This window comes from Streptomyces sp. NPDC025721, assembly GCF_055558595.1.
Map to the genome: position 1 here is coordinate 841,986 of NZ_JBVHMF010000001.1, position 87,564 is coordinate 929,549.

69 protein-coding genes, 1 tRNA gene, 1 rRNA gene and 2 pseudogenes (1 of these 73 cut by a window edge) are annotated in these 87,564 nt (G+C 72.3%); 49 read left to right on the forward strand and 24 right to left on the reverse strand.

Features of this window, described 5'->3' with window-relative positions:
• From ACZ4EF_RS03660 to ACZ4EF_RS03670, 3 genes are all read left to right on the forward strand, one after another.
• Positions 1-356, forward strand: the final stretch of a protein-coding gene (locus ACZ4EF_RS03660) for an NAD(P)/FAD-dependent oxidoreductase (RefSeq protein WP_355346929.1). The gene continues 1,033 nt to the left of window position 1, outside the view; 356 of the gene's 1,389 nt are visible here — the last part of the coding sequence; the start codon falls outside the window, past its left edge; its stop codon occupies positions 354-356.
• A 311-nt stretch (positions 357-667) separates the two neighbouring features.
• A complete protein-coding gene (locus ACZ4EF_RS03665) occupies positions 668-1,987 on the forward strand; it encodes a class I SAM-dependent methyltransferase (protein ID WP_467502557.1) in 1,320 nt (439 codons plus the stop codon).
• A 335-nt stretch (positions 1,988-2,322) separates the two neighbouring features.
• Positions 2,323-2,408, forward strand: a tRNA-Leu gene (locus tag ACZ4EF_RS03670).
• 409 nt (positions 2,409-2,817) lie between these two features.
• On the opposite strand, the gene ACZ4EF_RS03675 is transcribed toward ACZ4EF_RS03670, so the two are convergent.
• Entirely contained in the window at positions 2,818-3,687 is an 870-nt protein-coding gene (locus ACZ4EF_RS03675) for a bifunctional DNA primase/polymerase (RefSeq protein WP_355346935.1), read from the reverse strand.
• Positions 3,688-3,918: 231 nt separating this feature from the next.
• Here ACZ4EF_RS03675 and ACZ4EF_RS03680 point away from each other — a divergent pair, with 231 nt between their 5' ends.
• Together ACZ4EF_RS03680 and ACZ4EF_RS03685 are read left to right on the forward strand one after the other, a co-directional pair.
• A complete protein-coding gene (locus ACZ4EF_RS03680; RefSeq protein WP_467502559.1) occupies positions 3,919-5,898 on the forward strand; it encodes a tetratricopeptide repeat protein in 1,980 nt (659 codons plus the stop codon).
• A 106-nt stretch (positions 5,899-6,004) separates the two neighbouring features.
• On the forward strand, positions 6,005-6,907 hold the full coding sequence (locus ACZ4EF_RS03685; RefSeq protein ID WP_467502561.1) for a Bax inhibitor-1/YccA family protein: 903 nt from the start codon (positions 6,005-6,007) through the stop codon (positions 6,905-6,907).
• Positions 6,908-7,005: 98 nt separating this feature from the next.
• On the opposite strand, the gene ACZ4EF_RS03690 is transcribed toward ACZ4EF_RS03685, so the two are convergent.
• Positions 7,006-7,239, reverse strand: coding sequence for a DUF4287 domain-containing protein (locus ACZ4EF_RS03690; protein WP_188285479.1), 234 nt, complete (start codon positions 7,237-7,239; stop codon positions 7,006-7,008).
• A gap of 122 nt (positions 7,240-7,361) precedes the next feature.
• Between ACZ4EF_RS03690 and ACZ4EF_RS03695 the strand changes: the two genes are divergently transcribed.
• Positions 7,362-7,685: a hypothetical protein gene (locus ACZ4EF_RS03695; RefSeq protein WP_355346944.1), complete on the forward strand. Its 324-nt coding sequence runs from the start codon at positions 7,362-7,364 to the stop codon at positions 7,683-7,685.
• A 64-nt stretch (positions 7,686-7,749) separates the two neighbouring features.
• Here the strand turns inward: ACZ4EF_RS03695 and ACZ4EF_RS03700 are convergent, their stop codons facing one another.
• The 3 genes from ACZ4EF_RS03700 to ACZ4EF_RS03710 form a co-directional block, all read right to left on the reverse strand.
• A complete protein-coding gene (locus ACZ4EF_RS03700; RefSeq protein ID WP_391051582.1) occupies positions 7,750-8,562 on the reverse strand; it encodes a hypothetical protein in 813 nt (270 codons plus the stop codon).
• Between the two features lie 304 nt (positions 8,563-8,866).
• Positions 8,867-10,096, reverse strand: a complete 1,230-nt coding sequence (locus ACZ4EF_RS03705) for an acetyl-CoA C-acetyltransferase (RefSeq protein WP_355346947.1) — start codon at positions 10,094-10,096, stop codon at positions 8,867-8,869.
• Positions 10,097-10,235: 139 nt separating this feature from the next.
• The gene (locus ACZ4EF_RS03710) at positions 10,236-11,288 is read right to left on the reverse strand and encodes an SGNH/GDSL hydrolase family protein (RefSeq protein ID WP_355346950.1); all 1,053 of its coding nucleotides are present in this window, start codon (positions 11,286-11,288) and stop codon (positions 10,236-10,238) included.
• Between the two features lie 256 nt (positions 11,289-11,544).
• On the opposite strand from ACZ4EF_RS03710, the gene ACZ4EF_RS03715 reads away from it, so the two are divergent.
• Positions 11,545-12,933, forward strand: a complete 1,389-nt coding sequence (locus ACZ4EF_RS03715) for a cystathionine beta-synthase (protein WP_355346953.1) — start codon at positions 11,545-11,547, stop codon at positions 12,931-12,933.
• A 398-nt stretch (positions 12,934-13,331) separates the two neighbouring features.
• On the opposite strand, the gene ACZ4EF_RS03720 is transcribed toward ACZ4EF_RS03715, so the two are convergent.
• A complete protein-coding gene (locus ACZ4EF_RS03720) occupies positions 13,332-13,757 on the reverse strand; it encodes a hypothetical protein (protein ID WP_355346956.1) in 426 nt (141 codons plus the stop codon).
• 90 nt (positions 13,758-13,847) lie between these two features.
• On the opposite strand from ACZ4EF_RS03720, the gene ACZ4EF_RS03725 reads away from it, so the two are divergent.
• The 5 genes from ACZ4EF_RS03725 to ACZ4EF_RS03745 all read left to right on the forward strand — a co-directional run bounded on the left by ACZ4EF_RS03725 (position 13,848) and on the right by ACZ4EF_RS03745 (position 20,521).
• Positions 13,848-15,200: an AMP-binding protein gene (locus ACZ4EF_RS03725; RefSeq protein WP_467344706.1), complete on the forward strand. Its 1,353-nt coding sequence runs from the start codon at positions 13,848-13,850 to the stop codon at positions 15,198-15,200.
• 179 nt (positions 15,201-15,379) lie between these two features.
• Positions 15,380-17,536: an MMPL family transporter gene (locus tag ACZ4EF_RS03730; protein ID WP_391162274.1), complete on the forward strand. Its 2,157-nt coding sequence runs from the start codon at positions 15,380-15,382 to the stop codon at positions 17,534-17,536.
• A 255-nt stretch (positions 17,537-17,791) separates the two neighbouring features.
• The gene (locus ACZ4EF_RS03735; RefSeq protein ID WP_467344704.1) at positions 17,792-18,664 is read left to right on the forward strand and encodes a hypothetical protein; all 873 of its coding nucleotides are present in this window, start codon (positions 17,792-17,794) and stop codon (positions 18,662-18,664) included.
• Between the two features lie 132 nt (positions 18,665-18,796).
• Complete coding sequence (locus tag ACZ4EF_RS03740) at positions 18,797-19,663, forward strand: MurR/RpiR family transcriptional regulator (protein ID WP_355347034.1); 867 nt, start codon at positions 18,797-18,799, stop codon at positions 19,661-19,663.
• 261 nt (positions 19,664-19,924) lie between these two features.
• Positions 19,925-20,521, forward strand: coding sequence for a hypothetical protein (locus ACZ4EF_RS03745; RefSeq protein ID WP_401310213.1), 597 nt, complete (start codon positions 19,925-19,927; stop codon positions 20,519-20,521).
• Between the two features lie 276 nt (positions 20,522-20,797).
• Here ACZ4EF_RS03745 and ACZ4EF_RS03750 read toward each other — a convergent pair whose 3' ends face one another.
• Entirely contained in the window at positions 20,798-22,123 is a 1,326-nt protein-coding gene (locus tag ACZ4EF_RS03750) for a type III PLP-dependent enzyme domain-containing protein (RefSeq protein WP_467502566.1), read from the reverse strand.
• Between the two features lie 173 nt (positions 22,124-22,296).
• On the opposite strand from ACZ4EF_RS03750, the gene hutU reads away from it, so the two are divergent.
• From hutU to hutI, 4 genes are all read left to right on the forward strand, one after another.
• Positions 22,297-23,964 (forward strand): urocanate hydratase, encoded by a 1,668-nt coding sequence (gene hutU / locus ACZ4EF_RS03755; protein ID WP_355346971.1) that lies wholly within the window; start codon positions 22,297-22,299, stop codon positions 23,962-23,964.
• Positions 23,965-24,121: 157 nt separating this feature from the next.
• Positions 24,122-25,318, forward strand: coding sequence for an allantoate amidohydrolase (locus ACZ4EF_RS03760; RefSeq protein ID WP_391128797.1), 1,197 nt, complete (start codon positions 24,122-24,124; stop codon positions 25,316-25,318).
• Positions 25,309-26,649, forward strand: a complete 1,341-nt coding sequence (locus ACZ4EF_RS03765) for a formimidoylglutamate deiminase (protein WP_355346977.1) — start codon at positions 25,309-25,311, stop codon at positions 26,647-26,649. Before ACZ4EF_RS03760 ends, ACZ4EF_RS03765 begins: the two co-directional genes overlap by 10 nt.
• Before the next feature lie 128 nt (positions 26,650-26,777).
• On the forward strand, positions 26,778-28,007 hold the full coding sequence (gene hutI / locus ACZ4EF_RS03770; protein WP_467344699.1) for an imidazolonepropionase: 1,230 nt from the start codon (positions 26,778-26,780) through the stop codon (positions 28,005-28,007).
• 107 nt (positions 28,008-28,114) lie between these two features.
• On the opposite strand, the gene ACZ4EF_RS03775 is transcribed toward hutI, so the two are convergent.
• Positions 28,115-28,966 carry an RNA polymerase sigma factor SigF gene (locus tag ACZ4EF_RS03775; RefSeq protein ID WP_355346983.1) on the reverse strand — a complete coding sequence of 284 codons (852 nt, stop codon included), beginning with the start codon at positions 28,964-28,966 and terminating at the stop codon, positions 28,115-28,117.
• Positions 28,967-29,195: 229 nt separating this feature from the next.
• Between ACZ4EF_RS03775 and ACZ4EF_RS03780 the strand changes: the two genes are divergently transcribed.
• From ACZ4EF_RS03780 to ACZ4EF_RS03810, 7 genes are all read left to right on the forward strand, one after another.
• Positions 29,196-29,564: an STAS domain-containing protein gene (locus tag ACZ4EF_RS03780; RefSeq protein ID WP_355346986.1), complete on the forward strand. Its 369-nt coding sequence runs from the start codon at positions 29,196-29,198 to the stop codon at positions 29,562-29,564.
• Between the two features lie 141 nt (positions 29,565-29,705).
• The gene (locus ACZ4EF_RS03785) at positions 29,706-30,209 is read left to right on the forward strand and encodes an ATP-binding protein (protein ID WP_355346989.1); all 504 of its coding nucleotides are present in this window, start codon (positions 29,706-29,708) and stop codon (positions 30,207-30,209) included.
• Positions 30,210-30,595: 386 nt separating this feature from the next.
• Positions 30,596-31,339 carry a peptidase gene (locus ACZ4EF_RS03790; protein ID WP_391162263.1) on the forward strand — a complete coding sequence of 248 codons (744 nt, stop codon included), beginning with the start codon at positions 30,596-30,598 and terminating at the stop codon, positions 31,337-31,339.
• A 126-nt stretch (positions 31,340-31,465) separates the two neighbouring features.
• Positions 31,466-32,827, forward strand: coding sequence for a beta-xylosidase (locus ACZ4EF_RS03795; protein WP_467502570.1), 1,362 nt, complete (start codon positions 31,466-31,468; stop codon positions 32,825-32,827).
• Positions 32,828-32,971: 144 nt separating this feature from the next.
• Positions 32,972-34,258, forward strand: coding sequence for a DUF916 domain-containing protein (locus ACZ4EF_RS03800; RefSeq protein WP_467502572.1), 1,287 nt, complete (start codon positions 32,972-32,974; stop codon positions 34,256-34,258).
• A 1-nt stretch (position 34,259) separates the two neighbouring features.
• Positions 34,260-35,534 carry a hypothetical protein gene (locus ACZ4EF_RS03805; protein ID WP_467502574.1) on the forward strand — a complete coding sequence of 425 codons (1,275 nt, stop codon included), beginning with the start codon at positions 34,260-34,262 and terminating at the stop codon, positions 35,532-35,534.
• On the forward strand, positions 35,531-36,838 hold the full coding sequence (locus ACZ4EF_RS03810; RefSeq protein WP_467502576.1) for a hypothetical protein: 1,308 nt from the start codon (positions 35,531-35,533) through the stop codon (positions 36,836-36,838). Before ACZ4EF_RS03805 ends, ACZ4EF_RS03810 begins: the two co-directional genes overlap by 4 nt.
• 279 nt (positions 36,839-37,117) lie before the next feature.
• On the opposite strand, the gene ACZ4EF_RS03815 is transcribed toward ACZ4EF_RS03810, so the two are convergent.
• Together ACZ4EF_RS03815 and ACZ4EF_RS03820 are read right to left on the reverse strand one after the other, a co-directional pair.
• Entirely contained in the window at positions 37,118-37,669 is a 552-nt protein-coding gene (locus ACZ4EF_RS03815) for a PIN domain-containing protein (RefSeq protein ID WP_391051538.1), read from the reverse strand.
• The gene (locus ACZ4EF_RS03820; protein WP_391051536.1) at positions 37,666-38,787 is read right to left on the reverse strand and encodes a helix-turn-helix domain-containing protein; all 1,122 of its coding nucleotides are present in this window, start codon (positions 38,785-38,787) and stop codon (positions 37,666-37,668) included. Before ACZ4EF_RS03820 ends, ACZ4EF_RS03815 begins: the two co-directional genes overlap by 4 nt.
• A 242-nt stretch (positions 38,788-39,029) precedes the next feature.
• Here ACZ4EF_RS03820 and ACZ4EF_RS03825 point away from each other — a divergent pair, with 242 nt between their 5' ends.
• Both ACZ4EF_RS03825 and ACZ4EF_RS03830 read left to right on the forward strand, forming a co-directional pair.
• On the forward strand, positions 39,030-39,704 hold the full coding sequence (locus ACZ4EF_RS03825; RefSeq protein WP_188285980.1) for a response regulator transcription factor: 675 nt from the start codon (positions 39,030-39,032) through the stop codon (positions 39,702-39,704).
• 12 nt (positions 39,705-39,716) lie between these two features.
• Entirely contained in the window at positions 39,717-40,985 is a 1,269-nt protein-coding gene (locus ACZ4EF_RS03830) for an ATP-binding protein (RefSeq protein WP_391051534.1), read from the forward strand.
• Between the two features lie 21 nt (positions 40,986-41,006).
• Here the strand turns inward: ACZ4EF_RS03830 and ACZ4EF_RS03835 are convergent, their stop codons facing one another.
• The gene (locus ACZ4EF_RS03835) at positions 41,007-41,573 is read right to left on the reverse strand and encodes a GtrA family protein (RefSeq protein WP_355347007.1); all 567 of its coding nucleotides are present in this window, start codon (positions 41,571-41,573) and stop codon (positions 41,007-41,009) included.
• Positions 41,574-41,863: 290 nt separating this feature from the next.
• On the opposite strand from ACZ4EF_RS03835, the gene ACZ4EF_RS03840 reads away from it, so the two are divergent.
• The 3 genes from ACZ4EF_RS03840 to ACZ4EF_RS03850 all read left to right on the forward strand — a co-directional run bounded on the left by ACZ4EF_RS03840 (position 41,864) and on the right by ACZ4EF_RS03850 (position 44,842).
• The gene (locus tag ACZ4EF_RS03840) at positions 41,864-42,997 is read left to right on the forward strand and encodes a 5-(carboxyamino)imidazole ribonucleotide synthase (protein ID WP_391051693.1); all 1,134 of its coding nucleotides are present in this window, start codon (positions 41,864-41,866) and stop codon (positions 42,995-42,997) included.
• Positions 42,990-43,529 carry a 5-(carboxyamino)imidazole ribonucleotide mutase gene (gene purE, locus ACZ4EF_RS03845; protein WP_355347013.1) on the forward strand — a complete coding sequence of 180 codons (540 nt, stop codon included), beginning with the start codon at positions 42,990-42,992 and terminating at the stop codon, positions 43,527-43,529. Before ACZ4EF_RS03840 ends, purE begins: the two co-directional genes overlap by 8 nt.
• A 119-nt stretch (positions 43,530-43,648) precedes the next feature.
• On the forward strand, positions 43,649-44,842 hold the full coding sequence (locus ACZ4EF_RS03850; protein ID WP_391051530.1) for a dipeptidase: 1,194 nt from the start codon (positions 43,649-43,651) through the stop codon (positions 44,840-44,842).
• 24 nt (positions 44,843-44,866) lie between these two features.
• Here ACZ4EF_RS03850 and ACZ4EF_RS03855 read toward each other — a convergent pair whose 3' ends face one another.
• Positions 44,867-45,793: a lysylphosphatidylglycerol synthase transmembrane domain-containing protein gene (locus tag ACZ4EF_RS03855; RefSeq protein WP_355347019.1), complete on the reverse strand. Its 927-nt coding sequence runs from the start codon at positions 45,791-45,793 to the stop codon at positions 44,867-44,869.
• Between the two features lie 341 nt (positions 45,794-46,134).
• Complete coding sequence (locus tag ACZ4EF_RS03860; protein ID WP_355347022.1) at positions 46,135-46,503, reverse strand: VOC family protein; 369 nt, start codon at positions 46,501-46,503, stop codon at positions 46,135-46,137.
• Between the two features lie 154 nt (positions 46,504-46,657).
• Here ACZ4EF_RS03860 and ACZ4EF_RS03865 point away from each other — a divergent pair, with 154 nt between their 5' ends.
• Positions 46,658-47,212: a CGNR zinc finger domain-containing protein gene (locus ACZ4EF_RS03865; RefSeq protein ID WP_467502581.1), complete on the forward strand. Its 555-nt coding sequence runs from the start codon at positions 46,658-46,660 to the stop codon at positions 47,210-47,212.
• Positions 47,213-47,352: 140 nt separating this feature from the next.
• Here the strand turns inward: ACZ4EF_RS03865 and ACZ4EF_RS03870 are convergent, their stop codons facing one another.
• Entirely contained in the window at positions 47,353-48,693 is a 1,341-nt protein-coding gene (locus ACZ4EF_RS03870) for a UDP-glucose dehydrogenase family protein (RefSeq protein ID WP_467502583.1), read from the reverse strand.
• Between the two features lie 173 nt (positions 48,694-48,866).
• Between ACZ4EF_RS03870 and ACZ4EF_RS03875 the strand changes: the two genes are divergently transcribed.
• The 4 genes from ACZ4EF_RS03875 (at position 48,867) to ACZ4EF_RS03890 (ending at position 53,013) form a co-directional block, all read left to right on the forward strand.
• On the forward strand, positions 48,867-50,111 hold the full coding sequence (locus ACZ4EF_RS03875) for an LCP family protein (protein ID WP_391162250.1): 1,245 nt from the start codon (positions 48,867-48,869) through the stop codon (positions 50,109-50,111).
• Positions 50,112-50,250: 139 nt separating this feature from the next.
• Positions 50,251-51,423, forward strand: a complete 1,173-nt coding sequence (locus ACZ4EF_RS03880; RefSeq protein WP_391051522.1) for an acyl-CoA dehydrogenase family protein — start codon at positions 50,251-50,253, stop codon at positions 51,421-51,423.
• Positions 51,424-51,718: 295 nt separating this feature from the next.
• Positions 51,719-52,423 carry an LAETG motif-containing sortase-dependent surface protein gene (locus ACZ4EF_RS03885; protein ID WP_391162248.1) on the forward strand — a complete coding sequence of 235 codons (705 nt, stop codon included), beginning with the start codon at positions 51,719-51,721 and terminating at the stop codon, positions 52,421-52,423.
• Between the two features lie 167 nt (positions 52,424-52,590).
• Positions 52,591-53,013 carry a hypothetical protein gene (locus tag ACZ4EF_RS03890; protein WP_355350031.1) on the forward strand — a complete coding sequence of 141 codons (423 nt, stop codon included), beginning with the start codon at positions 52,591-52,593 and terminating at the stop codon, positions 53,011-53,013.
• A 173-nt stretch (positions 53,014-53,186) separates the two neighbouring features.
• Here the strand turns inward: ACZ4EF_RS03890 and ACZ4EF_RS03895 are convergent, their stop codons facing one another.
• Positions 53,187-54,401, reverse strand: coding sequence for an LCP family protein (locus tag ACZ4EF_RS03895; protein ID WP_355350028.1), 1,215 nt, complete (start codon positions 54,399-54,401; stop codon positions 53,187-53,189).
• A gap of 303 nt (positions 54,402-54,704) precedes the next feature.
• Between ACZ4EF_RS03895 and ACZ4EF_RS03900 the strand changes: the two genes are divergently transcribed.
• Positions 54,705-55,184, forward strand: a complete 480-nt coding sequence (locus tag ACZ4EF_RS03900) for an acyl-CoA thioesterase (RefSeq protein ID WP_391051690.1) — start codon at positions 54,705-54,707, stop codon at positions 55,182-55,184.
• 168 nt (positions 55,185-55,352) lie between these two features.
• On the opposite strand, the gene ACZ4EF_RS03905 is transcribed toward ACZ4EF_RS03900, so the two are convergent.
• Positions 55,353-56,906: an LCP family protein gene (locus ACZ4EF_RS03905; RefSeq protein WP_467502586.1), complete on the reverse strand. Its 1,554-nt coding sequence runs from the start codon at positions 56,904-56,906 to the stop codon at positions 55,353-55,355.
• A 118-nt stretch (positions 56,907-57,024) separates the two neighbouring features.
• Here ACZ4EF_RS03905 and ACZ4EF_RS03910 point away from each other — a divergent pair.
• Positions 57,025-58,071 (forward strand): annotated as a pseudogene (locus tag ACZ4EF_RS03910) (glycosyltransferase family 2 protein); the annotation flags it as partial.
• Positions 58,072-58,242: 171 nt separating this feature from the next.
• On the opposite strand, the gene ACZ4EF_RS03915 reads toward ACZ4EF_RS03910, so the two are convergent.
• From ACZ4EF_RS03915 to ACZ4EF_RS03930, 4 genes are all read right to left on the reverse strand, one after another.
• Positions 58,243-60,051: an LCP family protein gene (locus tag ACZ4EF_RS03915; protein WP_355350019.1), complete on the reverse strand. Its 1,809-nt coding sequence runs from the start codon at positions 60,049-60,051 to the stop codon at positions 58,243-58,245.
• A gap of 312 nt (positions 60,052-60,363) precedes the next feature.
• Entirely contained in the window at positions 60,364-62,196 is a 1,833-nt protein-coding gene (locus tag ACZ4EF_RS03920) for an LCP family protein (protein ID WP_467502588.1), read from the reverse strand.
• Positions 62,197-62,349: 153 nt separating this feature from the next.
• On the reverse strand, positions 62,350-63,840 hold the full coding sequence (locus ACZ4EF_RS03925) for an LCP family protein (RefSeq protein WP_467502590.1): 1,491 nt from the start codon (positions 63,838-63,840) through the stop codon (positions 62,350-62,352).
• A 186-nt stretch (positions 63,841-64,026) separates the two neighbouring features.
• Positions 64,027-64,818, reverse strand: coding sequence for a TIGR03089 family protein (locus tag ACZ4EF_RS03930; RefSeq protein ID WP_467502592.1), 792 nt, complete (start codon positions 64,816-64,818; stop codon positions 64,027-64,029).
• Positions 64,819-65,054: 236 nt separating this feature from the next.
• On the opposite strand from ACZ4EF_RS03930, the gene manB reads away from it, so the two are divergent.
• Both manB and ACZ4EF_RS03940 read left to right on the forward strand, forming a co-directional pair.
• A complete protein-coding gene (gene manB, locus ACZ4EF_RS03935) occupies positions 65,055-66,194 on the forward strand; it encodes a mannose-1-phosphate guanylyltransferase (RefSeq protein ID WP_467502594.1) in 1,140 nt (379 codons plus the stop codon).
• Between the two features lie 127 nt (positions 66,195-66,321).
• Positions 66,322-67,251, forward strand: coding sequence for a DNA-3-methyladenine glycosylase family protein (locus ACZ4EF_RS03940; RefSeq protein WP_467502649.1), 930 nt, complete (start codon positions 66,322-66,324; stop codon positions 67,249-67,251).
• A 1,073-nt stretch (positions 67,252-68,324) separates the two neighbouring features.
• Here ACZ4EF_RS03940 and ACZ4EF_RS03945 read toward each other — a convergent pair.
• From ACZ4EF_RS03945 to ACZ4EF_RS03955, 3 genes are read right to left on the reverse strand one after another with little or no spacing between them, the layout of a single operon-like run.
• Complete coding sequence (locus ACZ4EF_RS03945; RefSeq protein WP_467502596.1) at positions 68,325-69,644, reverse strand: coenzyme F420-0:L-glutamate ligase; 1,320 nt, start codon at positions 69,642-69,644, stop codon at positions 68,325-68,327.
• Positions 69,641-70,597 (reverse strand): 2-phospho-L-lactate transferase, encoded by a 957-nt coding sequence (cofD, locus tag ACZ4EF_RS03950; RefSeq protein WP_355350057.1) that lies wholly within the window; start codon positions 70,595-70,597, stop codon positions 69,641-69,643. Before cofD ends, ACZ4EF_RS03945 begins: the two co-directional genes overlap by 4 nt.
• 13 nt (positions 70,598-70,610) lie before the next feature.
• Positions 70,611-71,156, reverse strand: a complete 546-nt coding sequence (locus tag ACZ4EF_RS03955) for a cysteine dioxygenase (protein ID WP_355350060.1) — start codon at positions 71,154-71,156, stop codon at positions 70,611-70,613.
• Positions 71,157-71,787: 631 nt separating this feature from the next.
• Here ACZ4EF_RS03955 and ACZ4EF_RS03960 point away from each other — a divergent pair.
• The 3 genes from ACZ4EF_RS03960 (at position 71,788) to ACZ4EF_RS03970 (ending at position 77,687) form a co-directional block, all read left to right on the forward strand.
• Positions 71,788-72,051, forward strand: coding sequence for a WhiB family transcriptional regulator (locus tag ACZ4EF_RS03960; protein WP_031519519.1), 264 nt, complete (start codon positions 71,788-71,790; stop codon positions 72,049-72,051).
• Positions 72,052-72,363: 312 nt separating this feature from the next.
• Positions 72,364-76,227 (forward strand): glycosyltransferase family 2 protein, encoded by a 3,864-nt coding sequence (locus ACZ4EF_RS03965; RefSeq protein WP_467502599.1) that lies wholly within the window; start codon positions 72,364-72,366, stop codon positions 76,225-76,227.
• A complete protein-coding gene (locus tag ACZ4EF_RS03970; protein ID WP_391052895.1) occupies positions 76,224-77,687 on the forward strand; it encodes a DUF5719 family protein in 1,464 nt (487 codons plus the stop codon). Before ACZ4EF_RS03965 ends, ACZ4EF_RS03970 begins: the two co-directional genes overlap by 4 nt.
• Before the next feature lie 80 nt (positions 77,688-77,767).
• On the opposite strand, the gene ACZ4EF_RS03975 is transcribed toward ACZ4EF_RS03970, so the two are convergent.
• On the reverse strand, positions 77,768-78,211 hold the full coding sequence (locus tag ACZ4EF_RS03975) for a metallopeptidase family protein (protein ID WP_391052892.1): 444 nt from the start codon (positions 78,209-78,211) through the stop codon (positions 77,768-77,770).
• A gap of 237 nt (positions 78,212-78,448) precedes the next feature.
• Between ACZ4EF_RS03975 and ACZ4EF_RS03980 the strand changes: the two genes are divergently transcribed.
• From ACZ4EF_RS03980 to ACZ4EF_RS04020, 9 genes and pseudogenes are all read left to right on the forward strand, one after another.
• Positions 78,449-78,871, forward strand: a complete 423-nt coding sequence (locus ACZ4EF_RS03980) for a DUF3499 domain-containing protein (protein ID WP_355350091.1) — start codon at positions 78,449-78,451, stop codon at positions 78,869-78,871.
• A gap of 225 nt (positions 78,872-79,096) precedes the next feature.
• The gene (locus tag ACZ4EF_RS03985) at positions 79,097-80,455 is read left to right on the forward strand and encodes a phosphomannomutase/phosphoglucomutase (RefSeq protein ID WP_467502602.1); all 1,359 of its coding nucleotides are present in this window, start codon (positions 79,097-79,099) and stop codon (positions 80,453-80,455) included.
• A 302-nt stretch (positions 80,456-80,757) separates the two neighbouring features.
• Positions 80,758-80,937 carry a Trm112 family protein gene (locus tag ACZ4EF_RS03990; RefSeq protein ID WP_188283872.1) on the forward strand — a complete coding sequence of 60 codons (180 nt, stop codon included), beginning with the start codon at positions 80,758-80,760 and terminating at the stop codon, positions 80,935-80,937.
• A gap of 83 nt (positions 80,938-81,020) precedes the next feature.
• Positions 81,021-82,158: pseudogene (locus ACZ4EF_RS03995) on the forward strand (SIS domain-containing protein).
• 4 nt (positions 82,159-82,162) lie between these two features.
• Entirely contained in the window at positions 82,163-83,362 is a 1,200-nt protein-coding gene (gene manA / locus ACZ4EF_RS04000) for a mannose-6-phosphate isomerase, class I (protein WP_467502604.1), read from the forward strand.
• A 96-nt stretch (positions 83,363-83,458) separates the two neighbouring features.
• Positions 83,459-84,418 carry a cation diffusion facilitator family transporter gene (locus ACZ4EF_RS04005; protein WP_467502606.1) on the forward strand — a complete coding sequence of 320 codons (960 nt, stop codon included), beginning with the start codon at positions 83,459-83,461 and terminating at the stop codon, positions 84,416-84,418.
• A 236-nt stretch (positions 84,419-84,654) separates the two neighbouring features.
• On the forward strand, positions 84,655-86,106 hold the full coding sequence (ahcY, locus tag ACZ4EF_RS04010) for an adenosylhomocysteinase (RefSeq protein WP_355350085.1): 1,452 nt from the start codon (positions 84,655-84,657) through the stop codon (positions 86,104-86,106).
• A gap of 84 nt (positions 86,107-86,190) precedes the next feature.
• On the forward strand, positions 86,191-86,805 hold the full coding sequence (locus tag ACZ4EF_RS04015; protein ID WP_467502608.1) for a hypothetical protein: 615 nt from the start codon (positions 86,191-86,193) through the stop codon (positions 86,803-86,805).
• 474 nt (positions 86,806-87,279) lie between these two features.
• Positions 87,280-87,564, forward strand: a 16S ribosomal RNA gene (locus tag ACZ4EF_RS04020); the annotation flags it as partial.

Genomic DNA, 87,564 nt, shown 5'->3' on the forward strand with positions numbered 1-87,564 from the left:
GCGGCTTCCCGCAGCAGGAGTACAAGCACGCGAACAAGGGCGCCGTCGCCGGTCTCGGCCTGCACAAGGGCGTCGCGATGATCGTCTTCGGCAAGGCCAAGATCAAGGTCAAGGGCCGGCTGGCCTGGTACATGCACCGTGGCTACCACGGCATGGCCGTGCCGACCTGGAACCGCAAGATCCGGGTCTTCGCCGACTGGACGCTCGGCATGTTCCTCAAGCGCGAGGTCGTCTCGCTCGGCGCGATCGAGAACCCGCGCGAGGAGTTCTACGAGGCCGCCCGCCCCGCTCCGGTTCCGGCCGCGGCGGTGCCGGCTCCCGCCGAGAAGACGGCGGAACCCGCCAAGGCGTCCTGACGCGCCGCGGCGCGCGCGCCGCACCCGCTGCACCGTCCGAAGGGCGCCCGCCATCCGTGGTGCGGGCGCCCTTCGGCGTACCCGGCGCCGTTTCCGGGACCTGCCCGCGCGGTCTGCCCCCGAGCCGCCGGACGCCCCGCCGAGAGCCGGTCGGGCGGCGCCTCGCCGCCCGTCCCGCGCACCCGCGCGGCGTCCTCCGCTTCCGCCGCGCGGCGCCCGCGCCGCCCCCGGTGACCGCCCCGGAAAAAATGCATGTATCCGCAACGTAGATTCGTCAGCGGAGACTGTCTTTCAGTCGTACGCTCGGAAGCATGGCTGACGCGGCTCACAGAATCGTCGAACTCGCCGACCACGCCCTCTCGACTCCGTTCCCGTTGCGCGTGCGCGCCTGGGACGGCAGCGAGGCCGGGCCGCCCGGCGCCCCCGTCCTCGTCATCCGGCGCCGCCGCGCGCTGCGCCGACTGCTGTGGAAGCCCGGCGAGCTGGGCCTGGCCCGCGCCTATGTCTCCGGCGACCTCGATGTCGACGGCGACTTCTACGAGGCGCTCGGCCTGCTGTCCGGGCTGTTCTGGGAGCGCGAGGAAGGGCCCGCGCAGAGTACGGCCGCCGCCGTGCGCCGTACCGCGGGCGTCCTGCGCGACCCGGCGAACTACCGCGTCGCCCGCGCGGCCCTCGCGCTGGCCGGGCCCGGGCTGCCGCCCCCGCCGCCGCCCGAGGAGGTCCGCCGCCGTACCGGGATCGCCCACAGCAGGCCCCGCGACAAGGCGGCCATCGCCCACCACTACGACGTGGGCAACGACTTCTACTCGCTGGTCCTCGGCCCCTCGATGGTCTACTCCTGCGCGGTGTGGGAGGGCGAGAAGACCACGCTGGAGGAGGCGCAGTCCGCCAAACTCGACCTGGTCTGCCGCAAGCTGGGCCTCCGGCCGGGGATGCGGCTGCTGGACGTCGGCTGCGGCTGGGGGTCGATGGTGCTGCACGCCGTCGAGCACTACGGCGTCCACGCGACGGGCGTCACGCTCTCCACCGAGCAGGCCGCCTTCGCCCGCAAGCGGATCGCCGAGGCCGGGCTCACCGACCGTATCGACATCCGCGTCCAGGACTACCGGGACGTCAAGGACGGCCCCTACGACGCGATCTCGTCCATCGGCATGGCCGAGCACGTCGGCAGCGAGCGCTACCGCGAGTACGCGCAGGCGCTGTACGGACTGCTGCGGCCGGGCGGGCGGCTGCTCAACCACCAGATCGCGCGCCGCCCGCTGCGCGACGAGGAGTCGTACCGCATCGACGAGTTCATCGACCGGTACGTCTTCCCCGACGGGGAGCTGGCGCCGGTCGGGTCGACGGTGGCCCGGCTGGAGGAGGCCGGGTTCGAGGTGCGGGACGTCGAGGCGCTGCGCGAGCACTACGGGCGCACGCTGCGCGCCTGGGTGCGCAATCTGGAGGACGCCTGGGGCGCCGCCGCGCGGGCCACGTCGGCCGGGCGCGCCCGGGTCTGGCGGGTCTACATGGCGGCCTCCGCACTGGCCTTCGAGCGCAACCGGATCGGGGTCAACCAGGTCCTCGCGGTGCGCACCGCCCCCGACGGCGACCCCGGCATGCCCGCGACCCGCACGGCGTGGCTGAGTTGAGCCCGGTTGAGCTGAGCCCGGTTGCGTTGAGCCCGGTTGGGCCCGAGCCCGTTGCGCCGAGCCGGCTGGGTTTGGGCTGTGCTGGGTTTGGGCGGTGCTGAGGCGAGTTGAGCGGGGCCCGGCTGAGCGCGGAGGGCGAGATCCGGTCGCGGAGAGCGATTTCGCGTCACTTGTGCGTGGCGACTGATACTGCTGTGAACGGTGCCTGTTCAGCCCAAGAACCCTGGAACTCGTACTAACACCCCGTCAGTAACCCCTAAAATAAGACAACATGGCCGGTTGGGCGCCCTGTTCGGGATCTCCAACCCCGATACGCTTTTCACTGCGCCTCGCCGGCCCGGATGGTGGAACGCAGACACGGCGAGCTTAAACCTCGCTGCCCCTCGGGGGCGTGCCGGTTCAAGTCCGGCTCCGGGCACCACCGCCCTCACCGGCGGTGACCCCGCTCCACCCAGAGGACCGCCCGGTGGGCACCGTGCCAGCACGGTGCCCCCACGCCCCCCGGAGCCGACGGGCGGTGCCCCCTTCCGCGTGAGGCGGGCCTCAGCGGATGCGGCCGCGGCGGCCGGTGACGGCCAGGGCTATGGCGATGACTATGGCGGCGATGACCGCGGCGACGATCAGGATGTGCAGCATGCGGGCCCCCATGGTGTGAGCTGGTGTACACGTCATGCCCGGGAAGGCCGGTGCGTACCCCGGTCGCGGGCAGCCGGTCGGCAGCCGTACGACCCGACCGGTGCGAGGTCCGCACCCCGTGCCGGGGTGCCGGAGGGCACATGGAGCCGCCGGGGTGCCGGGGCGTCGGGGTGTCGGGGTGCCTCGTTCCGGGGTTACGGGTGCGGGGAGGTACGCGGGCGGGCCGCCGAGGCCACCGTTGCCGCCGCCTCGCGCTCGCTCAGCCCGGTGTGCACCGCCGCCGTCACCAGCGCCGGTGCCAGCGCTTCGCCGAGACCGGCGTCGTACGCCCGGCACGCGGCCCAGAACAACCGGCCGTTGCGCTCTCCTTCGTGTGAATCCAGGACGAAGCGGACGAGCGCGGCGGCACGTTTCTCCGCGGGGTGGCGCGGCGCGGAGGCATCGCGGGGCGGCGCGACCGGCGGTGGCGGCGCGGCGAGCAGCAGCAGCGCGGACGGCGCGGGCGCCAGCGGATGGCCCGCGGTGCCGGGCGCCAGCAGATAGCGGCCCGCGACCGTACGCGAGCCGGGGCCGACCACGTAACCGCCCTCGCCGCGCACGTCGATGCCCGGCGCCAGGCGGCCCGCCGAGTTGGGGACCTGCGTCGGCGCGGTCAGCCACAGGTGGCGTCCGCCGCTGGGGGTGAGCACCGTGACCGTGTCGGGCACGGCGAAGCCGTGGGCGGCGGCCAGGGCGGTGAGCGCCGCGACGCCGTCGGCGCCGTGCTTGACGTCCAGGTCGAGGCCGATCAGATGGTGCGGCGCCCGGCCGCAGGCGATCCCGTACCCCGTCGCCCAGGGCGCGGCGGCGAACAGGGAGCGAATCCGGGCCGGGTCGGTGCTCGCGTCGTACACACCGTGTCCCGGACGCCCGCACGCGCCCCGGCAGTCACTCGTACGGGGCTCGTCGCGGTGCGGTGAGCGGATGGCGGGCAGTTTGGTCCGGGACAGCGGGATCACCGGCAGGCCGCGCGCCGCGGTGAGCAGGGCGGCGTGCAGCGCGCGGGTGTGGTCGGGGCGTGGCATGGCCTGCTCCCTGACGTTCGAACGTGTGTTCGTCTGCACCCTCAAGTAATACCGCGCGCGGCGCCCACCGTCCACTGCGCGAGCCGGTGTGGCGGTGCGTTCCGCGTCACGCCCGTGACACCCCGGTGACCGTGTTCGACACGCGCGGGTACTACGGTCGGGCGCGGACAGGTCGTAGCTGTCCGAGTCCGGCCCCAGGCGGGCCGGCGCCGCGACGGAGGGGCGGGAGAGATGGACGAACTGCACGCGGGGGACGCCGAGTTGTGCGCGGGCGGCGGTGACGAACGGCTGGCGGCCGAGGGCGAGACGGCACTGGCCCGGCTGATCATGGACGGCGGCGACCTGCCGCACGCGGCGAGCCATCTGGGCAACGCCGTCGCCATCGACCCGCTGCTCCCCGAGACCCACGAGGCGCTCACCGAACTCGCCACCCGCGCGGGCGGCCCGCGCGCCGCGCTCGACCTCTTCCCGCTCGACCACCCCTACATCGGCGCCGTCGTCTGCCGGGCGCACCTCCAGGCCGCCTGCGGCGAGTGGGCCGAGGCGGTCGGCCTGATCGCCGCCGCCGTACGCGCCGAGTACGACCGGCCGTGGTCGCACGTCGCCTGGCTCACCCAGGACCGGCTGCCCGAACTGCTGCCGCCGCAGGTCATGACGCAGGCGCTGGCCCGCGCGGTCGGCGGCGCGCTGCCCGACCCCGTGCCCGAGCACGCCCGCGACGCGCTGCGGCCCTTCTACGACCTGACCCGCGCGGTGGTCGAACGCCACCCGGACGAGGCGCAGCTCGCCGCCATCGGCTCGGGACTCGCCCGCCGCTTCGAGGACCACGACCGCGCCATCGCCTGGGCCCGGCAGGCGGGCCGGGTCCAGCCGGGACACGTGCCCAGCGTCATGCTCGGCTACGCGCTGCGCGCCGCGGGCCGCCCCGACGAGGCGCTGCGGGTCTGGGAGGAGGAGATGGCCAGGGACGACTCCGACCTCTCCTTGATGGTCGACATCGCCGAGCTGTACGCGGTCACCGGCCGCGCCGAGCAGGGCCTGGCGTGGGCCGAGCGGGCCGTCACCGCGGACCCGCGGCACCCGCAGGCCGCCCCGGCCGTGCACGGCGTCCGCTACGCCGCCGACGGCGACCCGGCCCATCTCGTCGCGCTCACCGACCACCTGCGCGAGCACCCCGACCACCCCTACGCGGGCACCGTCCTGGCCCGGCACAGCGAGTGGCAGCCGTGGCTCGGCGTGGTCGACAGCGCCACCGAGGCGACCGTCAACGTCCTGCACCAGATCCTGGAGAGCCCCGACGCGCAGGCGATCCGGTCCGGCGGCGGCGCGAAGCTGTCCGCCTCCGCGGTCGAACCGCCGAGCGCCGCCCTCGCCTTCGCCCTCGCGCTGCCCGGCGGCACGCTCGTCAACGACGCGGCGGGCGACCCCGACCCCCGGCAGCCGACCGCCGAGGTCGCCGTCCGGATCTGGCGGTACGAGGGCCTGGCCGCGCTGCCCGCCGTCGCGCCGCCGTCGCCCGAGGCCGCGGGGCTGGTCCAGGACACCGCCTCGGTGAGCTGGCCGCACCTGCCCGCCGCGTACGACCACGCGGTGCGGCTGGCCGGGCTCGGCCTCGACGACCTGCTCGGCGTCCTCGCCCACCCGCCGCAGCCGCCGGACGACGACCAGGGCCGCTTCCTGCGCGACCACCGCCCCGAGCTGTGGATTCGCGCCGTGCAGACCTTCGCCTGCCTGGGCGTGGCCCACCACCGCGCCGACGAGCCATGGGAGGACTCCCGGCGCCGCGCGGTCCTGCTCGACCTGCTGCACGGCCCCGAGGACTGGGTCAACGAGACGGCGGCCTTCGCCATGGTGGCCACCGCCTGGGGCGACCCGGCCGTCCGCGCCGACGTCGGCCTGCGCCTGACCGAACGGATGCTGGACGCGGCGAAGGCGTACCAGACCCGCGAGGTGACCGTCCTCGGCTCGCTGTGCCGCCTGGTGCTGCTCTGCCCCTGGCTGGACGACACCTATACGAGCCTCGCCCGTGACCTGCTGGCCGCCGTCCGCCGCTCGGACGCACACGCCGAGCAAGGCGAACGAGCCGAACGAGCCGGACACAGTGAACAGGGCGAGCAAGGCGAACAAGCGGAAGCCGTGCGGGAAACGGCCGCGGAAACCGCCGCCGCGGGTCCGCCCCGCCGCGGACTCTTCCGGCGCCGACGTGACTGAGGGTCCGTCCTGGGGGAAGATCCTCCTCCAGGCGTAGCTCGGCTTTTTGCCAAGCCATTACTCTTGACGCAAGCGGAGCCGCAGCACGCGGTCTTGGAGGAGTGAAATGAGGAGCAGCAACCCGGTCTTCTCCCGGCGGGGATTCACCCGTGGGGACTCGTACGCCGGATTCGGTGCGCAGGGCGCCCAGGGTGCCCGGCAGCAGGGCGGAAACCCTTACGGGCAGCCAGCGGGGAACCCGTATGCCGCCCAGCCCCAACAGGGCGGGAACCCGTACGCGGCCGACGGGCAGCCCCTCACCCCCGAGCAGATGGAGGAGATGTACGCCGGTCCCGCCGCGGGTCCGGCGCAGACCGGCCGGATGACGATCGACGACGTCGTCATGCGGACCGCGATGACGCTCGGCGTGGTCGTGCTCGGCGCGATCCTCGGCTGGTTCGCGCTGCCCGACAGCTACGGCCTGGCCATCGGCGCGGCGCTGATCGCGTTCGTGCTGGCGATGGTCCAGTCGTTCAAGCGCACCCCGATGCCGGCCCTGATCCTGGGGTACGCGATCTTCGAGGGCGTCTTCCTCGGCGTGATCAGCAACATGTACAACGAGCGGTGGCAGGGCGCGCCCGTCCAGGCCGTGCTCGGCACCATGGCGGTCTTCGCGGGCATGCTGTTCGCGTACAAGACCCGGCTGATCCGGGTCACCGCCCGCTACGCGCGGATCGGCATGGCCATCGCGGTCGGCTTCCTGCTGGCGATGGTGGTCAACCTGCTGTTCTACGCCTTCGGCAGCGGCAACGGCCTGGGCCTGACCACCGGCCCGCTGGGCATCGTCTTCTGCCTGCTGGGCATCGGCCTCGGCGCCTTCTTCCTCTCCCTGGACTTCAAGCAGGTCGAGGACGGCATCCGCTTCGGCGCCCCGCAGAACGAGTCGTGGTTCGCGGCCTTCGGCCTGACCATCTCGCTGGTCTGGATCTACCTGGAGATCCTGCGGCTGCTCTCGATCCTGCGCGACTAGCGCACACGGTCCGCGTCCTCGCGACGGGCCGCCCGGAAGCGCCGCTTCCCGGCGGCCCGTCGGCGTCTGTGGAGGGAGGGGGCGGGGCCTGGCGGGCGCTACATCAGATTGCGTGCGGCCCGCCGCAGGTCGTACTCGTGGACGAGGGCCTTCGCGTGGCCGTAGGAGAGGGCGTGCTCGCTGCGCAGCCAGCTCACCTTGTCGTCGAAGCGGAAGAACGAAGGGCCGTCGGCGAGGTCTCTCAGCCAGTCGCTGACCTCGCGGCCTGTGCAGTGCGGGATGCGGTCCAGCAGATTGCGGTGGGTCTCGGCGGAGAAGTGCGTTTGGGACATCGGCGCCTCCGGTAGGTGGTCCGGTTACCCCACCGTGCCCGAGCCTTCCCCCGTTGGCAACCACCCCGGACGTGCGGATATGGGTGCGATGCCGGTCCGCGCGCGCCGGTAGGGTCACGACCATGGCCGATCGCACTCCTCTGCGCCCCTCCGTCGAACGCCTCGCGGGACGGCTGCGGGCGCTTCCGCAGCGCCGCCTCCAGGCGGGCGCGGCGGCCGAAGGGCTCGCGCTGGCACGGTGGTTGGCGCGGCAGGCGCAGGCGCTGGAGTTCCCCGGCCGGGAGCCGTACGAGCTGCCCGACGACGGCGTCTTCACCGTCGGTGATCAACTGGCCGTCGCGGGCAATGACTTGGCGGCGGCCCTGGAAGCCGACCCGGCGGGTACGGCGGAGGTGTGCGCCGCGGCCCTCCAGCGGGTGTCGGCGGCGGCGAAGGCGATCGGCTGAGCCGGTCAGGGCCGGAAACCGGCGTCCCGCTGTGGAGCGGGTCCGGCCCTGGAGCGAGTCCGCCTCAGAGCGAGGCCACGACCCGGTCGGCCAGTACGTACACGCTCTCGTCGCCGTACGCGAAGGTGAGCGCGTACGCGCCCGCTATCGCGGAGCCGCCGCGCAGCACGGGCACCTCGCCGCGGTCGAGGGCGTCGGAGAGCTGTACCGCGGTCTCGCGGTGGCCGGGGGTCATGCACAAGGTGGTGCCGTCGGCGAAGACGTACACGTCGAGGGTGCCGAGCGGTCCGGGGCGCACGTCGGTCAGCGGGACGCGGCCGTCGGCGAGGTCGGCGAGGCGCTCGGCGGTCTGGTCCTGGGACGCGACGACCGGGGACGGCGCGTAGTCGGGACCCGAGGGGTGCGGGAAGGTGCCGGGCAGCGGGAGGGTCGCCTCCGACGCCTCGGGCTCGTGGGCCGCTTCGAGGCCGCCCGTCTCGATTCCGGCCGCCTCGAGGCCCGCGAGGTCGGCCTGCCGGGGCAGGTAGGGAAGCACCGGCGGGACCTCGTAGTCACCGGCCGCGGGACCCTCGGCGCCGGCGCCGTAGACGCCGCCGCGGAAGAAGGTGCCGTCGGTGGCGGTCTCGCGGGCCTCCTGCTCGGCCCAGAAGGCACGGGCCTCGGCCAGCTCCCGCTCCCGCTCGTCGGCGAGCGCGTCGGCGACGGCGGACCTGATGTCCCCGGCGGAGGCGCGCGGTCCGGGCACACTCAGACCGGCGAGGTCCTGACGCAGGGCGGACAGCTCGCGGCGCATGCCACGAGCGGAGAGCAGGGCGGCGGAACCCGCGGCCACGGCGATACCCGCGGCGACCAGCAGGACGGTGAAGTTGGCGCTCACTGACGTTCTCCCGACTGACGCGCGACCCGAGCAATGCCCACCGAAGCGGTGGGTGAAACTTTCCCCTCCCAACACTCTGCCGGTAAACCCCTGGCCTTTGCAGTGCGGAAAGTCACGAATTGGCCGGGTCTGTCGTCCTAGGCCATCCGGGTATGACCGTTCTGACCTGCGAAAACGCATCGCCCCCAGGAAAAATCACATCCTGGGGGCGATTTGATTGCGACTTACGTCACAACTGTGCGTTACGAAGCCGAGTGATCACGGAAGGTCACAAAATGGCCGGATGACGGGCTTCGACGGCGCGTTACGACAGCCTCTCGATGACCATCGCCATGCCCTGGCCGCCGCCGACGCACATCGTCTCCAGGCCGAACTGCTTGTCGTGGAACTGGAGGCTGTTGATGAGGGTGCCGGTGATGCGGGCGCCGGTCATGCCGAAGGGGTGGCCGACGGCGATGGCGCCGCCGTTGACGTTCAGCCGGTCCAGGTCGATGCCCAGGTCGCGGTAGGACGGGATGACCTGCGCCGCGAACGCCTCGTTGATCTCGACCAGGTCGATGTCGCCGACCGACAGGCCCGCGCGCGACAGCGCCTGCCGGGACGCCTCGACCGGGCCGTAGCCCATGATCTCGGGGGAGAGCCCGGACACGCCGGTGGAGACCACGCGCGCCAGCGGCGTGATGCCCAGCTCGCGCGCCTTGGTGTCGGACATCACGACCAGCGCGGCGGCGCCGTCGTTGAGCGGGCAGCAGTTGCCCGCGGTGACCGTGCCGTCGGGGCGGAAGACCGGCTTGAGGCCCCGTACGCCCTCCAGCGTCACCCCGGCCCGCGGACCGTCGTCCTTGGACACCACGGTGCCGTCGGGCAGCGTGACGGGCGTGATCTCGCGCTCCCAGAAGCCGTTCTTCAGCGCTTCCTCGGCCAGATTCTGCGACCGCACGCCGAACTCGTCCTGGTCCTCCCGGGTGATCCCCTTGAGCTGGGCCAGATTCTCGGCCGTCTGCCCCATCGCGATGTACGCGTCCGGCACCGCGCCGTCCTCGCGCGGGTCGTGCCAGTCGCCCAGCTCGGCGCTGCCCTGCTCGGCGCGCTGCTGGGTACGGGCCCTGGCCTCGTCGAAGACCGGGTTCATCGTGTCGGGCAGGCTGTCGGAGTTGCCCTTCGCGAAGCGCGAGACCATCTCGACGCCCGCCGAGACGAAGACGTCGCCCTCGCCGGCCTTGATGGCGTGCAGCGCCATCCGCGTGGTCTGGAGCGACGAGGAGCAGTAGCGGGTGACCGTACAGCCCGGCAGGTGGTCCATGCCCATCCGCACGGCCACGATCCGGCCCATGTTGAAGCCCTGCTCGCCGCCGGGCAGACCGCAGCCCAGCATCAGGTCGTCGATCTGGCGCGGGTCGAGCTGCGGGACCTTGTCCAGCGCGGTCCTGATGATCGTGGCGGCCAGGTCGTCGGGCCGCAGCTCCTTCAGCGACCCCTTGAAGGCGCGCCCGATGGGCGAACGGGCGGCAGAGACGATGACGGCTTCTGGCATCGCGACACTCCTCGTCGAGGCTGCGGGATTCTCGGGACTCCTGGGGAAGCTACCGCCACGTAGCGCAGCGAGTCATCAGAGACCGCCTGTGATGCGGGCCTCTTTCTGAGCGCTTGCTTACCCCGCTCCGTGGCTGGTCCTACCCGGCTCCGCCCGTTCCCACCCCTTCGGCCGCCGCCTCCGGGTGCCGCTCGTCCTCCGCCGGCAGTCCGCGCCGCCTGCGCCGCTTGATCAGCGCCCAGCGCCCGCGGGGACCGGACACCGCGCCCCGTGCCGCCGTGACCTCCGTACCGCCCTCGGAGGCCGCCTCGGCCGCCGCCTGGGCCACCGGCAGGAAGCCCTCGCCGCGGCGCGCGTCCGGCCGCTCGTCGTCGGTGTCCGGCCACAGCCCCAGCGCCGCGCACAACGTCGGCAGTACGGCCATGGCGGCCGTCGCGTAGCCCTCCGCCGACGGGTGGAAGTTGTCGGGGCCGAACAGCTCGCGCGGCCTGGCCTCGAACTCCGGGCCGAGCAGCGCGCCCAGCGACACCGTACGGCCGCCCAGGCCCACCACCGCGATGGTCTGCGCGGCGGCGAGCTGGCGGCTCATCCGGCGGGCCAGATAGCGCAGCGGCTGGTAGACCGGCTCGACCGAGCCCAGGTCGGGACAGGTGCCCACGACCACCTCGCACTCCGCCTCGCGCAGCCGCCGTACCGCGTCCGACAGCAGCCGGACCGAGGTGGCCAACGGCATCCGGTGCGTCACGTCGTTGGCGCCGATCATGATCACCACGACCTCGGGCACCGGAGCGCCCGACTCCAGCAGCAGCGTCACCTGACGGGCCAGGTCGTCCGACTGCGCGCCGGGCAGCGCCACGTTCACCAACTGCACCGGCCGCTCGGCGACCGCGGCGAGCCCGGAGGCCAGCAGCGCGCCCGGCGTCTCCCTGGCCCGGCGCACGCCCTGACCCGCCGCCGTGGAATCACCCAGGAAGCCCAATCGCAGCGGCGTCTCGCCGGTCCGGTGCGCGAACGCGGAGCCGTACCTCCCGTCCGCCCGCGGCGCGACCGCGCCGGATCCGCCGACCATCCGCTTGGCCAGCCGCGCCTCGGTCAGCAGCACCCCGATCGCGGCCCCGCCCAGCAGGCTGATGCCGCCGCCTCCGAACGCCGCCGCCGTCGCGATCCGCCGTGCCACCCTCGCCCTCGACATCGAGCCGGTCACCTCCCACTGACTCCACCGGCCTACTGCGTGTACGCACGCGTATCGGTCCTGGTTACTTGGTACATGAACCTGGTGCCCCGTCAGGGACCATCAGCAACGTCAACGCTGTCCGCGTCGTCCACGTTTCGCCCGCGGTTCGCTTCCCCCGTCCTGGACCTGCCCGCCAGGTACCGCCAGCCAGACGAGACCTTGCGGACACGCCCTAGGCTTGGCCCCACCATCACGGAGAACCCGGAGACATACGGTGCAGTTTCACGACTCGATGATCAGCCTCGTGGGCAATACCCCGCTGGTGAGGCTCAACAGCGTGACCGAGGGGATCCAGGCGACAGTCCTGGCCAAGGTCGAATACTTCAACCCCGGCGGTTCGGTGAAGGACCGCATCGCGCTGCGCATGATCGAGGCCGCGGAACGCAGCGGCGATCTCAAGCCCGGCGGCACCATCGTGGAGCCCACCTCGGGCAACACCGGCGTGGGTCTGGCCATCGTCGCGCAGCAGAAGGGCTACCACTGCGTCTTCGTCTGCCCCGACAAGGTCTCCACCGACAAGATCAACGTCATGCGGGCGTACGGCGCCGAGGTCGTCGTCTGCCCGACGGCCGTCGACCCCAGCCACCCGGACTCGTACTACAACGTGTCCGACCGGCTGGTCCGCGAGACGCCCAACGCGTGGAAGCCGGACCAGTACAGCAACCCGAACAACCCGCTGTCGCACTACCACTCCACCGGCCCCGAGCTGTGGGAGCAGACCGAGGGGCGGATCACCCACTTCGTCGCGGGCGTCGGCACCGGCGGCACCATCTCCGGCACCGGGCGCTATCTGAAGGACGCCAGCGAAGGCCGCGTCCAGGTGGTCGGCGCCGACCCCGAGGGTTCGGTCTACAGCGGCGGCTCCGGGCGGCCCTACCTGGTCGAGGGCGTCGGCGAGGACTTCTGGCCGACCGCGTACGACCGTGAGGTGGCCGACGAGATCGTCGCCGTCTCCGACAAGGACTCCTTCCAGATGACGCGCCGCCTGGCCAAGGAGGAGGGCCTGCTGGTCGGCGGCTCCTGCGGGATGGCGGTCGTCGCCGCGCTGGAGGTCGCCAAGCGGCTCGGCCCCGACGACGTGGTCGTCGTCCTGCTGCCGGACAGCGGGCGCGGCTACCTCTCCAAGATCTTCAGCGACGAGTGGATGAGCTCGCACGGCTTCCTCGACGAGAGCGGCGGCAACCAGCGGATCGCCGACGTCCTCGCCCACAAGGACGGCGGGCTGCCGCAGCTCGTCCACATGCACCCGGACGAGACGGTCGGCCAGGCCATCGAGGTGCTGCGCGAGTACGGCGTCTCGCAGATGCCCGTCGTCAAGCCCGGCGCCGGGCACCCGGACGTGATGGCCGCCGAGGTGATCGGCTCCGTCGTGGAACGCGACCTGCTGCACGCGCTGTTCACCAAGCGCGCCACGCTGGAGGACCCGCTGGACAAGCACCTGTCCGCGCCGCTGCCGCAGGTCGGCTCGGGCGAGCCGGTCGCCGATCTGATGACGGTGCTGGAGAGCGCCGACGCCGCGATCGTGCTGGTGGAGGGCAAGCCGACCGGCGTCGTGAGCAGGCAGGACCTGCTGACCTTCCTGGCCGGGCACAGCGGCGTCTGAGCCGCCGGGGGGCCGTGTGCGGCGGGTGTCCGCGGCGCGGGCGGGGATTCGCGGAAACTGGTACACCCGCGACACGTCCGCGCAGCACGGGCTTAACAAGCGTCCGGCACATTAGGGGATGTCGAAAGGCACGGGACACCGGCCGGTCGGCACAACTGAATGTGGCGCCAAGGACTTCCGGAGCGGCTCCCGGACTCCATGGTGACCCTTGGACGCGAGTGCTCGGCCCTGACCCAGCCCGCGTCCACCGCGGGAACCGCCGTCGTCCCGCCCTCCGGCCTTGTTCCGGGGGTGCGGCGGTTCCCGCGCTAACTCTTTCGCCGGCCCGATCGCTAGGGCGCACCGTACGGGTGCGGGTTCTTCGGCGCGGGGCCCGGCCGGCCAGGGCCTGTCCGGCCCTAGGCCCAATCGTCCTTGTCGTCGTCGCGCTTCGAGCGCGGGACCAGGAAGCTGCTCAGGCCCTGGGCGACGTTCACGCCCACGATGCCCGCCCAGGTGATGAACAGGCCCGCCGTACCGGCGTTGACCGCGCCGATCGCGGACAGCGGGATGGCGGCGATCATCGTGAACCCGGCGAAGCCGTAGCGGGCGAAGCGCGCGCTGGGCTGCGGGGGCCCGATCGGGCGGCGGTCGGCGCGGGCGTACGACGTCTGCTGCTGCGCCAGCTCACGCCGTACGCGCTGCTCCACGCGGCTGTCGACGCGCTCTGTCACCTTCTCCATGAACGAGTCGACCAGCTCCGACTCGTACTCCGCTCCGAGGTCCTTGCGTGCCTGCAAGGTGGCGGAGAGTTCCTTGTTGAGTTCCGGGTCGCGGGCGTCCATGCGGACACCGTACGGACAGCGGGGGGTGGGCGACACTGGGGTTAGCCCCCGAATGCGCCGGGGGCCAGCCGTCCGCGAGGAGATTCCCGTATGCCTTCCCCCGTGCCGCAGCCGCCCGCCGTCCCCCTGCTCACGGCGCTGTACGAGGGCCGGGACCGGGCGGACGCGCTGACCGTGGACGGCCGGTCCTGCTCGTACGAGGAACTGCTGGGCGCCGCGGGCGCGGTCGCGCGGCGGGCGGGCGGGACCGGGGCCTTCGTCGTGGAGGCGACGGCGTCGCTGGAGACGGTGGCGGCCGTGGTCGGCGGGCTGCTCGCCGGGGTGCCGGTGGTGCCGCTCGCGCCGGACGCGGGCCCGGCCGAGCGCGAGCACGTCCTGCGCGACTCCGGCGCCCGGACGCTGCCGGTGGACTTCGCCGAGCGCGCCGACTTCACCGGGACGCCCGCGCCGGGCCCGGCCCTGATCCTCTACACCTCCGGCACCACGGGCCCGCCCAAGGGCGTACTGATCTCACGGGCCGCCGTCGCCGCCGACCTGGACGCGCTGGCCGCCGCCTGGCAGTGGACCGCCGACGACACCCTGGTGCACGGCCTGCCGCTCTTCCATGTGCACGGCCTGGTCCTCGGTGTGCTCGGCGCGCTGCGCACCGGCAGCCGCCTGGTGCACACCGGACGGCCGACCCCGCAGGCGTACGCGGCGGCGGGCGGCAGCCTCTACTTCGGCGTGCCGACCGTCTGGCACCGGGTGGTGCGGGACGAGGCCGCCGCCCGCGCGCTGTCCGGGGCGCGGCTGCTGGTCTCCGGCAGCGCGCCGCTGCCCGCGCCCGTCTTCCGGGACCTGCTGGCGCTCACCGGCCAGGCCCCGGTGGAGCGGTACGGCATGACCGAGACGCTGATCACCCTGAGCGCGCGGGCCGCGGGGGAGCGGCGCCCCGGCGCGGTCGGCACCCCGCTGCCCGGCATCCGTACCCGGATCGCCGAATCCGCCGACGGCGTCGGCGAGTTGCAGCTCACCGGGCCCACCCTCTTCGACGGCTACCTCGGGCGGCCCGAGGCGACGGCGGCCTCGTACACCGCCGACGGCTGGTTCCGTACGGGCGACATCGCGAGCGTGGACGAGGACGGCACGCACCGGATCGTCGGCCGGGCCTCCACCGACCTCATCAAGTCCGGCGGTTACCGGATCGGCGCGGGCGAGGTGGAGAACGCGCTGCTCGACCACCCGGCGGTACGGGAGGCCGCCGTCGTCGGCGCGCCGCACGCGGACCTCGGCCAGCAGATCGTCGCGTACGTCGTCGCGGACGGGGTGACGGCGGCCGAACTGACGGACTACGTGGCCACCCGGCTGTCGGTCCACAAGCGGCCCAGAATGGTCCGGTTCCTGCCTGAACTGCCGCGCAACGCGATGGGGAAGCCGCAAAAGAAGTTGCTGCCGCCCGTATGAAAAAGGTAGGGATACGGGGGTCGGAGTTGCCGCTTGCCGGGCGGCAAGTAGGCTCCTGGCCTATAAGTCCACCCCCTTGCACACCACCGGGCGGCCGGTACACGCCGCCCGGGTCGCCGATACCCGGGCCCCGCTCCAAAGGGTGGCGGTGATACGCCCTGCCATGGAGGCAGCACCGCATGTTCCACCGCATCGGACGCACCGTCGTCCGCCATCCCGTATGGACGATCGTCGCGTGGCTGATCGCCGCCGTCGCGATCATCGCCACCGCACCGAGTCTCCCGTCCAACAGCGACGAGAGCAGCTTCCTGCCCAGCAGTTACGAGTCGATCAAGGCGATGGACGTCCAGGAGAAGGCGTTCCCCGCCGCCTTCACCCCGGCCGCGATCGTCCTCTACCAGCGCACGGACGGCGCGGCGCTGACCGACGCCGACAAGTCGGAGATCACCAAGATCACCGACGAGCTGGGTAAGAAGAAGATCGACCAGGTCCAGAAGGTCGTCGAGGGCAGCGCGTCCAAGGACGGCAAGTACCAGACCGCGCTGGTCCAGATGAACAAGGAGACGGCCGGTCAGCCCAAACAGGCCGACGCGGCCAAGGCGCTGCGTGACGACTCCACGGCGCTCGCCAAGGGCACCGATCTGAAGGTGCAGGTCGGCGGGCAGGCGGCCCAGGCCCTCGACCAGCAGGACGCGGGCAAGACGTCGGACGCCGTGGCGCTCGTCGGCTCTCTGCTGATCATCATCATCACGCTGGCGATCATCTTCAGATCGCCGCTCATCGCGATCATGCCGCTGGTCATCCTGACCGGCGTCGTCTTCACCGTCGCCAACGCGCTGATCGCGGACGCCACCAAGATCTTCGGACTCCAGGCCAACAGCTCCATCTCGGCGCTGCTGATCGTGGTCGTCCTCGGCGTCGGCACCGACTACTTCCTCTTCCTGATGTTCCGCTACCGAGAACGGCTGCGGGCGGGTGACGAACCCAAGGAAGCGATGATCAACAGCGTCACCCGCGTCGGCGAGGCCATCGCCTCGGCGGCGGGCGCGGTCATCATCTCCTTCCTGGCGCTGGCGCTGTCCACCCTGGGCTTCCTCACCCAGCTCGGCCCGGCGCTGGCCATCCTGGTCGCCGTCACCCTGATCGCGGGCCTCACGCTCTTCCCCGCGATCTGCTCGCTGATCCCGCCGCGCGCCCTGTTCTGGCCCGGCAAGAAGTGGCAGCAGGAGCCCTCCGACGCGCGCTTCGCGGCCATCGGCCGGGTCGTCGGCCGCAGGTCCGGCATGGTGGCGATCGTCTCCGGTCTCGTCATGCTGCTGCTCGCGCTCGGCACCCTCGGCTACAAGGCGTCCTACGACCTGGCGTCCGGGTCGATCCCGAAGACCAAGGAGTCGATGGTCGTCCAGGACACCCTCCAGAAGGCGTACTCGGCCGGTGCGGCGGAGCCGACCTCGGTCTTCCTGACCAGCACCTCGAACAAGCCGCTGGGCTCGGTCGACTACACCGCGTACGCCGACAAGCTGAAGAAGGTCGACGGCGTCGCGGACGTCTCCTTCGACCAGAAGAACGACCTCAACAAGGACGGCACCACCGCGAACTTCACGGTGACCCTGAAGTACGAGTCGGCCAGCGACAAGGCGATCGCCGCGGTGGGTGATGTGCGCACGGTCGCGCACGACAACGCCCCGCCCGGCACCGAGGCCCTCGTCGGCGGCTCGTCCTCGATCTTCAAGGACATCAACGCGGCGGTGAACCACGACTACAAGACGGTCTTCCCGGTCGCCGCGATCCTCATCATGATCATCCTGGGACTGCTGCTGCGCAGCGTCGTGGCGCCCTGGTACCTCATCGCGTCCGTCGCTCTCGGCTTCGGCGCCACCCTCGGCGCGACCGTGCTCATCTTCGGCCGCGGCGACGGGCTGATCTTCCTGCTGCCGATCATCATGTATCTGTTCGTCGTCGCCATCGGCACCGACTACAACATCCTCATGATCGCCCGGTTGCGGGAGGAGGCGCAGGAAGGCCGTGAGCCACGCGAGGCCGCCAGCATGGCGCTGCGGCACGCGGGTCCGACGATCGGCGCCGCGGGATTCATCCTGGCCGCGACCTTCGCGACCCTGATGCTCTCCGGCAACGCCTTCCTGACCCAGATGGGCTTCGCCGTCGCCTTCGGCATCATCGTCGCCGCCTTCGTCATGGCCATGTTCTTCACCCCCAGCCTCACCGCCCTGATGGGGCACGCGGCCTGGTGGCCCGGCCACGCCGACCGCACCCGCGCGGCCGCACCCGGCGGTCCCGCTCCCGAGCGCGAACTGGACGAGTCCGGCCACCGCTGACCCCGCGCGGTGCGGTCCGCTCGGTCCGCACCATTCGTCCTTTATGTCCGACTCGCTCCGGCTTCTGAAGGGGCCGGGCAGGTGTTCACCGCCTGCCCGGCCCCTTCGCCGTGCCGGTCGAGGACGCGGGTGGGTAAACCTCGCAAACCCTGACGGCGTCCTACGTCATGGTCCGCATGGGGCGGATGTCCGGCGGATAGACGCGTCTATACGCTTGTGGGCGGAGTTTGGGAGCGGGAGAGGGGGCGGTGTCGGGTGCCGGGCAAGGTCCGCGAGGGGAGTCGGGGCGCCGCGGAGCGGGTGGGGACGGCGCTGCGGGGAGCCCTGCGGCTGATCTGGCGGACCGTGCGCGGCGAGTGGCAGGGGATCGTCGTCGCGCCGGTGCGTGAGCTGCTGCGCCGCGGGCTGCCCGGGCTGTCCCTGGCGTTCCTCGCCGGGCTCGGGGTGATCTTCTTCCACGGGATAGCGCAGAGCAGGGCGGGCGCGACCGTGGTGCGCGTGGTCGGCGGTGTCTACGCCGATCTGCCGTTGCCGCTGGCCCTGTTGCGGACACCGGTCTCGCTGTACGTCCCCGCGCTCGACCTGCCCGTGTGGGCGGGCATGACGCAGCTCTTCCTCGCCTTCGCGCTCGCCGAGCTGGTACTCGGGCGGGCCAGGACGCTGGTGATCGCGTACACCACGACGCTGGTCGGCACCCTGATGGCGCGCGCCATGATCGCGATGGGCACCGGCTGGTGGGGGCTCGGGCTGCCGCCCGACGCCGGGGCGATCCTCGACACCGGGCCGTCGGCCGCCGTCGTCGGGCTCTTCACGTATCTGTCGATCACGCAGCGCGCGCCCATCGTCTTCTTCTTCACTGGCGGCTCCATGGTCATGGAGTCCGTCATCAAGCCGAATCTGGCGGGCCGCGAGCACCTGATCGCCATCGCCACCGCGATCGTCCTGGCCGTCGTCCACCGCCGCCACGCGCTGTCGGCCTCGCGCGTGATCCGCAGCTCCGTCGCCGAGGAGCACTCCCGCCGGGTCGAGGAGAATCCCCTCCGGGCCGAAGAGCGCCCGCACCGAACCGAGGAGCGCCCCCTGCGGGTCGAGGAGAACCGCGACCTGCCGGGCGCCCAGGCACCGTAGCCTTGCCCGGACTGCATATCGTCATGCAGAGTCTTGTCCCAGTGAATAAGAGCCGGTGGACGGGGTCACGATGGGCTGGGCGGCGAAGGTCGGGGACGGCGAAGGGCCGGTGCGGTGACGGAGAGCGACGTGGTGACGGGCGGCGACGCGGCGGCGCGGGACGCGGCGGGCGGCGCCTCGGCCCGGCTGCTGAAACTCTTCGAGGCGCACCGCCTCACGCCCACCCAGCGGCGGATCGCGCACTGCCTGGTGCGTAAGGCCGCGCAGGCGCCGTACCTGTCCAGCGTGGAGGTGGCGGAACTGGCGGGCGTCAGCCAGCCGTCGGTCACCCGTTTCGCCGTCGCCCTCGGCTTCGACGGCTACCCGGCGCTCCGCCGCCACCTGCGCGAGGTCGCGCCCGCGCCCGCGGAGCCGGAGACGGCCGCGTACAACGAGTACCAGCAGGCCGTGCACGCCGAGATCGAGAATCTGCGGCACCTCGCGGAACTGCTCGGCGACACCGGGCCCGCCACCCGCGCGGGCGCCGTACTCGCCGCGTCCCGGCCGCTCCCGGTCCTCGGCCTGCGCGCGGCCGGCGCCCAGGCCCGCGGCTTCGCGTACTTCGCCGCCAAGGTCCACCCCGACGTGCGGCTCCTCGACGAGGGCGGCACGATGCTCGCCGACCGGCTCGACGCGGCCGTGCGCGCCGGAGCCACCGCACTCCTGTGCTTCGCGCTGCCCCGCCACCCCCGCGAGGTCGTCGACGCCCTCGCCCACGCCCGCGCGGCCGGCCTGACCGTCGTCACCGTCGCCGACAGCGCCTTCGCCCCCGTCGCCGCCCACACCGACCTCCTCCTCCCCGCCGCCGTCGGCACCGGCCTCGCCTTCGACACCGCCTGCGCCCCCATGCTCCTCGGCCGCGTCCTCCTGGAGTCCATGTGTGACGCCCTCCCCGACGCCCAGGCGCGCCTGGAGGAATTCGACGCCCGGGCGGCGGCGCGGGGCGTCTTCACCGAGTAGCGCCTCGGGCGCCGTTCTGATGGCCTGGCACCGTTCTCAGGGCCCGGTGCCGTTCTCATGGGCCCGGCGCCGGTCTCATGGGTCCGGCGTCGCCCCGCCCGCGGCGAATCCGCATGATTCCGGGCCGGAAGCCGCACTTCTTAACGAAAATCTGAGAAACACTGAGTACCCTCCCCACCACTTGCTGGGTGATGCCGTGGCGAAGGACGGCAGCGAAGGAGGAGGCGCGACGTGGTGCGCGGGGCCTACACATTGGCACGGGTGGCAGTGACGGTGCGCGCGGCGGCGTGCTGGCTGTGGTGGGCGGGGGTGATCGCGGCCGTGCCGGGCACGGCGGTGACCTTCAGCCCGACGGGACGCCGGATCGGCGTCATGGCGGGCGCGGTGGCGTTCATCGTCGCCGCCGTGACCGCCTACGCGGTACGCGGCGGCCGGTACGCCGAGCGGGCGAGCGCCGCGACCAAGGCGGCGAAGAGCGTCTTCCTCCAGGACCGCAGGGTCACCGCCCGCGCCTGGCTGCGCCGCCGCAGGTGGTGGCTGCTCGCCGCCTTCGTGGTGGCCGCGGCCTCGTCGCTCGCGCTGCCCTGCGCGGGCGGCATGCTGCTCGGCGGCATCGGCGCCGGGCTGTGGGCCAAGTCCCGCAGGATCGCTCGGATCGAGCGTTCCCAGGACGCCCTGCTGTGGGTCCGCCCGGACGGCGACGGCGCCGCCTACCAGCTCACCGGGATCGCCGCGGGCGACGCGGCCCCCGGCGGCGGTCGCCGCCGCGGCCCGGTGACCGCCGCCAACCCCGTCGCGGCCCCGGCGCCGCGCCGCCGCTCCGCGCGCCCGGCCCGTCCGCGCGCCGGGCGGTCCTGAGCCGAGGGATGGTGACCGCCGTGTGACGGCGGTCGGCCCGGCACCGGGCGGTCCTGACCTGGGCGAAGGCGACCGCCCGGTGGCTGCCGCCGGGCGGTGCTGACCCGTGTGACGGCGGTCGGCCCGGCACCGGACGGTCCTGAGCCGAGGGAAGGCGACCGCCGGGTGGGTGCCGCCGGGCGGTCCTGACCTGAGGGATGGTGACCGCCGGGTGACGGCGGTCGGCCCGGCACCGGGCTGCCCCGCGCTAAGCGAGGGGCAGCCCGGTCGTCGCCGTCAGCCCCGGCGCAGGGGCGGCAGGGCGCCGCCGCTCTCCGCGACCAGGTCGTCCAGGGTCTGGGTGGTCCTGACCCGGGCGAAGGTGACCGAGCCCGTGCTGTCCGCGGTGTAGCCGTGGACAGCGGGCCGGGGCAGCGAGTTGTACGCGAAGTGGTTCGAGAAGTAGTACGCGCCGGTGTCGAGCAGCGCGACAAAATCACCCGCGTCCAGCAGCGGCAGCGCCCGGCCCTGCGCGACCAGGTCGCCCGCGAAGCAGCACGGCCCCGCCACGTCCTGCACGACCGGCTCGCCGTCCTTCTCGCGGCCCTTCCCGTCCAGCGCCAGCACCCGTATCGGCCACGCCTCGGGGACGAAGACGGTACGGGTGGCCACCTGCGCGCCCGCGTGCGTCACCGCGATCGGCCGCCCGCCCGCGGACTTGGCGTACTCCACCCGCGCCAGCACCGTGCCGTTCTTGGCCAGCAGCGAGCGCCCGAACTCGGTGACGATGCCGTAGCGCCCGTCGAAGAGGCCGGGCACCTCGGCGCGCAGCACGCGCGCGTAGTCCGCGAAGGACGGCGCGACGTCGTCGGAGCGGAAGTTCACCGGCAGGCCGCCGCCGATGTCGAGCACGCTCACCTGCTGCCGCCCGGCCGCCGCGTTGATCCGCTCGGCCAGCTCGTACGCGGCCCGCACGCCCGCCGCCATCAGTTCGAGCGGCACACCCTGCGAACCGGTGTGGGTGTGCAGCCGGTTGAGCCAGGGGCGCTCGGCGTACGCGCGCAGCACCCACTCCTCCGCGCCCGGGTCGCGCAGCGCCACGCCGAACTTCGAGGTGGCCGTCGCGGTGCTCATCGCGCCGATCGTGCCGCCGCCCACCTGCGGGTTGACCCGCAGCCCGACGGGGGAGGCCGACTCCGCCCCGGCCAGGCGCAGCGCGTCGATTCTGGCCAGCTCCTGCGGATTGTCCGCGTTGACGGCGATGCCCAGCTCCAGCGCCTCGCGCAGCTCCGCCACGGTCTTGGCGGGGGAGTCCAGCACGGTCCGGTCGGCCGGGATGCCCGCGGCGCGCGCCAGCGCCAGCTCGCCGGGGCTGGCGACCTCCGCGCCGAGCCCGCACTCGCCGAGCAGCGCGAGCACCGGGACGAGAGAGGCGGCCTTGACGGCGAAGGTGTGGGTGACGGCCACGCCCGGCGTCGCGAAGGCGGCGTGCAGCGCCGTCGCCGAGCGTTCGATGCCGGTGACGTCCAGCAGGCCGACGACCGGCTCCGCCTCGCCGACCAGTCCCTGCTCCACCGCGGCACGCAGCGCGTGCCCCCGCCGTATTCCCAGTTCATCCGTCATGACATCCATCCCACCACCTCCCCGCCCGCGCCCGCCAACCCGGCTCAAGGAGTGGTCGCGCCGATCTCACCGGGGCCGCGCGACCGCACCTTGTTGACTAGAGCTATTCAGCTAGTCAGGATGTGAATGGATGCACCCACACCGGGTGCGCCGACGACGAGGAGGCCGCACCGATGACGGGACCGAGGCCGGTACGCGCACCGCGCGGTACGGAACTGAGCGCGCTGGGCTGGCAGCAGGAAGCCGCGCTGCGCATGTTGCAGAACAACCTCGACCCGGAGGTCGCCGAGCACCCCGACAAACTCGTCGTCTACGGCGGCACCGGCAAGGCCGCCCGCGACTGGAACTCCTTCGACGCCATGGTCCGCACCCTGCGCGGCCTCAAGCAGGACGAGACGATGCTCGTCCAGTCCGGCCGCCCGGTCGGCGTCATGCAGACCCACGAGTGGGCGCCGCGCGTCCTCATCGCCAACTCCAACCTCGTCGGCGACTGGGCGAACTGGGAGGAATTCCGCCGCCTCGAAGCCCTGGGCCTGACCATGTACGGCCAGATGACCGCCGGCTCGTGGATCTACATCGGCACCCAGGGCATCCTCCAGGGCACCTACGAGACCTTCGCCGCCGTCGCCGCCAAGCGCTTCGGCGGCTCGCTCGCCGGGACCATCACCCTCACCGCCGGACTCGGCGGCATGGGCGGCGCCCAGCCGCTGGCCGTCACCATGAACGGCGGCGTCGTGCTCTGTATCGACGTCGACCCGCGCGCCATCGAGCGCCGTATCGAGCACCGCTACCTCGACGTGAAGGCCGACTCGCTGGAGCACGCGCTGCGGCTGGCCACCGAGGCCCGCGACGCCCGCCGCCCGCTGTCCATCGGCGTCCTCGGCAACGCCGCCGAACTGGTGCCCCAACTGCTCGCCATGGGCGCTCCCATCGACATCGTCACCGACCAGACCTCCGCCCACGACCCGCTCGCGTACCTCCCGCTCGGCATCGACTTCTCCGACATGGCCGCCTACGCGGCCGAGAAGCCCGCCGAATTCACCCAGCGGGCCCGCGAGTCCATGGCCACGCACGTCGAGGCCATGGTCGGCTTCCAGGACGCGGGCGCCGAGGTCTTCGACTACGGCAACTCCATCCGCGGCGAGGCCCAACTCGCCGGTTACGAGCGGGCCTTCGCCTTCCCCGGCTTCGTCCCCGCCTACATCAGGCCGCTGTTCTGCGAGGGCAAGGGCCCCTTCCGCTGGGCCGCGCTGTCCGGCGAGGCGTCCGACATCCACAAGACCGACAAGGCCATCCTCGAACTCTTCCCCGAGAACGAGTCGCTGGCCCGCTGGATTCGCCTCGCGGGCGAACGCGTCCAGTTCCAGGGCCTGCCCGCCCGCATCTGCTGGCTCGGCTACGGCGAACGCGACCGCGCGGGCGAGCGCTTCAACGAGATGGTCGCCGACGGCACCCTCGCCGCCCCCGTCGTCATCGGCCGCGACCACCTCGACGCCGGTTCCGTCGCCTCCCCGTACCGCGAGACCGAGGCCATGCTCGACGGCTCCGACGCCATCGCCGACTGGCCGCTGCTCAACGCCATGGTCAACGTCGCCTCCGGCGCCTCCTGGGTCTCCATCCACCACGGCGGCGGCGTCGGCATCGGCCGCAGCATCCACGCCGGCCAGGTCACCGTCGCCGACGGCACCCCCCTCGCCGCCGAGAAGATCCGCCGCGTCCTCACCAACGACCCCGGCATGGGCGTCATCCGCCACGTCGACGCGGGCTACGACCGCGCCGACGAGGTGGCCGCCGAGCGCGGCGTGCGCGTCCCGATGCGGGAGGGCACCTCCGGTGAATGACTTCGCGCCCCCACACAATTCACCCCCTCCGGCGTTCGAGGAGCGGGGTCCAGGGGCCGAGCCCCCCGTTCCGGGAAGGGGCGGGCCAGGGGAGAACGGGCCAGGGGAGAACGGCTCAGGGGCGAAACAGCCCGCCGCGGGCGCGTCCTTCCACGCGATGTGGCGCGACCTCCTCCCGGTCGGCCGGGACACCGGAACCGGCGGCTACCGCCGCTACGCCTGGACCCCGGCGGACACCGACTGCCGCGCCTGGTTCCGCGCCCAAGCGGAGTCCCGCGCCCTGACCTACGAGGTCGACCGCAACGGCAACCAGTGGGCCTGGCAGGGCGACCCGACGGCGGGCGACGCCGTCGTCACCGGCTCCCACCTGGACTCCGTCCCCGACGGCGGCCCCTTCGACGGCCCGCTCGGCGTCATCTCCTCCTTCGCCGCCCTCGACGAACTCCGCGCACGCGGCGCGACCCCCACCCGCCCCCTGGCCCTGGTCAACTTCACCGACGAGGAAGGCGCCCGCTTCGGCGTCGCCTGCGCCGGTTCCCGGCTGAGCGCGGGCCAGTTGACCCCGGAGCGCGCCCGGGAACTGCGCGACGCGGACGGCGTGAGCCTCGCCCGGGCGATGGAGGCGGCGGGCCAGGACCCGGAGGCGATCGGCCCCGACGCCGAACGCCTCGCCCGGATCGGCGCCTTCGTGGAACTCCACATCGAACAGGGCCGGGCCCTGGACCTGTCGGGCGACGCGGTCGGCGTCGCCTCGGCGATCTGGCCGCACGGCCGCTGGCGGTTCGACTTCACCGGCGAGGCCAACCACGCGGGCACCACCCGCCTGGAGGACCGCCGCGACCCGATGCTCACCTACGCCAACACGGTGCTGGCCGCCCGCAAGAAGGCCCGCCTCGCGGGCGCCCTCGCGACCTTCGGCAAGGTCAGCGTGGAACCCAACGGCGTCAACGCCATCGCCTCACTCGTTCGGGGCTGGCTCGACTCGCGCGCCGCGGACGAGGCGACCCTCGCCGAGGTCGTCACCGCCATCGAGCAGGCCGCGACCGAGCGCGGCGCCCGCGACGGCGTGGACGTGCGGGTCGTCCGCGAGTCCTTCACCCCGGTGGTGGAATTCGCCCACGACCTGCGCGACCGCCTCACCGCGCTGCTCGGCGGCGCCGCGCCCGTACCGGTCCTTCCGACCGGCGCGGGACACGACGCGGGCATCCTGTCCGCGACCGTCCCAACCGCCATGCTGTTCGTACGCAACCCCACCGGCGTCTCGCACTCCCCGGCCGAATCGGCGGCCGAGGACGACTGCGTCGCCGGTGTGACCGCACTCGCCGACGTACTGGAAGGTCTCGCGTGCAGGTGACGTACTGGCTGGAGCACGCCTGGCTCGGCACCCATGTCGAGCCGGGCGTCGCGCTCACGGTCGCGGACGAACGCATCACCGAGGTCAGCACAGGCGTGGACGCGCCGCCCGCCGGGGCGACCGTCCTGCGCGGCCTGACCCTGCCCGGCCTGGCCAACGCCCACAGCCACGCCTTCCACCGGGCCCTGCGCGGCACCGTGCAAGTCGGCTCCGGGACCTTCTGGACCTGGCGCGAGTTCATGTACGGCGTCGCGCAGAAGCTCACCCCCGACACGTACTTCGACCTCGCGCGCGCCGTCTACGCCGAGATGGCGCTGGCCGGGATCACCGCGGTCGGCGAATTCCACTACCTGCACCACCAGCCGGGCGGCACCCCGTACGACAATCCCAACGCCATGGGCGAGGCCCTGATCGCCGCCGCGGGCGCGGCCGGGATCCGGATCACGCTGCTCGACACCGTCTACCTGCACGGCGGCCTGAACCGGAACGGCTACGCGCCGCTGGCCGGACCGCAGACCCGCTTCGGCGACGGCACCGCCGACCGCTGGTACGAGCGCTGGTCGCAGCTCAAGGGCGGCGGCCACGCGACGATCGGCGCCGCGCTGCACTCGGTGCGGGCCTTCTCGGCGAGCGACGGCTACACGGCCTTCGCCCGCTGGACCGACGGCGTGCCGACGCACATCCACCTGTCCGAGCAGCCCGCGGAGAACGAGGCGTGCGTCGCGGTGCACGGCCGCACCCCGGCCCGGCTGCTCGCGGACTCCGGCTTCTGGAAGCCGACCGCCACCGCCGTGCACGCCACGCACCTCACCGGTGAGGACATCGGCCTGATCGGGCGCGCGGGCAGCACCGTCTGCATGTGCCCCACGACGGAACGCGACCTGGCCGACGGCATCGGCCCGGCGCCCCGGCTCAAGGCGGCGGGCAGCCCGCTGAGCCTGGGCAGCGACAGCCACGCCGTCATCGACCTGTTCGAGGAGGCGCGCGCCATGGAGCTGAACGAACGGCTGCGCACCCGCGCCCGCGGCCACTGGACCGCGGCCCAACTGCTGCGCGCCGCCACCGAGGACGGTCACGCGAGCCTCGGCCGACCCGACGCGGGCCGCCTGGAACCGGGCTGCGCCGCGGACTTCACCACGATCGCGCTGGACTCCGTCCGCACCGCCGGACCCCTGCCCCGGCTGGGCGCGGAGACCGCCGTATTCGCGGCCACGGGCGCGGATGTGACGTCCACCGTGGTCGGCGGCCGGCAGATCGTCCGTGACGGGCGGCATCAGCTCGTCGAGGACGTGCCCGCCGCCCTGGCCGCGGCCATCGCGGCCACCCGCTGAGCCCGAGCCGGAACCCGAGCCCGAATCCGAACCCCCTCGCGGGGCGCCCACCGAGCCCGAGCCCGTCCCCGAGCCCCGGCACACCGCCCCCGCCCCCGTGCCCGCGTCCGAAGGAGAACCCCCGCGCGATGACCAGCAGCCCGGCGACCAGCAGCCCGGCGACCAGCGCCCCGAGCGGCCCGGCGCACAGCACGGCCATCACCAACATCGGCAGTCTGGTCACCAACGATCCCTCCCTCCGCACCCCGGAAAACCCCCTCGGCCTGATCCAGGACGCCGCCGTCGTCATCGAGGGCGACCGCGTCGTCTGGACCGGTACCCACAGCAAAGCACCCGCCACTGACAGTCACCACGACGCCGGGGGCCGGGCGCTGCTCCCCGGCTTCGTGGACTCCCACGCGCACCTGGTCTTCGCGGGCGACAGGACCGCCGAATTCCACGCCCGGATGTCGGGCCGCCCCTACTCCGCGGGCGGCATCCGCACCACGGTCGCGGCCACCCGCGCGGCCACCGACGACGAACTGTCGGCGAACGTCGCCCGCTACCTCGCGGAGGCGCTGCGGCAGGGCACCACGACGCAGGAGACCAAGTCCGGCTACGGCCTGACCACGCACGACGAGGCCCGCGCGCTGCGCATCGCGGCCGGTCACACCGACGAGGTGACGTACCTGGGCGCCCATGTCGTCGCCCCGGAGTTCGCCGACGACCCGGCGGCGTACGTCGCCCTGGTGACCGGCGAGATGCTGGACGCCTGCGCGCCGCACGCCCGCTGGATCGACGTCTTCTGCGAGGAGGGCGCCTTCGACGGCGACCAGGCCCGCGCGGTCCTCACCGCGGGCGCGGCCCGCGGACTGATCCCGCGCGTGCACGCCAACCAGCTCTCGTACGGCCCCGGCGTGCGCCTCGCCGTCGAGCTGGACGCGGCCTCGGCCGACCACTGCACGCATCTGACGGACGCCGACGTGGACGCGCTCGCCAGCGCGCCGCGTACGGTCGCGACGCTGTTGCCCGGCGCCGAATTCTCCACCCGGGCCGTCTACCCGGACGCCCGGCGGCTGCTGGACGCGGGCGCGACGGTGGCGCTGTCCACGGACTGCAACCCGGGCTCGTCCTTCACCAGCTCCATGGCCTTCTGCGTGGCCCTCGCGGTCCGCGACATGGGCATGACCCCCGACGAGGCCGTCCTGGCCGCCACCCTCGGCGGCGCCCGGGCGCTGCGCCGTACGGACGTCGGCACGGTCGCGCCCGGCGCCCGCGCCGATCTGCACCTGCTGGACGCCCCCAGCCACGTCCACCTCGCCTACCGCCCTGGAGTCCCCCTGACGGCGGCGGTGTGGCAGGCCGGGAAGCGCCTCTGAAGCGCCGAGGAGCGCGCCTGAGCGCCCTGGGGAGGCTGCTTAGGGCCTGTGCGGCGGGCGGGCGTGCCAGGGGGCGAAGGGGCCGTTCGTGATCCGCCGGACAGGCCCTAGTCCTCGACCATCAGTCCGCGGCGCAGCCGCGCCAGCGTGCGCGACAGCAGCCGTGACACGTGCATCTGCGAGATGCCCAGTTCCTCGCCGATCTCGGACTGCGTGAGATTGGCGACGAAGCGCAGCGACAAGATGGTGCGGTCGCGCGGTGTGAGCCCGGCGATCAGCGGCTTCAGGGACTCGACGTACTCGATGCCCTCGAGGTCGTGGTCCTCGTAGCCGATCCGGTCGGCCAGCGCGCCCTCCGGGTCGTCCTCCGCGGGCTGGGCGTCCAGCGAACTGGCGGTGTACGCGTTGCTCGCCGCCATGCCCTCGACGATCTCGTGCTCGGGCAGGCCGAGGCGTTCGGCCAGCTCCCGCACGGTCGGGGAGCGGTCCAGTTGCTGGGCCAGCTCGTCGCCCGCCTTGGCGAGGTCGAGCCGCAGCTCCTGGAGCCGCCGCGGCACCCGTACCGACCAGCTCGTGTCACGGAAGAAACGTTTGATCTCACCGATGATCGTCGGCATCGCGAACGTGGGGAACTCCACACCGCGGCTCAGCTCGAACCGGTCGATCGCCTTGATCAGGCCGATCGTGCCGACCTGGACGATGTCCTCCATCGGCTCGCTGCGGGTGCGGAAGCGCGAGGCGGCGAATTTCACCAGCGCCAGATTGAGTTCGACCAGGGTGTTGCGGACATACGAGTACTCGGTGGTGCCCTCCTCCAGCGACTGGAGGCGGGCGAAGAGCGTCTTCGACAGAGCGCGGGCGTCGACCGGTCCTATACGGTCGTACGGCGGGATCTCGGGAAGTCCCTCAAGGCCCTTGAGCTGCTCGTGCGCATGATCCAGGCTCAGCCGGGGTGTCATGTGCTCCTCCCTCTCTTGAGACCTTTCGCGACCACTCGCGGCGATGGATGGAGCGGTGCCGTATCTCCACCCCTACCCCGATTCCCCGGCCGGTCGCAAATTCCCTCGAACGGGTGAGGTACGGTCCGCTGGACCGTTCCTGCCGGGCCCGCGACCTCCGACTACCGCGCCATCTGCGAAAAGCGTAGGGTCGGGGGGCGTGTCAACACGGACGCACAGAGGAGCGCACATGGACCGCGATGTGGTCGGCACGGCCGACCTGGGAAGGCTGCGTGTCGAGGTGGGACACCACGGCCGATCCGCGGTCTTCGCCCCCACGGGCGAGTTGGACCACCACACCGCTGACCTGCTGAGCGAGCCGCTCGACGCGGCTCTCGACGCGGGCACCACCCGGCTGGTGATCGACTGCTCGGGCCTGGAGTTCTGCGACTCCACGGGGCTGAACGTGTTGCTGAGCGCGCGACTGCGGGCGGACGCCGCCGGGGGGGCCGTCCATCTGGCCGCCATGCAGCCGACGGTCGCCCGCGTTTTCGAGATCACCGGGGCGGACACGGTTTTCACCGTGCACGCCACGCTGGACCAGGCGCTTCAGGAGTAGCGGGGTGCGTACGGGGGCCATGGGACGTGAGTGGCGATTTCCTGCGGGACGATGTTTGGTGGGCTCCCAGACGTGTTCCCGGAGATCGACCGGGAAGAAGACCGACGGACACCTGTTGGACATCCGTGAGGTGAGGCGCTGATGAGCACCACCCGGCCTTACGCTGCGGACGACCGCGGCTCGGATTCGGGCGAGGGTGAGTCCGACGTGTCGGCGCCCGAGCGGGCCGGTCCCGACGAACCGGTGCGGAAGCTGGCGCTGTCGGGCGAGAGCGGCATTGTGCCGCGCGCCCGTGACTTCACCCGGCAGGCACTGCGCGACTGGGGCTGGCTGCCCGCCGCGAGCGCGGACCGCAGAGCCGCCGCCGAGGACGTGCTGCTGGTCGTCTCCGAGCTGGTCACCAACGCCTGCCTGCACGCGGGCGGCCCCGACGAGCTGCGGCTGCGCCGCAACCCCAAGTCGCTGCGTCTCGAGGTCGTCGACAGCGGCCCCGGCGAGCCGTCGCCCCGTACCCCGCACCGCGCGGGCCGCCCCGGCGGCCACGGCATGTTCATCGTGCAGCGGCTCTGCCTCGACTGGGGCGTGATCCGCGAGGCCGACCGGCCGGGCAAGACGGTCTGGGCGGAACTGGCCGCACCGGCGTAACCGCGACGGCCGCCGCCCGGCGGCCACGACCGGACCCCTCCCGGTCAGGGCGACCTTTCCGTACGGCCGCGCCCGTACGCCCGCACCGGTACGCGCCCGCCCTGACGCGTTCCCGTCCGCGCACGCGTGCTTCCGTACGCCCACGCTCGCCGTCTGTGCGCCCGAGCTCGCCTTCCTCCGCGCACGCGTGCTCCCGTACGCGCACGCACGCCTGCTCCCGTACGCCCACGCGCGCCTTCGCGCGCCTGCGGGTCCGCCTTCGCGCGCCCGGTTTCCGTCGGTGCGACGCCTCTCTTCCCTCTCCGACCTCACCGGCGTACCCTCACGCCAAATCTGATGTGCCGTCAGATCTGCCGGTGCGGGTGGCGGCGGAGGGAGATGGGCCGATGAGCAGGACCAGGGCGGGTTTCGTGGTGGCCGGGATAGCGGCGGGGGCGGTCGTCATGACCGGCGCCCCAGCCGCGCAGGCGGCCACGGTGAACGTCAACTACCACTGCAAGACGCCGATCGGCGACAAGAGCGCGGTCTCGCCGATCGACATCGCGGCCACGCCCAGCGGCTCGTCGTACCGCCTGAAGATGACCTTCCAGAAGGGCGTCTCGTCCAGTCCGATCGAGCTGGGCAAGGGGGCGATGAACCCGCACGCGACGATCCTGCTCGGCGGCGCGGACAGCGGTTCGCTCACGGTGACGGGACCGTCCAACCCGGCCCCGATCCCGGCCAACACGCCGATCAAGATCACCGATCTGTCGGGCACGTACACCCCGAAGGCGAGCGGCAAGGTCACCTTCACGCCCGGCGTGCTGACCATCCTGGCGCTGGGCACGACGACGACCTGCACGGCCGATCCCAAGCCGGGGGTGTCGCTCACCCTCACCGTCAAGGCGGCGGGCGGATCGAGCGGTTCCGGCGGGTCGAGCGGTTCCGGCGGATCGAGCGCGTCCGGCGGTACGACGGGCTCCGGCGGCTCGTCGGGTTCCGGCGGTACGAGCGGAGGTTCGAGCGGCAACCTCGCGCAGACCGGCTCCGACGACGGCGTGGTCGCCCTCGGCACCCTCGGCGGCACGGTGCTGCTGTTCGGGGCCGGTGGCGCGCTCTGGCTGACCCGCCGCACCCGGCGCCGCGTCTGACGACCTGACGGATCGTCACATACGGTCGGCGCTCTCCATTGACTTCTCCTGACCGCCCGGCCTCAATGGCCACCGTCGGCGCGGGAAATGGGACGCCGCGTCATGAACACGGATCAAGGGGACGATATGAACGCTCATTCGCGCAGGGCGCCGGGCCGCCGAGGTCCACGAAGACCAGCCACCGTCGCGCGCCGGCTCGTGGCGGTCGTCGGTACGGCGGCGCTCGTCGTCGGCGGCGGGACGGTGCTCGCCGCCTCGGCGCACGCCAACACCCCGGTCGACTTCGCCACGCACTGCGTCCCGCCGGCCGTCGCCGGGCTGCCGCCCATCGACGGCACGTCCACCGCCACGGTCACCGTGGACGACGCGACGCCGAAGGTCGGCGACACCGTCCACCTCACCTACACGCTCAGCCGGGCCGCGGCGAGCAACCCGACCGACATCGCCCTGCCCGCCGACGTGGTCACACCGCACGCCGTCGTGGTGCTCGGCGGCGCGCAGACCGGCGCCGTCACGGTGGACGGCCCCAAGAGCAACCCGCCGATCCCCGGCAAGGGCGCCTTCCCCGCGCTGGTCATGCACGGCAGCTTCACCGCCACCGCGGCGGGCACGATCACGCTGTCGCCCGGCGACTACACCATCCACACCAGCTACATCCTGGAGCTGGACACCGTCTGCACCGTGACGAATCCGCCCGCGCCGGTCTCCGAGACGGTCACGGCGAGCGGCTCGGTGCCGACCAACAACCGTGCCATCGCGCTGAGTTCGGCGTCCGGCGACCGGGGTGCGGCGGTGAGGGTGACCGGCAGCCACTTCACCGAGGGCGCCACCGTCACCATCGCGGGCCGCTCCGGCGCCGACGAGACGGCCGACCGTACGACGGCCACCGCCGACTCCTACGGCGGCTTCACGGCGTCGCTCACCGTCAACGACCCCGCGACCACCGGGATCGTGGCGTACGAGGGCGGCGCGTACGACCCCGCGACCGCCGCCGGACCCGCCGCGTACACCGTCAATGACAACACTCCCGTACCGCCCGGCGCGCAGAAGGTCACGGCGTCGGTCGTCCCGGGCACGCTGTCGATGACGCAGGCCGGTGACACGGTCACCATGACGCCCGTCGACTTCGGCACGGGCGGCACGTCCAGCGGCACGCTCAGGACCGTCACCGTCACGGACTTCCGCGGCGGCTCCACCGGCTGGTCGCTCACCGGCAAGGTCAGCGACTTCACCGGCCCGGACGGGTCGCGGATCGGCGCGGACAAGCTCGGCTGGACACCCGCCTGCGCGACCGCGACGGGCAGCCCGAGCAACTGCGTGGCGGGCAGCGCCGGTTCCGTCGGCAGTACGGGAGCCACCCTGGCCTCCGCGCCCGACGCCGCGGCGACCGGCGGCGAGTTCACCGTCGACGCCGGTCTCTCACTCGACATTCCGCGGTTCAGCCCCGCCGGAACCTACTCGGGAGTCTTGACCCTGACCCTGACCTGACGCACAGTCAGATACTGCTGCCGACCGAGGGAGTTGACGAGGATGTCGTGGTCGCGAGCACGGTCGTGGTCACCGCCGCCGTCCCGGTCCCGCCCGCGCGCCGCCCGGGTCGGGGCCGACGCGCGGACGCGTACGCGGATACGCGTGCGGCCCCGTCCGCCGCTTCCGGACGTGCTCGCGGGCACACCTGCGGGGACACCCGCGGGCATACCTCCGGGCGTACTTCCTCGCGGACGGGCGCGGGCGCGGGCACGGTCCGCGGCGGCCACGGGCCTGCGCGCGCTCACCGCGACCGGGGCCGTCGTGGCGGTCGGCCTCGCCGCTCTCCTCGGTCCGGCGGCGGGACCGGCCGGCGCCGCCGACAACGGGCGCTGGTCGGTCTTCCCCGCCCCCGCCGCGGGCGCCGCCGACCCCAGTGCCACCGGCCAGGAACGGCAGTTCTTCACCCTCCAGGCCGACCCCGGCACCACCGTCAAGGACAAGGTGTCGGTCTCCAACCTCTCCACCGCGCCGATGACCTTCAGGCTCTACGGCGCCGACGCGTACAACACCCCGCGCGACGGCGGCTTCGCCGTCCGGGGCCCCGACGAGACCAACCGCGACGTCGGCACCTGGATCCGGCTCGCCAAGACCACGCTGACCGTGCCGCCGCGCACCCGCGCCGACATCCCGTTCACCCTCGCCGTCCCGGCCAACGCCTCGCCCGGCGACCACCCCGGCGCGATCGTCGCCCTGGACACCCGGACCGACGAGGGCTCGGGCAAGGTCGCGGTCGGCGTGCGCCGGGCGGTCGGCGCGCGCGTCTACCTGCGGGTCGGCGGGCCGAGCCTGGCCGCGCTCTCCGTCGAACACCTCACCGTCAGCCACGGCGACCCGCTGCTGCCCGGCACCGGCAGCACGGCCGCCACCATCCACTACACGCTGGTCAACCGCGGCAATGTCACCCTCTCGCCGCGCCTGGCCGTCAAGGCCACCGGCCTGTTCGGCCGCACCCTGCTCAACCGCCCGGCCCGCGACCTGCCCCTCGAACTCCTGCCGGGACAGCAGGTCAGCCTCACCGAGAAGTGGGCGGACGCCCCGGCCTTCGACCGCGTCTCGGTCCGGCTGACCGTCAGCACCGCGGCCGGCGGCGTCGACGAGCGCGGCACCGCCTCGTACCTCGTCGCACCCTGGCTCGCGGTGGCGCTCGTCCTGGCCGGACTCGCGGTGTCGGCCGCCTGGTACGTACGCCGCCGGCGGTCGCGGCACCCGGCGGCGGAAGCCGCTGAGGCGGCGGCATCTGGCGCAGGGCCGGACGCTTCGGATACGTACACGGGCCCCGGTCCGCGTGCGGGTGCGGGCGCGGATACGGATACCGACTCGGGTGCGGATACGGGTGCGGATTCCGGGCCCGGCACCGCCGTCATCGGCGCGCCGACGGGCGGGAGTTGACGTGCGGGCGACGCGAAGCGGGCTCCTGGGACGGCGGTTGGGCCTCGGGCGGCGGGCACGGCTCCGGCGGCCGGTCCTCGCCTTCGTCACCGCCCTTGTCCTGACGGCCGGTTCGGCCGTCGCGGCACCGGCAGCGCTCGGCGCGCCCGCCGACTCCGCCGTACTCCGCGCGCCCGCCGCCGCGCCGACCGTCGTGGCGCACCCCGGCGCGGCCCGCCCCGGCGGCGACGTCACCGTGGTCGGCGCGGGCTGGAAACCCGGCACCCTGCTGGCCATCCTGCTCTGCGGCCAGGACGCGATCGGCGGCACCAACTCCTGCGCCAACGCCTCCGGCCGGGCCGTCACCACCGACGCGGCGGGGAAGTTCAGCCGCGGGCTGCCGGTCGTGGCGCCGCCGAAGCCGTGCCCCTGCGTCATCCACGTGTCCACGGTGACCGGTGAACAGCTCACCGTGGACGCGCCGTTCACCGTCACAGGACACCCCACCGCGCCGCTGCCCGCGCGGACCGGCACCGGCAGGCTCGCCGTACTGACCGCGCGGCTGCGCGGCGGCGGACTGCTCACCTGGTTCGGCGCGCCCGCGCACCGCACGCTCGTGTTCACCGTCGGCAATCTGGGCTCGGGCGCCGTCAAGGACCCGGCCTTCGACATCGGCGCCTCGCACGGCGTCTACGCACCCCGGTGGGACCGCCAGCAGTGGCACGGCACGGTCGCGCCCGGCGGGAAACAGCGGATCGGCTTCCCGGTGGAGCTGGGCTCCGGCGCGCACGGCGCGTACACCGTACAACTGCGCTACGGCGGAAAGGTGCTGGTCACCGAGGCGTGGTCGGTCGGGCGGCCGTGGGGCGTCACCCTCTTCTGGATCCTGCTCTTCCTGGTCGTCCCGGCCGCCGTCTTCCGGCTCGGGATGCTGGCGGTCGACCGGCTCAGGCCCGGCGCGGTGGCCGCCGTGCCCGGCGGGCGGCCCTCGTGGCACCCGGCGACCGTACTGGCCCACCTGCCGCTGAAGGCCGCCGTCCCGCTCGGACGCCACGCGCCGCCCGGACCGCCGCCATCGGCCTCCGCACCCCCGCGGCCCTCGTACGCGCCGGACGCGGGCCCGCTGCCCTGGTTCACCCACGGCGCCCTGCCCGCCCTGCGCGGCTCCGTGCCGCCGCGCTCTTCCGACTCCGACTTCGACTCGGAGTCCGGCTCCGGGTCCGGCTCCGGGCCCGGGTCCGGCTCCGGCTCCGACGAGAGCCCCGCCCCGAGCCCCCCTTCGAAAGGAAGCCCGTGACCATACGACGAAGCGCGTCCGCGGCCGTGGCCGCCCTGCTGCTCGGCGGCGGATCGGTGCTGATGACCGCGGGGGCCGCGCACGCCGCGGAATCCGACTTCGCGACCAGGTGCGTGCCCCCGGCCGCGTCAGGACTCGGCCCCATCGACGGCACCACCAAGGCCGACATCACCGCGCCCGCCACCGCCAAGGTCGGCGACACGGTCACCGTCACCTGGAAGACCGTCCAGGCCGCCTCCAAGAACCCCGACATCATCGACCTGCCCGCCGACAAGGTGCAGCCGTCCGGCAAGGTCACCCTCGGCGGCACCCAGACCGGCACCCTCGACGTCCAGGGACCGCGCCGGAATCCGGCCATCCCCAAGAACAGCGAAATGAAGCTCTCCGACATGACCGGCACCCTCAAGCTCACCAAGGCCGGTGACATCACCCTCTCCCCGGGCGCCTACACCATCAACGTCAGCTACCCGATCTCCACCGACACCGTCTGCACCCCCACGGCCGCCGTGCCGGTCGCCACCACGATCAAGGTGACGGAGGGGGACGCGACTTCCGGCGGTACGACGACGGGCGGCACGACAACCTCGGGCGGTACGACCACCGGGGGCACGTCCGGTAGCACGTCCGGTGGGACAGGCGGCGGGACGGGCGGCACCTCGTTCAAGGGGACGTCCGTGGACGTGCCGTACGCCTGCAAGACGCTGATCGGTGACAAGTCGGCCACCTCGAAGGTCGAGATCGACGCGGCGAAGGCGTCCTCCGGCTACGACCTCACCGTGAAGTTCGGCAACAGCGTGATGGACAGCCCGAGTCCGATCAGCAAGGGCATGATCACACCGAGTATCACCGTGCTGCTCAGCGGTGCCCAGACCGGCTCCCTCACCCTCACCGGCTCCCCGAACAGCACCGCCTTCGCCCAGAACGCGCCCATCACCATCGACGACATCAAGGGCCGCTTCGTGCCCGGCAAAACCGGCAAGGTCGGGCTGAGCCCCGGCACTCTCGTCATCAAACTCACCGACGGCGGCACCGCCGTCGCCACCTGCACGCCCACGAAGGCCGCCCCGGTCTCCCTCACCCTCGACACCGCCGCCGCCCCCGGCGGCGGCACGACCGGCTCCACGACCGGCGGTTCGAGCACGACCGGCTCCACCACCGGCTCCACCACGGGCGGCGACCTCGCCGCCACCGGCTCCGACGCCAACGGCCCCCTCCGCGCCCTCGGTTACGTCGCCGCCACCGCCCTCCTCCTCGGCGCCGCCGTCCTCACCTTCACCCCCTGGCGCCGCTTCCTCCGCCGCTGACCCGCGCAGGACGGCCCGCGACATCAGCCGGACGACGGGCTGTTGTCGCGGCCCGCGGGATCACGTAGCGTCGGCCGACGTGAACACCGGACCGGCGCTACGCGCGGCTGTGTGAGCGCGCCGTCGAGTACGGCTTCAGCGGCGAGTGTGTCGCAGGCGGTGCTCGGACAGTTGGGAACACGACTGTGCGGACAGGGCGTCGAACAATCCGGCCGATTCGGTTGTGACTGCCCGTCAAGCGAGGTTCCGCGGGAGCGCCCGCTGGAGTTTTCGTCCCGGTCAGGTGGGATCAAGCAGTCCTTCGGCTCTGGCCCACTCGATGAAGTCCGAGCCGTCGCACGGCAGAAACGCCTCCGCGTCCCGTAACGCGTCGACGACCGCGCAGGCTTGGTGCTCCGTGAGGAGGCCGCCGCGCAGACCGTGGCAGATCAGTTGGAGCGTAGTCGAAACCGGTACCCCATGGGCGATCGCGACGTTCCGACCGGCCCGGTCGTCGATGACGGCGGTGCACCCGTGTAGTTGGGCGTAAGCGAGAGTGGCTGCTTCACCAAGGTCCTTGGTGTCTCCCGTGCCGCCACCGAGACGGTTGTGGAACGCACTGAACAATGCGAGGAATTCCAGCGAGTCGTCGTTGGATTCGGTCAGCCACACCTGGGCTCCCACCAGGTGCAGACGGCTGTGGCGGGCGGCTCCGCGCCGGATCTCGTGCGCGACGGCGTTGGTCAGCAGGCAGGTTCGGCCTTCGACGAGTTTCGCCAGCACCTCCAGTTGACCGGAACGGGCGAAATAGTTCAGCGGCGAGCTGTCGAACACCAGGCTCGTGTCCGTCATGGCAGGAAGGCTCCGACTTCCCCGCGCAGCGCCTCCAGCGGAACCGGGTGGGGCTGGCCGAGGTCTTCCCTGTGCAGTTGCTTGTCCCGGATGATCTCAAGGGAGCGGGTGGCGGAGATCTTGTAGGTCCGGTAGGCGTGCACGGCTGCCGCTCTGACACCGGTGGGCACATGGCCCTCGGGCAGTTCTTCCACGACCTGTATCCCCGCCTCCATGTAGTCGGCGCGCGTGGGTGAGCTTCGATCGAGGCTGCGGTACTCGTCGCTGTCGATCGCTTCGTAGCCGCGCAGTTGGCGCAGGGCCACGGACCAACTCACCCGGTACTCGGCTGCCAGGACGATGACGGCCGGACGCAGTCTGTGCTCCTCGCGCAGTTGCCGGTAGCGGCCGGTGGCACCAGGCGGGAAGAGGAGTGCTGCGGCGAAAGCGTCGATGGCACGTTCGTGGTCGCTGGTGTCGACGCCCCAGTCGGCGGAGTAGGCGTCGGCGAGGATGTGGTGCCCGAATTCATGGGCCAGGGTGCTGCGTCGTCGGCCCGCGTCCAGGGTGCTGTTGATGACGGCGACTCCGAGGTCGCCCAGGGCCGCGTAGCACCCATCGACCCCCTGCGGCCCGATCGGGGCGGACCAGGCGTAAAGACCTGTCCGCTCCACACAGTTGGCCAGGTTCAAAAGCGGCTTGCCGGGGTCTGCTCCCAGCCGGGACCGGGCATCGCTCGCGGCCGCGAGGACGGCCGGGGCGTCGTCGGCGGTGAAGGGATCGACCGGTTCACCGCGGCTGGCCGTCCCGAGGGCCGCGGCGTCGACCAGCGTACGCAGATCACGCAGACAGTCCTCCAGTTCGTACTCGCCTGCTCTGTCGTCCCGCTGCGTCGGCTGGGCACGCCTGCTGGCCACGACCGGCGCGGGTGGAGTGACGAACCATGACAGGGGCCGGTCCAGCGCGGTACCGATGGCCGCCAGTTCAAGCGAGTTCAGCTTTCTCCCGCCGACTTCGATCTTCGCGATGGCGGACCGGTCCATGCCGGTGGTCTCCGCCAGTTGTTCCTGGCTGAAGCCACGGACGGACCGTGCCTCTGCGACTCTCGCGCCTACGTCGGCCCACGTCCACTCATCCATTGTTCCAATATCGCACAACGCGAAGGGCTGAAACCAGCGGGCGAGGCCCACCGGCCGGGAGCGCCGGCCTTTTCCGATGGGATGCGGTCCCGCTCACGCGTTCCTCTGTCGTCTTCGCCCCTCGTCGTAAACCCTCCTGCGGCCCCCGGAATCCGGCCGCCGCAGGGGGCGCGGCGGGTGGCGTGGGGCGGCTCTTCGTACCACCGCCTCCCCGGCGCCCGGTGCGGACTACCATCAAGCCCATGACCCGCGTACTTCTCGCCGAGGACGACGCATCCATCTCGGAACCGCTCGCGCGCGCACTGCGCCGAGAGGGCTACGAGGTCGAGGTGCGCGAGGACGGACCCACCGCTCTGGAGACGGCACTGCTCGGCGCCGTCGATCTGGTGGTGCTCGACCTGGGCCTGCCCGGCATGGACGGCCTCGATGTGTGCCGCAGGATCCGTACCGAGGGACACACCTTCCCGGTGCTGGTCCTCACCGCGCGGGCCGACGAGGTCGACACCGTCGTCGGCCTGGACGCCGGCGCGGACGACTACGTCACCAAGCCGTTCCGCCTGGCGGAGCTGCTGGCCCGGGTGCGGGCGCTGCTGCGCCGCGGCACCACCGAGTCCACCCAGCCCGCCACGCACGGCGTCCGGATCGACGTCGAGTCGCACCGGGCGTGGATGGGCGACGACGAGCTCCAGCTCACCGCAAAGGAGTTCGACCTGCTGCGCGTGCTCGTACGCGACGCGGGCCGCGTCGTCACGCGGGAGCAGCTCATGCGCGAGGTCTGGGACACCACCTGGTGGTCCTCGACCAAGACGCTGGACATGCACATCTCGTGGCTGCGCAAGAAGCTCGGCGACGACGCGGCCAGCCCCCGCTACATCTCCACCGTGCGCGGCGTCGGCTTCCGGTTCGAGAAGAACTGACACGCTGGCTCCATGCGCCGCCGTCTGATCTCCTCCACGCTGGCCGTGGTGCTCGTCGTGATCGCCGTCTTCGGGATCTCCCTGGTCATCGTGGAGACCCGGACGATCGAGAGCAGCGCCCAGGAGAGCGTGGACTCCGAGGCGGTGCGCCTGGTCGGCATCGTGGAGAACCGCATCCTGGCGGGGGAGAGCATCACCGCCAAGGGCCTGGACCGGCAGATCGCCGCCGACCGTTACGCGGTGGTGCAGGTGCCCGGCCACCCCGAGGTGACGCTCGGCGACAAGCCCAAGGGGCGGGTGCTGGCGTCCCGGCAGTCCGGCGGCCACGGCGAGAAGGTGCTGGTCGAGGAGCCGCGCTCCAAGGTCAGCCAGGAGATCGGCCGCACCCTGCTGGTGATCCTGGCGGTCGCGCTGCTCGCGGTGCTGGCCGCCGTGATACTGGCCGTCCTCCAGGCCCGCCGGCTGGTCAGCCCGCTCACCGACCTCGCCGAGACCGCCGAGCGGCTCGGCTCCGGCGACCCGCGCCCCCGGCACCGCCGCTACGGCGTCCCGGAACTGGACCGGATCGCCGACGTCCTGGACGCCAGCGCCGACCGGATCGGCCGGATGCTCACCGCCGAACGACGGCTCGCGGCCGACGCCTCCCACCAGCTCCGTACGCCGCTGACCGCGCTGTCCATGCGGCTGGAGGAGATCGTGGCGACCGCCGACGACCAGGAGGCGGTCAAGGAGGAGGCGACGATCGCGCTCGGCCAGGTCGAGCGGCTCACGGACGTCGTGCAGCGGCTGCTGACCAACGCCCGCGACCCGCGCAGCGGCTCCGCCGTCGACTTCGACCTCGACGAGGTGATCAAGCAGCAGGTCGAGGAGTGGCGGCCCGCGTACCAGAACGAGAACCGGACCATCGCGCGCTCCGGCACCCGGGGGCTGCGCGCGGTCGGCACCCCCGGCGCGGTCGCGCAGGTGCTCGCCACGCTGATCGAGAACTCGCTGATGCACGGCGCGGGCACCGTCACCCTGCACACCCGCGTCACCGGCAACCAGGCCGTCGTGGAGGTCACCGACGACGGGCAGGGCGTGCCGCCGGACCTCGGCGGGCGGGTCTTCGAGCGGACGGTCAGCGGGCGCAACTCCACCGGGCTCGGCCTCGCGGTCGCTCGCGACCTGGCGGAGGCGGACGGCGGACGGCTGGAACTGCTCCAGCAGCGGCCCCCGGTCTTCGCGCTCTTCCTGTCCCGCGAGATCCCGTCACCGCCGCCCCGCGCGGACGTCGTGAGCTGAGGCGGCCGGAAAAGAAGCGGCTCAGTTGAAGCGGTCGTCTTCCCTGGCCGCCGCGGCCTGCCGGGCCCTGACAGCGGCGCTGGCGGTCGCACCGGACGCCTTCGGCCCCTTGCCGTCGGCCAGGAACGCCTCGGCCTGCTCCACGGCCTCGCGCGCGGGCAGCGCCCGGAAGACCCAGGTCCGGTAGGACCAGAAGCGGAAGAGCGTGGCCACGCCGATGCCGACGAATTTGAAGATGTTGGCCTGGAGCGAGCTGTCCCAGCCGAAGCCGTACACCGCCGTGTAGAGCACGCCGTTCTCGATCACCAGGCCGATGGCGCTGAAGAAGAGAAAGAGGCTGAGCTCCTTCGTGCGGCCCGCCTTGTCGCGGTCACGGTAGGTGAAGTACCGGAAGCCCACGTAGTTGAAGGCGATGGACACCACGGTCGCCAGGATGCTGGCCCGTACGGTCTGGAGCTCGGTGCTGTGCCGCACCAGGTTGAACACCCCGATGTTGACCAGCACACCGGCGGCGCCGACGACCCCGAACTTCGCGATCTCGCGGTACAACAGCCGCAGTCGGGAACGCAGCTCTCGCAGTCCGCTCATGGTGATCGCTCGGCCCTGTCTGTGGAAGGTGGGGGGCGGGTGCCGTCATGGGTGGGAACGGGGTGGAATCCGCTGAGAAACCGGGTGCCGAGGGGGCACGGTCGGTGCCCCTGCGTGTCGCCCCGTGTCTCCGTGTTGTCTCCACCACATGTTAACCGTGCCGTACGGAGCTACGTCGATCGGAGCCGGTCATTCGTGTCCCCGCGTGGCGGATACCCTGGTGGCACCCCCTACGAGTACCAGCCCGCGCACCTCCGGCAGGAAAAAACGTGACATTCCCGGTAGTCGGCATGATCGGCGGCGGCCAGCTCGCCCGCATGACCCACGAGGCGGGCATCCCGCTCGGCGTCAGGTTCAGGATTCTCAGCGACACCCCTCAGGACTCGGCGGCCCAGGTGGTCGCCGACGTGACCGTGGGTGACTACCGGGACCTCGCGACCCTGCGGGCCTTCGCCCAGGGGTGCGACGTGCTGACCTTTGACCACGAGCACGTGCCGGCCGAGCACCTGCGCGCCCTGGAGGCGGACGGCGTCGTCGTACGCCCGGGGCCCGACGCGCTGGTGCACGCCCAGGACAAGGGCGTCATGCGCGCCCGCCTCGCCGAGATCGGCGTGCCCTGCCCGGTCAACCGCATCGTCACCGACCCCGCCGACGTCACCCGGTTCGCCGAGGAGCAGGCCGGGGGCTACCCCGTGGTCCTGAAGACCGTGCGCGGCGGCTACGACGGCAAGGGCGTGTGGATCGCCCGCTCCGAGGCCGACGCCGCCGAGCCCTTCCGCGCGGGCGTCCCGGTGCTCGCCGAGGAGAAGGTGGACTTCGTACGGGAGCTGGCCGCCAATGTCGTCAGGTCGCCGCACGGCCAGGCCGTCGCGTACCCGGTCGTGGAGTCCGTCCAGGTCGACGGGGTGTGCGACACCGTGATCGCGCCCGCGCCCGGCCTGTCCGACGCCCTGTCCGCGCGGGCCCAGCAGCTCGCGCTGACCGTCGCGCGCGAGCTGGGCGTGGTCGGCCACCTCGCGGTGGAGCTGTTCGAGACCCGCGCGGCCGACGGCAGCTCCGCCATCCTGGTGAACGAGCTGGCGATGCGCCCGCACAACAGCGGCCACTGGACCATGGACGGCGCCGTCACCTCGCAGTTCGCCAACCACCTGCGCGCCGTCCTCGACCTGCCGCTCGGCGACCCGCGCCCGCGCGCCCGCTGGACGGTCATGGCCAACGTGCTCGGCGGCGACTTCCCCGACATGTACGCGGCCTACCTGCACTGCATGGCCCGCGACCCGGGTCTGAAGATCCACATGTACGGCAAGGACGTGAAGCCCGGCCGTAAGGTCGGCCACGTCAACACCTACGGCGACGACCTGGCGGACGTGCGCGAGCGCGCCCGGCACGCGGCCGACTATCTGCGAGGAACGATCGATGAGTAACCCCGCCGCTTCCGCCGGGAGCCCGCTGGTCGGCGTCGTGATGGGCTCGGACTCCGACTGGGAGGTCATGGAGGCCGCCGCGCAGATCCTCGACGAGTTCGAGGTGCCCTACGAGGTCGACGTGGTCTCCGCGCACCGCATGCCGCACGAGATGATCGCGTACGGCGAGCAGGCCGACGGCCGCGGCCTGAAGACCATCATCGCGGGCGCGGGCGGCGCCGCCCACCTGCCCGGCATGCTCGCCTCCGTCACCCCGCTGCCGGTCATCGGCGTGCCCGTGCCGCTGAAGTACCTCGACGGCATGGACTCGCTGCTGTCCATCGTCCAGATGCCCGCGGGCGTCCCGGTCGCCACCGTCTCGGTCGCGGGCGCCCGCAACGCCGGGCTGCTCGCCATCCGCATCCTCGCCGCCCACGACCCCGAACTCCTCACCCGGATGCGGGAGTTCCAGCAGTCGCTCAACGAGCAGGCGACGGAGAAGGGCAAGCGGCTGCGCGCGAAGGCGAAGGGCGCGGGCGGCTTCGGCTTCTGACCCGCAAGGCGCGCAGGCCCGCAGGCCCGCAGGCCCGTAGGCCCGTAGCCCCGCAAGGCGCGCCGCCCTCGGCTCCCGGCCGCCGACGCCAACACCCGCTCCCCACCCGGAGGTACGACGTGGACCACCTGACGCACGCCCGCGAACTGCTCGCCGCCCACCCCGTGGTGGACGGGCACAACGACCTGCCGTGGGCCCTGCGCGAGCAGGTGGCGTACGACCTCGACCGGCTCGACATCGCCGCCGACCAGAGCGACCGGCTGCACACCGACATCCCGCGGCTGCGGGCGGGCGGCGTCGGCGCGCAGTTCTGGTCGGTGTACGTGTCGGTGGAGCTGACCGGCGGCGAGGCCGTCACCGCGACGCTCGAACAGATCGACGTCGTACGGCGGTTGGCCGACCGCTACCCGGCCGACCTGCGGCTCGCGCTGACCGCCGACGACATGGAGACCGCCCGTTCCGAGGGCAGGATCGCCTCCCTGATGGGCGCCGAGGGCGGCCACTCCATCGACTGCTCGCTGGGGACGCTGCGCGGCCTGTACGACCTCGGCGTCCGCTACATGACGCTCACGCACAACGACAACACCCCGTGGGCGGACTCGGCGACCGACAAGCCCGTCGCGGGCGGTCTCACCGCCTTCGGCGAGGAGGTCGTGCGCGAGATGAACCGGCTCGGGATGCTGGTGGACCTCTCCCACGTCTCGCCCGACACCATGCGCGCCGCGCTGCGGGTCGCCGAGGCCCCGGTGCTCTTCTCGCACTCCTCGTCCCGCGCCGTCTGCGACCACGTGCGCAACATCCCCGACGACGTACTGGCCGCGCTGCCCGCCAACGGCGGTGTCGCGATGGCGACCTTCGTGCCCAAGTTCATCCTGCCCGCCGCCATCGAGTGGACCGCGGCGGCCGACGAGAACATGCGCGCCCACGGCCTGCACCACCTCGACACCACCCCGGACGGCATGGCCGTGCAGCGCGCGTACGAGGCCGCCCACCCGCGCCCGGTCGCCACCGCGGCCACCGTCGCCGACCACCTCGACCACATGCGGGCCGTCGCGGGCGTCGACCACATCGGCATCGGCGGCGACTACGACGGCACGGCCTTCACCCCCGACGGCCTCGCCGACGTCTCCGGCTACCCGCACCTGATCGCCGAACTGCTCACCCGCGGCTGGTCCGACCCGGACATCGCCAAGCTGACCTGGCAGAACGCGGTACGGGTGCTGCGCGAGGCCGAGTCGGCCGCCGCGGCGATCCGCGCCCGGCGCGGCCCCTCGACGGCGACGATCGCGGCCCTGGACGGCCCGCGCGCCTGACCCCGTGGAGGCGAAGGCGCCCGCTCAGAGGACCTTGCGCCGCACCAGCGCGCCCAGCGTCAGCGCGGCGGGCACCAGCGGCAGCCAGACCGTGACGATGCGGTAGCCGAGCACGGCGGAGGCGGCGGCGGTCGTCGAGGCGCCCGCCGCCACCAGGGCCAGGGCGAGCGCCGCGTCGACCGACCCGATCCCGCCGGGCGTGGGCACGGCCGCCGCCAGACACGTGGCGAGCAGATACGCGAGCGCGACGTGCGCGGCGGAGACCGGTATCCCCAGCGCGAGCGTGACCGCGGCGAGACCGGCGGCCTGGAGCGCGGGGAAGGCCAGCGAGCCGCCCCACAGCGCGAGCGCGCGGGACGGCCGGGTGTGCAGCGTACGGGCGTCGGTGAGCGCCGCCGCCAGGAAGTCGCGGATCGTACGGCGCAGCGGCCGGAGCAGCGCCAGCGCGAGCGCCGCCGCGCCGAGCACGAGAACGGCCAGCAGCCCGAGGAGCAGCAGCGCGTTGCCGTCGGGCAGCAGGCCGCGCAGGTGCAGCGCGTGCGGGAAGAGCGCGAGCAGCACCAGCAGCAGCGTCACCCGGCCGACGGACTCCGCCAGCGAGTACAGCGCGAGGGCGGCCGACGAGCGGAGCAGCGGAAGCCCCTGGGTGCGCAGGAAGCGCAGATTGACCGCGCTCGCGCCGATCCCGGCGGGGGCGAGCTGTCCCGCGGCCGAGGCGGCGAACTGCGTGGCCAACAGGCGGGCGGGCGGCAGCGGTTCGAGCACCGTGCCCTGCCGGGCCACGGCGTTGGCGACCCAGCCGAGGCCGGTCGCCGCGAGCGCGGCCAGCAGCCAGCCTCGGTTGGCGGCCAGCAGGTCACGGCAGCCGGTCTCGATCAGCGACCAGTGCTGCGACACCCAGCCGCCGACGAGCAGCACGGGTATCAGCCCGGCGAGGGTGCGCCACGGCACCCGCGTACGCCTGCGAGCCGGTCGCCCGGCCGCTTCCCCGGCGTCCCCCTCGTCGGCGTCCCGCTCTTCCCGCCCCTCGTCCCCCTGATGTATTCGTTCTCGCTGCTCCAGTGGTGCGGCTTCCCCCGGTGGTCGTCGCAGGGATGCCCGCAGCCGCAGTGGAGTTCGGAGCATGGCCACCGCTCTCGGTCGTCCCCGCCAGTCACGCGCCTACCGGATCGTAGTACCGCGAGCAGGATGCAACGGCCGGAATACGGCCGGGCGTCGGACGGCCGATGACCAGGGGGCGGAGCGGTGACCGCGGGGCGACGGCGGCGGGGCCGCCGGGGGACGGCGGCCGTTCAGCAGGCGCAGAGGCAGAACGGGTGCCCGGCGGGGTCCGCGTACACGCGCCAGTTGCGCGCGCCGTCCAGGTCGCCCTCCAGGAGCGTCGCGCCCAGCGCGAGCACCTGCTTCTCCGCGCTGTCCATCGCGGCGCGCTCCACAGCGATGTCGAGGTGGAACTGCTGGGGGCGCTCGGGGTCGGGCCAGCGGGGCGCCCGGTGCGCCGGGGCGAGCTGGAAGGACAGGCGCTGGCCGTCCTCGCGGTTGAGGTCGACCCAGTCGTCCTCCGACGCGTCGACCGTGCCGCCGACCAGCTCGGCGTAGAAGGCGGCCAGCGCGCGCGGGTCGGGACAGTCCAGGACGACCGCGCCCAAGGTGCCGATCATGACGGATTCCTCTCGTGGTGGGCTGCCGTGCCACCGGCCGGTGCCGTGGTCACCGGACAGCGGTTAGCGGTGACCAGTACAGCGGTTACCAGTACAGCGGTCTCAGCCGGTAACGGTTACTTCATCATGGCGGAGTGGCGGTAACGTTTCAAGGGTGGAGCAGCCCGGAGAACGCAGTCCCGCGCCTGGACCGCTGCGGCTGGTCCAGGACCTGGTCAACACCGTCGACCTGGAGAGCGGCGACGACGCGCTGCACACCCCGGCGGAGCTGGCCGCCTGGGCGGGGGAGCGCGGCATCGAGGGGCCCGGCTTCGGCCCCGGAGGGCTCGCCGACGTCCTCGTCCTGCGCGAGGCGCTGCGCGACGTCTGCCAGGCCCACGCGGGCGTCGACATACCGCCCGCCACCCTGGAGGCGCTGGAACGCCTGCTGTCCCGCGCGCCGCTGCGTCTGACCGTCGACGCCGAGGGCGCCGCAGCCGTACGCCCCGCCCCCGGCCTGACCGGACCCCCGGCCCTCACCGCCCGCGTCGCCGCCGCCGTCGTCTCGGCCGTCGCGGACGGCACCTGGCCCCGCCTCAAGGCGTGCGCGGCCGACACCTGCCGGTGGGTCTACTACGACCGCAGCCCCTCGGGCCGCAGCCGCTGGTGCACGATGGCGATCTGCGGCAGCCGCGCCAAGATGCGGGCGTACCGCAGCCGTACGCGCTGAGGCGCGTGCCGCCCGGCCGTTCCCTTCCGGTATGGCGGCCCGTACGGCCGGTCATTGACGTGCGCACGTACGAGACACGCGCATACGGACGAGGGCCCGTACGCGGTGGTGTCGCGTACGGGCCCCGCGGGTGTCGTCGGTTACGCGGAGGGGCGGCCCATCGCGCGGTAGGTCCAGCCGGCCTTGCGCCAGACCGCGGGGTCGAGCGCGTTGCGGCCGTCGAGGATGTGCCGCTCGCGGGCCACGTCGGCGAGGGCGGCGGTGTCCAGCTCGCGGAATTCCCGCCACTCGGTCAGGTGCAGTACGAGGTCGGCACCGCGGACGGCGTCCAGCGGCGTGGGGGCGTAACGCAGGGTCGGGAAGAGCCGCTTGGCGTTCTCCATGCCCTTCGGGTCGTAGACCGTGACCTGGCCGCCCTGGAGGTGTATCTGGCCCGCCACATTGAGGGCGGGGGAGTCGCGGACGTCGTCGGAGTCCGGCTTGAAGGTGGCGCCCAGCACGGCGATCCGGCGGCCGAGCAGGCTCCCGCCGACCGCCTCGCGGGCCATCTCCACCATGCTGGTGCGGCGCCGCATATTGATGGAGTCGACCTCGCGCAGGAACGTCAGCGCCTGGTCGGCGCCCAGCTCACCGGCGCGCGCCATGAACGCGCGGATGTCCTTGGGCAGACAGCCGCCGCCGAAGCCGATCCCGGCCCTGAGGAATTTGTGGCCGATCCGGTCGTCGTGCCCGATCGCCTCGGCGAGCTTGGCGACATCGCCGCCCGCCGCCTCGCTGACCTCGGCCATGGCGTTGATGAAGGAGATCTTGGTGGCGAGGAAGGCGTTGGCCGCGGTCTTGACGAGTTCGGCCGTCGGGTAGTCCGTGACGATGAACGGCGTGTCTTCTGCGAGCGGTCCGGCGTAAACCTCCCGCAGGAGTGACTCGGCGCGCTCGCTGGTCACGCCGATCACGATCCGGTCCGGGTGCAGCGTGTCCTGCACCGCGAAGCCCTCGCGCAGGAACTCCGGGTTCCACGCCAGCTCCGCGTCCGCGCCCGCCGGGGCCGTCTCGCGCAGCCGCTCCGCCAGCCCGGCCGCGCTGCCCACCGGCACGGTGGACTTGCCGACCACCAGCGCGGGGCGCCGCAGATGCGGGGCCAGCGAGGAGAAGGCGTTCTCCACGTAGCTCATGTCGCAGGCGTACTCGCCGTGCTTCTGCGGGGTGTTCACGCAGACGAAGTGGACATCGCCGAACTCGGCGACCTCCTCCCAGGAGGTGGTGAAGCGCAGCCGCCCGCTGGAGCCCTCGATCCCGGCCACATGTCTCGCGAGCAGTTCCTCCAGGCCCGGCTCGTACATGGGGACGCGCCCCTGCGACAGCATCTCGATCTTGCTCGGCACGATGTCGAGGCCGAGCACTTCGAAACCGAGCTCGGCCATCGCGGCGGCATGGGTGGCGCCGAGATAACCGGTGCCGATGACGGTGAGCTTCAGAGGCATGCGCAGAGCATAGTAGGGACCGCGCGGACCAAATAGTGGGTGGTCGGGGGGCCGGGGGTCCACAATGCGTGCAGATATCCAAGGGGTGGGTCGAGGGGTGGGGTGCAATCGTGGGTGACGCGAGCGGCAGAGGCGGCGGGACGGACGAGGGGACGGTCCCGACCGGAACGGACGTGACGACGCCGGATCAGCGGCGGGACCGGGGGCCGGACGAGGGGCGGTCGCCGGAACCGGAGGGGATACCGGGGCGGATATCGGGGCGGATATCGGCCGTCAAGCGCGAGCCGGGGTCCGAGCCGGAGCCGGAGTCGGCACTTGAGCCGGATGCGGACGACGGTCTCGCGCCCGACGGTCCTGACGGCCCCGACAGCCCGGCGCGCAAGACCCGGCGGCGCCGCCGTACCCGCCGCGTGCTGTACGCGGCCGTGATCCTGCTCTGCACCGGTGTGCTGCTGGTCGTCGGCACCGCCTACTGGGCCTTCCAGCACTACACCGGCCGCGTCGAGCGCATCCCGAACGCCTTCCCGACCGACGTACCGGCCGCCGCGCAGCCGCAGGCGTCCAAGAGCGGCAGCCAGACCTTCCTGCTGGTCGGCCTGGACGCCAGGTCCGACCTGCCGACCACCGGCAAGAACGCCAAGGCGCCGGAGTGGAAGCCGGGCGCCCAGCGCAGCGACACGATGATGCTGGTGCACCTGCCCGCCGACCACAAACACGCGTACGTCGTCTCGCTGCCGCGCGACTCCTGGGTGAGCATCCCCGGCCACGGCCAGGCGAAGCTGAACGCGGCCTTCTCCTGGGGCGGCCCGCCGCTGCTGATCGACACCGTGCAGCGGCTCACCAAGGTGAAGGTCGACCACCTCGCGGTGATCGACTGGAGCGGCTTCAAGAATCTGACGAACGCGGTCGGCGGCGTGGACATCACCGTCGACAAGACGGTCGACCGCCGCAACGGCCCCGGCGGCGTCTGGACGGCCGGCCCCCACCACATGAACGGCGACGACGCCCTCGACTACGTGCGCGAGCGCTACGGCCTGCCGCGCGGCGACCTGGACCGTACGCACCGGCAGCAGAATTTCCTGCGGGCCGTGCTGTCCAAGATGCTCTCCGGCGGCACCTTCTCCAACCCGCTCAAGCTGAAGCGGACCCTGGACCAGGTGACGTCCGTGGTGAGCGTGGACGACAGGCTGTCCAACGGCGATCTGCGCGACCTGGTGTGGAACATGCGCGATGTGCGCTCCTCGGACATGGTGTTCATGAACGCGCCGATCTCCGGCTTCGACACCATCAAGAAGCAGTCCGTGGTGCTGCTGGACGCCAACGGCTCCTCCGAGCTGTGGCAGGCGCTCCGCAACGACACGATGAGCGACTACCTCGCGAACAACACCGTCGACCGGCTCGGCGACAAGGTGTCGTGAGGCGTTGCGGGGCGTTGTGGTGTGTCGTGCGGTGTTCCGCGGGTGTCATGAACGTCACGTAGGTGGCGCCGCGGGTGCGGGCCTAGGATCATTGGGTTACTTAACGGTAGTTAGCGCTGCACTCGGGGAGTGAGACACCTTGGCCGGATCCTCCGACTTCGACCTTTTCCGTACGTCCGAGGAGCACGACATGCTCCGGGACGCGGTCCGCTCCCTCGCGGAGGCGAAGATCGCGCCGTTCGCGGCCGAGGTGGACGAGCACGGCCGCTTCCCGCAGGAGGCCCGTGACGCGCTGGAGGCCAACGACCTGCACGCGATCCACGTCCCCGAGGCGTACGACGGCCCGGGCGCGGACGCGCTGTCCACGGTCATCGTGATCGAGGAGGTGGCGCGGGTCTGCGCCTCCTCCTCCCTCATCCCCGCGGTCAACAAGCTCGGCTCGCTGCCCGTACAGCTCTCCGGCTCCGAGGAGCTGAAGACGAGGTACCTCGGCGCCCTGGCGCGCAAGGAGGGCATGTTCTCGTACGCGCTGTCCGAGCCCGAGGCCGGCTCGGACGCGGCGGGCATGAAGACCCGCGCGGTACGCGACGGCGACACCTTCGTGCTCAACGGCGTCAAGCGCTGGATCACCAACGCGGGCGTCTCCGAGTTCTACACGGTCATGGCCGTCACCGACCCCGACAAGCGCTCCAAGGGCATCTCCGCGTTCGTGGTCGAGAAGGGCGACGAGGGCGTCTCCTTCGGCGCCCCCGAGAAGAAGCTCGGCATCAAGGGCTCCCCGACCCGCGAGGTCTACTTCGACAACGTCCGCATCCCCGCCGACCGCATGATCGGCGCCGAGGGCACCGGCTTCGCCACCGCGATGAGGACCCTCGACCACACCCGCGTCACCATCGCCGCCCAGGCCATCGGCATCGCCCAGGGCGCCCTCGACTACGCCAAGGGCTACGTCAAGGAGCGCCAGCAGTTCGGCAAGGCCATCGCCGAATTCCAGGGCATCCAGTTCATGCTCGCCGACATGGCCATGAAGCTCGAAGCCGCCCGCCAGCTCACCTACGCCGCCGCCGCCAGGTCAGAACGCGTCTCGGCCGGCGGCAAGGAGGAAGACCTCACCTTCTTCGGCGCCGCCGCCAAGTGCTACGCCTCCGACGTCGCCATGGACATCACCACCGACGCCGTCCAACTCCTCGGCGGCTACGGCTACACCCGCGACTACCCCGTCGAGCGCATGATGCGCGACGCCAAAATTACCCAAATCTACGAGGGCACCAACCAGGTCCAGCGCATCGTGATGGCGCGAAACCTCCCCTAGGGCGGGGGGTGGTGATAGGCGGGTGACGGGGGTGAAGTGGGTGACGGGGGAGGGCGGTTCGGGGGGTTCAGTACAACGATCGGGGGAAGATCGCTATGTCCGACTATCCGGTGTAGTCCGGTGGTTCGGGCGGGGGGGATCGTCACCCGGCGCCGTTTAGCGGGCGGTTTGCGATCAATTGACAAGCGGACGCGGCGGCTTGTAGAGGTTTGAGGGCCACAGGTGGCGCGGGAGTTCGATCCCGCCCCTTGTGTGCCCTTTCCGCGCTTGTGATCCGATCCCGTGAAGGGAAGACGTGTCCATATCCCGCCGTACCGCAATCGCGGTGCGTACCATCGGCGTTGCCTCCGCCGCAGCCGCGCTCGCGCTGGGCGTTGCAGGCAACGCGTTCGCTTGCAACATCTCCGAGTTCTCCGCCCAAGCCTCGTGCGACAACGGCAAGGGCTCGATCGACGTCACCAACAAGGACTACTCCCACACGCTGGTGAACATCACCGTGTCGCAGGGGCAGACCGAGGTCGGTCACCAGGAGAACCTGACCGGGACGCGTCAGGGCGTCACCGTCAACTTCCCGGTCGACTGGTCGCCGTCCACGACGTACACGGTCACCGTCGTGAAGGCTTCCGGCCAGAAGGTCGGCACCACGGACGTGAAGACGCCGGAGACCGCGTGCAAGGTCGACACCCCGACCACGCCCGCGACCGACACGCCGACCACGCCGGCCACCGACACTCCGTCGGACACGCCGACCACGCCGGCGACCGAAACGCCCTCGACGGCCCCGTCCGACACCCCCACCGCGACGCCGAGCACCAGCGGCGCGGCGGCGGTTGACGACACCAACGCTCCCTCGCCCGCGGCCGGTGGCACCACCGACCTGGCCGAGACCGGTGGCGGCAGCAACACGGGCATGATCGCCGGTGTCGCCGGCGCGCTCGTGGTGGTCGGCGGCGGCGCCGTCTACGGCCTGCGTCGTCGTACGGCCGGTGCGCGTCACTAAGGTCACGATCCGGCCAACTACGCGTCGCTGAGGTCTCGTTCGTCACCGGCGTGTATCAATGCAAACCCTGCGCGTACCTGACAGGCAGCAGGCGATACGCTGCGACGCCGTCGTCATCCGACGGCGTCGCGGCAATCGTCCACACACCTGAAGCAGGGGGACCCTTTATGGCCATTCGCAAGTCCACGATGCAGGAGCAGGTGGCTCAGGCCATCGCGGAGATCAACCCGAGCGACCGTCCGATCGCCACGATCCACACGGTCACCGGACCGAGCCCGTGGCTGATCAACTCGCTCGGCCTGATCGCCCAGGCATTCGTGAAGTACTACTTCGTCACGGTCACCGAGCAGGCCGTGGTCTTCCACAAGGCGGGCCGCATGAGCTCCCGCCCGAAGGAGCTCGTCGCCGCGATACCGCGCGCCGAGGCCGCGGGCCTGGTGTCCGAGGTCAAGCGGAACGCCCTGTGGAGCTCGCTGAAGTTCCAGCTCCCCGGTGAGCCCAAGCCGACCCGGCTGAACGTGGCCCGTTACTGGCGCACCGAGCTCGACCAGTGGGTGCCCGCCGTGACCGGAGCCCCGGCCGCCGTCTGAGCCCGAGGCGTCCAGCCCGAGGCATCTGAGCCCGAGGTGTCAGACCTTCGAGGATCAGATCCCGAGGCAGCAGACTCCGTACCGTCACCAAAGGCCCCGGCCCCCGCAGCGACGATTCGCTGCGGGGGCCGGGGCCTTCGGTGTGTGCCGTCCCGTCGGTGCCCGCCCGGTACCTACTTGGTGGCGGTCACCTTCTGGTCGTTCTTCAGCTCGTCGAAGAGCGTCTTCGCCTTCGTCATGTCCCACTTCACGGCGTCGCCGTCATTGGGCGTCATGTAGTTGGCGTTGCCGATCGGGACCGTGACGGAGTTGCCGTCGCCGCCCGTGACGCCCTTCATGGCCCAGAACATCGAGGCCAGGTTCATCAGGCTCATCTTCTTGTCGACGATGAGCGTGTCGAGCCCGGAGCCGATCACCGGGTAGAGCTTGAACGGGTTGAGGATCGTCGTCGGCGAGGCCGCCTGGTGGGCCAGCGTCGACAGGAACTTCTGCTGGTTGCGCATCCGGCCGAGGTCCTGGTCGGCCTCCTGGTGCCGCTGCCGGACGAAGGCCAGCGACTGCTTGCCGTTGAGCTTCTGGCAGCCCGCCGCGAAGTCGGCGCCCGACGCCTTGTCCTTCAGCGGCTTGTCCAGGCACATGTTGACGCCGCCGAGCGCGTTCACCAGGTTCACGAACCCGGAGAAGCCGATCTCCGCGTAGTGGTCGATGTGCAGGCCGGTGTTGTACTCGATGGTGCGGGTCAGCAGCTCGGGGCCGCCGTCGGAGTACGCGCGGTTGAGCTTGTGTGTGGAGGCCGCGTACCGCTTGCCCGACTTCTGGCCGGTGAAGGCCGGGATCGTGACGTACGAGTCGCGCGGCAGGCTCATCATGGTGGTCCCGTTGCCGCCGGTGTGCAGGATCATCATGGAGTCGGTGCGCTGGCCGTCCGCGGCGCCGGTGTGCAGGTCCTTCTCGTCCTGCTTGGTCAGCCCCTCACGGCTGTCCGAACCGACGATCAGATAGTTGGTGCCCTTGCCCGTCGGCGGGCGGTCCTCGACCTTGCTCAGGTCGACCTCGCGGCGCACCTTGGAGTCGGCCCAGAAGTACGTGGAGACGGACACCACCAGCAGCGCCACGACCAGACCGAGCGCCGTGATGCCGATCTTCTTGCGGGTGCTCCAGCGGGGCCTGCGGGGGCCGGTGGCGGTCCCGCCGGGCGGGGGCGGGCCGAAGCCGCCTCCGCCCTGGCCGCCTCGGCCGGGGCCCGCGGGCCCCGCGGGGCCGGGACGTCGGACGGGCTGCGGCGGTACCCCGCCCGCCGCGGCGGCGGCCCGGCGCGGCGACAGTTCAGGGGGCAGCGGCGGCTCGGCGCCGCGGCGCTGCTCGGTGTCATCGCTCCAACCGTTCATGGTGGAAAGTGTGCCCGGCCTCGGGCGACGACCGGGAATCCACGGCGGTTCTGTAGCAGACCCGATGCATTCGGCCACCGGCCGCGACCGTTTCGCAACGGACATAAGGTTGCTGTCATGATCGATCGCCCCACCCCCGAGAGCCCGGCAGTCCCCGAGAGCCCAGCCGCCCCCGAAGCCCCGGCCACGCCTGAGGCCCTGGGGGCGCCTGAGGCCCTGGCCACGTCCGACGTCCCCGCTCCCGACGGCGCGGCGCTCCCGGGCAAGCCGACCTCGGCGTCCCGCATCACGCTCTCGCACATCATGAGCGCGCACGACACCAATCTGCTGGGCACCGTCCACGGCGGCGTCGTCATGAAGCTGGTGGACGACGCGGCGGGCGCCGTCGCGGGACGGCACTCGGGCGGTCCCGCCGTCACTGGCGCGATGGACGAGATGATCTTCCTCGAACCGGTCAGGGTCGGTGACCTCCTCGCCGTGAAGGCCCAGGTCAACTGGACCGGCCGCACCTCCATGGAGGTCGGCGTCCGCGTCATGGCCGAGCGCTGGAACGAGTCGGGCGTCGCCAAGCAGGTCGCCAGCGCCTACCTCGTCTTCGTCGCGGTCGACGTCGAGGGCAAGCCCCGGCACGTACCGCCCGTCCTGCCCGAGACCGACCGCGACCGCCGCCGCTGGCAGGAGGCCCAGATCCGCCGCACCCACCGCCTGGCCCGCCGCCGCGCGATCGTGGAGCTGCGCCGCCGCCGCGCGGCCGAGGGCCTGGACGACCAGGGCGTGTCCTGAGCGGTTCGGAAAGACGGCCGGGGGCCCCGGGGACGCACCCCGAGACCCCCGGCCGTCCGGCCCTCAGGCCGTTGAGCAGCCGATCGGGTCAGCAGCTGGTCAGTTGAGCACCCGGTCCGATCAGCGCCTCATCCGGTCAGCACCCCATCCGGTCAGCGCCTCATCCGGTCAGCACCCGACCTCGTCACCCGTCAGCGCGGAGTCCATCGTTCCCGACGCCCCGCCGTCGTCCGCCGTCACCGGCGTGACCGCCTTGTAGTCGGAGCCGAGCACCACCTTCATCGTCTTGCCCTGGCCGGGCACGGCCACCAGCTCGGAGCCGGGCAGCGCGGTGGCGAGGGACTGCGCGGAGCGGTCCCAACGGGGGTCGTAGCGGATCACGGTCCGCGCGCTGGGGTGCTCGGACGTCCCGGGGGTGCCGACGGTCGAGAAACCGGTGGCGGCCAGCGCCTTCTGCGCGGCGGCGGCCAGCCCGCTGGTGTCGGTGCCGTTCTGGACCGAGACCCTGATGGTCGCGGGGTCGACGTCCACCTTGACGCCCTTGTGTTTCCTGGCCGTCTTGTGGTGCACCGCCAGCGGCCGGTCCGCGCGGATCGCCGCCCACATCTTCCCGGCCTTGGCGGTGTCCCACTTCACGGTGGAGCCGACGCCCGGGACGGAGTAGTCCGTGTCGCTCAGCGGCACGGAGCCGAACTCCGACGAGCTGGCCGTGAGGCCCTTCATGCCCTCCGCGAGCGCGATCAGGTCACCCGCCTTGAGGTTCTGGTCGGCGCGCACCGACCCGAGCACGGTCGAGGCGACCCGGCTCAGCTCCAGCGGGTTGGCCAGCGTCCCGCCGCTGGTGATCTTGTGGATGACCTGGGCCACGAACCGCTGCTGCCGCTGCATCCGCCCCAGATCCGCCGCCGCGTCCAGATGCCGGGCGCGCACGTACTGGAGCGCCTGTCCGCCGTCCAGCTTCGTGGTGCCGACCGGCAGGTCGAGGCCGGTGTAGGAGTCCTTCAGCGGGCGCGTCGTGCAGACCGGGACGCCGCCGATGACGTCGACCGTCTTCATGAACCTCGTGAAGTCGACCTCCAGGTAGTGGTCGATGTGCACACCGGTGAGCTGCTCGACGGTACGGACGGTCAGCTTCGGGCCGCCGTCCGCGTACGCCTGGTTGATCTTCGCCGGGTGGGTGTCCGCCTGGACCTCGGCGGCGGGCGCGGCACCCGCCGTACCGGAGGCCGTGCCGGACGGCGTGGCCGAGGGTGCGGCGGACGGCGTGCCGGGCGGTGACGCGCTCGCCGGAGGGGACCCGGAGGACGACGCGTCCGCCGACGGCTGGTCCGGCAGGCGTACGTACGTATCGCGCGGGATGCTCACGATGCTCGCGTGCGAACGGTCCTCCGACAGGTGCACCAGCATGATCGTGTCGGTGCAGTGACAGGGCGCGCCGCCCAGGTGGTACGCCTTCCTCGTCGCCGGGTCCAGGCCGTCGCGGCCGTCCGTGCCGACCAGCAGGAAGTTGGTGCCCTTGGACCCGTCGGGACGCCCCTCCATCCCGCCGAAGGCGTCCACCCGGTCGATCGCGCCGCTGACCCCGTTCAGTACGGCGTGGCCCACCCCGCTCGCGGTGATGATCAGCAGGGCCAGGCCGCCGATGATCCGGGTGCTCCAGCGGATCGGCGGACGTCGGCGCGCGGGGGGCACTCGGGTGGGCGGCACACGGGTGGGCGGCACAGGGAATCCCTCCGTGCGGTGACAGGGGCGTGCGGACCCGTTCAGGCTAGGGACAAATAGGACAGTAGGTCTTGACCCCACGCGCTGGGGTCCCCCATTAGCGGTAACGTTTGCCGCGATGAACGCCGCCGCTCCTGACCCCGCCACCCGTGCCGCCGCGCCGCAGAACCCCGCGCCCCCGGCAGTCTCCGTGATCATGCCGGTGCTCAACGAGGAGCGCCATCTGCGCGACTCGGTGCGGCACATCCTGGAGCAGGACTATCCGGGCGAGCTGGAGGTCGTCATCGCGCTGGGCCCGTCCACGGACGGTACGGACGCGATCGCCGCCGAGCTGACCGCCGCCGACCCGCGGGTCCACACGGTGCCCAACCCCACCGGCCGCACCCCCGCCGCGCTCAACGCGGCGATCAAGGCGTCCCGGCACCCGGTCGTCGTACGCGTCGACGGGCACGGCATGCTCTCGCCCGACTACATCGCCACCGCCGTCCGCCTCCTCGACGAGACGGGCGCTGCGAACGTCGGCGGCATCATGCACGCCGAGGGCGAGAACGACTGGGAGCGCGCGGTCGCCGCCGCCATGACGTCGAAGATCGGCGTCGGCAACGCGGCCTTCCACACCGGAGGCGCCGCCGCCCCCGCCGACACCGTCTACCTCGGCGTCTTCCGCCGCGAGGTGCTGGAGCGGCAGGACGGCTACAACGTGGAGTTCATCCGCGCCCAGGACTGGGAGCTGAACTACCGCATCCGCGAGGCCGGCCACCTCATCTGGTTCTCGCCCGAACTGCGCGTCTCCTACCGGCCGCGCCCCACCGTGCGCGCGCTCGCCAAGCAGTACAAGGACTACGGCCGCTGGCGCCGCGTCGTCACCCGCTACCACCGCGGCTCGGTCAACCTGCGCTACCTGGCCGCCCCCGTCGCCCTGTTCGCCAACGCGGCGGGCATCGTCGTCGGCGCGGCCGTCACCCCGTGGGCGCTGCTGGTGCCCGCCGCGTATGTGGCCGCCATCACCGTCGGCTCGCTCCCGGCGGGCCGCGGCCTGTCCTTCGGCGCCCGGCTGCGTATCCCGCTCGCCCTGGCCACCATGCACATGTGCTGGGGCTACGGCTTCCTCACCAGCCCGCGCTCGCTGGCCCGCCGGGTGATCGCCAGCCGCCGCCCCTCGGTGCGCGACGGGGAGCCGCGACGGCAGGGCCAGCACGACGTCCAGCAGGGACAGCAGGACGGGCAGGGCCAGCAGGACGGCCAGCAGACGGAGACGGCCCGCGCGGAGGCGTGAGCCGCTCCCCGCGCGGGCCGGTCGTACCGCCTGCCGGTCCCGCCCTCTCCCACCCGCGTCCTACCAGCGGTAGATCGGCAGCACCTCCATGCAGCCGGTCGTGTCCGCGCCGTTCACCGCCTCCGCCGTCGTCGGCACGGAACCGCTCTTCGGCAGCGTCTTGCTGAAGTCCGTACCGGTCTTCCAGTCCGCGCCGATGGTCAAGGTGATGGTGTCGACGTCCGCGGACGCCTTCACATTGCCCGCCGGGATCTTCAGCGCCTTGCCCACCGCCGTGGCGTCGGCCTTGCCCTGGTCACCGCTGCTCGTCGGATACGTCAGGGTGGTGCCGGGGCTCGGCTTGGTCTGCTGGCTCGCCTCCGCCTTGGTGAAGCCCGCGGTCTTGAGCGTGGTGGCGATACCGCCCGCGCGGTTCGGCGTGGCCACGCCGTCCGAGGTGCCCGCGGTGCCGTTGACCACGGAGACCGCGATGGTGTCGGAGGCCGCGGCGGCCGGGCCCTGCGGCGCGGTCGTGGCCGGTGTCGTGGCGGGCGCCCCGCTCGCCGGGGTCTTCGCCTTGCCGTTGCCGTCCATCGCCACGTCGTTGCGCAGCAGCGACCAGACCTGGGGCGCGTCCGCCGACGGGATGTAGTGCGCCAGCGGGGCCTTCGGGTCCGCGTCGTGCGGCATCGTCAGCATCGTGATGCGGTCCGACGGCACGGTCTTGAGCTGCATGCCCAGGTCGTACAGCTTCTTCGGGGTGCCGATCTCCTTGGAGACCTCGAACGCCTCCATCGCCGTGGTCGCGATCTTGTTGAGCTTGCCCGGGTCGGTGAAGAGGTTCTGGCTGCGCAACTGCCGGATCAGCGCGCTCATGTACATGTGCTGCGCCTTGGCCCGCGCGGCGTCGCTGCCCCAGGCGTGCCGGGTCCGCAGCCACTTCAGCGCGGTCTCGCCGTAGATCTTCTGCTTGCCCGCCTTGAGGTGCAGGTGCGAGCCGCCGGGCTGGGCCGGGGTCGAGTGGTCGTCCACATTCTGCTTCACGCAGACCTCGACGCCGCCGACGACGTCGGCCATCTTCACCACACCGGAGAAGTCGATGGTCAGCCAGTGGTCGATGTAGACGCCGGTCAGATTCTGCACGGTGGCCAGGGTGCAGCCCGCGCCGCCGCGGCCGAGCGACGCGTTGATGATGTCGTTGACCGGCGCGAACTTCTCGTGCGTCTTGGGGTCGGTGCACGCCGGGATGTTGACGCGGGTGTCGCGCGGGATGCTGACCACGGACATGTTGCTGCGGTCCGCGGACAGGTGCGCGATCATGATCACGTCGGCGCGGGCGGCGTCGCCCACGGTGTTCTTGGCGCCGCCGAGCTTCAAATCCTCGGGGTCGTTGCGGCTGTCGGAGCCCAGGATGAGGATGTTCATCGCCGTCTTGCCGGCGGCGTTGGCCTTCGTCTTCGCCACGGTCGAGCTGCCGCTGACGCGCTCGCCCTTGCGGATCTTGCCCGCCAGGTACTCGTAGTAGCCGTAGGCCGCGCCCGCCGAGCCGAGCACCGCGACCGCGGCGCCGATGGACACCCACTTCAGGACCCTGCGCTTACGGCTCTTCGTGCGCCGCCGTGAGCCGCCGCGCCGGTGACCGCCACCGCCCGCCGCGCCGCGCTGGCCCGGTATTCGCTCGGGTGGCTCCTGCCCGCCGTCGGAAGAGGCGGGGTCGGCGTCCGGTCCCGCGCCGGAGCCCGCGCCGTCGTCGCCGCCGGAGTCCGTACCTGATGGCGCGCCGGGCGCGTAGGCGCGGGCGTCGTCCCGGTACAGGCTCTCGTCCCATCCCCGGTGGTCCGGGTTGGGTGCCGTACCGAAGCCGTTCCCTCCCACTGTCCCGTCGCGCATCCCGAACCTCCCTGTGGCGCGCATCGTCATCACGGTGACCGGCCGCGCGCCTTCGCGCGGGGTGTACGGACGGTGCACGCCGACGCGCCGCCCTACCCGGGTCATACTGGGTCGCCCCACTGTCAGACGGCTGTGAGCGGCGAGGAGTTGCACCCGGAGATCGTCAATTAGCGGACGCCGGGACTCCGGCGCCCGCCCGGATCACGTCAGAGGGTGACGGAGGTCACGGCATTCGCCGCGTTCACCGGATTGACCGTATTCACCGCGTTTACGGTATTCACCGCGTTCGTCGCGTGCGCGACATCCGTGACCTCACTTCACGCACGCCGTGTCGGCGGCCTCGGTCTTCGGGAGGTCCGAGGGAGCAGCGGTGGGCGGGCCGATCGGGGTGCCGGGCGCCGTGAAGTCCTTGCCGAGGGTCAGCTTCATGTACGCGAGCGGCGCCGCGTCCGTCGCGCCCTGCTTCAGCGCGGAGGCGGGCAGCCCCATCATCGCGGCCAGCGAACGCGCCTGGTCGGCCTGGTTCGGCGCGTACTCCAGGACGGTCCTGGCGGTGGCGGGCGCGTTGCCGCCGTTCGCCGAGCGGTTGACGCCTTGCGTGTTCTGGAGCCAGTTGACGGTGCTCTGCGCCGCGCCGAAGGTCCCGCTGCCGTTGAGCACATTGACGCGGGTGTCGTGCGGGGTCGCCTTCGGCCCGGTCAGCCGGGGGTCGGGCGTGGCGGACGGCTTCTTCACCGCGGTCAGCGACACGTCGTTCTTGATCAGCGCGAAGAGCTGCGGGGCCTTGACCGGGTCGACGACGACGGTGGCGTGCACCTTCTCGTTCGGGTTGTCGAGCACCGGCAGGGTGGTGAAGCTGATGTGCTTCTCGTCCACCTCGCTGAGGTCCTTGGCCAGGCTGGTGAGCTTGCTCACGCTGCCGATCGCGCTGTCCACGGTGAGCGCCTTGGTGGCCGCGTCCGCCAGCGTGAACAGCTTCTTCGGGTTGGTCAGCGTACCGCTCGACTTGATCTTCCGGATCATCGCGCTCAGGAAGTTCTGCTGGAGCTTGATCCGGTCCAGGTCGCTCTGGTTCTTGAGCGCGTGCCGGGTCCTTACGAACTCCAACGCCGTCTCGCCCTGGATGTTGTGCGGTCCCGCGCTCAGGTTCAGATGGGACTTCGGGTCGACCAGCGGCCGGGCGAGGCAGACGTCGACACCGCCGACGGCCGTCGACAGGGCCTTCACCGCCTCGAAGTTGACCATCATGAAGTGGTCGATCGGCAGCCCCGTCATCGCCGTCACCGCGCGCATGGTGCAGCCGGGGTCGCGGCCGTCCACGCCCAGGCTCTCGTTGAACTTGGGCGTGGTGAGCTGCGCGGGCGTGCCCGGAACCGTCTTGGTGCTGCCGTCCTTCTGCTTGGTCGGGCAGTCGGGGATGGAGGTGACGATGTCGCGGGGGATGCTCATCGCGGTCGCGTTGCTGCGGTCGGCCGACACATGGAAGAGGATCGTGGTGTCCGCGTGGCCGACGCTGCCCGCGTCGCCGTACTTCTTGCCGAGGCCGACCCGGCTGTCCGTGCCGATCACCAGGACGTTCATCGGACCGGTGTGCGTGACGTCCTTGCTGCCCGCGTTGCCGACGTCCACCGTCGTGATGTTGTTGTTGAAGTGCTGGTAGACGAGGTAGCCGCCGACGCCGACCGCCACCAGCACGAAGCTCACCGTGCCCGCGGTCCACAACAGGACCTTCTTCTTACGGGACTTCTTGTTCCTCGCCTTGCGACGGCTGGTCGGCGTGGACACGTCGGCCGAGCCGCCCCCCAGTCGCGCCGAGCCGGTGGTGGAGGTCGTGGCACCGGTCCTGGCCGCGAGGCGGGCCGCGCGCCGGCCGCCGGGGGACGGGGCGGGGCTGTCCGTCGGGCCGGTCCCGGCCCCGGCCCCGGCCCCGGCCGCGTCGTCGTCTCCTGCGGTGGGAGCGGAGTCGCGCCCTTGGCCGCGCCCGGCGTCCCGCGGTGCGGGGGAGGGGTCGCGGTGACCGCTCTGCCCCGGCACGGTGGGCCTCGGCGCCGCGTCCGGCTCCAGCCGCAACTGGTACGTACCGGTCGCCGGGTCCAGGACCCACTGGTCCGCCGGGTCGATGTTCCTACGGCCTTGCGTGTCCACGGTCGCTCGGGTCCTCCATCCGGGATCGGCCGGATCGCTCACACTAGCCCCACAGTTCAGCGCCGATGCGCGCCCGTGACAAATCGAGCGCCCCTACAACCGGACAAAGCTGCCGAACCCGCCTGCCGACCAGGTGGACTCTTTAGCGGGATTTCACCCGCTCTTGCCACAGATGTCGCGGTCCGCGGTCGTTCCGCGGTACGTGGGGCCCGTGGGGGTGGTCGTGGGCGTGGCCGTAGAGGTCGAGCCCGCGGACGGGGTGCCGGGCGTACGCGTACCGCCTCCGCTGTCACTGCCGCCGTCTCCGCTGTCCGGTGCCTTGTCCGACACGTTCACCGGCCGGTCGTCGCGCAGCGTCTTGAAGAGGGTGTCTGCGGCAGGCTGGACGAGCTGGTCGCGGTTGATGTCGTTGACGTACTGCTCGCGCGGCACGGTCAGGAAGTGCACGTTCCCGGTCGGTATCTGCTGGAGGCTGTGCGCGAGGGTGTACAGCTCGCTCAGCGAGTCCAGGCCGGGGTCGGCGGTCAGCGACGAGGTGGCGGCCGACAGCAGCGGGTAGAGCTTGGTCGGGTTGAGCAGCACGCCGTTGCTGCTCACCTTCTTCAACAGCGAGGCGAGGAACGCCTGTTGGCGGTCCATCCGCATGGTGTCGCTGCCGTCGCCGATGCCGTGCCGGGCGCGTACGTATCCCAGCGCCTGCTCACCGTTGAGCGTCTGCCGTCCCGCGGGCAGGTCGAGGTGCGCGTACGTGTCGTGCACCGGCTCGGCCAGGCACACATCGACACCGTTCACCGCCCCGACCATCTTCTTGAAGCCGTTGAAGTCCACGATCAGGTGATGGTCGACGCGGATGCCGGTCATCTTCTCGACCGTACGGATGGTGCAGGCCGCGCCGCCCGACTCGAACGCCCAGTTGAACTGCTCGAACCGCTCGTGGTCCTCCTTGCCGCTCGGCAGGGTGCAACGCGGCACGTGCGTCATCAGGTCACGCGGGAGGCTGACGGCGGTGGCGCTCTTCCGGTCGGCGGATATGTGCAGCAGGATCGTGGTGTCCGAGCGCTGAGTGCCGCTGTCCTGGCCGTACTTGCTGTTGCCGTTCCCGCGGTTGTCCGAGCCGATCAGCAGGATGTTCTGGGCCTCCGTCGGGCCCTGCGTGGGGCGCTCGGAGGCGTGCACCTTCAGGTCGTTCTCGGTCGCGGTGTCGGTCGTGATGTTGCCGTTGAGCCGCTGGTAGAGGTACCAGCCGGTGCCCGCGCAGGCCAGTACGAGTACGGCGGTGCACAGGGCGACGACCTTCAGCCAGCGCCAGTTCTTGGGGTTGGCGGGCTCCTCCGCCGGGGCGGCGGCGGGGCCTTCGACCGGCGGCGTATCCGTCTCCGTATCGGCAGCCGGCTCCGCGGCCTTTTCCGTAGCGGCGTCCGGTTCCGTCCCCGCGTCCGTCCCCGCGTCCGCGTCCGCTTCGGCCTCTGGTTCTGCCTCGGCCTCGGCTTCGGTCTCCGCCTCTGCCTCTGGTTCTGCTTCCGCTTCGGTCGTCGGCTCGGCGGGCTCGTCCGACCGCGCCTTCTGTGTGCCGGACGCGTCGTCGGAGCCGTCGGAGGCGGGGGGAACGGAGTCACCCTGCGGAGGCTCTGCTGGCGTGGTCACGTCGGGGCCCGTCTCTCGGAAGTCGCCGGTTACCGGGGACAGGCTTGCGATTACCCGCCCGGCATTCGTTCAGACAGCCGAATACGGTGGTTGGTTGCCTGGGTACCCGAAATCCACAGACAGCTGTTGACGAGCTGTGACGGAAGTGACGACAGAGGCGTCCGGCGAGGCCGGGGCGCGTGACCGCTACAGAGATACGGTGACGCGCTCGGCGTCCTTCCGCTTGGCCAACTGCTCCTCGGGCAGCCGGTCGAGGTGGCGGCAGAGCACCACGGAGGCGTCGGCGGCGAGCGGCGCGAGCAGCCCGGCCGCGAGCCCGTCCCACGTGTCGAAGGACAGCGGCGACAGCAGCCGTCCGCCGCGGCCGAGCCCGAGCGCGGCGGCCGACGCCCGCGCCTTGGCGACGACCTCGGACGCGGTCAGCACACCCCCGCCGTCCGGCAGTACGAGCGCGGGCGCGTCCGGGCCGACCGGCGCGTAGGGCGCGAAACGGTCGCCCTGGCTCGGCACCTCCAGCGCGTAGTCGACGAAGCCCGCGGGCGGCTGCGGGAAGCGTCCGCCCAGCGGCCGGAGCGCGAGCGCGACCCGCTCGCCGCCGCAGGCCCGCGCCGCGTCCAGGGTGTCCGGGCCGCTGACCACCAGGTCGGCACCGGCCGGATCGCCGCCGGGCGCCACGACGACGCCCGCCGAGAAACCGGCCAGCACCCACACGGCCGTCTGCCAGTGCGCGGGCAGCAGCAGCGCCAGCCGGTCGCCGGGCTGCGCGCCCAACTCGTCCTGGAGCAGATTCGCGGTCTTCGCCACCCAGTTCCCGAAGGTCGCCACCGACAACTCGACGCGTTCACCCGTCGCGTCGTCGTAGAAGGTGACCAGCGGGCGGCCCGGATCACCGCGCAGCGCGGCGTCGAGCAGCCCGGCGGGAGTCGCGGGGCCCTGGGGCGTGCGGGGCGTGTCGGGCGTGTTGGCGGTCGGCGTCACGCGTGTCAGGCTACCCCCAGCGATCACGACGGCCTGTGCCCGTACGGGTACGGGGGCCGGTTCCCCGTGCGGCCGTCTCGCGTGGCGTCCCCGTCCGACTCGGCGCGTCCGACTCGGCCCGTCCGACTCGGCTCGTCCGACTCGGCTCGTCCGTACGGGTGTCTGTGTGGCGGCGCGGCCGACTGTCCGTCAGTTCGTGAATACTCATCTTTACGGCTTATGTCACTATGCTTGCCATGCGAGCACACCCCGCCTCCGCCGTCAGCGCGGAGCGCCCCGTGGAGAGCCCTGCGGCAACCGAAGCGATCCTCCTGGTCGGGGGCAAGGGCACCCGGCTCAGGCCGCTGACCGTGCACACCCCGAAGCCGATGGTCCCGGCGGCCGGAGTCCCGTTCCTCACCCACCAGCTCGCGCGCGCCAGGGCCGCCGGGGTCGAGCACGTGGTGCTCGCCACCTCCTACCTCGCCGAGGTCTTCGAACCGCACTTCGGCGACGGCTCGGCGCTCGGCCTGCACCTCGAATACGTCACCGAGACCGAGCCGCTGGGCACCGGCGGAGCCATCCGCAACGTCTCCCACCGGCTGCGCTCCGCGCCCGGCGACCCCGTCCTGGTCCTCAACGGCGACATCCTCACCGGCCTCGACATCCCCGCCCTCGTCGGCACCCACCGCGCCACCGGCGCCGACATCTCGCTGCACCTGACCAAGGTCGCCGACCCGCGCGCCTTCGGCCTCGTCCCCACCGACGCGGACGGCCGCGTCACGGCCTTCCTGGAGAAGCCGCAGACGCCGGAGGAGATCGTCACCGACCAGATCAACGCGGGGTGTTACGTCTTCACCCGCTCGGTCATCGACACCATTCCGGCCGGGCGGCCGGTCTCCGTCGAACGCGAGACCTTCCCCGACCTGCTCGCCGCCGGCGCCCACCTCCAGGGCATGGTCGACTCCACCTACTGGCTCGACCTCGGCACCCCGCAGGCGTTCGTCCGCGGCTCCGCCGACCTCGTACTCGGCCACGCGCCGTCCCCCGCCGTCGCGGGCCTCGGCGGCGACCACCTCGTCCTGACCGGCGCCCATGTCGCCGCCGACGCCAAGCTCTCCGGCGGCACCTGTGTCTCCACGGGCGCCGTCATCGGGGCCGGCGCCCGCGTCGACGGCAGCACCGTGCTGTCCGGCGCCACCGTCGAGCCCGGCGCCGTCGTCCGCGACTCGCTCGTCGGCATCGGCGCCGTCATCGGCGCCCGCACGGTCCTCGACGGCGCCGTCGTGGGCGACGGCGCGCACATCGGCCCCGACAACGAACTGCGCGACGGCGTACGGATCTGGTGCGGAGCCCGGATTCCGGCGGGCGCGGTGCGGTTCTCGTCGGACCAGTAGGGCGGGGGGCTCGGCTTTACGGGGGCGGGGCGGCGGGTGCGTCGGAGGGGGCGGATACGCTCGCCGGGTGCCTCTCCCGCGACCCCGACCCGCCTCCACCACCGCCACCGCCGCTTGCACGGCGTCGGTGTCATCGGCGGCTCCCGCGGCTCCGCGTACCCGGTCCTGGTCGCCTGCCGGGCCGCTCGACATCCGGCTCACCCTCAACCCGCTCTGCCGCGGCTACGGCGACCCCGCCTTCCGGATCGACCCGGACGGCACCGTCTGGCGGGCCAGCCGCACGCCCGACGGCGCGGGCACCCTCCGCCTGACCGGAAGTCCCGCGACGATCGAGGCCCACGCGTGGGGGCCCGGCGGCCAGTGGCTGCTCGACGCGCTGCCCGCGCTGCTCGGCGCCGACGACGATCCGGCCGCGTTCACGCCCCGGCACCGGCTCGTGCACGCCGCGCACCGGCGCCACCCAGGTCTGCGGCTGACCCGTACCGGGCTCGTCCTCGAATCGCTGATCCCCTCCATCCTGGAACAGAAGGTCACCACCACCGAGGCGTACCGGGCCTGGCGGCTTCTGCTCCACCGCCACGGAGAGGCCGCGCCGGGGCCGGCGGGCGCCGAGCGCATGCGCGTCATGCCCGACGCGCGGGGGTGGGCCCTGGTCCCGTCCTGGGACTGGCACCGGGCGGGGGTCGACAACAAGCGCGCCTCCACCGTCCTGCGGGCCGTCCGGGCCGCCTCCTCGCTCGAAGGGCTCACCGCCCTTCCGCCCGGCGAGGCGGCCACGCGGCTCCAGTCGGTGCCCGGGATCGGGCCCTGGACGGCTGCCGAGACGCTTCAGCGCAGTCATGGGGCCGCCGATGCCGTGACGGTCGGGGACCTGCACCTGCCGCATCGGGTCGGGTACGCCCTCACGGGTGAGCGCCGCTCTTCCGATGAGGTCATGCTCGGTCTTCTCGCCCCCTACGCGGGGCAGCGGCACCGTGCCGCCCGCCTCATCCTCCTCAACTCTCCCGCCCCGCCCCGCCGCGCCCCCCGCCTGGCCCCCAACCCTCCTGGCCGCTAGCCCTCTTGCCCTTTGTCTTTGCCCGCCCGCCCACCCGTGCGGGTGCTTTCTTCGTCTGCGGGTGCCGCCTGTGCCTGGGTCGGTGCCGGTCCGGGGCACCTCCTCGAAATGCGGCTACCTGGCCTTGCTCATCCAGTGCCCTTCTTGTCACCGCATTTCTGCGGGGGCACCCCGGCCCGTCCCCTCCCGGTACGTCGGCGTCCGCCTGTCCGGTGGGGGTTGCCGGGGAGGTTAGGGGGTTCTTTCGGCGGGCCGCCCTGCGCCGGTGGCCCCTCCCGGTGGGCCGCAGAGCTCGGGCCCTTCCCCAAGCGCCCCACAAAACCCCTGCGGCTAGCCCCACACCCGCCCTGAGGACCAGGTGGCCCCTTAACCCCCAGCCCCCCACCCCCTCCGGCGGCCGTCAGGTTGCGGACCCGGGCCGAACCGTCGAACCCGGCAAGACCCGGGCCCCGCCCCCTTCACCCGAGCGAAGAGCCGGGCGGTGCAGAGCCCGCCCCCCGGCCCCCCTGTCCAGCCCACCCGTTCCCGCCCACCCGGTTGGACGGCAGGGCTCCCACTCACCCCCCTCCCAGCACCCCCACCGGCGGCCGGACGCCGACGTACCGGAGCCCACCCCCCCGCCAGCACCCTCACCGGACCGTCGGACGCCGACGTACCCGAGCCCACCCACCCCCGCCCCGGCACCACGGCGGACCGTCGGCCGTCCCCGCACCTAGGCCCACCCACCCCCCTCCGCCACCCCCACCGACAGCCTGACGCCGACGTACCCGAGCCCACCCACCCCCGCCCCGGCACCACAGCGGACCGTCGGCCGTCCCCGCACCTCGGCCCACCCACCCCCCTCCCGGCAACCCCCACCGGACAGGCGGACGCCGACGTACCGGGAGGGGACGGGCCGGGGTGCCCCCGCAGAAATGCGGTGACAAGAAGGGCACCGGATCAGCAAGGCCAGGTAGCCGCATTTCGAGGAGGTGCCCCGGACCGGCACCGACCAGGCACAAGCGGCACCCGCAGACGAAGAAAACACCCGCACGGGTGGGCGGGCGGGCAAAGACAACCCCCCCGGAGGGGGCTCAGCGAACGGCGATGAAGGCGGCGGAATCGCGAGCCGGCCGAACGGCCGGCGCGGCGGCCGGCCGCCCAATGGCCACGGCCCCCATGGGATCCCAGTCGGCGGGAAGCCGAAGGACGTCGCGGACGACGTCACGGCAGAACATCGTCGAGGAAACCCACGCGGAGCCAAGCCCCTCCCCGGCAAGCGCCACAAGAAAGTTCTCGACGGCCGCCCCCACCGCCACCACGAACATCTCCCGCTCCGCGGCCCCCCGCCGCGCATCCGGATAGGCGTGAGCCCCGTCGGCGACAAGGCACGGCACGACGAGATAAGGAGCGCGCCGCAGCACGTCCCCCCGCCGAAGCCGCCGTGCCACGGACTCCTCGGAGAAACCGTCGCGCCGCAGGTCCGCCGCCCAGGCGTCCCGCATGGCGTCGAGCAACCGCTCCCGTGTCTCGGCCGACTCCAGGAGGACGAACCGCCACGGAGTGGTGTGGTGGGGGGCGGGCGCGGTGACGGCGAGCGCGACGGCACGTCGAACGGCGGCGGGATCGACCGCGTCGTCGGTGAACTCCCGTACCGTCCGCCGCAGCGAGACTGCCTCGCGTACGGCCTCGGAGGTGCCGAGCCGGAACATGTCGTTGGCGGCGGCCCGCACAAGAGGCCGCGCGCCGGAATCGTCGCCGTCGGCGAGAGCGTCCTCGGCGGCGACGACCTCGCCGAGCCCCCGTACGACGGCCACCGGCAACCCCCCGACCTTCCCCTTCACCAGGTCCCCGGCGGCGGCCAGCTCGTCACCGGTGGCGGTCACCGTCACGGACATGAGGTTGCCGTGGCTGTCGAGACCGCCGCGGAGGTCGTCCAGGACGCGGACCCCGGCGGCGCCGATGGCGACGTCGGTGAGACCTTCGCGCCAGGGCCGCCCGAAGGTGTCGGTGACGATGACGCCGACGCGTACGCCGAGGATCTCGCGGAGGCCGTCCCGGACGCGCCGGGCGGAGGCGTCGGGGTCCTCGGGGAGCAGAAGGATGGTTCCCGCCGCGGTGTTGGAGGCGTCGACGCCCGCCGCGGCCATGACGAAGCCGTGCCGGGTCTCGACGATGCGGGTGGGTCCGCGGCGGGCGACGAGGCGTACGGCCTCGGCGTCGATGGCGGCCTCGCGGTCGTCGGCGTTGACGATCCGGCCCTCGGCCTTGCTGACGATCTTGGAGGTGACCAGCAGGACGTCGCCGTCGGCGAGTTCGGTCCCGGTGGCGGCGATGAGCTTGGCGATGTCGGCGCCCGGCTGCACCTCGCCGATGCCGGGGACGGCGAACACCTCGTAGCGGGGCGCGTTCATGCCCGTACCTCCTCGGCGAGCGTCAGCGCCTCCCTGGCCATCTGGGCCGTGGCCTCGGGGCCGTCCATGAGCAGCGGGATGGCCCGGCAGCGGATTCCGGCGGCCTCGACCTCGGGGACGGCGGCGGCGTCGACGGTGTCGACCAGCCAGCCGTCGAGCAGCCCGGAGCCGTAGTGCGCGGCGACGGCCGCGGCCGTCGACTCGACCCCGACGGCGGCCAGCACCTTGTCGGCCATGCCGCGCACGGGGGCGTCGCCGATGAGGGGGGAGAGGCCGACGACCGGTACCCCGGCCTCGGCGATGGCCTCGCGGATGCCGGGCACGGCGAGGATGGTGCCGATGCTGACGACGGGGTTGGACGGCGGGAAGACGATGACGTCCGCCTCGCCGATCGCCTCCAGGACGCCGGGAGCGGGCTTGGCGCCCTCCGCGCCGACCGGCACGACGGCGTGCGCGGGGACGGAGGCGCGCAGCCGTACCCAGTACTCCTGGAAGTGAACGGCCTTGCGCTCGCCGTCGATCTCGACCAGCACGTGGGTCTCGATCCGGTCGTCGGACATCGGGATGAGCCGCACGCCGGGCTTCCAGCGGGCGCACAGCGCTTCGGTGACGGCGCTGAGCGGGTAGCCCGCGCCGATCATCTGTGTGCGCACGATGTGGGTGGCGAAGTCCCGGTCGCCGAGACCGAACCACTCGGGGCCCACGCCGTACGCGGCGAGTTCCTCCTTGACCGCGAAGGTCTCCTCGGCCCGCCCCCAGCCCTGCTCCTCGTGGATGCCGCCGCCGAGGGTGTACATCACGGTGTCGAGGTCGGGGCAGACCTTCAAACCGAACAGATGGATGTCGTCTCCGGTGTTGCCGATGACGGTGATCTCCGCCTCCGGCGCCGCTGCCTTCAGGCCGCGCAGAAAGCGCGCCCCTCCAATACCTCCGGCCAGAACCACGATTCGCATGGTTCCCAGTCTGTCAGCCCGCCGCGGCGGCCCGTGAGGTATCGGCCCGCGGGGCGGCGGACGTGCAGGCGTACGGGGTCATCTTGGTGAGGCCGGGGAAGTAGACGTGCAGGCTCACCGCGGGTTCCAGCGCGTCGTTGACGACCTCGTGGACGTAACCGGGCGCGAAGGCACGCTGCGCGCCCGCCGACAGCACCCGGTTGACCTCGCGGCCGACGCCGCCCGAGGCCCCCGTGCTCGCATCCGGCAGCGCCCGCTCGCGCAGCGCGCCTTGGAGCACGGTGAGCACACCGGACGACAGGCCGTGGTCGTGCAGCCCGCTGCTCTGACCGGGCAGCCAGCTCAGCAGCCACACCTCGTAGCCGGGGCCGCGGCGCAGCCGCGCGTACCAGCGGGTGGTGGCGTCGTAGCGCACCTGGGGGGCCCATCGCTCGCGGTCGGCGGCGATGGAGCGGGCGAGCCCGGCGAACTCCGCGACGGTGCGTGGGTGTTGCGGCACCGGGGGGAGCAGGTGGGGAAGGGCGAGCGGGTCACCGGCGATCGAGACATCGCTGTACATGAAGGTGTGTTCCTCGTGATGCGCGAGTGGCTAGGCGGTGCCAGGTCCGTGACAGGTCCTGGGCAGGGGGCTCAGCGGCAACAACAGGAACGACAACAGCTCTGGGCGAGCGCGACGCAGCGGGACTCGCGACGGCGAGTCCGGGTAGGCGCGTGGTGCTCAGCAGGCATGCCGCCAAGGAGACCGGTCGCGCCCGTACCTTGTCAACCGGATGTCCGGAATGTCGCGAATCTTTCACCTGATCCGGCTGGAAGGGTTGGTGAAAGGTTTGTGCGCAGAAGTGTGCGGATATGTGGTGCCCAACCGCATGAAGAGCACGTTGTGCTGTTGTGCTTCTGTGATCGGAATGTGATCCACAACGCTTCACCCGAATGGCGGAACGTGGCGCGTCGCCAAGGCGTCTGACGAGGTGTGAACGGTGGATCGGCGGGACCATGGTTGACGGATACCGGATTTTAGGCCGATATCAACACTTTCTGTCACCTCTTGGTTCAGCGGAGTGAATAACGGGCCCAATAGCAGATCTCGGCTTGACTGGCCCGGATCGGCACACTTGTAATTTCACTCGTGTCGTTAGGCCGCTCATGGTGACGGCAACATCACGGGGAAGCACGACAGACGAGGGGCGCGCATGACCGAGCAGTTCCAGTTGCTGCTGGCCGAAGAGGCCGACGAGGAACTCGGCTGGCAGGAGCGCGCGCTGTGTGCGCAGACCGACCCCGAGTCGTTCTTCCCGGAAAAGGGCGGTTCCACGCGTGAGGCGAAGAAAGTCTGCCTCGCCTGTGAAGTCCGTTCCGACTGCCTGGAGTACGCCCTGGCCAACGACGAACGCTTCGGCATCTGGGGCGGCCTGTCCGAGCGGGAGCGCCGCCGCCTGAAGAAGGGCGTCGTCTGACCCACGCGACCGGGCCGACGACCGGTCCCAGGACCGGGTCCGCGGCAGGGCGCCGACCGAGCCCTGACCGCGCCCCCGACCCCTCGCGCGGCACCGCGCACCGGCCCGATCACAGCTCCCGCACACCCCGCTTGCAGCCCGCGTACAGCCCGCTTTCCGCGCCCACCGGCACGGGAGGCGGGCTGCCGTTGTTCTCACACTCGGACGGAGCCCCCGGTGTAAGCCGTTAGTGTGGGGGCCCGTCCGAGACGTTCCCCGCCGCCGGCGGCCGATGCGTCAACCGCAGTCCAGCGAACCGGGGCCCGAACCTCGATGTCCGTGAACAGCCCAGCACCGGCCTTCTTCCCGGCCGGCATCCCTGAGTTCCCGCGCCACGTCGTCACCGCCGTGCTCGTCGCGCACGACGGCGCGCGCTGGCTGCCCAAAGCCCTCGCCGGCCTGCTCTCCCAGGACCGCCCTGTCCAGGACGTGATCGCCGCCGACACCGGCAGCGCGGACGACTCCGCGCGGCTGCTCGCCGACTCCCTCGGCGACCAGCGCGTCCTGCACCTGGCCCGCCGCACCGGCTTCGGCGCCGCCGTCGAGGAGGCCGCCAGGGTCGCCGCGCCGCTCAGCGCCGAGCAGTTGCCGTACCTGGGACGCCGCAGCGGCTGGGACCCGGTCAGCCGCAGTTGGAACGACGACGCGTACGACGAGCCCGAGCAGCCGCACGGCGACCCCGTCCAGTGGCTGTGGCTGCTGCACGACGACTGCGAGCCCGACCCCGGAGCGCTCGCCGCCCTGCTGCGCACCGCGGACGCCTCGCCGTCCGCCTCGATCATCGGCCCCAAGCTGCGGAGCTGGTTCGACCGCAGGCAGCTCCTCGAAGTCGGCGTCAGCATCGCCCGCAGCGGTCGCCGTTGGACCGCGCTCGAACGCCGCGAGCAGGACCAGGGCCAGCACGACCAGACCCGCCCGGTGCTCGCCGTGTCGTCCGCGGGCATGCTGGTGCGCCGCGACGTGTGGGAGGAGCTGGGCGGATTCGACCGCAGGCTGCCCCTGATGCGCGACGACGTCGACTTCTGCTGGCGCGCCCAAGCGGCGGGCCACACCGTGCTGGTCGCTCCCGACGCCGTCATGTGGCACGCCGAGGCCGCCTCCCGCGAGCGCCGTCCGGTCGACTGCGCGGGCCGCTCCTCGGTCAACCCGCACCGCGTCGACAAGGCCGGCGCCGTCTACACCCTGCTGGCCAACACCCGCGGCCCGCTGCTGCCCTATGTGATGCTGCGGATCGCCGTCGGCACCATATTGCGCACGCTCGCCTATCTCGTCGGCAAGGTGCCGGGACAGGCCGTCGACGAGATCGTCGGACTGCTCGGCGTCCTGCTGCGCCCCGGACGGGTGCTGGCCGCCAGACGCAGAAGAGGCCGCGGCGCCGTACCGCCCTCCGAATTGCGACCGCTCTTCCCGCCACCCGGCGCGACCGTACGCGCCACCGTCGACCAGGTCGTCAGCAACATCGCGGGCCGCGCGGACGCCGCGTCCGCCGCCGCGGGACGCCACGGCGGCTCCGTCGAGTCCGGACCGGGCGACGAGGACGGCGACTTCCTGGAAGTCGAGCAATTCGCGCGGCTCAAGCGCGTCGCCCGCAAGCCGGGCCCCGTGCTCTTCGCCGTCCTGCTCGTCGTCTCGCTCGCCGCCTGCCGTTCACTGCTCGGCGGGGGAGCCCTCTTCGGCGGCGCCCTGCTGCCCGCCGACCCCGGCGCCTCCGACCTGTGGGGCACCTACACGGGTTCCTGGCACGCGCTGGGCACCGGCGGCACCCAGGCCGCGCCCCCGTACATCGCGGTCCTCGCGCTCTTCGCGACCGTGCTCTTCGGCTCCACGGGACTCACCCTCACCCTGCTGCTGGTGGCCTCGGTGCCGCTGGCCGGGATCACCGCCTACTTCGCCTCCCGCCCGCTCGTCGAGTCGCGCCTGCTGCGCGCCTGGGCGTCGGTCGCGTACGCCTTCCTGCCCGCCGCCACCGGGGCGCTGGCCACCGGACGGCTCGGCACCGCCGTCCTGGCCATCCTGCTGCCGCTGATGGCGCGCGCCGCCGTCGGCGCCGCGGGCCTCCAGCTCGGCGATGGCGCGATCGAGCGCGGCGCACGGCCCGGCTGGCGCTCCACCTGGGCGCTGGCGCTGATGCTCACCTTCACCACCGCCTTCACCCCGGTCACCTGGCCGATCGCCCTGACACTGGCCGCCGCCACCCTCGGCTGGCGCATGGCCCGCGGCCAGCAGCAGCTCCTGGTCCCGCAGCTCCTGCGCTTCGCGGCCCTGCTGATCACCCCGATCGTGCTGCTCGCCCCCTGGTCGCTGACGCTGCTCGTGCACCCCGGACGCCTGCTGCACGAGGCGGGACTGCCGTACGGCGACAAGGGCGTCTCCGGCATCGACCTGCTGATGCTCAGCCCCGGCGGCCCCAAGGCGGGCGCCGCCTTCCTGCTGATCGGCGTCGTCCTGGCCGCGCTCGCCGCCCTGATGCGCGACACCCGCCGCCCGGCGATCGTCGCCGCCTGGGCCGCCGCCGCGACCGGACTGCTCTTCGCCGTCATCGAGAACACCAAGGCGTGGGCGGGCCCCGCCACCCTCGTCTACGGTCTCGCCCTGCTGGCCGCCGCCGCGATCGGCGCGGAAGGCGCCAAGGAGCGGATCGCCGCCAGCGGCTTCGGCTGGCGCCAGCCCGTCGCGGGCCTGATCGCGCTGGCCGCGGCCCTCGCGCCGCTGCTGGCCGCCTTCACCTGGGTCGCCGACGGCGCGAACGGCCCCATCAAGCGCCAGGACCCGCAGCAGGTGCCCGCCTTCGTCGCCGAGGAGAGCACCTCCCGCGACCAGGCCCGCACCCTGGTGCTCAACGGCACCGCGGGCCGCATCTCGTACTCCCTGGTGCGCGGCGCGGGCGCGCGGATCGGCGACGCCGAACTGGCCGCGGAGGCGTCCCGCGACAGCGAACTCGACACCGTCGTCGCCAACCTGGTGGCGGGTTCCGGCGCCGACCAGGGCAGCCGCCTCACCGGATACGCCATCCGCTACGTACTGGCGCAGAAGGGCGCGCCGCGCTCGGTGGGCCGCGTCCTGGACAGCACCCCGGGCCTGTCCCGGGTGAGCCAGGCGGACGGCAGCGAATTGTGGCGCGTCAACGACGCGGTCTCCAGGATCGCGATCACCAGCAAGGGCGCGCAGTCCGTCGCCGTCGCGGCCGGCAAGGTCGAGGCGCACACCACGGTGCCCGCGGGTCCCGAAGGCCGCGTATTGCGCCTGGCGGACTCCGCCGCGCCCGGCTGGCACGCCACCCTGAACGGATCCGCGCTGCCCAGAACGACCGTCGACGGCTGGGCGCAGGGCTTCCAGCTGCCCGCCACCGGCGGCCGTCTGGACGTCACCTATGAGGAGCCGTTCACCCACACCTTCTGGCTGGGCGCGCAGGGACTGCTGCTGCTCGTGGTCATCGTGCTGGCCCTGCCGGGCCGCCGCCGCGAGATCGACGACGACCTGCCGGAGGCCGACGCGCCCAGCGCCGTCCAGATTCCCGCACAAGGTGCGGGCGAGGGCCGTCGCGCCCGCCGCCTCCAGGCGGCGGCCGACGCCGAGGCCGCCGCGGCCGATCCCGACACCGCGGAGGCCGAGGGCCAGGAGCAGGCGGCCTACGCGGCCCAGCAGGCCCACCACGGTCGGCAGGGCCAGGACGGGCCCGCGGGCCCCGACGCACCGCCGCAGACCCCGTACGACCCCTCTGAGGGCGGTTACGACCCGTACGCGGTACCTGCCCCCGACACCGGCGAGCAGTTCTACGGCTACCCGCGGCAGGACCCCGGCTACGGCACCGACCCCGCCCAGCAGCAGTGGGACGGGCAGCAGCAGTACGCGGCGGAGCCAGGCACGTACGAGCAGCAGCAGGTCGGCTACACCGACCAGTACGGCTACCCGCAGCAGCCCCCGCCGCCCTACGACCCGTACGCGACGACCGGCCACGAAGAGGCGGCCGGTTACGACGAGACGGCGGGTTACGACCAGCAGCAGCCGCAGCAGCAGTACGACGGGCAGGCGCCGTACGGCGGACAGCAGCCCTACGACCCGGCCGCGTACCCCGACCCGGCCGCCCCGTACTACGCCGAAGACGACCAGCGCCGCGACGGGAGCGACCACCAGTGAACCGCAGCACGATCTCCCTGGCGGGCGCCGTCGCCGCCCTGGCCGTACTGACCGGCGCCGCCGTGGTGTCCGGCGGCGGCGACCGGGACACCGCGCCGGTGGCCTCCGCGGCCCGGCTGCCCGTACAGCGCAGCAATCTGCTGTGCCCGGCGCCGTCCTCGTCGGAATTCGCCAACACCACCTACACCTCGTTCACCCCGCAGGGGACGGCGGGCGCGACCGGCTCCGGTAGCGCGCAACTGGTCCCCGCGACGCCCAAGGGCAAGGCGCTCACCCCGCTGAAGGCCGCGGGCAAGCCCGCCACCAGCTCCACCGACAAGCCCGACGCGCCCGCCCTGATCGGTACGGCCGACGGGCCGCTCGCGCCCGGCTGGACCGTCCAGCAGACCACCGTCGTGGACACCGGGGCGGGCCGCGGCCTGCTCGGCGCGTCCTGCGTGGCGCCGGACAGCGAATTCTGGTTCGCGGGCGCCAGCACGGGACCCGACCGGCAGGACTTCCTGCACCTGGTGAACCCCGACGACACCCCGGCGGTCGTCGACATCGAGCTGTACGGCAAGGACGGCCTGCTGAAGGCGTCCACCGGCGACGGCGTCACCGTGGCGGGCAAGTCCGCCAAGCCGGTGCTGCTGTCCACCCTGGTCGCGGACAAGGCGCAGGACCTCACCGTGCACGTCGTGGCGCGCAGCGGCCGGGTCGGCGCGGCCGTTCAGGCCATCGACAAGAAGCTCGGCAGCGACTGGCTGACCCCGGCCGCCGAGCCCGCCACGAGCCTGGTGCTGCCCGGCATCCCCGCCGACGCCGCGACCGTGCGCCTGGTGGTGTACGCGGCCGGTTCCGACGACGCCGACCTCACGCTGAAGCTGGCGACGCCGACCGGCTCGATCACCCCCGCGGGACACGAGACGCTGCACGTCAAGAGCGGTATGACCAGCGCGGTCGACCTCGGTGACCTCACCAAGGGCGAGGCGGGTTCGCTGGTCATCACCTCCAGCCAGGTCCACGCGGCGGTCCCCGTGGTGGCGGGCCTGCGGGTGACGCGCGGCAAGGGCGCCAAGCAGGAGATGGCGTTCCTGCCCGCCACCCCGGCGATCGAGACCCGCTCCACCGTCGCCGACAACCGCACCAAGGGCTCCACCTTGTCGCTGGTCGCCGTCGGCCAGGACGCCAGTGTGAAGATCACCGCGTCGGCCGGATCCTCCGGCGGTGAGCCGGTGTCGAAGACGGTCAGCGTCAAGGCGGGGACGACCGTCGCCGTCCCGCCGCCGCTGCCCGCGTCCGGCAAGGGCACGTTCGCCGTGACCGTCGAGCGCGTCTCCGGCGGAAGCGTCTACGCCTCACGGACGCTGGCGCTCCCGCTGGACGGGGTGCCGATGTTCACGATCCAGCCGATGTCCGACGACCACGGCATGGTGGATGTTCCCGCCGCCCGCGCCGACCTGGGGATTCTCAACCACTAGAGCGTTTTCCCGCATATGGTGCGGTCCTCGCGGGCCGCACCATATGCGGGCGGTCCGCGTCGGGGCCGCGCCGGGCCGTGTCAGTCCTCGCCGTACTTCGGGTCGACGTTCTCGGGGGACAGGCCGAGCAGCTCCGCGACCTGCTCCACGACGATCTCGTGCACCAGGAGCGCCCGCTCATCGCGGGTCTTGGCGCGGATCTCCACCGGGCGCCGGTAGACCACGATGCGGCTCGGCCGGTCCTTGCCCGCGCCGATGAGACGGCCCAGCGGCACCGTGTCGTCGTCCGTCGGCGGGGTGTCCTGCGGCCAGGGCACCTCCTGGACGGCGAATTCGACGTCGGCGAGCTGCGGCCAGCGCCTTTCCAGCCGGTCGGCGGCGTCGCGCACCAGGTCGTCGAAGGCGTCGGCGCGGCTGAGCGCCAGCGGCACCTGCGGGGGCGCGATGGGCCCGCGCATCCCACGTCCGTGGCGGTCGCGGTGGCGCGGACGGGGTGCGGAAGGAGGAGGTGCCGAGCTTTCCATCAGCGATGAGCCTAGCCCTCCCGCCGGGTGCGCACAGGACGGACACCACGCAGTCAGCATCTGGCCATAGATCAGACGCATATGCGCCAGCCGCCGCCTTTCCCGGCCGTGACCGCGTGTCGTACTTCTCCCGCACCTCCGCCCCGCGCCTGCCATGTGTTTTCCGTCCGCGCAGGTCAGCGCGGCGGCCGTCACACGGCACGATTCCGGGGGCACGTGACGACACGACCGGGTGAGCTGGCGGAGAGTCGTCGCGGCCCGCTCAAGAGTGCGGTACCGTCCAACCTCGTGAGCCTTGTACGTCGCTGTTCGCGCACCGCATGCGGCCGTCCCGCCGTCGCGACGCTGACGTACGTCTACGCGGACTCCACCGCCGTTCTCGGACCGCTCGCCACGTACGCGGAACCGCACTGCTACGACCTGTGCTCCGAGCACTCCGAGCGGCTGACCGCGCCCCGTGGCTGGGAAGTCGTCCGCCTGGCGACGGACACCGGTCCCGTCGGGCCCAGCGGCGACGACCTCGAAGCGCTCGCCAACGCGGTGCGCGAGGCGGCCCGCCCCCAGGAGCGCCGCCAGCAGGGCCCTGGCCCGCGCGACATCGACCCGCTGGAAGTGGCCCGCCGCGGCCATCTGCGCGTGCTCCGCTCGCCCGAGCAGTAGCAGCCGGCCTCACCTCCCGTCCCCACCGCGCGGTCCCCACCCCGCGCAAGCCGCCCCTCGCGCCGTCCCGTTGACCCTTTCGGGGCTCCCGTGACGCCACCCCTCGCGTCGCGGCGGCGGCGAAAAACTCCGCTCACCCCATCGGGGTAGGTTGTGGTGGAAACTCCACCGCGCCGCCCACCGGCGCCGTTCCGACCCTTCACCAGAGTTCACCAGAGGTGTGCAGTGGCCGATTTGTCGCAGCTCGTCAAGGCCTACGACGTGCGCGGAGTCGTACCCGACCAGTGGGACGAGCCGCTCGCCGAGATCTTCGGCGCCGCCTTCGCCACGGTCACCGACGCCACGGCGATCGTCGTCGGACACGACATGCGGCCCTCGTCCCCCGGCCTGTCCGCCGCCTTCGCGCGCGGCGCCGCCTCCCGCGGTGCGGACGTCACCGGGATCGGCCTGTGCTCCACCGACGAGCTGTACTTCGCCAGCGGGCAACTCGACCTGCCCGGCGCCATGTTCACGGCCAGTCACAACCCGGCGCGGTACAACGGCATCAAGATGTGCCGCGCGGGCGCCGCCCCCATCGGCCAGGACACCGGCCTCGCCGACATCCGCGCGCTCGCGGAGAAGTGGCTGGAGAACGGCGTCCCCGCCGTCGACGCGGAAACCGGCACCCTGGTGCGGCGCGACGTGCTCGGCGACTACGCCGCCTATCTGCGCTCGCTGGTCGACCTCTCCGGAATCCGGCCGCTCAAGGTGGTCGTGGACGCGGGCAACGGCATGGGCGGCCACACCGTGCCCACCGTCCTCGACGGGCTGCCCGTCGACCTGGTGCCGATGTATTTCGAACTGGACGGCACCTTCCCCAACCACGAGGCCAACCCGCTCGACCCGAAGAATCTGGTCGACCTCCAGGCGCGGGTCCGCGAGACCGGCGCCGACATCGGCCTGGCCTTCGACGGCGACGCCGACCGCTGCTTCGCGGTGGACGAGCGCGGCGAACCCGTCTCCCCGTCCGCGGTGACCGCCCTGGTCGCCGCCCGCGAACTGGCCAAGCACCCCGGCGCCACGATCATCCACAACCTGATCACGTCCTGGTCGGTGCCCGAGGTGGTCAGGGAACACGGCGGCGTCCCGGTGCGCACCCGTGTCGGCCACTCCTTCATCAAGCAGGAAATGGCCGACTCCGGCGCCGTCTTCGGCGGCGAGCACTCAGCGCACTACTACTTCCGCGAGTTCTGGAACGCCGACACCGGCATGCTCGCCGCCCTCCACCTGCTGGCCGCCCTCGGCGCCCAGGACGGCCCGCTGTCCGCCCTCGTCGCCGCCTACGACCGCTACGCGGGCTCCGGCGAGATCAACAGCACCGTCGCCGACCAGGCCGCGAGCACCGCGGCGGTCCGCGCCGCCTTCGCCGGCCAGGACGGCGTCACCTTCGACGAGCTGGACGGGCTCACGGTCACGTCCGCCGACTGGTGGTTCAACCTCCGCGCCTCCAACACCGAGCCGCTGCTGCGGCTGAACGTCGAGGCGCGCGACGCGGAGGGCGTGGCCCGCGTCAGGGACCAGGTCCTGGCGATCGTCAGGACCTGAGCCCGCGTGGTCTCGCGGGCCCGACGCGGGGTGGGGCCTACGCGGCCGGGGGTACGCGGGCCGGTCGTCGTACGGGTCCCGTCGCCGTACGGGCGCGGTCACCGCATGGGCGCTCCCGGAGTTATCCACAGGCCGCACTCGGGGCCGGGCGCTACGGCTATAGGCTGAGAACGTACGCGGCGGGAGCCGTCGGCCCGGCCCGGGACCGTACCGCTCGGAGCACGCGCCCGCCGTATCCCGACCGCAGTCCCGCGCGCGGTGGCACCTCGCCGCTCGCCGCACCCAGCACGGAGGACCCCACCATGCCGCTCGTCGAACCCAGCCTCCTGGAAATCCTCGCCTGCCCGGCGTGCCACGCCCCGCTCCGCGAGGACGCCGACGCGAACGAGCTGGTCTGCACCTCCGACACGTGCGGCCTCGCCTACCCCGTACGCGACGACATCCCCGTACTCCTCGTCGACGAGGCCCGCCGCCCCCGCTGACACCCCCGCACGACCGCCGGACCGCCCGTCCGCCCCATCCATCCGCCGACCCTGACCAGGCCGCTTCCGACCGGGAGGTCGCGTTGTTCGACGAGTCGCTGCTTGAGGACCCCGAAGCGCTGGCCCGCGCGGACAGCCGCGGACTGCTGCTGGGCGTCGCCGCCGCCGGCGCCCGCGTACGCACCGCGCTGCGCCTGGCCGAAGAGGCCGGAGTCACCGCGCTGCGGCCCGACGGCCGCCCCCGGACCGTCCTGCTCGCGGCCAGCGGACCCGACGCCGCCGCGGTCGCCGACCTGCTGGTCGCCCTCGGCTCCGGCACCTGCCCCGTCGAGGTGCTGCCGCCCACAGGACCCACCCCGCAACAGTCCCGCTGGACACTGCCCGGCTGGGCGGGACCGCTCGACCTGCTGCTGCTCATCACCCCGCAGGGCAGCGAGCAGGGCCTGACCGACCTCGTGGAACAGGCATACCGCCGCGGCTGCACCGCCGCCGCCGTCACCCCGGTCAAGGCACCGCTCGCCGAAGCCGTGGAACAGGTGCACGGCATGGCCCTGCCGTTCGCCGCGCCCTTCGGCAACGGCGCGGACCCCGCGGACGAGGACCCCGCCAACGACGCGGGCGCCTTCTGGGCGCTCCTCGCCCCGCTGCTCGCCCTCGCCGACCGGATCGGCCTGCTGAGCGCACCCACCCAGGCGCTGTACGGCGTCGCCGACCGGCTCGACGAGGTCGCCGCCCGCTGCGGCCCCGCCATCGCCACGTACACCAACCCGGCCAAGACCCTCGCGGCCGAACTGGCCGACGCCCTCCCGGCTGTTGTGGAGCCAGGGCCGGCTCTCCGCCACCGCCGCCCGCCGCTTCGCGACCGTGCTCGGCACCCGCGCGGGCCAGCCCGCGCTCACCGCGGAACTGCCCGCCGCGCTCACCGTCCACGGCCCCCTCCAGGCCAGCGCCCTCGCCCTGGCCGCCGACCCCGAGGACTTCTTCCGCGACCGCGTCGAAGAACCCGGGGGACTGCGCCTGCGGATCGTGCTCCTCCAGGAGAACTCCGAGCAGCCCGGACCCGCCACCCCCGCCGCCCGCGAGCAGGCGTACGCCCACGACACCCCGCTCAGCGAGATCGCCGCCGCCCCCGGCGGCCCGCTCGACACCGCGGCCGAACTGATCGCCCTCGCGGATTTCGCCACCGTCTACCTGACCGTCGCCTCGGCTGAGAGATCATGACCGCATGAACCGCCTCACCAACACGATCCGCCCCTACGCCTGGGGATCCACCACCGCCATCCCCGAACTGCTCGGCACACCGCCGACCGGCGAACCCCAGGCCGAACTGTGGATGGGCGCCCACCCCGGCGCGCCCTCCCGGATCGACCGCGGCGAAGGCCCCGTCGCACTCGACACGGTGATCGCGGCCGACCCTCGCGCCGAACTCGGCGACACCACCGTCAAGCGCTTCGGCCCCCGGCTGCCCTTCCTGTTCAAGGTGCTGGCCGCGGGCGCGCCGCTCTCCGTCCAGGTCCACCCCGACCTCGCGCAGGCCAAGGCCGGATTCGCCGACGAGGAAGCCCGCGGCATCCCGACCGACGCCCCCGACCGCAACTACAAGGACGCCAACCACAAGCCCGAAATGCTCGTGGCGCTCTCCCCGTTCGACGGACTGTGCGGCTTCCGCCGCCCCACCGACGCCGCCGACCTCATCGACGGCCTCGGCGTCCCCGCCCTCGCGCCCTACGCCGACATCCTCCGCGCCCACCCCGAGGACAAGGCGCTGCGCGAAGTCCTCGCCGCCGTCCTCACCGCGGAACCCGAGGCGATGGCCGAGTCCGTCACCGCCGCGGCCGAGGCCGCCGCCCGGCTGTCCACCACCGACAGCACGTACGCCGCGGACTACGCCGCCTACGCCCAGGCCGCCCACAGCTTCCCCGGCGACCGCGGCGTCATCGCCGCGATGCTGCTCAACTACGTACGCCTGCAACCCGGCGAAGCCCTCTACCTCGGCGCGGGCGTCCCGCACGCCTACCTCGACGGCCTCGGCGTGGAGATCATGGCCAACTCCGACAACGTCCTGCGCTGCGGCCTCACCCCCAAGCACATCGACGTCCCCGAACTCCTGCGCGTCGTCCGCTTCGAGGCCGGCGACCCCGGCGTCCTGCGCCCCGAGGCCGCCCCCGACGGCGAAGAGCTGTACGCGGCGCCGATCGACGAATTCCGGCTCTCCCGCTACGTCCTGGCCCCCGGCGCGCAGGCCCGCACCCTCGACTCCGGCACCCCGCAGATCCTGCTCTGCACCGCGGGCCGGGCCGAACTGCGCGACGGCGACGGCACCGCCTTGACGCTGGCCCCCGGCGAGTCGGCGTACGTCCCCGCGAGCGAGCGCACCACCCTGACCGGCGAAGGCACCGTCTTCCGGGCCACCGTGGCCGCCTGACGCACCAAAAGCCCGACGGGCTGCAACAATGTGCGTCCGCAACGCCCGGTACGACAAGACACAGACCCCGGGCCGACGAAAGGGACCCCAGCACCTATGAGCGCGTCAGGCGGAACACGGGCGATCGTCGCGGCGCTGAGCGCCAACCTGGCCATCGCCGTGGCCAAGTTCGTGGCCTTCGCGTTCAGCGGCTCGTCCTCGATGCTCGCCGAAGGCGTGCACTCCATCGCCGACTCCGGCAACCAGGCGCTGCTCCTGATCGGCGGCAAGAAGGCCAAGCGCGCCGCCAACGACGAGCACCCCTTCGGCTACGGCAGGGAACGCTACGTCTACGCCTTCCTCGTCTCGATCGTGCTGTTCTCCGTCGGCGGCATGTTCGCGGTCTACGAGGGCTACGAGAAGATCCGCCACCCGCACGAGATCGAGCACTGGTACTGGCCGGTCGGCGTCCTCGTCTTCGCGATCATCGCCGAGGGCTACTCCTTCCGCACCGCCATCAAGGAGTCCAACCACACCCGCGGCAAGCAGTCCTGGGCCGAGTTCATCCGCCGCGCCAAGGCACCCGAACTCCCCGTCGTCCTCCTGGAGGACTTCGGCGCCCTCATCGGCCTCGTCCTCGCCCTGATCGGCGTCGGCATCGCCCTCGCCACCGGCGACGGCGTCTGGGACGGCATCGGCACCCTCTGCATCGGCCTGCTGCTCATCACCATCGCCCTCGTCCTCGCGGCCGAGACCAAGTCGCTGCTGATCGGCGAAGGCGCGGGACCCGACTCGCTGGCCAGGATCCGCGCCGCCGTCGTCGACGGCGACACCGTCACCGGCGTCATCCACATGCGCACCCTGCACCTCGGCCCCGAAGAACTCCTCGTCGCCGCCAAGATCGCCGTGCAGCACGACGACACCGCCGCCGAGGTCGCCCGCGCCATCGACGCCGCCGAGGAACGCATCCGCGCCGCGGAACCCTTCGTCCGCGTCGTCTACCTGGAACCCGACATCTACAGCGAGCAGGCCGCCGCCGCGGGCCCCGACCCGGACCAGACTCCTGGCGGCCGGTGACCGGAAGCGCACTGGGGCGGACCGCCCGTCCGGTGTAGCTTTGTCGTAGCCAGACGTCGCTGCTGATGGCGGTCGGGCGGGTCATCTCGCGATGCCCGGCCGAGGGAGAGAGGGCCTCCGACGGATTGCGCTGCCGCTAGGGGACGGGTGTGTCCGCACGATGGCACCCCCGTACATGCCCCGTGGCCGCGCCGTATCCACGTCCGCCTCGACCGCAGCACCGAGGAGCACTTCATATGACCACCACCGCCACCGACTTCAAGGTCGCGGACCTCTCGCTTGCCGCCTACGGCCGCAAGGAGATCACCCTCGCCGAGCACGAGATGCCCGGCCTGATGTCCATCCGCAACGAGTACGCCGCCGCGCAGCCGCTGGCCGGCTCGCGGATCACCGGCTCGCTGCACATGACCGTGCAGACCGCCGTCCTGATCGAGACCCTCGTCGCCCTCGGCGCCGAGGTCCGCTGGGCGTCCTGCAACATCTTCTCCACCCAGGACCACGCGGCCGCGGCCATCGCCGTCGGCCCGAACGGCACCGAGGAGAACCCGCAGGGCATCCCCGTCTTCGCCTGGAAGGGCGAGACGCTCGAAGAGTACTGGTGGTGCACGGAGCAGGCCCTGACCTGGCCGAACACCGCCACCGGCGGCCCCAACATGATCCTGGACGACGGCGGCGACGCCACGCTCCTGGTCCACAAGGGCGTCGAGTTCGAGAAGGCCGGCGCCGCCCCGGACCCGGCCACCGCGGAGAGCGAGGAGGAGCAGTTCGTCCTCCGCCTCCTCAACCGCACCCTCGGGGAGAACCCGCAGAAGTGGACGCAGCTCGCGTCCGAGATCCGCGGCGTCACCGAGGAGACCACCACCGGCGTCCATCGCCTCTACGAAATGCAGCAGGACGGCTCGCTGCTCTTCCCGGCGATCAACGTCAACGACGCGGTCACCAAGTCGAAGTTCGACAACAAGTACGGCTGCCGCCACTCCCTGATCGACGGCATCAACCGCGCCACCGACGTCCTCATCGGCGGCAAGGTCGCCGTGGTCTGCGGCTACGGCGACGTCGGCAAGGGCTGCGCGGAGTCGCTGCGCGGCCAGGGCGCCCGCGTCGTCATCACCGAGATCGACCCGATCTGCGCGCTCCAGGCGGCGATGGACGGCTACCAGGTCGCCACCCTCGACGACGTCGTCGGCATCGCCGACATCTTCGTCACCACGACCGGCAACAAGGACATCATCCTGGCCTCCGACATGGCCAAGATGAAGCACCAGGCCATCGTCGGGAACATCGGCCACTTCGACAACGAGATCGACATGGCCGGCCTCGCGAAGATCCCCGGCATCGTCAAGGACGAGGTCAAGCCGCAGGTCCACACCTGGACCTTCCCCGACGGCAAGACGTTGATCGTGCTGTCCGAGGGCCGCCTGCTCAACCTGGGCAACGCGACCGGCCACCCCTCCTTCGTGATGTCCAACTCCTTCGCGGACCAGACCCTGGCCCAGATCGAGCTGTTCACCAAGCCGGAGGAGTACCCGATCGGCGTCTACGTGCTCCCCAAGCACCTGGACGAGAAGGTCGCCCGTCTCCACCTGGACGCGCTGGGCGTCAAGCTCACCACGCTCCGCCCGGAGCAGGCCGCCTACATCGGCGTGAAGGTCGAAGGCCCCTACAAGTCCGACCACTACCGCTACTGATCCACCGCGCGCTGGCCCCCGTCTCCCGTCCGAGGCGGGGGCCTCGCACGTCACCGGCACACCGAAAGACACCGAGACCCCACCATGCCCCGAGGCCGTTACTCGTTCCACGACACACACGACCACACCCCCCTCGGTGCAGAACACTTCCACTGCGCCACCGGCCCCTCCGGCTGGCGCTACACCGCGCAGACCACCACCCCCGGCGGCGATCACACGGGCTCGGTCGACCTCACCCTCGACCAGCTCGGCCGCCCCATCCGCCTCGAACTCCACGCGTCCGCCTGGCAGGTACGCGGAGCCGCGCTCGACGGCGTCACCTGGGTCCGTACCGACCCCACCGGCGAACACGCCCAGGAGGGCAACGCCGCCGCCCATGCCTTCACCGGTGCCTCGCCCGCGTTCCTGATCGCCACCGCGCGACTGCTCCGCCTGGAACCCGGCGGCCCCGCCACCCGCGTACGTCTCGTGTCATTCCGGCCCCCCGTGCTCGCGCCCCTCACCGTGGACCAGTCCTGGTCCTTGATCACCAGGACAGCACACCCCACTGACAACGGGCCGCTGGCTGTGGACGAATACCAGGTCAACGACCTCGCGACCGGCGATCAGCACGACGTCCACATCGCCGGGGACGTGGTCCTCGCGGCCCCCGGCATCGAGCTGGAAGACCTGGAGACCCCTCCGTCGACCTTCGCGTGAGGCCGCCTGAAAGTTCCTCACCGTGAACCGTTGACTCAAGGTTGGCGGGGAGGTAGGTTAGAACGGTTGTCACGAGCTGGACACGTCCGCTGGTGACCAACTAGGATCCATGTCGCTTCGCTCGACGAAGACACACCACCCAAGCCGAGAGAAATCTCAGTTCGGGCATCCGTGTCTCCGAAACGCGAGTGGTAATTCCGACCAGTGAACTTCTGCTAAAGTCGGAGACACGACGAAGGGAAAGCCCGGAGGGCCGGTGAAACGGTCTGAAGGAAGCTTCCGTTCCTTGAGAACTCAACAGCGTGCCAAAAGTCAACGCCAGATATGTTGATACCCCGTCTTCGCGGACCGATTGTGGTTCGTGGGGCGTGGTTCCTTTGAAGAACAAAACACAGCGAGGACGCTGTGCGCGACGGGGATTATTCCTCCCGGTCGCGCCGCTCTTGCGTGTTGTTCCGGGATATCCCGGTGACATTCACGGAGAGTTTGATCCTGGCTCAGGACGAACGCTGGCGGCGTGCTTAACACATGCAAGTCGAACGATGAAGCCTTCGGGTGGATTAGTGGCGAACGGGTGAGTAACACGTGGGCAATCTGCCCTGCACTCTGGGACAAGCCCTGGAAACGGGGTCTAATACCGGATAATACCTTCTCTCGCATGGGAGTGGGTTGAAAGCTCCGGCGGTGCAGGATGAGCCCGCGGCCTATCAGCTTGTTGGTGGGGTGATGGCCTACCAAGGCGACGACGGGTAGCCGGCC

Excerpts from the sequence above, each read along its gene's own strand:
- ACZ4EF_RS03665 (WP_467502557.1), top strand. The coding sequence starts at position 668 with ATGGCTGACGCGGCTCACAGAATCGTCGAACTCGCCGACCACGCCCTC.
- ACZ4EF_RS03675 (WP_355346935.1), bottom strand. The coding sequence starts at position 3,687 with ATGCCACGCCCCGACCACACCCGCGCGCTGCACGCCGCCCTGCTCACC.
- ACZ4EF_RS03680 (WP_467502559.1), top strand. The coding sequence starts at position 3,919 with ATGGACGAACTGCACGCGGGGGACGCCGAGTTGTGCGCGGGCGGCGGT.
- ACZ4EF_RS03685 (WP_467502561.1), top strand. The coding sequence starts at position 6,005 with ATGAGGAGCAGCAACCCGGTCTTCTCCCGGCGGGGATTCACCCGTGGG.
- ACZ4EF_RS03690 (WP_188285479.1), bottom strand. The coding sequence starts at position 7,239 with ATGTCCCAAACGCACTTCTCCGCCGAGACCCACCGCAATCTGCTGGAC.
- ACZ4EF_RS03695 (WP_355346944.1), top strand. The coding sequence starts at position 7,362 with ATGGCCGATCGCACTCCTCTGCGCCCCTCCGTCGAACGCCTCGCGGGA.
- ACZ4EF_RS03705 (WP_355346947.1), bottom strand. The coding sequence starts at position 10,096 with ATGCCAGAAGCCGTCATCGTCTCTGCCGCCCGTTCGCCCATCGGGCGC.
- ACZ4EF_RS03710 (WP_355346950.1), bottom strand. The coding sequence starts at position 11,288 with ATGTCGAGGGCGAGGGTGGCACGGCGGATCGCGACGGCGGCGGCGTTC.
- ACZ4EF_RS03720 (WP_355346956.1), bottom strand. The coding sequence starts at position 13,757 with ATGGACGCCCGCGACCCGGAACTCAACAAGGAACTCTCCGCCACCTTG.
- ACZ4EF_RS03725 (WP_467344706.1), top strand. The coding sequence starts at position 13,848 with ATGCCTTCCCCCGTGCCGCAGCCGCCCGCCGTCCCCCTGCTCACGGCG.
- ACZ4EF_RS03730 (WP_391162274.1), top strand. The coding sequence starts at position 15,380 with ATGTTCCACCGCATCGGACGCACCGTCGTCCGCCATCCCGTATGGACG.
- ACZ4EF_RS03750 (WP_467502566.1), bottom strand. The coding sequence starts at position 22,123 with ATGACGGATGAACTGGGAATACGGCGGGGGCACGCGCTGCGTGCCGCG.
- hutU (WP_355346971.1), top strand. The coding sequence starts at position 22,297 with ATGACGGGACCGAGGCCGGTACGCGCACCGCGCGGTACGGAACTGAGC.
- ACZ4EF_RS03760 (WP_391128797.1), top strand. The coding sequence starts at position 24,122 with ATGTGGCGCGACCTCCTCCCGGTCGGCCGGGACACCGGAACCGGCGGC.
- hutI (WP_467344699.1), top strand. The coding sequence starts at position 26,778 with ATGACCAGCAGCCCGGCGACCAGCAGCCCGGCGACCAGCGCCCCGAGC.
- ACZ4EF_RS03775 (WP_355346983.1), bottom strand. The coding sequence starts at position 28,966 with ATGACACCCCGGCTGAGCCTGGATCATGCGCACGAGCAGCTCAAGGGC.
- ACZ4EF_RS03780 (WP_355346986.1), top strand. The coding sequence starts at position 29,196 with ATGGACCGCGATGTGGTCGGCACGGCCGACCTGGGAAGGCTGCGTGTC.
- ACZ4EF_RS03785 (WP_355346989.1), top strand. The coding sequence starts at position 29,706 with ATGAGCACCACCCGGCCTTACGCTGCGGACGACCGCGGCTCGGATTCG.
- ACZ4EF_RS03790 (WP_391162263.1), top strand. The coding sequence starts at position 30,596 with ATGAGCAGGACCAGGGCGGGTTTCGTGGTGGCCGGGATAGCGGCGGGG.
- ACZ4EF_RS03795 (WP_467502570.1), top strand. The coding sequence starts at position 31,466 with ATGAACGCTCATTCGCGCAGGGCGCCGGGCCGCCGAGGTCCACGAAGA.
- ACZ4EF_RS03815 (WP_391051538.1), bottom strand. The coding sequence starts at position 37,669 with ATGACGGACACGAGCCTGGTGTTCGACAGCTCGCCGCTGAACTATTTC.
- ACZ4EF_RS03820 (WP_391051536.1), bottom strand. The coding sequence starts at position 38,787 with ATGGATGAGTGGACGTGGGCCGACGTAGGCGCGAGAGTCGCAGAGGCA.
- ACZ4EF_RS03825 (WP_188285980.1), top strand. The coding sequence starts at position 39,030 with ATGACCCGCGTACTTCTCGCCGAGGACGACGCATCCATCTCGGAACCG.
- ACZ4EF_RS03830 (WP_391051534.1), top strand. The coding sequence starts at position 39,717 with ATGCGCCGCCGTCTGATCTCCTCCACGCTGGCCGTGGTGCTCGTCGTG.
- ACZ4EF_RS03835 (WP_355347007.1), bottom strand. The coding sequence starts at position 41,573 with ATGAGCGGACTGCGAGAGCTGCGTTCCCGACTGCGGCTGTTGTACCGC.
- ACZ4EF_RS03840 (WP_391051693.1), top strand. The coding sequence starts at position 41,864 with ATGATCGGCGGCGGCCAGCTCGCCCGCATGACCCACGAGGCGGGCATC.
- purE (WP_355347013.1), top strand. The coding sequence starts at position 42,990 with ATGAGTAACCCCGCCGCTTCCGCCGGGAGCCCGCTGGTCGGCGTCGTG.
- ACZ4EF_RS03860 (WP_355347022.1), bottom strand. The coding sequence starts at position 46,503 with ATGATCGGCACCTTGGGCGCGGTCGTCCTGGACTGTCCCGACCCGCGC.
- ACZ4EF_RS03870 (WP_467502583.1), bottom strand. The coding sequence starts at position 48,693 with ATGCCTCTGAAGCTCACCGTCATCGGCACCGGTTATCTCGGCGCCACC.
- ACZ4EF_RS03890 (WP_355350031.1), top strand. The coding sequence starts at position 52,591 with ATGGCCATTCGCAAGTCCACGATGCAGGAGCAGGTGGCTCAGGCCATC.
- ACZ4EF_RS03895 (WP_355350028.1), bottom strand. The coding sequence starts at position 54,401 with ATGAACGGTTGGAGCGATGACACCGAGCAGCGCCGCGGCGCCGAGCCG.
- ACZ4EF_RS03900 (WP_391051690.1), top strand. The coding sequence starts at position 54,705 with ATGAGCGCGCACGACACCAATCTGCTGGGCACCGTCCACGGCGGCGTC.
- ACZ4EF_RS03915 (WP_355350019.1), bottom strand. The coding sequence starts at position 60,051 with ATGCGCGACGGGACAGTGGGAGGGAACGGCTTCGGTACGGCACCCAAC.
- manB (WP_467502594.1), top strand. The coding sequence starts at position 65,055 with ATGCGAGCACACCCCGCCTCCGCCGTCAGCGCGGAGCGCCCCGTGGAG.
- ACZ4EF_RS03945 (WP_467502596.1), bottom strand. The coding sequence starts at position 69,644 with ATGAACGCGCCCCGCTACGAGGTGTTCGCCGTCCCCGGCATCGGCGAG.
- cofD (WP_355350057.1), bottom strand. The coding sequence starts at position 70,597 with ATGCGAATCGTGGTTCTGGCCGGAGGTATTGGAGGGGCGCGCTTTCTG.
- ACZ4EF_RS03955 (WP_355350060.1), bottom strand. The coding sequence starts at position 71,156 with ATGTACAGCGATGTCTCGATCGCCGGTGACCCGCTCGCCCTTCCCCAC.
- ACZ4EF_RS03960 (WP_031519519.1), top strand. The coding sequence starts at position 71,788 with ATGACCGAGCAGTTCCAGTTGCTGCTGGCCGAAGAGGCCGACGAGGAA.
- ACZ4EF_RS03965 (WP_467502599.1), top strand. The coding sequence starts at position 72,364 with ATGTCCGTGAACAGCCCAGCACCGGCCTTCTTCCCGGCCGGCATCCCT.
- ACZ4EF_RS03975 (WP_391052892.1), bottom strand. The coding sequence starts at position 78,211 with ATGGAAAGCTCGGCACCTCCTCCTTCCGCACCCCGTCCGCGCCACCGC.
- ACZ4EF_RS03990 (WP_188283872.1), top strand. The coding sequence starts at position 80,758 with ATGCCGCTCGTCGAACCCAGCCTCCTGGAAATCCTCGCCTGCCCGGCG.
- manA (WP_467502604.1), top strand. The coding sequence starts at position 82,163 with ATGAACCGCCTCACCAACACGATCCGCCCCTACGCCTGGGGATCCACC.
- ACZ4EF_RS04005 (WP_467502606.1), top strand. The coding sequence starts at position 83,459 with ATGAGCGCGTCAGGCGGAACACGGGCGATCGTCGCGGCGCTGAGCGCC.
- ahcY (WP_355350085.1), top strand. The coding sequence starts at position 84,655 with ATGACCACCACCGCCACCGACTTCAAGGTCGCGGACCTCTCGCTTGCC.
- ACZ4EF_RS04015 (WP_467502608.1), top strand. The coding sequence starts at position 86,191 with ATGCCCCGAGGCCGTTACTCGTTCCACGACACACACGACCACACCCCC.